This is a genomic window from Undibacterium sp. Ren11W (assembly GCF_049340485.1).
Lineage (GTDB): Bacteria > Pseudomonadota > Gammaproteobacteria > Burkholderiales > Burkholderiaceae_D > Undibacterium.
Genome location: NZ_JBMPPB010000002.1, coordinates 57,481 through 172,823, shown reverse-complemented (window position 1 = coordinate 172,823; position 115,343 = coordinate 57,481). Strand labels below are relative to the sequence as shown.

The following is a 115,343-nucleotide window of genomic DNA, read 5'->3' as shown; positions in this document are numbered from 1 at the left end:
GGAGTTTTGGCGTAAAGCACAGTCCATCCCTGGCCTGTTTGCTACCCCCTTCAGCGCCACTGCGGCTATTACAACGCCACGCGATCCTGCCATATCTACGCCGGCAGTAGCTAATGCGATGATGACGGCGCTGGCCGACAGCGTCTTAGCTTTGAACAACGCCGGTGTGCCCTTGAACGCCGCCCTGGGTAGTGTTCAATATGTGACACGCAATGGCGTGAAGCTGCCATTTGACGGTGGTGATGAATTTGAAGGGGTATATAACAAGATGACACCTCCGGGCCTCACTGCTGGCGGCTACACCAGTGTCGTCAGTGGTTCCAGTTATATTCAGATCGTGTCGTTTGAATCCTCCGGGGTGCTGGCGCGAGGACTGTTAACCTACAGCCAATCAAGCAATTCTGGCTCACCTTATTTTTCCGATCAGACACAACAGCTCAGTACTGGAAAGTTCGTAAAATTACCCTACACCGAAGCTAAAATTAAGGCGGACCCCAAGTTATCGGCTAGCTTGATCTTGACCGTCAAGTAAGGAGCATTGCGATACAGCTTCAATAATTTTTTTGAAGCTGTACATCTCTTAATTTCAAAAAAGAGCTTCTAAAAACCCGTTAATCTGGATGTAGCGCTAGGTGCCAACCGGAGCAATAAATCGGTATTACGGGTAGTTGCAAGGCCGCGATGTTGTTGGCGACCGAACTAGAGGCATTTGCCGGGCGATACAGCAAGCCAGGAGCGAGCACCAGATCTTGCTGCGTCAATTAAGCAGTTTGATCTAATCTTGGATGGCGTGAGCTTTTCTAAGCTCACAACATGTTAAAACAGACTACGCATAGCGATTGCGCAAAGGCAATCGCCGCAAACATATTGCAGCGTAGCGGATAGGAGAGCCGGGGCAGCGTCCTGTGCATTTGCTATATAAGCCGGTAGCGAGGCTGAATCTGAATATTGTTCAGAAATTTTTCTTCAAAGTGCGGCAATGCTCAGCCGCGAATTTTTCAACTCCTGTCTTAGCCAATCCAGAAATGCCAGACGCCGGTGATCCTGGCTGAAAGGAACGGGAGACAGCAAGTAATATTCTGAGCCATCCTCCAGGAAACCATAAGGGGTGACCAGGCGCTGAGTCTTGAGTTCTTCTTCTATCATGTAGATTGAAGCCATCGCCACCCCCAAGCCGGCGCTGGCAGCCTGCAGAGTCAGGTAAAAATGTTCGTACTGTGTGCGGCTCGGGCTAAGCAGGGGGGTGCCGGACGCTGCTTCCCAACGCTGCCACGCGTCCGGGCGCGATGCGGTCTGCAACAGGCATTGCTGATCCAGATGCAAGTTCCCCTCTGACAGCAATGCGGGTGCGCACACCGGTGCCACCAGCTCCCGCGCCACTGGCTCGGCGTGACAGTCCTGGCCCCAATTAAAATCATTGCGTCGCAAAGCCAGATCGACCTGGCTGCTTTGAAAATCGATAGCGCCGCCAGCGGCGAACAGATGCAGATCTATGCCGGGACAACTGGCCTTGAAACTATTAATCCGCGGGATCAGCCAGCGCATCGCCAGCGTCGGCTCGCACGACACCAGCAAGGCTTGATCGTAAGCGGGTTGCCTGATCTGGCGTATCCCCAGGGCCAACTGCTGCATCACCTCGCTGCAAGTGAGCTTAAATGCGGTGCCTTCTCGTGTCAGGAAAACTGCCCTATTCCTGCGTTCGAACAGGGCCACGCCCAGCATTTCTTCTAGCTGCATGATCTGCCGGCTGACTGCCCCATGCGTGACGTGGAGCTCATCGGCCGCCCGCACAAAGCTCAAGTGACGCGCTGCCACTTCAAATACCCGGATCGCGTTCAGGGACGGCATATGGAAATTCATCTGTGACTTTTTCTCAAGGGTTTTCGTTAGTATAAATCGATTTTCAAGATTTACTGGATCCGTGAAAATAGTCTCCAGCAAGTCCGCGCTATCCGCTATGCGAGCGGCCAGACTGATTCCCCCCACCACATCAGGAACTCCATTTATGCATGAATTAATTGCCGTAGCCATCATCACTATCCTGGCCGTGATTAGCCCTGGCGCAGATTTTGCGATGGTCACCAGAAACAGCTATCTGTATGGCCGCCGTGCCGGACTGCTGGCGGCAACCGGTATTGCGCTTGGCGTACAGGTACACGTGATGTACACCATGCTGGGGGTGGGCTTACTGATTGCGAAGTCGCCCAGCTTGTTTGTGGCGATCAAGCTCGTCGGGGCCGTGTATCTGGTCTACATCGGCTACCAGACTTTTTGTGCGCGTGCGGTCGTCACTGCCGAGCTCTCAAGCCAGCCGACGCTCAGTAAGGCGGCATCTTTGCGCAGCGGCTTCATGACCAATGCCTTCAATCCAAAAACCACCTTGTTCGTACTCAGCACCTACACGCAAGTGGTGCATGTCGACACCCCGATGACGATGCAGTTGGCTTACGGGCTGTTCATGTCTTTTGCCCATTGGTTCTGGTTTAGCCTGGTTGCTCTGTTCTTTTCAGATAGCCGCTTGCGCGCCAGCATGCTGAGATGTCAGGGCGTATTGAATAAACTAATAGGTACGGTGTTGGTGGCTCTGGGCGTGATGCTCGCTTGCATACCGACGACGCACTGAGTCTTAGCAAGTGCGGCTAGTCTTTTGGCTATGCCTGCTATGCTAGCCTCAATCCAAGCAATCAAAGGGAGTTTCGATTATTTTTTGAGTCGAGCATCGCTCAATTTCAAAACCCTACACGCATATCCGATGCGGCCTGCAGGCCAGTATGCCGCCGCGAGGCGCATACAGATTGCGCAAACGATTTGGAAACTTCTAAAAACCCTATACTCGGACGCGTCGCAGCGTTGCATCCCGATTAACGGGTTTTTAGAAGTTCCCTTTTGCTTGAACGAGATAATTAAGATAAAACCGGCTTTGCAGACTAATAGCGGGCGTCTTTCGGCTTACCGCCTTTACTCCAATCTTGCGACTTCTCTGCATAATCAGGTCGGCTTTGCGTGGTAAAAAAAGCGGCAACATCAATCGCGTCTTGATCAGAAAGTGTTCCGCCCTGGCCCAGTGGCATATTCGCTTTTACAAACGCGGCAGCATTATTTAAGCGCGCCATACCGGCACCGATATTAAAAGAGCGATCGCCCCACAACGCAGGAAATAAATATCCGCCATCGGCCTGTTGCTTGCCTTCGCCTTTTTCGCTATGGCAAGAAGCGCATTTTGCCAGGTACACTTGCTGGCCGTGTGCCAGATCCGGTGCCTGGTCTGATTTCACTGGTTTAAAGCCGCGCCCATTCAAGCTCATGCCGGTAGGCACGCCCTTGGATAACCACCAGATATAACTTAACATCGCATTCATTTCTACGCTGTCATGCGGCAAAGCCTTGCCGTTCATGGAGCGTTGAAAACAATCATTGATGCGCGCTTGCAGAGAACCCATGGCCGCGGTCCGGCTGCGGTATTCCGGGAACACGCCCCACAAGCCGACAAATGGCGCGGCTCCGGCGACCGTGCCACCATTCAAATGACATGAACTGCAATTTAAGCCATTGCCAACATAGGCCTTGGCAAATTTTTGCGTATTTAGGACCAGGTTGCGACCAAGTTTAATCGCCTCTCCCATTTCAGCTTTGGGGAGGCTGCTGTCGTCCGGCATCTGGATAGGAAAAGAGCTGGCAATGTTAGCAGTGTTAGCCGTAATGGCGATTGCGCCCGCTGCGTTTTCCGCCACTTTTTGGGTGCTGGCCTGGGCCACAGGCTCATCCCCTGGCGAACCATGTTTGAACAGAAAAACCACGCTAAAAACAGCCGTGAGAAACATGCCTATTGCTATCAAAATATAGCTTTTATTGGAAGTTTTCATAGTCGTCAAAGTGGATGATAGAACATCAAGTATTACATAAAAGCCTATTCTAAAAAATCATTTTTTAAAGCTGCCCGGTGCTGACAGATCGCATTTTTTAAAGCGCATACACATAGCCCATGCGCTCTGCAGGCCAATATGCTGCCACCAGTCGCATGGATATTGCGCAGACGGTTTGGGTATTGCAAATGCGCGCTGTGCGGACTAAGCACGCGCGACAGGCACTAGCTCAATCGCCGGCGGCGATCGGCATTACGCGTCCTTGGGCGGCACTTTGCTGGCCTAGCTCTAGCAATTGCATCACCTGCAGCGCCTCGCTAGCCGCCACTGGCGTCGCCGCGCCATGCCAGATGGCATCACGCATGGCACGGTAAAACTGCGGATAGTCACCGGTTTCGTTGCTTAGTGTGGATTGCTGCATCCAGCTGCCACGCAGCAAGTCTAACTGACCGGGCTGGCTGTCTATGCCCCAATCCGGCTGAACCGGACGGGCCCCGGTTTTGAGCGCCGCTTCTTGCGTATCTAAGCCAAATTTGGTGTAGCTGCCTTGCGTGCCATGCATCACAAAGCGCGGCCCCTGATGGGCTACCAGCGCGCTGGCATGCAGAATCACACGCAGTTCGCCGTAACGCAAAACGGCGTGAAACCAATCGTCCGTGAGCGCAGCATCGCGTTGGTTGGCGAGATCGAGCCAGATGCTCTGCGGCTGGCCAAACAGGCATAGCGCCTGATCGACTAAATGCGGGCCCAGGTCATACCACAAGCCGCTGCCAGCGCCGGCACCATCACGCCAGCGCTGTGGCACATTGGGTCGATAGCGATCAAAATGCGATTCAAAATGGGTGACTCTGCCTAGCTGACCGGATGCGAATAACTTTTGCACAGTCAAAAAATCGGCATCCCAACGGCGGTTATGAAACACCGATAAGAACTTTTGCTGTGCCTCGGCGAACACCATCAGATCGCGCGCCTCTGCACTGGTGAGCGTGAACGGTTTATCCACCACCACATGCTTACCGGCCGCCAGCGCCAGCCTTGCCAGCGCATGGTGGGTGTCGTTGGGAGTAGGGAGTATCACCAGATCAATCTCCTCGCGTGCGAACAAGTCTGAAGCGCTGGCGCACACCGCCACCTGCGGCCAGGCCGCATGCACTTTGGCGGCATCGCTACTGGCAACAGCCACCAGCTCCAGGCCGGGTACTGCAGCGATCAGCGGTGCGTGAAAGGTGGCAGCAGCGTAGCCGTAACCGACGATGCCGACTTTAATATGAGTTTTCATGAGCGGGTTTTCTAAAAATTACGCAGGATGATCTGGCGGTGCAGTATAGAACATTTCAATTTTTTGCTAAAATCAAAATAGCACCGCGTTAGCTAGTCCGTAGCCAATCAGTCGCCAATAGTGCGAAGCGCAGATCAGGAGAGAAGATGGACATGAAACGTATCAACGCAGGCAAGTTGCGCGCTATCGGTTACGAGGCGCGCAGTCGCGTGCTGCGGGTGGAATTGGACGATGGCAGTGCGATTGAGTATGCGGCGGTCGGGCCAGAAGTGTGGCGACGCTTAGCTAGCTCGGCGGCGGCGTGGAGTTTTTATCGCGATAACATTGAAGACGAATTCACTGGCCGGCGTGGCGTAGCAGGCAAGCAGGCGCGGCCCGCGGCGCTCGATGATTTATTTAAAACTCCTGATGCTGATGTTGATACCGACAGCCAGAAGGGCTAGCCGGTAGTGCTCTCCTTACGCACGAGTATGGGATTTTTAGAAGCTCCCAAAAATGCACACGCATATCCGCTGCGGCCTGCAGGCCGATATCCTGTCACGTGCTCACTAAATTGCGTTTAATGAACTGCTCGAACTCCGCCAAGGCTAAGGGCGGGCTACACAAAAAACCCTGGTAGGCGTGGCAATGATGATTGAATAGAAATTGTCGCTGATCCTCGGTTTCCACGCCCTCCGCGATTACCGCAAGCCCCAGACTCTGGCCCAATGCAATGATGGTACGGGCAAGGGTTGCGTCATTTTGGTCGGTAAGGACGTCACGCACAAACGACTGATCTATCTTCAACTGATCGAGTGGCAACCGCTTCAGATAAGTTAATGAGGAATAACCAGTACCAAAGTCGTCCAAGGCAAAGCTGACTCCGTGAGCTTGCAAGGCGGTCATTTTCAATATCGTGTCTTCGACGTCGTGCAGCAGCAAGCTTTCAGTAATCTCCAATTTAAGTTTGTGCGGATCGGCACCGCTCTTATCGAGAGCCGCCAACACCAGCTCTACGTAGTCAGGTCGGCGGAATTGCATGGCGCTGACATTGACTGAGATGCTCAGATCTGCGGCTTCCGGATGCGCTGCCCAGTCGGCCATTTGTGCGCATGCCGTTTCCAGCACCCACTGGCCCAAGTTCAGGATCAGCCCAGTTTCTTCGGCAAGAGGAATGAATTTCATTGGTGACAGCATGCCGCGCTGCGGATGCTGCCAGCGCACCAGCGCTTCGACACCGGTGACGCGGCCCTTTTGATCTACTTGTGCCTGATAGTAGAGAACAAATTCCTTGCGCTGCAAACCCAGACGGAACTCGGCTTCTAAAGTCGCATGAGAGGTGATGATATCTTGAATTTTTGGATCGAAGAAGCGCAGTGTATTGCGCCCTGCCGACTTGGCCTGATACATGGCAAAATCGGCCCGTTTCAGCAAGGCGTCATTGCTGTCTTTGTGATCGGCAAAAAGCGTTACCCCTATGCTAGGTGTGCTGTGATACGGGTGCCCGGCAAGATCATAGACTTGATTCAGTGCTTTCAGAATTTTTTCGCCTACGCTTTCGGCTTGTTTGGCCGCCAATTCTGTATTGTCGCTCAGCTCTTCGAGCATGACGACAAACTCATCGCCCCCTAATCTGGCGACGGTATCGCATTCACGGACGCATTCCAGCAGACGCTTCGCTACCGCTTGAAGCAGCAAGTCGCCTTTATCATGTCCTAGGGTATCGTTGAGTGTCTTGAAGTTGTCCATGTCTATGAACATCAGCGCGCCTTCGCGTCCGGTGCGTGCGCTGGTTGCCTGGCTTTGATGTAGTCTATCCATCAACATCCGTCTGTTTGGCAGTCCGGTCAGTGAATCAAAGAAAGCCAAGTGACTAATTGCTTCTTCGGCAGCCTTACGTTCCGTAATGTCAGTTTGCGTGCCAACGAAGTGGCTGATATTGCCAAGGTCATTCTTCACAGCAGTAATGGTGAGCCAGCTAGGAAAAATTTCTCCATTCTTGCGGCGATCCCATATCTCGCCTTGCCATGATCCACTACCATTAATACTGTCCCACATCGCCGCATAAAAAGCCTGATCATGACGTCCGGACTTTAGTATGCGCGGCGTCTGGCCTACGATGTCTTCGGGCGTATAGCCGGTGGTTTCGGTAAATGCCCGGTTCACCCGCAGGAAGCGCATATTCGCATCCGTGATCATCATTGCCTCTCTTGAGTCAAAGGCTGTAGCGGCAATGCGCCGTTCCTGTTCCGCTTGTTTCAGCACAGTGATGTCAGTGACTAGTACAAAAAGGCCTTTTACATTGCCGTTGGCGTCCACATCGGGAATATAGTTTGCCCATACTTGCGCTATTTCACCTGATAACTTGGTTAAGGTTCTTTCAAAATTTTGCCGTTCGCCACCCAAAGCCCGTCGCAGATATGGTGCATTCAATTCATACAATTTGGCGCCCAGAAAATCTTGGATACGTATCCCTAACATTTCTTCTGTCGTTTTGCCATACCATTCTAGATACGCTTGATTGGCGAACCGACAGTGCAACTCGGTATCCCAATAGGCAATCAGCCCAGGTAAATTGTCGGTCACAGCCCGAATGAAACGTTCACGTTCCTCCAGAAGGGTGCTTGCAGTGCGAACCTTCTCTTCGGTTAATTTGCGCTCAGTCAGATCGTAAAATTGCATCAGCAGATGTTGCTCACCTTTGATTTTCATAGGCACAATCTGACATGCGATCCAGATGTTCCTGCCAAAAGAAGTGACGGTATGCACCTCGCGCTCCTTGGGCACTTGCTGCGCCAGTGCCGTCAGGCAGTCATCGAGCAGACCTGATTTTTGCATTGCGACGATGTCATGAAAATTCTGCTTTAGTAAAACTTCACGTGTGGTGCCAACCAACTTGCCATAGGCGTCGTTGGCGACTACACATTGACCACTGGCGGCATACACCCCCATCGGCAACGGCGAGTGGAGCAGTATCGTCTCGTTGAAATTTAGTGTCTCTCTCAGTTCGCTGGTCCGCTCAATGACACGCTGTTCTAGCAGATCGCACTCGGCGGTGCGTTCATCAATTAATTTTTCAAGGCTGCGTTGGTTACGCAATAACTCCACTGCTACTTCGTCGGCTTCCCTGAACGACATGGGATACATACGCATCTCCTCACCGTCACTCGAAGCTAGTGCATGGACGGAGCGGCTGATTGTTGTACCAAATTTCCAGGCGAAAATAAATCCTGAGGCCAGCAAGGCTGCCACCAATGCAGTGATCCAAACAATCGACTGCAGTAATTCTGTCAGAACCGTACTTCGCGGCACACCGATCGCAACGGCCCAGCCTGAGCTCGGTGAGCGGCTAAAATCGGAATAGACCCGAATACCTTCCAAGCTCGTCACTTCTATCTCGCCCTCGTTAACTTCGCGCAAACGGTCGATCAGTGCAGCTGCACCTTTCTTACCGATGAATTTTTCGGGCGAATGCGAACGAGCGACAATCACGCCCTTGCTGTCAAAAATTGACACGATACGATCGGCAGGTAATCGCTGTTCAGTGAGAATTTTGCCCAAGCGTTCAGGAAGAATGCCAACGGACAGGTCATAAACCACCTTATCGTCTAGCCATACCGGCACGTCGATGCTGATGAGTGGACGGCCCAATACACCACCAATATAGACATCGGAAATCACAGGTTTGCCGGTCTCGAAGACCTGTCGTAGTTGATCCGGATTGCCGTGGCGTGGCAAGACTTGGCCGTATGGACGAAGCGTGTTGAGCAGCTGCTGACCAGTGGTGTCGCTGAGCACAAAGGAAAAACCGGGAAATTCGTCGTTCAACACGCTTTTAGCGCGTGTATAAAACGCGGCGAAGTCGTGTGTGGCAATCGTGCGCGCGGTTGCCAGTGCTTGGGTCGTCATTTTTGCACTGTTCAAATCTCTATCGACTGCCAGCACCAAGGCGCGGGCAGTGATGATCGTATCTTGCTTGATCTGGGCACGCTCTCGATTGTAAAAGTGATGAATGAGTAAAGAGAATCCGATTACTGATGGGATCAGACAAGCCAGCATAACTAGTGTGAGCTTGGTACGAATACTAGGAAGGGAGCGCTTATCGCTAAGTTGCTCTGTTATTTCCACCATGGTCGCCTTATTTCGATTCGTCTCTATGCCTGGATCCATGCAATTCACTCAATAGAATAATGCGCGAACGTAGGTAAACTTGATCTATTTGAAATTTTTATCGCTTGAGTATATCGAAATGCATAGTTTAGTAGGACGTTTTTGTCTCAATTAGGCTGCATTTGTGTTCTGAAGAAATTTTTGCTTAAGTTCCGAATAAACCACCATCCGGTTTGCACGGGGGACTGGAATCACGACTTATATGCTTAAAAGGGTAAATAACTAGGACGCATGACTAGCTAAAGCGTGTCAGTCATTAATTGAATTGGTGCTTAAATGTTGTGTGCTTCTATTTCTTTGTACAATCGCGATGACAGTTCCTGCAATTAGAAGCTACCGCACTTAATATGCAGCTCGCCTATTGCTCAACAATCGATTCAGAAGCTAAGCGCCAGTTAGCTCTGCGTTATACCAAGGTGTAAACGATGAAAAATAAAGGAACTCTAGTTTTTTTTTTGCGGGAAAATGGGTGCTGGGAAGTCCACCAAGGCACAGGAGGTGGCCGCTGAAATGGGCGCAATTCTCATGTCTGAAGATGAGTGGCTGGCAGCGCTTTATCCGGAAGAGATCAAGAGTATTAGCGACTATCTGGCTTACTCAGCTCGTCTCAAGCCGCTCTTAAAAAAACATGTACAGAGTGTGTTGAAGTCGGGCGTGTCTGTCGTGATGGATTTCCCCGGGAATACTGTCAAGCAAAGAGCTTGGTTTACAGAGCTTTTTTCAGAGGATGACATACCACATCAACTTATCTACTTAGACGTTAGCGATACCCAATGTCTAGAGCAAATCGCGCAACGACGAGAGCAACAACCGGAGCGTGCTGCTTTTGACACTGCAGAAATTTTTCACACAATCAGCAGCTACTTTCAAGCACCTGCAGAGCATGAAGCTTTCAATATAAGGGTGGTGAACTGTGCGCGGGTATAAAGGCGGTAAGTCGTCATTAGTAAGGTGTCAATTACCACAGAACCACCGCCGTATGGCGTTTCAAAACACCACCCTGCCACTGCGCATATCCGCTGCGGCTTGCAGACCAGCATGCCTGGAAACCCGCAGCGGATATGCGCGTTGGCGGGGGTGCTTGTGAAATGTTCATCTGGCCCTATGTAGAGTCTAGTCTGCGTTGGCAGACTGGTTACTGGCGTAGCAGATCAACATTCGAGATGGATAAAACATGAGCGATCCGAGTAAACCTGATTGCGCGGCTACTAGCACGCATTGCGGCAGTAACCATGCTGGGATGGCGATAGAGCTACTCAATGAGCAGTGCTTTTGTATCAGTCTGCAAGAGGGGGCGCTAGAACAGGCGCTGCAAGACGAGCTGACACTGCCTGGTGCAGAAAACATTTTTGCCTTGATCAGCGAGCGTTGCCCTCATCTGTTCTCGGCGCGGCCGGTGTTTATCTCTAGCAGCCAGGCCGAAAGAATCGCGCAAGTGGTGCAGGCAATCGAAAGCGTGGTGGCGCTGCCGGCCTATCGCGCCGCAGTACTGGACTATGCACCCGAAATCGCCAGACATACGCCACGTGGTGCCAGAGGTGTTTTCTTTGGCTACGATTTTCATGTCAATGCCGAGCGCATCGCGCTGATCGAGATCAATACTAATGCCGGCGGTGCGATGCTCAATGCGCTATTGGCGCGCGCCCAGCATGCCTGTTGCGCCGTTATGCAGGACATCGTCTTCGATACGGCGACGGCGCAGGCGTTTGAAGCTGAGATCGTCGCCATGTTCTTGCATGAGTGGCAGTTAGCTGAGCAAGATAGACCTTTGCGCAGTATCGCGATTGTGGATGAAGCGCCGCAGCAGCAATATCTGTATCCCGAATTTCTTTTATTTCAGCAATTATTTCAAAGACAGGGTTGGCAGGCGGTAATCGTCGCTCCGGCTGAGCTAGAGTGGCGCGATGGGTATTTGTGGCATGGAGAGTTACAAATCGATCTGGTGTATAACCGTCTTACCGATTTTTTGCTGGAAGCGCCCGCCAGCGCCGCCTTGCGCAGCGCCTATCTGGCCGATGCGGTGCTCTTGACGCCACATCCGCAAGCGCATGCGCTGTACGCCGACAAGCGCAATCTGGCACTGCTGAGCGATGCGCAGCGTTTGCAAGAACTCGGGGTCGCGCCCGAGGTGCAAAAAATTCTGTTAGAGAATATTCCGCATACCGAACAAGTCAAACCCGAGCATGCCGAGCGCTTGTGGGCGCAGCGGCGACACTTGTTTTTTAAACCGCATGCCGGTTACGGTGGACGTGCCGCGTATCGCGGCGACAAATTAACCAAACGGGTCTGGGAAGAAATTTTGGCGGGCGAGTACATTGCCCAGGCCATCGTGGCGCCAGGCGAACGGGTGACTGGCAGCATACAACAGCCAGCGCAACTCAAATTTGATCTGCGCTTTTACACCTATCAGGGTAAGGTGCAATGGAGTGCCGCGCGTACCTATCAGGGGCAGACCACGAATTTCCGTACCCCCGGCGGTGGTTTTGCACCGGTCTACAGCATCCCAGATGAGCGCTTGCTGGCTGGGGTCGCGCATATTTCAGGACTACTGGAGCAGCAGGCCTGAAAAAAAGTATACTTGTTTTATAAGTGCCAACGCCAGAGTAAGCACTTACAAAATAGAATTACAGGCGTTTTTCTAGCACTTCAAAATGTAGATCTGGCACCAGCATGACTTCTTTGCTGATCTCGCTAGGGAAGGGTTTAAACTGCCCGGTGCGACGATAACCACGGCGTTCGTAATACGTGATTAACTCGTGCCTGAGCGTGATTACAGTCATCCAGATGGTCTGCACCTGCCAGCTTTGCTGCGCCAGCGTCTCGGCCGCCTGCATAAATTGCTTGCCTATGCCGCTGCCTTGTTGCGTGGGCTTGACCACGAACATGCCCAGATACGCGGCGTTTTCGGTTTTTTGCAAATGCACGCAACCGGACAATTCTGCTTGCTGATTTTGCTGGCACAGCAAAATCAGGGATTCGTCCGCCAGTATCAGCTCACGCACCTGATCGGCGTTGATGCGATCGCCTTCTAATAAATCGGCTTCGGTAGTCCACCCCTGGCGGCTAGAGTCGCCACGGTAGGCACTGTTGACCAGACGCGCAATCGCGGCGGCATCGTCGCTTACGGCTAGTCGATAACTTAAGGTGGAAGAGGTGTGCGCTTGCTCTGTCATGTTGGCATATTAAAAATGATCAAGCCTGTATTTGACCACGCCCGCCTGATTTATGCACAACTCGCTGATATATTACCTAAACAAACAAGAACATCAGTGCGCAGAAAAGCGCCGCGCACTGATCTGGCTGCTTATTGATAAGCGGCAGCGCGGGTAGTAGGCATGGTTAAGGTGAAGGTAAAGTCGGGATCTTCGACCACCTCGCCGGTGGTTTTGAGTTCGTATTTACCGCGTCTGGCAGGGGCTAGTTCTTCGAGTATGGGCGGCATACGCCAGGTCTTGCCCTCGTGTACACCACCGAGTTCTAGCTCTATACCCTGAGCGGTGGCGTTGACGATGATGCCGTGAAGTTGCTGTTGTGAAAGTACTTTTCCCTTGTTGCCAGTGCGGGTGATCCCTACCAGCAAGTATTTGCCTATGAAACCTTCGGCAAAATCTTGGTCAAATGCAAAGTGTGGCACGTCGTTCCAAGTGTCCATCGTTAGCTCCTTTAAAAAAGCTGTCCGACGCACTAGCGCGTCGGAACTATACGGAAATGTGCGTTGTACCTATGCGACTCATAAAGTTTTGACTGAGATTAAACAACAGGATAGCGGGACATGCCAAACAGCAATAAATATCCGCCAGTGTGACGCTGCATCGCTGCAGCATGGTGTTACGAACGCTTATGACGAACGTCGGTGACGATTTATCATAGCCGACTCTGGGAAATTTGTCCGACTATTTATAAAAACGGAGCGCGCAGGCTAAACCCGCGTTGCGTAACAGCTAGATCAGTCGCGGCGTATACCTGAGCCTACCGGCAACTCGGCAAACCAATTAATAAAGCGCGCCACGTCCTCTCCTTGATAAATTGCGCCATGTTGCGGGCATAGCATATCTATCTGCATAGATTGCACTCTTTGGCACCAATCCAGTTTGGCTTCGTTAGAGCCCATCCAGCGTTGATGAAAACCGCGTGCATGGCGAATATGCTGATCAAAATTTTTGACGATCAAAGCATCTTCACCGGGCGGCAATAGCGCTGCACCGATGTCGCCAGAAAACAGCATTTTGGCGAGCGGATCATAAAGATTGAAGTTGCCGGAGGAGTGCAGATAATGGGCCGGTATCGCTTGCAGCAAGAGATTACCGAGCGCTATCTCGCCTCCGCTGTCTGGCAAATTGATAAAGGTGCTGGCATTGCCGCCAAAATGCGGCACAAAAGATCCCCATAACCAACTCAGATAACATTTCAAGTCGGGATTGAAATCTAGCCATAAACCCAGCGAGGAGATCACATCGGGGTCCTGATGCGAGGCAAACAAGGCGGTGATGCTACGCGCATCAAATTCTGTATTAATGGCAGAGAAGACCTCTGGGAAGATTTCGGAACCACCAGGGTCGGTGAGTATCGCCTTATTTCCTTGAATAATCAGATATTCATTGGTGTCGATTAAATAATCTGGTTTATCCGGATCACGTGTCACTACGGCCCATTTATGATCGCCTTTTTCGTACAGATATTGGATTTTTTTCATGACTCGCTTCTCAAGGTGGCGTTCAGATGCTTTAAGGTCGTAATCACTTGCCCCATAATATCTTCAATACGGCCAGCCACTTGCTGCATGTCCGCCAGCATGTTGCCGCCATAGGCAGCTTCGATACGGCCATTGTGCGACAACATGGACCCCGCACTGCAGAGCGCAACCGACCTGCGAATTTCTTTTTCTAATTGTTCCCAGTCGGTCTGTGCCAGCTCCCTTTTTTCGGTATACACGGTGCGCTTTTGTTGGAAACTGTGCGTCAGCCGCTGTTCTGACTCTGTATTTTTTGACATAGTGTGACTCAGCAAGCTCAGACGCTTTTCAAGTTTGCGCAGTTCGGCGACCCGGTGCACTAAATGAAAAATCAGCCCCCCGAGAAAACCCATTAATTCTTCGATTTTTTGACTAAAGAGCCGTAACTCCATCGCTACCACTCTAAATCCGGCGGACTGTGGACCGGCGCGTTTGGCAATCAAAATCGCATTCATGGCAACGATATTGATTTGGCCAGAAATCTCGATGACTTGCTTGAGACTCTCGTTGATAGAGACCGCGCGGTGTAAACTGAGAAGTTGATCGTGCTTACTCATAAGATACTCCGCGTAGTCAATTCTAGAAGTATTACGCTGCTTGATCAGGCCTGTCTTTGACACTGATCAAGGATTTAAATCACCTAGTTGAATTGCCAATTAAATACCGGCATAGGTAAGCACTAGTCAAACAACAGATTCAGACCTTGTTGCATATTGCGCTAATTCATCCAGCCAACTCTGCTTTTGTTCGGCACTCGCGAAGGAGGCGCAAAAGCTATTTTTCGCCAACTGAACTAATTCAGCATGGTTAAGATCGAGAGCATCGGCGCTGGCGATGAAATTCGTATTCATGTAGCCGCCAAAATAAGCCGGGTCATCCGAGTTGATGGTAACGCAGACGCCAGCGCGCAGCATTCTGGCTAAATTATGTTGGCGCAAATCCTGCACCACGCGCAATTTTAAATTCGACAGTGGGCATACCGTCAGTGGCATCTGACTATGAATTAATGCAGCCATTAAAACAGGATCTTCCTCGGCACGCACCCCATGATCGATACGCTCTATCTTTAACTCTTCAAGCGCGCTATGGATATACGTAGGCGGGCCTTCTTCACCAGCATGCGCCACCAGACGAAAACCGAGCTGAGAAGCTTGCGCAAAGACGCGGGTAAATTTTTCTGGTGGATTACCAACTTCGGCAGAATCAAGGCCTATGCCATTCCACAGATCTTGATATTCTTCGTGCAAGGGCAATGCCGCGGCTAAGCAAGCAAAAGCATCTTCTTCACTGAGGTGACGTAAAAAGCACAGTATCATGCTGCCAGAAAAATCATGCTCCTGACGTGCTTGACGAAGGGCCCGGGCAATTCCGGCAAACACCGTTGCCATCGCGACGCCGCGCACTGTATGGGTCTGGGGATCAAAAAATAATTCGACATGCCGCACATTATCGGCCAGTGCGCGCTGTATATACGCCATCGTCAAATCGTAAAAGTCCTGCTCAGTCTGGAGCACCGCCGCCCCCGCGTAATATAGATCCAGAAAGGATTGCAGATCACTAAAATCATAGGCCGCGCGTACTTGCTCTACCGAGGTATAAGGAAGCTGTATGCCGTTGCGTTGTGCCAAGGCAAACATCAATTCTGGCTCAAGCGAGCCTTCTATATGCAAATGTAATTCGGCCTTGGGCAGGCCGCGTATAAATTCGTGCAAGGGAGAAGTCATGATACTGAACGCCTGTTAATAATTAGACACTCAGTGTACGTTGATGGCGCTTAGTCTGCAATCCCACAATTTTAACCAAGAGCAGGTTGCTTGAAATTGAAGTTAGGAACAGCTAAGCCTCGGACGCTAATGAAAAAATCACAAACCTTAGAATCCGAGTATTACATGGGTAAAAGCGGGCTTAATGAAGCAGAACGGATTGCGCCATATACAGATCAAACTGACCTAAAAATTCATCAATCTCTTCTATACTCGGTTCGCCGGCGATCAAATCGTGCACATCTTTGCGAAAATTTTCCGCCAGAGAGCCGCCGATAAACCATTCACGCCTTACCGATTTGTCGGTGATCTCGTAGCCGCCAAAACGCAGCGCTTCGTGATCGACATCGGCACCATATTCGACGACGCTGTATTGGTCGCTATTGTAAATAAGGTTCATTTTGCATCCCTTCCTGATTAATTTCTTTGCTTAGCCTGAACAATCGCTAGTTTCTGAGATGGTGCGTTGGAGAGCCAATTTCAAGATGCTTAGTGATAATTACGGTGTGGAAACAAAAAACTTTAATCCGCCAGAACATTCAGGATCAGATCCGGATGTCCTGGTCGAGCTCGACTAATTCATTGTAGGGAGGCTGCTGCAAAAAATAAACTAAATTATTTATGTGCTGATTATTGGCTAAGCCAAGATAAAGGCGCACCGGCGGATTTTTAAGAATACGATTAAGTGTTACGCGCATCACCAGATTGCCTATGCAACACATGCATCCGGGGGCGATTCTGTATAAGGAAAGCAAGGGATCGGGCAACAGCAATGGCTGACCATCCGGAAGACCTTCTAGTATTGCCGCCATGCTCAGTAGCGGAAGTTCGTGCGTAAGGGCGGCGGCTATCCAAGTTTCTCTTTCTGTATAGCTGCCACCGCTTACTAATGTTACTAAACAAGCTGCCACGTCTGTGGTCTATGATTCACCGCGTTTAGCGTATTTTACTGATTCCACGCCTAATTGTTTGAGCTTGCGATATAGATGGGTACGCTCTAAACCAGTTTTTTCTGCCACCCGAGTCATGCTGCCACCCTCACGGTTCAGATGATATTCAAAATAAATGCGTTCAAACGCATCTCGGGCTTCTCTCAATGGCAACTCAAACGACAAATTGGCGAATTGATTATTGCTGGCCGGTGCCAGTATGCCTGAGCTAGCAAACTGCCTGGTTTCGAAGCCAGCAGCATTGCTGCTAAAGGCATGCGTCACCGCGTTATTTGTGAGCATTTCTGCAGACGCCGTCGGCAAACTAGCAGGCGCCGGGCGCGCAACTTCGCTGCCACGGCTAAGTCCTTGCTGTACCGCTTTGAGTAATTTTTGCAAAGCGATAGGTTTTTCGAGAAAATTCAAAGCACCGATACGGGTAGCCTCGACTGCAGTATCTATCGTGGCATGACCTGACATCATAATGACAGGCATACTCAACATGCCATCACGCTGCCATTCTTTGAGCAATGTTACACCGTCCGTATCTGGCATCCAGATGTCGAGCAACACCAAATCCGGTCGCGATTCCAACCTCGCAGCGCGTGCTTGCTGTGCATTTTCTGCCAATTGTACGACGTGTCCCTCGTCGCCCAATATCTCCGAAAGTAGCTCCCGGATTCCCATTTCGTCATCTACAACTAATATGTTTGCCATCAATCTACCCTATTACATGCTTATTATAATATTTAAATAAAACGTCTCTGCGGACGCCATTTTTTTTATCAGTAGAAAAATACTGATGTCCTACGAATCCGGTGCTAACTTTAACAGCAAAATCGATATTTTTGCACCGTTTGTATCACTACGATTTTGAATATCGACTCTACCGCCATGTTCATCGATGATTTTCTTCACCATCGCTAAGCCTAAACCGGTACCGCGCGGTTTGGAAGTTGCATAGGGCTCAAAGGCACGTGCCAAAATTTTGCTAGAAAATCCAGGCCCATTGTCGATGATGGATAGTCGAACCGCCGAGCGGTCGGTTTTGTCGGCACTGGTATAGCGGACTATTTCAGTCACCACATCAATCCGCGCCGCTTGATTCAACTTGGCATTATCGGCGACCGCGTCTTGCGCATTTTGCAAAAGATTGTGAATTACCTGACGCAACTGGGTGACATCGCCCATGATATTTGGCAATGCGGGAGCCAGATTAAGGTGAATCGCATCGCGACCATCGCCTTCCATGTACAAATGCAATACATCGTCAATCAGGGCCGATAAGTTTAAGGAGTTTAAGACCGCCGGAGGAGTTCTGGAATAATCGCTAAAATCATCCACCATGCGCTTCATCGAAGTGACTTGATTGACGATAGTACTGGTGCTCTTATTAAGCATCAAGATATCACTCTCGCTTAGCTTGCCCTGCAATTTCATTTGCAATCGTTCGGCCGATAATTGTATCGGTGTCAGAGGATTTTTTATTTCATGCGCCAAACGGCGTGCTACTTCGCCCCAGGCAATAGAGCGCTGTGCCGAAATAATGCTGCTGATATCATCGAACACCACCACATAACCGATCGCCGCAGCGACTGGTAAATGGGAGCCGCGTGCCAGCAAAGTGATGCGTTGATCGGATTCATTATTCACGGCGCTGATGAGCCCGCCATGCGTATCATCGTGCTTAGTCGCTTGCGGTCTAGGCACTTCTATCTGCTGTTGCCAATGCTGCTGATTTTCATCTTCGCCGCCCGCTGCCGAGTGCGCATGTTGCTCGGAAAAGGCTTGATCTATCGCCGCAGCAAAAGTCTGCATGCCATCGATCTCTGCCAAAGGCTTGCCGATTTCCGATTCAAAACTACGCTGTAAAATCCGTTCTACCGACTCATTGCAGGTGACTAATTTAGCGCTTTGATCGAGTACCATCACCCCAGCGGACATATTTGCCAACACTGACTCAAGGTAGGCCTTGGCGTTTTCCAGTTCATTTCGATTCTTTTCTACCGAGGCACGGGCATCAAATAATTGACGTGTCATGATATTGAAAGACTGGGTCAAGCTGCCCAACTCATCGGAACTGGTCACTATAGGGCGCGGCGATAAATTCCCCTCGGCCACGGCCTTGGTTCCCTCCGCCAACAACAGCAAGGGCCTCGCCAATTCACCCGAAATCAGGAAGGCGCTGGTAATTGCGGCAAAAATGGCCAGCAGTAAAGTCAGCGTCAGTGTAAAAATATACATGGTCTTTAGACTGCTACGACCTAAGGAGCGTACCTGATACTCGCCCCAGGCACTGCGCAAAGCTTCGGCATGGCTGGCTAAACTGACTGGTACAGGATGGATCAGTTGCAGGTAAATAGTCTCATTTTGCAGAGATAAGCCTATGCTGGAGGCTTGCAACGCCACCACCACCCGTGAGCGCAACACATTGGCCGGCTCTGCCGCCAATACCGGGCGGCTCGCACCCGCATTATTCGGCTCAATCTTGAGATCGGGCGCACGTAACTCGGCATTGCCTTCGGTCGCAGCAAATACGCGGGCCACTTTGGCCTGGCGTATCATGGCGGGAGTGGGTAATTCTGGTACCAGGACACTGGAGTTGGCACTGGCCGAAGTAATCAAACGTCCGCGACCATTCACGATGCTGGCTTCTTCCACTTGCATTTGCTCACGCAGGCGCGATAGCCGTAAAGCCATGGAGATCTCGGAAGGCTCGGACAATTGTGACGCCATATCACGCGCCTTATTTTCCAGATCGGCCAGCGTGTATTCCAAGGCGCTGTGACCAAGATTTAATCCAGATTCCAAAGCCGATTCAACCTTGACATCAAACCAGGATTCAATCGAGCGCGAGACAAATTGTACCGACACCACATAGATCACCGCACCTGGCAAGATCCCGACTAAGGCAAACAGCAGTACCAGGCGAGTCATCAGACGCGAACCGAATTCACGGGTGCGGTAGCGGCTAAATAAACGCCACAACAGCGCCAGCACCAAACCTAGCAAAGCAAAAGCAACTAGGGCATTGGCTCCGAGTAGCCAACCATAATATTGGGCAAACCGGGCTGAATTCTCTGATGCAGACGTTAAGAAGAAGAGCAAGATGCTCATCAGAGCACCACCAACAATTAAGGCATACCGTAAAAACCTGGTCACTTATCGTCAGCCTTAAAGGTAAAGCGCTTCCAGTCAGACGACAGGCGCCAGTCACTATTGTTGAGGGAGGTAATCAAAAAAGGCTTAGGTAGTTGATTAATATCGAGCTTCAGGCGCACCGCCACATTGTAATTAGCGCCGGAACTGAGCACGCTTTTGTCTGCCACCAACCACCGGCGTGGTCGCAGCACCAAAGCCATGGCGTCTTCTAAGCGTGAGAAATTTTGCTGCAGACTGCCATTGATGGCGGCCGTGTATTGGCGGGTCCAGAGGTTGTAGGCAATTCTGACGGTCTGCTGAGAACGTATGGTTTTTTCATCCAGCCAATACCAGCGCGGTCTGGTCAACTCGACTTCGGTAGTGAAGTACATAGGCACGCCACGCGTGATGGCGTCTTCCAGCCCATGACTAAGTTCAAAGGAAAAGGCGGCGACAATGCGATAACCTTCTTCAGACGACTCTATCTTTGCGGTCGTCACGTCCACTTCATTGGCTTGCGCATGCGGCATCAATAGCAGCGTGAGCAGAGCAAATGAAGCAAATAGCAAAATCTGACGGAAAAAAGTAAAGAGGCGTCTGAGCATGTGAAAATAAAAAGCGATGCCTATATCATGTAGGGGTGATCATCATGATAACTGGAAACCCGTTTCAGACCGCCGGTTTTTGAAACAAAGCGTAAAACAAGCCATCATGATCGTTGTTGCCATCCAACTGTGGTAGTAATTGCCCTGGCGCATCAAGTCGCAGCGCGCCGTGACGTACGCCAAACGCGGCAGCCTGAGCCTCAGACTCCATAGGCCAGATAGAACAAGTCACCAACAGCAGTTTTCCTCCGGGTTTGAGCATATTCCACAGATTATCCAGCAAACGTGCCGAGGAGGCCGCCAATTGCACCGCATCCATCTTACGGCGTAACCAGCGTATATCCGGATGCCGCCTTACTACACCAGAGGCGGTACAAGGCACATCGGCCAAAATACGGTCAAAAGCCTGTCCATCCCACCAATTCGATTTACCCGCATCAGCCGCCCTGACATTGGCACTGAGTTTGAGTCTGGTCAAATTTTCATGGATACGCTCTACCCGTTTAGGGTCAGAATCGATGGCCAGCAAGTCAAGATTGGCGATTTCTAGCAAATGGCAAGTTTTCCCGCCCGGCGCCGCACAGGCATCTAAGACCCGCATGCCATCTTGTACATCAAGCAATCTGGCGGCTAATTGAGCGCCAGCATCTTGTACCGATACTAGGCCTTGCTCAAATCCAGGTAGTTGAAGAACAGGAACTGGTTTCACCAGACGCACCGCATCAGGGCCGATCTGGGTGGCGGCCATTTGCGCAGCTTCCAGCATGACTAAATAATCTGCCACAGAAATCTGACGTTGATTCACCCTTAGCGTCAAAGGCGGCGGCTGATTGCCGGCGCGCAAGATGGCTTGCCAATCCTGTGGATACGCCGCTTTGCATTGATCTACCCACCATTGCGGGTAATTCCATAGTGCGGTCGGCTGTTTCATCACGGTTGCCAGCAAGCTAGTCTGCTCGCGCAAAAAGCGCCGCAGTATCGCATTGACCATACCTTTGGCAAATACCATGTGCGGGCTAGAAGCTGCCGCGTTAACGGCTTGATCGACCACGATAAAATCTTCATAAGGCGCGTCTTCGCCCTCCACTTTGACCAATAAGGTCAGCGCACAACACATTAAGCTGTACAGCAAAGGAGGTTCAGGTGGCTTGGTTGTCATTAAGGTCAGCAGAGCATCGACACAGCCTACCTGACGCATGCTGCGATACGAAATATCCTGAATCGCGCCGCGTGCTTGCGGTGAGGCATTAGTTTGCGCAAACACCTTGGCCAGCGCCTGCGGTAAGGCCATACCTTCCAACACATAAGCGACCGCTTGCGCAGCGCCGACTAGGCTAAAGGCCAAAGAGTCGGCTTTAATCTCGGTCATTTTGAACTCGGCAGTAGCGGCCGGTGACTGCGTGACCGAAGTGGCAGGCTTGAATGATTTAGCCTGACTGGACGGTTTCGCTGCCTTGCTAGGGTTACTCGGCTTAGTCAGGGTTTTTCTTGAAGGTGTTTGCATAGTCATTCTTAAGTTTTAGCGGCGCATTTGCTAGTCTTGCCTAGATAGGGCGCTAGTGTAACAGCCTGACAGGCGCACGAACCATTTCAAACTCAGTTCAAACTAAGTTCAAACTAAGTTCAAACTCAATTGAAACTCAGTTCAAATTCACTTGATACTACTTTCACTTAGGTAGACTGGGCCAGCAAGGGAGTGAAATGCTGCTGTTCTAACCAGCTTCGCAGATCATCAAAGACCCGAGTCGCATCCAGCTCATTAAATATTTCATGATAAAAATCTGGGTAAAAAATCGCCTTGGTGCGTGCCGGGTTCAGATTTTTGACAAAGGCAGCACTGCCTTTCGGGTCGACCAGATGATCTTGTTGCGCCACCAGCAATAAGACCGGAATTGTCAATTGCGCTGCATGCTGATGCGAAAACTCCGCCGCTTGCAACATCGAATTGAGCAGGCGTGCGCTGATCTTGCCGTGTACTAAAGAATCATTCTCGTATGCGGCGACCACTTCAGTATCATGCGATAGATAGGTGGTTTTCAGACCGTTCGGTATTCCGACACCCGGGATCACCAGACTAGCCACTTTCAGCAAGCCCCTCTGTATACCCGACATGTGCAGAGCCAGCGCCGGTGATGACAAGATCAGCGCCCGTATCGGTGCTAAGCCGGCGGTGGCAAAGCGCGCCGCAAACAGGCCGCCCATGCTGTGCCCGAAGAGCAAAGGCGGTGCTGGCAAATTTTTACTGAAGTCGTTGAATAACATCCGTGCGTCGCGCAATACTGCTTCAGTATCCGGCACATCACCGCGGGCGCCTCCAGATTGTCCATGACCTCGATGGTCATAAGTGCGCACCACAAAACCGAGAGCGTTAAAAAACCGTGCCAGATGGGCATAACGACCACAATGCTCGCCTAGTCCGTGCATAATAAATACCCCATCCTGCGGCGCGGCTGAGCCCGCCAAAGGCCAGTCACGCACGAACAGCTTGGTGCCGTCGCTAGTCTTTAAAGTAAATTCCCGGGTATTTTCTATGTGCGCGGTCATTCCTTACTCACTCCAGATCACATCATGTTTATTCTTGTGCGCCGCACGTAACATATCCAGCAAGGGAAACATCCGTGCCGAAAAACTGACCTTGGTCGCCGCTTCATGTTCATGTTCATTGTCGTCGTCATCTGGATGCGCTTCAATATCGTGCAACACCTCTTCGCTGATAGGATGAGCGCGGCTCTCCGCCACCGCCTCTTCGATTACCTTGATCGCGTTAGCAGTCTCGGCAAAGGTCAGCACACCGCGGTCGACATTTTTATGGAGTAATTCTAAAGCCCGACGCGCATGTTCTTTATACATGGTCACTTCGGCGGCGGCCTTGGATGTAAAAGTGATTAACATTTTCTCTCCTTTGTGGTGGTGAAGCAGATGCAGTCTCGGCTGGGCTTACTACTGAGAACGGCCAATTTCACTAAATGATAGCCTTAAACCGGCGGCTAGGAGAGTTCCGGTGCTTGCAAACCACAAAAAAATCAATGGAAATCTATTGCCTTGACAAGGCTAAACACAAACAAGGCAAACACCAGCAGCTGTACACCCAGACAAACTGCAAAACTTGCGCGCATCGCGAGCAAATGCTCACCGCCCTGAATGCAAAAAAAGTCTATCGCAACGCCTACACCCCATTGGGTAATAAAGGCGCCAATAAACATCAAAAGATTGTAAGCAGTGTTGACTAGTCACTGGCACCTGGATTTACTGAGGTTTAAACGAGGTCAGGAAGGTGTCGACGACTTCGGCGCTCAAGGTTTTTTCCGGGCCTATGATGACCACCTGATACACCCAATTACCGCGTGCCACAAAACGTCCTAGCAATTTCACCGCCTGTCCATTCTGTAATTGACCAAGCGCCTCGATCTCGCTGCCATTTGGTTGGCGCGACTTGCTACTAGTGGCCTGAATATTTTTCAACATACCCGCTTGCATCGCTGCCAAAACCCCGGGTATTTTGCTGGTCTCAGTGACTTTGGCGTAACCGACCGCAAAACTCACCCCACCGGCGTCGGCGGCTGTCATTTGCAAATTCAGATTGACGCCATCGAGTTCCATCAGGCGCGAAAACGAGGCTGCTTTGGCCGGCATTAAAATAGTGAAAGGCGCATCGACACCACGCACCTCGCGCCAGTCAAACTTAGGAGAACAGGCCATCAGCGTCATTGTCAGGACCAAGGCGGCGAATTTAAATAGAGAAGTCTGCACAGAGATAAATATAGAAATAAGGAGAGAGCCATTGTATGTTATTCCGCCCGAACTCTGCATTTCGTTCTAAAAACCCCGCAGATATCGCACCGTTTATCCGTCCAAGCAACCATTCACCCGCATCCTGTTGCGATTGATCGCAGTGCACTGGCGTCGTCATTCGCATCCGCATACAGTGACTGTATCGACAGCGCTTGCGCCGGAATCGACTTTCATTTAACGCTCACAGGAGAACAATATGAATCGTCTCACACTCTCAGAACTGATAAACAGCTTGCGCACGGCGAGTCTGCAGTTGTTTGGCCTGCTTGCTCAATTTTTTCAGTATTTAATGGCTTTACCCTTGCCCAAGCTACTCATGGTATGTCTGGCCGCAGCCTTGATACTGAGCATACTGCCTTTGGCTTTCACTTTGTTGATCGGCTTCTTGCTGATAAAGCTAGTAGTATTGCTGTTCGTGCTCAAGCCCAAGCAAGCTAATCATCAATAATCACGCAATTTCCATCATTTTATAGCTCCTCATGACTAACATGAGAATCGGGAGAACCAGCATGCATAAGACTAACGAGAATAAGGTTTTAAATTTCACCCTCGATGTGTGCGAGACCGCAAGCGTCTTATGGTGGCGCTTCTTCGACTGGCTGGCGGTGGTCTCTTGGTTGCATCTGATCCTGATTTCCCTGCTGGTGTTTCTGGTCACTGGCCCTATCGGTTTTGGCCCTTTGGGCGGATTATTTTTCTGGGGTTCTATCGTCATTAAGAGTGTGGCTGGCGGCAAGCATAAGGCCGAATTGGCAGCCAGTGCGGCCATCACGCGTGCTGATGTAGAAGCATTAGAGCGTCGTTTGCTGGAAGCCCAAATGGCAGCCTTGCAAGCACAGATAGAGCCGCATTTTCTATTTAATACACTGGCGCTGATCGGCCAGTTAATCGAAACCGATCAGGCTCAGGCCGCCAAAATTCATGCCGCCTTAATCCTGTATTTGCGTGCCGCCTTGCCGCAGATACGTGACAAAAACAGCAGCCGGCTGGGTCAGCAAGTGGAGATGTCGCGTGCCTATCTGAACATCATGCAAGCCCGCATGGGGGAGCGTCTCAGCACCAGTATCGAGGTCGCACCTGAGTTAGCTCAGGCAGCGTTTCCGGCGATGATGTTGCAGACGCTGGTAGAAAACTCGATCAAACACGGACTAGAACCGAAGATAGCCGGTGGCCACATTACGATACAGGCACTAAGGCTAGACACCGATCTGCAAGTGACGGTTACTGACGATGGAGTCGGCTTTGATCTGCATGCCGATGATGGCATAGGCTTGTCGAATATCCGTGAACGCCTCAAAATACTCTACGGCAGCCGCGCGCAGTTGATTGTAGAGGCGCCTGCCAATGGCGGCGCGCGCGTCAGCATACGTCTGCCGCTCAATTAACCACCCAATTAATCTGCTCACAGGAAAAACTCTATGCCAACCGCCCTGGTCGTCGATGACGAAACCCCGATGCGTGAGCAACTCAAGAGCCGTCTGGCCGAGGTCTGGCCAGAATTGCACATCGTGGCCGAAGCGGCCAATGGTATCGCCGCGCTTGAACAAGCGCAGCTGCACGCACCCGACATCATCTTTCTCGATATTCGTATGCCGGGCAAAAATGGTATAGAGGCGGCGCGCACTTTAGCGCAGCAGGCACAGATCGTGTTCGTCACGGCTTACGATGAATATGCAATCCAGGCCTTCGAGCAAGGTGCTATGGATTACCTGTTGAAACCGGTCGATGCGGAACGCTTAGCCAGCACTTGTCGCCGCCTGCAACAAAGACTGGCTGCCGTCGCCAGCGCCGAGCCGAGTGCACATTCGGGAGCCAGCCCGCAGGCCGAGCAAATGGAACAATTGCTCAAGCAATTGCTGCAACATAGCCAGGCGCATAAAACCGACTATCTGCGCTGGATACAGGCCAGTGTCGGCGCCAGTCTGCGCATGATCAGTACCAAAGAAGTTCTGTTTTTTCGCTCCGATGAAAAATATACCCGGGTACAAACCGAGGCCGCCGAATATCTGATACGCAAGTCGCTCAAAGAGCTGGAAGATGAGCTCAATCCGGAGGAATTTTGGCGCATACACCGCTCTTGCATCGTCAACGTGCAGGCCATCAGCGAAGTGACGCGCGATTTCCGCGGCCGCCAATTAGTGCAACTAAAAGGCCACGCCGAAAAATTAGAAGTGAGCCGCAACCACCTGCATCTGTTTCAGCAAATGTAGAGAAATACAGGGAGTAAATACAGGGAGTATATGAATTGATCAGCCGATTGAGCAATAAATACGTGCGCAATCGACCAATTTATGTATATACCTACCCCTAGTATCTGCAAAAATTGAACGAAAATAAGGGGCTTGATCGCGCCACTCTTAGCAAAAATTTGCTTGATGCAGAGAGTGAGCGGAAAGTTCTGTCGCTGTGAGCCGCAACCCCAGAATAAAACCGCTATCCTCGTCATGCGGAGAAATGGGGCGTATCGCTCGCCTATCGACTATAGCGCGCATACTGATTGCGTAAGCGGTGAATCGACGCCGATACTCCCATGGCTATCCTGATGAAACAAAAATCATACAACGCGCCCTGTGCATAGCACTCAGCAAGCAGGAAAGTTTTGCTATAGTGATCGCAAAACTAAGCGACTGCCCGATTTATTCTCAGATTCTTTAGTTCCCTTTTTCGAATGAACTCACGCTAAAAAGGAAGCACCATGATGCAGCCAGGCATACCGGATGACGAAGCAGCCCGCCTGGCGGAACTGCGCTCGCTATGTGTGCTCGATACGCCGAGCGAAGAGCGCTTTGAGCGCATCACGCGCAGCGCACAACTCTTGTTTGGCGTCCCTGTCGCCTTAATTTCCCTGGTCGATCAGGGTCGCCAGTGGTTCAAATCTAAACAGGGGCTGGATGCTAGTCAGACCCCGCGTGAGGTTTCTTTTTGCGGGCACGCAATCCTGCACGATGCCGTCTTTATGATAGAAAACGCCGATCTCGATCCGCGTTTTATGGATAACCCACTGGTCACCGGTGCGCCCTTCGTGAAGTTTTATGCAGGCGTGCCACTGAAGGGACCAAACGGATATAAGATCGGCACTTTATGCCTGATAGCGCATAGCCCGCGCACATTGAGCGAACGTGAATTGCTGGCACTCACAGACCTGGCGGCCTGGGCCGAAACCGAGCTGGCGGCCATCTATCATCAGCAAAGAGCGTTCGACTGCGAATCGAAACTTGTCAATATTCTGGAAAACGTACTCGATGCCATCATTATCGTCGACGAAATCGATCAGATCCAAGCGGTCAATAGCGCCGCTGTGGCGATGTTTTCGTATGCGGAACAGGAGTTAATCGGCCGTAATATTCAAACCCTGCTGACCGCGTCTTACCATAGCAAACACGAAGGCTTCATACAAAATTACCGCCACGTGAATCAGGAAAAAATGGGTGATCCTGGCCGCGAAATGATAGGCAAGCGCAGCGATGGCAGTCACTTTTCCATCGCCATTTCCATCAGTGAAATGCTGGTATTGGTGGAGCAAAAAATGTGCTACGTGGTGATCATTCGTGAAATTTCCGAACTCAAGCTGGCAGAGAAAAAACTGCGCGACAGCAGCCAGTTGTTCAACACCTTGATGAATAGCACCACATCCTATGTCCATGTACGCGATTTACAAGGCCGCTATCTCTATGTGAATAAAGAATACGAAAGCATTTTTCATTGCAGTAATGCCGATATTTTAGGTAAGAGCTACCTCGATGTATTACCCTTAGAATTGGCAGAAAAAGTAGCCATGAGTGAACGCCTGCTGATCGAGAAGGGGCTCACTCTACAGACAGAAAATAGCGTGCAAGGCGAAGATGGCACGCATACTTATCTGGTGGTCAGATCGCCCCTATTCGATGCTGAAGGGAAGATCACCGGCACCTGCGGCGTTGGTACTGACATCACGGAAAACAAGCGTTTAGAGCAAGAAACCAGCAAGGCACTTTCCTCCCTACGCGCCAGCGAAGAGCGCTGGAAGTTTGCTCTGGAAGGCAGCGGTGATGGGGTCTGGGATTGGGATATTCTCAGCGGGAAAGTACAATTCTCAAAACGCTGGAAGGAAATGCTAGGCCATAGCGAAGCGGAAATCGGTGATACTTTGACAGAATGGTCGCGTCGCGTCCATTCCGCAGACTTGCCCGCCGTAATGGCCGATGTAGAGGCGAATCTGGCTGGCAAAACCACTAGCTTCTCGAATGAACATCGGGTCTTATGCAAAGACGGCAGCTATTTGTGGATACTCGATCGCGGCATGGTGGTGCAGCGCGCTGCCGATGGTGCGGCCTTACGCATGGTAGGCACGCATACCGATATCTCGCAACGCAAACAGATGGAGCGTATCAAATCCGAGTTTATCTCCACCGTCAGTCATGAGTTACGTACGCCGATCACCTCGATACGTGGTTCGCTTGGTTTGCTGGAGGCCGGAATACTTGGCGCTTTACCTGACAAAGCGCTAGACCTGATCAAGGTCGCTAACCGCAATAGTCAGCGCCTGATTACCCTGGTCAACGATATTCTCGACATGGATAAGCTGCTCTCAGGGCAAATGACTTTCGCCACTGTCAGCGTCGATGTCAAGGACTTGATTGCCCAGGCGATCGAAGCCAATGCTGCCTATGCGGCGAGCTATCAGGTCCGTTATCGCATGGAAGCTACTAGCTTGAGCGCAATCGCCATCGGCGACCCAGATAGGCTAATGCAAGTCATGGCAAATTTACTCTCGAATGCCGCCAAATTTTCACCACCTGGGGCTGAGATAGAAATCCGTATCGCAGATGCCGAACAGTACTGGCGAGTCGAGGTCGAAGATCATGGCGAAGGTATCCCACTAGAGTTTCAAAGCCGCATCTTTGAGGCATTCGCACAAGCCGACAGCGACAATACCCGCAAGCAGGGCGGCACCGGGCTAGGCTTGAATATCAGTAAAAACCTGATAGAAAAAATGGCCGGTGAAATCGGTTATGTGACGCAGCCTGGTCTGGGTACCTGCTTCTGGTTCACCGTCCCTCGCGCCTGAAAATTTAAACATTTATAGGGAGTATGCCTAATGCTGCACCTTAAACGCACGTACAGCAAGCGCCACACCCAGACACAATAGACATACCCCTACCAGTATCTGCGTAGCGGGAAACTCGCCGCGCAATATAAAGGTATACAACAAGGCGGCTAAAGTTTCAAATACGATTAATTGTCCGGCCAGACTGGTAGGTAATTTTTGGCTGGCATGATTCCAGAATAAAGTGCCTAGCCAAGAGGCGGCAAAACCTAATATCAACATCGCCGCGATAAACTTGCCGGGCTGTGCGCCCAAGGGAAAAGCATAGCCGTCAGGCGCACCATGTAATTTGGCAAATAGCGCGTAGCCGGCCAAACCTAGCAGGGCCAGCGGCAGGGTCATCAAACCCTGAGCGGTGGCCCAGGTACTGGAGCTGATATGCGTATACACCTTCATATAGCGCGCATTCATGATCGGATACCAGGTCCAGGCCGCCACTGCCAGCAAGGCAATCAGACCGCCCTGTAAATACTGGGCCGGGCTGCGCTGAGCATTCAGATGGCGCATTTCTGCCGCATTCACCAGCATCAGACCGATCAAAATGCACAGCAAGGGCAGCACCAGCTTGTTCCAGGCGATGCCCTCGCTGGCGTGCTGCGGCGACCAATTCGAGCAAATCGCAATCACCACTGGCAGCGTACCTATCAACATCGTTGGCAAGGGCGCGTCTGCCAATTGGATGGCAGTTGCCAGTGCGGCGTAATAAATTATATTCCCGACTAAGGCTAGCTTGAGCGCGGCAATCCAATCCTGGCGGCGTAAGCGGGCGATGCGCTTGCGATCGAACCAGGCCGGTACCAGGGCGATCAGACCAAATGCGGCATATCGCCCAAAAGATAAAATCAGGCCGGGGTAATCGGGTAACAATAAAGGGGTAATGAATACCAGTCCCCAGAGCAAGCCAGCAGCAAGTGCGGCCAAGATGCCGCTTAACATAAAATAATTCCTCACAAAAGAGCATAACAAAGCTTGCGCGCATGATACTTGAAAGCAGCAGACATTTTTAGAGTGAAGGAAGAATCGTCCCCTGCCTTACCTTACCTTGTCTTAACAAAGAACGGTTAAGGCGATGCGCCTGACTGGAACAATTTTGTGCCAACCCTCATTTTATGAGATGCATGCTGCGATGAAGCGCAAAATTGCCTGGATTCCACTACGCGGCGGCGTTTCTGGTCTACACTATGTATTCATTTCGCCCTGTTTGGCGATCCGTAATTTTAATTGAAGGTGCCCTCATGTTGTTACGCTCCACCTTAATGTTGCCGCTGTTTTCTCTGTGCATGCTGAGCGCCTGCGATCGCCTCGGTCTGGCAGATCCGGCCAAAGATGCCGCCGCTAAAGAAGCCGATGCGCGTGCCACAGGCAGCGCTTGCCGTCACGCCGGGCGCGGCGTTGAAGATTGCTATTCACAAAATCCGGATTCCGCACGCGCTGCAGTTTTTGCCGGCTGGAAGGAAATGAACGACTACATGCGTGAAAATAAAATCGAAGAAGTCAAGCCTGACGCCAACGCGGCAGCCGCTAAAGCCGCCGCCGCGGAAGAAGCCAGTAGTGCCGCGGCTAAAGCCAGCGAAGAAGCCAGCGCCAGTGAAAAATCTAAGTCATCTAAAAAATCAGCGAAACACTAGTCATGCATAAAAATGCCGCATTAATTGAAAAATTTTATACCGCCTTTCAACAGTTAGACGCGGACAGCATGGCGCTCTGTTACGCCGACGACGTACAGTTTTCCGATCCGGTTTTTCCGAATTTACAAGGTAATGAGGCCGCCGATATGTGGCGCATGTTGACCAGCAAAGCTCAAGATTTCTCGCTGGTGTTCGACGGCATTACAGCGGACGAACAAAAAGGCCAGGCGCACTGGGTCGCCACCTATACGTTTTCGCAAACCGGACGCATCGTGGTCAACGATATCCACGCCAGCTTTGTATTCAGAAACGGCAGAATTATTCGCCACACAGATCACTTCGATTTATGGAAATGGGCGCGTCAGGCGCTAGGAATCAAAGGTGTACTCTTGGGTTGGACACCGCTGGTAAAAAACGCGGTGCGGGCGCAGGCGGCTAAAGGTTTGAAGATATTTCGTAGTAAACGTGGCTAAAAAAACGCGAATCTAATCGATCCTTGAGACTTTCGCGCTAACGGAGAAGCTGGCGACACTGTCCGCCAGCTTCTCGACGAGCATCACTCTGCGGCTTTTTTCGCGGCGGTCTTATGATAAATGATAATGTTTTTTCCGCCATCGCAATTACCTACTACGCGCTCTTTGGTTTCTGTCCCTTTGGGCGCGACTTCCAAGCTGTAATTGCTGACACCCTTGCCTGCCAGTTTCGTCTCAATTTTCGTTTTTAAATCCTCACAGGAAGTCGTTGCAGCCCAACTCGTGGCGGATATCAGAATCAGACCGCTTGCCAAAATACCTTTTTTCATCTTGCATGCTCCTCTGTTTACTGAGTGAAATAAAAAATCAACCTACGCCATGCCTGTCGCCTCAATGCGCAGCGACCCGATTACCATTCATCAGTAGCTGGTGATAAAACCTTATCATCTCTGCGTAGTTCTTAACAGATATTCTTTCATTTGTACCATGAAAACGTGGTAAATCGTCTGCGCTGGCTCGCACCGGAGAGAATTTGAAGATATTTTCACTCAAGCCATCGAAATAACGTGAATCGGTGGCGCCTAACATTAGCCCAGGAGCCACAATGGTATTGGCAAATACTTCGCGTATCGTCGTATTGAGCCTTCGATAGGCCGCGCTATTAATAGGAGAGACCCGCGAAGGTTCGGAATTCCCCGGCACCGTCTTGAGGCTAATCGCCTCGTTTCCCACCACCTGTTTTACGTGCTGCAGCACCGTCGCTTGCGTATCACCTGGCAGGGTGCGGAAATTCACGCTCGCTTGTATATGACCGGGTAAGACATTATCTTTATTGCCTGCGTGTACAACCGTGAGCGCGGTGGTGGTGCGCAGCATCGCATTGGTGCTGCCGCCCTTGACCAACTCACGCTGCACCAGCGGCCGAAATAGCCATAGATTCGATAACAAGACCCGGTTAACACCTGTCATCTCAGGTGCGATGGTCTCAAACATATCGAGCGCAACACCCTGTATCTGGGCCGGAAATTGCTGTTCCTCTAGCCGCGCCAACGCCAGGCTCATCATTCCTATCGCAGTTTTTTGCGGCGGCATGGAGGAGTGTCCAGGCGTGGCATCCAGACTCAGCTCTAGGGTGGCATACCCTTTTTCTGCCACGCCTATCAAGGCCGCCGACTGATCCAAACCCTTGAGTATGCCTTCGGTAATCAGCAGACCCTCGTCGAGCACGTAGTCGAGCTGAATCGCACGCGACTGCAATAGCGCAGCGATGGCCTGTCCGCCTTGCAGGCCGCCCACTTCTTCATCATGGCCAAAGCCCAGATAGATGGTCTGACGCGGTTGAAAACCACTTGCCAGCAGGGTTTCTACCGCTTCCAGGATTGCGAATAAATTGCCCTTATCATCCCAGGAGCCGCGACCCCAGATATAACCGTCTTTAATGACGCCATCAAACGGCGGCTGCTGCCAATTTTGTTCGGTTGCGGCTGCGACAGGCACCACATCCTGATGTGCCATTAAGAGTAAGGGCTTGGCCTTGGGATCGCTGCCTTCCCAGGTGTACAGCAGACTAGCGGCACCCACAGTTTCGCGTTTTATTTTGCTGTGTATTAAGGGGAAAGCCTGCTGCATATGCGCATGCATCTTTTTGAATTCTGCGATGGCCGCATCGGGCTGACCCTGATGCGAAATCGTTTGAAAACGCAACGCTGTAGCCAAACGCTGCGCCGCGCCCGCCTGATCCAAATTCAACACAGCTAGCGGGGTCACTGCGATTTGTTTCGAGGTATGGCGCAGAGTATTGAAGCCCAGCACAGCCACCAAGATCAAAAGCAATATCATTACAAATAGAAAAATTCGTTTCAGCATGACAGCTCACAGAGAAATTTGCGGTGCCTGATCATTTCATGATTTAGTCGAATTGCCTAGTTTTTTGTCGCAAGCGCTATGTGTCAAGATAAGAAAATTTCCAGCCGCACTTTTTCACTTATTATGAGCTTAATCCTTGATCTTAAATCAAACCAAAATTACGAGCTTTAACCCCCACAAAAATTTCTTGTAATTGCTTTTCATTCAAACCGAAAATGCCGGAAAACAGACCGCCCAACACGGCGCGATACTCGTTCAAAACCGGGTAATCGCGATTTTGGAATAGTTTTCCCGGCTCTAGCCTGACTTGCTCACCGACGATGCGGCCACCCTTGATGCCGCCACCCAGCACCCAATACACGCTACCATGCCCATGGTCGGTGCCGCGCTTGCCATTTTCACGGAAGGTGCGGCCAAATTCACTGATCACCACCACCGTGGTATTGCGCCAGGTCGTCCCCATTTCTTGCTGATAAGCTGCCAGGCCACGGCCTAGTTCTTCAAACTTATTCGCCAACGCCCCAGTCGCTCCGCCCTGATTGACATGGGTATCCCAACCGCCGACATCGATAAAGCCCAGCGCATACTTATCGCGCATCAATTTGGCGACCCGCCTTGCTTCTAATTCAAAGCCCTTGGTCGAGAGCGCATTGCGATCCGCCTGCATCATTTCATTTTGTTCGGCTTGCTGCTGGCTGCGCAATACTTCATCACGCACAGCAAAACCTTCGCTCACTTGCTGCGCCAGTCCGGTTTGACTATACATATTGCTGATGATGGCGCTTTGACGCGCATCCATAGAATTTTTACCTTTTACTCGCAAGCCCGCATTGGCGATCTGCTGACTGCCTTGCATAATCAAGGGTAATTGATCGGTGAAGGACATCGCTGCCGCACCATTGAGTTGCGCTGCCAACCGGTTTAAAAATCCAGAATGTAAATTGCGGCTGCTATTGAGTGGCTGGCCCAACTCTATGCTGTCCTGGGTTTCAAAATGGCTGCGCGATACATCGTCGGTGCCGGCAAACGGGATAAACGCCGCCTCGCCTTTTTGGAACATCGGGTAGATGCTGGTGCGCAGAGCCGGATGCAAGCCCCAATCGGCATCTAGTAACAAGGCGCTGTCTAGGGACTCACTCGGTTTGGCGATGGCGATATTTGGTCTAGCCTCATAATAAAAGTTACTCGAGGTAGGGATCAATAAATTGCTGGCATCGTAAGCGCCGCGTAAAAACACCAACAACAACTTGTTTTGGGTCGCAGGTGCGGCCAGCAAACGGCTGCTAAGCGTGCTGGCGCTGAGTGCAGCACCAGCCTTGAGTAGCTCACGTCGATTCATAAATTATCCTCGAAGCTAAAGAGTTTTGTAAATTGAAATTAACGCCGCATCATCTCTGGTGTCGCCAGAAAGAATGCCGCCCATTCTTGCGGCGAACCGGCTTGTTGTAGCGCCTGTTGGGACTGCGGGCTAAACTTTTTCACCCAGTTTTTAACATACTCAGAATTTGCCAGTGCGGGGCGCGGCAAATCTTTTGCCGCGATCTTTAGCTCTTGATTTTCACTACGAAATAGTCCCGGACTGCCAGCGGCGATGGTTTTGGCGATATCGAAACGGCTGGCCATTTGCGCTGGGCTAGCCCAACTGCTCTCCTCCAAAGAGTAACCATCTGGAGTCTGATGCCCATTGCTTTGCTGCCCGAGACTATTCAACCAATTAAGCATGGGCGAGGTATTGATGATGCTAGCGCCATCGTAAGCCAGTCGTATGCTTGCAATCACGTAATGCAGCGGATCTTTAAATTTAAGACCGAGTGAGGCGGCAAATTCTGGCGTGTCGAACATGGTTTTGAGCACCGATGAGATATCGCCATCGCTTCGTCGGAAACTTTGCGCCATGCTGTCAATCAAAGCCGGGCTGGGGCTATCCGATACAAAATACATAGCTAATTTTCGGCTAATGAAACGTGCGGTAGCTGGCTGCCTGCTGAGCAAATTGATGGTCTCATCCACCTCCGCTAAGCCATGTCCGCGTATGCTCTTGCCTAGTAACTGCTTGTCGCCAAAATCATGGCGTTTAGGATTAAATTCGAACAAGCCTTTTCTGAAATAGGCCTTTTGCAGCTCTGAACGTAAATGCGGCGCAGTGGAACTCAGATTAATACCCACGCCAGTCAAAACCCGAGCCAATTCCTGTACATCGCTTTGCGTATATCCACTACCTACGCCCATGGTGTGCAATTCCATCAGTTCACGTGCATAGTTCTCGTTGATACGACCGACAGCATTATGTTCATTATCAAGATAACGCAGCATGGCAGGATGCATCATGGTGGCGCGTAACAGATCGCGGAAATTCCCTAACGCATAGGGGCGTATCGCCTGCTCTTCAAAGTCACCCAACATGGCACGCAGATTTTGTTTTTGATTGGAGATATTGAAATGATTCATCCAGAACCACACCATCTGCTCCTGCAATTGCGCTGGCGAATACACGGCACGCAGCAACGAGCGCGAGGCAGCTTCCCGCGCCAATCGGGTCAGCTCTTGTTGATAGGCTTTGCGTAGCGTGTCATCGCTGCCTTTCTTTTGCGCCGCTGCTTCTCTTTGCGCTTCCAGTACGAACATCATTTCTGGAAACGGCTGCTGGACGATCGTCATGCCATCGATCTGCGTCTGTATCGCTGCCGGTAAGACGGCATTAGGGCGATGTAATTGCTGATCCAAATACAGATCCATGCTTAGCGTCTGCAAGGCAGCGGAGCTGGAGGCATTCGCGCCCCAGCTAATCCGGTTCAAGAGCTTGTCAGGGTCGACTTTAGCCGCTTGCAGGGCGTCGCCAGGCGCAGCATAACTAGGCGCGACGGTTTTGACGACGGACTGAGCTGCAGTAGCGACAGGCAATGGACGCGTAGTGTGCGATTTGCCAGAACTACTGCAAGCGACCAGGCAACTTAAACTGATGCCAGCGACCACGAGACTTAGGCGCCGCTGAAATAGATCTGACATGAAATAGGCTCCGATATAATTTTTATCAGGATACAACGCATGCCCTTTGATTTCGTTGTCGTCTATCGCAGTTTTTATTAGAAGTTTAGTAACGTCATGTAACAACAGGTTTTATAAAGCGGACTTACAAGTCGTCTTCCCATCCTGCATCAGGCAACTAGTAAGCGGTTTGCCATGTTGATCCCAGGCTTGCATTTTCCAATTCGCACCTACTCTCTCCATGGTCATGAAGCCGGCTTGATTGCTATTGCTAAAGTGAGCCACTGCGGCTTTGGCGTAAGGCGTGGCACCCGCCGGGATCTGATTTGGCAAAGCCTGATCCAGAGATGAACCGCCATTACCGGCGACAAACTGGCTAGGGTGGTCGGAAGCAAAAGTAATCGCCTCAAACAAATGCACATGGCCCGCTAGCGTCGCCTGCACCTTAGGTGGGAACAGGCGTTCGGGATGGCTTTGCTGCATGAGGTCTTGCAAGGCCGGATTGCCAGGTGTGAAGGCAGGTGCAAAACCCAAAATAGGATGGTGATTCATAAAAATGGAGAATTGCGCTTGCTCGGCCAGTTGATCGGCCGCCTGCAATTGCGCGGAATAAATTTGATAGGCACTTGAAGTCTTTTCCAAAATTTGGCCAGGCACTTTGGCTGAATCGAAAACGATCAGTTGCGCGCTCTGTCCGCCCATCGTACCTAGAGGTATGGCATACGGCGCACTGTAATCGCCTTGCAGGTCGTCAGCTTCGCGATTGCAATCACGCCCGGCTTGTAGCGGACGTGGATCCATAAAGCGCCACCAGCCTTGGCCAGCACGACCACAGGATTCATGATTGCCACGTACCACCACCCACGGTGCTGCCGCTAATAAAGCAGCGGCAGGCGTGAAAAAATCTGCGCGCCAAGTATCCCAGCCGTAACCCCATGGGCTGGATGCACAGCTGCTATTGCCAGGGCTGCAGGCATTTTCACGATAGTGATAGTCGCCCACGTGTATCACTAAATCAGGCTGAAAACTGGCGGCAGTTTTGGCCACTTGAGCGAAGGCCCATTTCGCCGCATCGTTACACTCTTGAAAATAATTACTGCCTTTTTGCAAGCGGCAGCCGGTATCCCCGATTACGATAATTTTTTGCGGCAGCGCTTTCGGCAAGGGCAGTACCCGTCCTGCGATGCTGGCCGTTTTTACACTCGCCTGCAAGTCGGCTTCACAACTGTTTACCTCAAACAACGAGGCCTTGCTATCGGCGGCGCTGCTGACAGTTTTTCTCTGCGCTATGCTGGCAGCACCGGCACGCAGCTGCATGCGCTTACTGACGCCGTCCTGACTAAGCTCAGGACACTCACTGGCCGTGGTAATGGCGCGTGCCTGCGCTTGTCCTTGCTCGCCCATAACTACCCAAGCGGCGAGTATGGGCCCGTCGTTAGTTAGCGGCTCAGCAGGGGAAGTCGTAGTCGTATTTTGGCTGGGCGTAGAACAAGCCGCCAGAGTGATGAGGATAACAATGCTACTGCTCACTGCGCGTAGCCGGGATTTAAAAATGACAGCCATGGTGGTTTTCTCGCTTGAAATGTGTCGATGTTTGCACGTCTATTTTGCCTGCAAGATATGACGCGCTTATGATGTTTTTCTGATGTTCCCAATTTGCTAAACGCAATAGCCATGCGCCTTAGCGGCCTAAATGCTGCCAGCAGGCGCATCCACTATGCGCAAGCACTTTTGGAATTTACTCTATTCCTGCCCTCAAGTAATGCCCATGCACTGATACGCTAGCTTCTTAAATTCGAAAGAAAACGGGTGCCAGAAACTCATTTGACGCTGCGCCATCAGCACTCCGGCGATGTTGTGGCGCGGCGAAATCCACCAATGCGTGCCGGCGATTCCACCCCATTCAAATTCTCCGGCAGACCCTGCCGGATCTGCTAAGCCCGGCTGCAAAATCACCGCGCCGCCAAAACCAAAGCCCTTGTTCGGCAAATAACCAACGCTAGGGAAGGAGATGCCCATGCCGTCGGGCAGCTGATTCTGCATCATCATGGCGATCGTCGTAGGTTTGAGCAACTGTCTACCACCGGGCATAAGGCACCGTAGCAGCGCCAGCATATCGGGCAGGCTAGAGACTAAGCCACCGCCACCGGAGAGGCGCGGCACCGGCGTCAGATAGGCTCCGGGATAGGGCGCATCGTCGCGCCGCTTCAGACCGCGCTTGAGCCGATTAGTCGGGTCGCTGCCCGAGTAATAGGCAGTCAGTCGTTCGCGCTCAGACTCAGGCACCACGAAACCGGTGTCATGCATGGCGAGCGGCACAAAGATATGGCGGCGGATAAACAGATCAAAACTCTCACCACTAATCACTTCCACCAGACGTGCCAGCACATCGCTGGCGATCGAATATTCCCAAGAACTGCCCGGCTGAAAAGCCAGGGGCAGATCTTCCAGCAGATCGAGCAGATGCGATAAAGGCGTAAAGGCGTTAAACACATTGTGTTCTACATAGGCTTTATAAATGGTCGTGCCATGATCCAGCCAGCCGTAACTGAGTCCCGAAGTATGCGTCAGTAAGTGGCGTATCGTGATCGCGCTTTTGGCCGGCTCGGTGTCATGAATATCCGTGGTGCCGGGGCGCAGTACCTGGCGCTTAGCCAGTTGCGGCAGATAGATGTCGACCGCATCCTCCAAGCGCAATTTTCCCTGATCCATCAGCAATAGCACTGCCATAGAGGTAATCAGTTTGGTATTCGAGAACACCCGAAACAAATGATCGGGACGCAAGGCAATCTGGTTTTCGATATCGGCATCACCGAGGCAATCGAGGTAGAGCAGCTCTTGCCCATGCAGTATGGCTGACGAGACGCCCGCCAGAATTTGTCGATCAACATAGCTTTGCAGCGCAGGTCGGATCACACTAAAGTCGTGGCTACTAGGCGATATCATGGTGAAAAACTCAAGGCAGAAAGATCACATTTTAACTGCTAGCATCCAATTGCGTAAGTCTGAGCCCGACCTCATTGTCGCTACGCCTACTGGTGATGCTCAGACACGCAGACACGTAGACAAACCGCCGAGCCTCTGCCACGCAAGTTTTTGGTGCAAATTGATTGGCACAATTTTTGCTATGTTTTTTCTGGAATTTTTGCTAAAAATTTGTGTTCGATTACAGGCAATCTGTTATCCGCTTTTGAACTTAGCAGAGCGACTTAGAAGCGCATCAGTTAGTGCAGCTGCAATACATAAATATCTACGTATTAATACTTGCAAGCGGTAAAGATTTGATGCACCATGCGAACGCAAGCTGTGATGGAAAAGCGAATGTCAAATGCTATTAAAATTGTTTTTTTAACTGGGAACGATATGAGTCAGGCGCATCAAAACGAAATGAGAAAATTTTCTGTATTGCTATCCACTGTCATTTGCTCTGCGACGCTGCTCAGCGCTTGCCAGAAAACGCCTGAACCAGAAGTAAACACCGAAGCCCCAGCCGTCGCCATCAGCGACAAACCTACAGGATTGGTCAAGGCCGCAGTCCGTCAAGTTGATAAGAATAAGGACGTAGGTCAATACCTCGATCAATTCTCGACTAAGACTGCGGCGGATATCGCCAAAGAAGAAAAACTGGCAAAAGACGCCAAAGAAGCCAAACTGGCACTCGAGGCCAAACTCGCCTTAGAGGCCAAAGCCAGAGAAAGCAAAACGGCCAGCAATGCCAAGCCTGTCGCGGTGGCACCAGTGCTGGTAGCGAAAGCGCCAGAAGTTTCCGCCTCGGCCGCCGTGCAAGCGCCCCCCAAAGCTGCGCCGATCGCCGCTGTGGTAGCGGCCGCGACCCCAGCGCCGGCGCCCGCCGTGGCAGAGGTAACACCACTCAAACTACTCTCTAGTGTGCAACCTGGTTTTCCGAGAAACGCCATACGTGCCAACGTCACCGAGGGCGTAGTCAGCGCGCGCATCCACATCAGTACCGATGGCAAGGTGACTCAGGTCGAAATTTTAAAAGCCAAACCGGCCAAACATTTTGATCAGGAAGTCATCAGCGCTGCCCTGCAATGGAAATACGCACCGATCTCCAGTCCTCAGACCAAGCTCTTGGAGTTCGCCTTCAATCGTGAGAATTAGACCAAGCACGCACTAGCGAAATCGCTATTGAAATAGCAGCGCCTTTAGAGGCGCTGCTATTTTTTTGCCTCGCGCTGAGGCTGCGCGCTACATTGATCCCAGACGAATGCCAATTCTTAGTGCATTTCTGCCCGCTATGCCTCATTTTGGACTTGTTGGCGCTGTAATTTCTCACTTTTCCCTCCCCCGCTCGCGCTAGCGCTTGGCACGCAAATTGCGTTACTCATGCTTAGTTAAACATGATTAGGACTTACGCAAAATTGTCCCAGCTAGGCGTGCCGTCGAAGACTTACTTTAGTATGGCAAGGCGGATACGACGACTCTGGGGCGGTTTTGCGTAAGTCCTAAAGATTCCGGTTTGATGTGCATGGTTGCATACCCTGATCGGCAACGCATCCATCTTTGTGATTTAATTTTTGATACCAGCACACGGAGCACACTCTCCTGTCATTATTCAGCACTTCCTTGTCACGCAGACTCGATCCCTGGCGAGCGTGCATAGCTTCAACCCCTTAAGGAATTTCTTATGCTAGACAAAATCAGTAAAAGAATTTTGGCCGAACTACAAATCGACGGCCGCATGAGTAACGTGGAATTAGCGGCCCGCGTCTGCCTGTCGCCCGCCGCCTGTCTGGAGCGGGTGCGCAAGTTACAGGAGGCTGGTTACATACTCTCGTACACGGCGCAACTCAATCCGCAAATGTTAGACGTCGCCTTGCTGGTGTTTATCGAAGTTGTACTAGACCGCACTACGCCCGACGTATTCGAATCCTTCAAACGCGGCGTCAAGGCGGTACCGGAAGTGTTGGAATGCCATATGGTCGCCGGTGGCTTCGATTATCTGGTCAAGGCCAGAGTCAAGGACATGAACGCCTATCGCCATTTTTTAGGCAAATCGCTACTGCAACTCAATGGGGTACGCGAAACCCATACTTATGCGGTGATGGAAGAAGTCAAAAATACCACGAGCTTGCCTATTCATTAGTGGTCATTAGTGGTTTTTAAGATACATTAATATTCTAGCAATTAAACTTGGCGAACCCACATGTTGGCGTTTCGCCGATCTACTCATGGCTTGCAACACGCATATTCTATGCGGCCTGCAAGCCAATTTCGCCCTGACAGCCGCATGGAATATGCGCTTTCACCTGGCCATAGTCGCCTGCAAAATAAGGCGGCATTACATCTCCTTACACTCTTTCGATTTTTAGCCAAATCGGCTTAGGCTAGAATCCTCGATTGCTCAAAGTCAACATATCGGATGTAACTCGCTAGTCCGAGCATAGGCACAGAAATATTCCTATCCAAGTTGATATTCGTAGGACTTACGCAAAATCGCTCCAGCGTCCGTGTATTCGCCTAGCCGGACCAATTTTGCGTCAATCCTAATGAGCTAATAGCTTTTCTACGGCAAATAAACTCTGTTTTTTGCCGGTGACTCCTTTCTATTCTTGATTACCAAGCTTACTACTATGCGCCTACATCCTTGTCTCCTCAGATTTCTCGCTATTGCGCTCATTAGCGCACTCTCTGCCTGCGGGGGCGGCGGTAGTGGCAATGACAAGTCTAGCAATCCTGACGTGCCGGTGGCTGGAAGTGCGGCAGGCACGGTGACGCCGCCGGGCGCAGTGACACCGGGCACTACTCCACCAGTGATAGCACCGCCGGTAGAGCTGCCGCCCAACATCGTGATCCCTGAAAGCCCGCTCGATCTGGCCTTGCGTGGCGGTGATGCCACTAGCCTCAAAGCAGCAGATGCTGCCGCGATCGCGCTTGCTGCACGCGACTTTCTGGCGCAGTTATCGGATCAGCAAAATAAACTTAGCGCTGCCCTGCTTGCCAATGTCAGCAGCGAGTATGCCCCCACCAAACAAAGTCAATTTCTATTGCCGCTCAATACTGAGTTATCTAGCCCGTGGATAGTCGGTGACAAAGCTCAGACACTGGCCAGTATCAGCATCGCCAATAAGGGCCGTAGCGCAGGCTATGGAGCGAATGTGCTGGAGCAGTTTCGTAACAACAGCAATCTGAACCATGCGCCAGCGTTTAAACGTCTGTTGAGCTGGCTGGTGCAGGGCGATGCCAACCTGACCTTACCCGCCAGTTTGCCAATTGCCTGGGCCGGCCTCAATGCCAGCAATGGTCTCGCTGGATTGAGCAAGATCGGTGTCACGGCGACTAAACTGTCTTGCGATCTGCTAGCCGATGCCAGTTGTAACGCCGCTGCCCAGTTGCTGATACTGGGCGGTGATTTGCCGGCTAGCGCCACTCTGGAAGCCACGGTACGGACCTGGGTTAGTGCCGGAAAACCTGTGCTGTATTTGCATACCAGAGCTTCGGGAGACAGCGAATCCGGACGTCAAATGCTGAGCGGCATGGGTCTGCAACTGGGCGGCTATGCCGGCAATTATTTCAGCAATGATCTGGTCGCCGCCGGCCGCAGCAATGCCGACAATCTGGCCAAGCTTGATCAGTTTGCCGACAGCCGTGCTTTGATTAACCGCATCGCCAACAATAGCTGGCGCACTGACTACGCATGGAGCGCCTGCACCACCTATGTAGGCTCGATTAACTGCGACAATGTGCCCGATCTGCAAAAAGAACTGATGACACCAATCGAGTCGCTACGTCAGCAAATCGACGATTTCACGCGCAGCGGTCGCAACCTTTTCGCCACCCCGAATACCACTACCTTGCGCCTGTTGGCACTGTGGGCTGATGTGCAACGCAAACAAATCGTTTATCCGGTCGATAAAACTAGTAAACCTGTAGAGTTTCAGAAAGCGCTGGTGGCCGATGCGCTGGTGGCCTATGTGCGTCCGCTGGCCATTGCCCAAACTGATCTGAGTTCTTTCTTGAGTAAAAGCGCGGCCACTTTGCCGGTCTCCGCCAGCGATGAAACCATCAGCATCAGCCTGCCCGCCGAGCAGGGCTTTACCGCCATCGGCCGCTTTGCCGTGCCAGGTAAAACCCTGCAGATAGAATTAATCGATGCCGGTAGCGCGACGGTGGCCTTGCGCCTCAACACGCAACGCGTTAGCTCGACCCGTTACCTAGGCGCAACCACCTATACCCGTCCTCGTTATCTGGCCAGCCCGGCTATCAGTCTAGCGAAAGCGAGCCCGCTACAAGTGAACAGCCCTTATGGCGGCACCATGCAGCTCGAATTTAGCGGAGCTACGGCCGGCCAGATCGTCAAATTGCGGCTACGCGGTGTCGCACAACATCCGTTTTTTGACCTCAGCGCCGGTAGCGATAAGGCCGCCTTTATTGCCGCACTCAACAACGGCCAGTTCGACTGGGCTGAAATCAAGATGCCGGGTGCTGAGATCCATACCAAGGTCGCCAAGATGAAGGACGTGCTGCAAAAAGACTATGGCAACGATATGGTCCGTTATCTCGATGAGCTGCGCGATTTATTGATAGAAGGCGATTACCGTATGGCTGGCTATGCACTGAAGGGCTTAGACCTACCAGCAGCAGTGCAAACTTTTTGCACTGGCCTGGCCTGGAATTGCACCGACCCCGTGATACATCGCGGTCCAGGAACCCAGCACATTAATTCGGATGATTTTGCCGCTTGCGGTTCGGGTTGCTCGGGCAATCCCTACGATCAGGATTGGGGCGTAAATCCGCGCGGTTGGGGCGAGAGCCACGAGCTCGGTCACAATCAGCAACAGGGCATACTCAATATCTATGGCGGCCGCAGCGGCGAAGTGTCGAATAATCTGTTCCCGCTAAGGATGAACTGGCGTGTGCTGCACGAAAAAAATACTTATGCTCCTGAATTAGCTAGCCGCGTAAAATACCAATCCGTTTTCGATATGATCAATGCCGGTCGTACCAAAGCCGATCCGCTGGAAGCCCGCTATCAGAGCATCTGGGGCTCGGACGCCTACGCCACACAGAACGGCGAACGTATGGCTTTCTATATGCAATGGGTACATTACTGGCACGCCAGAGTCAACGACGAGGCGCGCGGCTGGGATATCGTCACTCTGCTGTACTTGCACCAGCGCCAGTTTGCGCGGGCTGATTGGACCGCCAATAAAGACAAGCTAGGCTATAGCCAATACGCCACGCGCCCTGCGGTAGACGGCAACGACAATATGCTGATCGCCTTATCCTGGATCACGCAGCGCGATCAACGTCCAACGTTCGATCTGTGGGGAGTACGCTACTCGACGACTGCCGCAGCACAGGTTGCCAGCTATGGTTTTGCGGTGGAGCCGGCCTTGTTTTACGCGTATAAAGTCACGCCAGATAAAGTCTCCGCTGTTAAAAAAATAGACATGGGCGTGGCGACACCGGTGTGGCCGTTCTAAAGACAATAAAACCGTCATTACAAAAGGAAACTTCTAAAACCCTTTAATCGGGATGCCGCGCAAGGCGCAAACCGGAGCAATACGTCAGTATTGCGAGGAGTTGCAACGCCGCGATGCGCCCGAGTATAGGGCTTTTAGAAGTTCCCAAGAAGCCTTGCGCAATATCCATGGACCTCACAAGCCGATATCGGCCTGTAAGGCGCATGGATGTTGCGCATAGTGTTTTTGAATTTCTGAAAAAATCCTTGTCAAGCTCGTCTCATTCTCCCACTGCAAATCCCCAGCGGTTAAAATAAAGCACATCGCGCACTTAGTCGCGGTGCTTGTTACGACACGGGAATCAGTATGAAAATCGGTATGCAAACCTGGGGCAGCCATGGCGACATACGGCCGTTTTTAGCGCTGGCGCAAGGCTTGCAAGCGACGGGCCATGAGGTCACTTTAGTGATTACCTGCGTCGACCATGCGCAGTACCAAAGCATGGATAATGAGCATGGCGTGAAGATCATCATGGTCGCCTCGCCAGTGATAGCCGATCCAGCCGAAGGCGCACAAGCGGCTTTAAGAATTTTCAATACCCGCAACGCGATCAGGCAATTAAAGCTGATTTTTAGCACACTGTTCGCACCCGCCGAAGCGGCGATGCTTGCGGCGGCGCAAGCGCTGTGCCAAGAATCTGATTTGTTGATAGGTCATTTTTTTCTGCATCCTTTGCAAATCGCCGCCGAAAAATCCAAAAAACCGTATATGACGGTGATGTTTGTGCACAGCCTGATTGCGACAAAATTTTTGCCGCCACTAGGTTTCCCTGCGCTCGGGCAATGGGGCAATCGATTTGGCTGGTGGTTAGTGAAAACCACGCTACAACTGCAACTGGGCAAATACCCCAATCGCTTACGTCAACAGCTAGGTATGCCGGCTGGCCCCGACCTGCTCAGCAAGGTCTGGAGTTCAGAACAATTAACTTTAATCGGCGTCAGCCCTACAATCGCGGTACGCCAGCCTGACTGGCCAGCGCATGTGCAAGTCTGCGGTTTTCTCGACATGCCCAATGTCGCACTTGAAGGTCAATTATCCGAGGACTTGAGGGCTTTTCTGCAGACTGGTGACGCACCGGTTTACATGACGTTTGGCAGTATGATGGTGAAAGACTTAGGCAGTCAAAGCCAGAGCTTGCAACTACTCACGGCAGCGGCCAAACTAGCCGGCTGTCGCGCCATCATTCAAGCCAGTTTATGGCAAGAATGTGGCTACGCAAACAGCGCGAATATCTTGTACGTGAGTGCGGCGCCGCATCACCTGGTGTTTCCACATTGCCAGGCGGTGCTGCACCACGGCGGCGCTGGCACCACCCACTCGGCCACACTGGCTGGCAAGCCATCGATCGTGGTGGCGCACCTCGACGAGCAAGAATTCTGGGGTCAGCAATTACAAGACTTAGGAATAGGCGGCAAGCCGCTCAGACGCCGTAGCCTCACAGCCACCAAATTGGCCCAGCAAATTCTAAGCGTCCTGAACACCCCGCAGATTGCGCGACAAGCTAAAAAAATGGCGCTTGCCATGCAAGCAGAAAATGGGGTAGCGAATGCGGTTAAACTGATCAATGAGCAGTGTGCTGCGATTGAAGCATAGAGGCAGGCAGCAACGCTGCCAAATTGCAGTAATTAACCATGCACGCTGCGGCTGTCCGCCGGCGCTTGCTCACGCTCAGTCATGCCGTAATCACGGATCACGCCGGCGATACGCAGGCGGTAATCCTGAAACACCATGTTACGACCCTGGCTTTGCGCTTCCCGATGGACGTCGCGGTTGCGCCAGCCCGCCACCGCGGCTTCATCGCGCCAAAACGATAGTGAGAGAATTTTTTGCGGGTCACTCAAGCTCTGAAAACGCTCTATCGAGATAAAGCCATCCATCTCCTTGAGGGTAGTCGCGAGCGAGGCGGCGATATCCAGATAGGCTTGTTTGGATGCCGCATGCGGCAGTACTTCAAAAATAACGGCAATCATCTTAGTGGCTTTCTGTGAGGGTAGATGGTGCTTGCACGAACAGCGGCAAGCGGCCGTTCAACGACGGCCGATACGACCACTGCAATGCGGCTGGATCTAAGGCAATAGGCAGCGCCAGCAAGCTCTGCAAGGCCGCCGCGACAATATTCAAGGCCAGCGCTTGTCCCGGGCAAATATGGCGGCCGTGACTAAAACCAAGCAAAGGGCGTGTGGGTCTATCCAGACTAAATTCATCGGGATTTGGGGCTACGCTGTCATCCCTGCTAGCCGCAGCCAGTACCAGCAAGATGACGTCGCCAGCCTGCAGTGCGACGCCGTCTATCGTGCATGCTTGCGCCACGAAGCGACGGGTATTTTGCACCGGTGGATCTGTGCGGCACACCTCTTGCAGCAGCGCGCCAATTTGTTCTGGTGCCAGCCGCATTTGTTGTTGCAAGCCGTTTTGGCTCAGCAAGGCCACCAGACTATTCGCGATCAGGCCAGCCGTTGCCTCATAGGTTTGCGACAGCAGACCGATCAGATTCGCGAGTAGCGCGTCTTGAGTCTGCCAGCCGACGATAGCCGCCTCTTGCTGTATCTGGCTTACCAGGCTGTTATTGCCAGGCGCAGTAGCGGCGAGCAATTTGGCAAAGCTCGTTAGCAGCGACTGCGCGGCAGCGCTGGCAGCGGCCAGTTGCTCAGCACTACTCAAGGGTGATAAACAACGCACAAAATCGCCCATCCACGAGGCCAGTTGCGGCAACTCAGCTTCGGCAAAACCGAGCAGATCGGCCATCACATACACCGGCAGATCACACATCCAGGCGTTCAAACCTGCGGCATTTTGCAGCTCAAGGCGCGCTGCCAATAAGGCGGAAAAGTGCATAGCTCTGGCAGCTATGTGCACAGGATCGAGCGCCGCCAAAGCCTGGGCTAAGGCCTGCTTGGGCGCAGCATGAGCGCTGCCTTCATTCATCCGGATCAGATGGGCAAAGACTTGCCCGGCGCTGCTGCCGGCAATGGCGCGCGGCACCGGCTCGGCAGGCGGCCTGACCAGGCAGGCGGGATGCTCCAGCACTTGCTGCACGACACACGCACGGCTGGCGACCCAGAGCTTAAGTTCTGCGTCAAACTGTAAACCCTGCCCCGCCAGCAGGCTGCGGTAATAGGGATAAGGGTCAGGATGGCAGACTGCGACGACGGGATTTGAGGGAAACATTTGCTGGACTTAAGAAGTAGACTAGAACGCAGTGTAGCGCTTGATCGCTTACAACAATTCGCTTACCATCAAAGTATGCATGCAGACTACGCCGACACCCAACTATCCCGACTGGCGGCCGCCATTGCCGAACCGGCGCGCGCCCGCATCCTGTGCTGTCTGATGGATGGCCACGCCAGAACCAGCACCGAACTGGCGGTGGTGGCCGGGGTCAGCCCCTCTACTACCAGCGTGCATTTATCCAAACTCAAACAAGAAAATCTGCTCAAGCAGATGGCACAGGGTAAGCATCGCTACTACCAATTAGCGAGCGCCGAAGTAGCGACGGCGTTGGAGGCCTTACTGGCACTGGCGGGCTTACCTAAACCCAGATTCGTACCGAATACCCCCAGCCGATTGCGGCTGGCGCGTACTTGCTACGACCACATGGCGGGCACAGTAGCGGTGCAAATCCACGACTGCATGATGGCGCGCGCCTGGTTACTGCCTGGCGCAAGCGATGACACGGCCTATACCTTGAGCCCAGCAGGCATAGAAGGCTTGCAAGAGATCGGTGTCGATGTCAACGCTGCGCTGACATTACGACGGCGCTTTGCCTGTTCCTGCCTGGACTGGAGCGAGCGTAAACCGCATCTGGGTGGTGCCTTGGGAGCTGCCTTGCTCACTCTGATGTTGCAGCGCGCTTGGCTAACGCGCGATCTGGATAGCCGCGCACTGGCGATCAGCAAGCGAGGTAGCAAAGCCTTGCATGATTTATTTGGAATCTTGAACTGAGTAGCCGGCTAAGCTTATTCATCGCTGAAGCAGATCGACTTGCGTCTGTTATTTTGGATTATCTGGCCCAGGCAAATTACATTAATTAGTTCTAGCGCCGCAGGATAAATAAAAATATTGTAAATCGCTGGCACCATCCTATGATGAATAGCTAGCGATGTCGAGATCGGCGCATGGCAAACTAACTCACCTCAAAGGTCAATATGAAACACGTACAACTCATACTCGTCTCAATTGCGCTCATATTGACGGCAGCGTTTTCATCGGCTATCGCTGCCGACACCCCGGCCGACGCGATCGCCATGGTCGATAAGGGTTTAAGTTATCTACAAAAAAATGGCAAAGATGCGTTGATCAAAGAAATCAATAATAAAAATCCCGATTTCATCCAAGGCGAGCTTTATCTGTATATACGCGGCATCGATGGCACGATCTTGGCGCATCCGGTAAATCCCAAGTTGATCGGGAAAAATATGACAATTTTGCCGGATGCGAATGGTAAATTATTCCGCAAAGAAATCATCGAACTGGCAAAAACCAAGGGCAAGGGATGGGTAGATTATCGCTACAATAATCCAGTGACCAAAAACGTGGAAGACAAATCCACTTATTTAGTACGCAATGGCGATCTGATACTCGAGGCGGGGATCTACAAAGTTAAGTAAGCTATGCAGTATCCAGCAAGAGGTGCATAGTCGCTTAATCGAGCGCCTCTCTCTATCTCTCTAAACATCTGTTAAATAACGCAGTATCCATGCGCCTTACAGGCCCTTTTGCCGCCAGCAGCCGCATGGAATATGCGTATTGTTTGTTGAGAACTTCTAAATACCTAACAACAAAAATTTTTCTCGCCTCAGAGACTAAGCATTTTTTGACGTATCACTAGCATCACCGTTAGCGCCTATGAGTTTCCACTCGTCTGTTCTGGCTAATTGCGCCACGACCTTATCCCTGAGCATGCTCAGCAGACAAAATTCGACGATATTCCCGACGATTAAAAAGAGCCCCATATTGATGAAGATGGCGAACCAGATTGACTCATCTTGCAATTGCCTACCTGCGCCGAATTGAAACCATAAATAGACCGCAACGCCGCCTATCGCCAATGCGCTGAAACGGCTCCAAGGTATGGCAGAACGATCTTGTTTCGCCAGAATGAGGATGTCCTCATAGTGCTGCGGTGCTATCGATTTCAGTTCAGGGATCGCCATTAATAAGACGGTAGTGCTACTGTAATTGGGCATTTTTTGGACGATGGATTTGTTCGAGATCAGGCAGTGCTATCAGTAAAAACCAATAGCACTTCGTACACCAAACTTACTTCAGCAAACCCTCGGCCGTCATCGCGGCGATCACGGCCGGGCGGGCGGCGACACGGGCGCGGAACGCCAACAGATTGGTGAAGCTCGATATATCCAGACCGACAAATTGCGCCCAGTTGGTCACCGTAAACAGATAGCCATCGGCCACCGTAAACGTGTCGCCCATCAGATACGTTTTACCGGCCAGTTCGCCATCGGTAAACTTCAGGCGCTCGGCCAGTCTGGCCATTACCATAGGTTTGTAATCAGCTGGCGTCGCAGGGTTAAACAGCGGGCTGAAACCCTTATGTATTTCGGTACCGATAAAGTTTAACCACTCTTGCAATTTGGAGCGTTCAAAACTACCGTTGGCGGGTGCCAGTTTTTTATCCGGCACCTGGTCGGCGATGTATTGCACGATGGCCGGGCCTTCGCGCAACTGTCTGCCATCATCTAACACCAGCAAAGGCACATAGCCTAGCGGGTTAATCTTGTAGTAATCGCTGCCGTCTGGCAGTTGGTGGGTTTTGGTCGGCGCTGAAATAGCTTCATACTTCAAACCCGCTTCTTCCAATGCGATATGCGGTGACAAAGAACAAGCGCCAGCGGAATAATATAGTTTCATAGTTGAGCCTCGAATAAGTTCTTAGGATTAAATTGAGCGCAGGTGCTAGCCTGGATGGCTATCTTACTCCAGCTAAAATAGCTTTGCTGAAACTGCAAGAATTTGGATTCAATCCACATCCTCACTCTCACCGCCAGCATTATCCAGACCTTTTTTACGACCCTTATCGACCTCGGCTTTGAGCTTGTCTGCCTTGAGCATGAAGTCATCGACGCTATGATTATTGCTAAGGCGTAGCACCGGAGAAAACAAATCATTCATGTAAAACTCATCGGCCATACGGCCATTGCGCTGATGGTTCATCATCAGTACCAGGGCCGATCCTAGCCCCGACAACAAGGCCACCGTGATGAGCAAACGGCGACCCGGGCGGGGTTTGATAGTGAGCAGATGAAAATACAAAGTCGCGCCGGCGATAGCGACAAACATATGACTACCATAGCGTGTCAACACCTCCCATGAAAAAGCGAAGGCCAGCAACGCACTGCTAAAACTCCAGAGCTCGGCCAGCATCAGACCGCAGGCGGCGATAAACAAATGACGGCCAAAACGCGCATGGCCGCCGAACAGACGATTGGCAAAGGCCCACATGCCACTCCACACCAAGCCAGTCGCCAGTATTGGCGCTAAGGCAATCAGATAGCGCACTGGCGCAAATTTTTCAGTATCGGATAACCAAGTGCCAAACAGACCTAAGATGCAGATCATCAGCAGACCAGTCAAGGCTGGCGGAAAACCTTCCCAGGCATAATTGTTCGTATCGAAAGCTTCTTGTTCGACCTGAAAATCGGTCGGACGCAGGCGCACATTGGTTTGCCCCAGGCGCACCACAGAATTGCCATCGATCGCCAGTTGGGTATGGCGCTTACCTTTGTGTACTAGGCCATTCCGCGTACCCAGATCAATCAGACACAGCCGGCCTTGTCCATCGAGGTCGACCACTGCGTGATGCGCGGCGGTATGAACATCATCGAGGATAAAATCATTGTCATAAGCGCGCCCCAGGCGTATTGGCAAAGCACTCAGGCCGTGTCGCTGCAGCACCTCACCGTTGCGCGAGAGAATTTCTATGTAGTAAGCGGGCTTCATGGCTTACTCCCTGAGTTATTGCTGATAGAGTTGAGAAACAGACGCGACAGCCGCATGCCATTTTCGTAGGAGACGCCACGCGCATCGATACGGCTTTGCAGACTCATGCGGCTCTGATCGGTGCTGGCGGTAAACAGGGCGAAATCATAGAGACCGGAAAACTTTCTGTAGGCGCGCACACACAACACTGCCCGCATCGATAAATTTTTATTTGTCACAAACTCTTCAGTGCAACTGGCAGCCGTCAAACGTTGATCCTTATTCCCGGCCGGCATCTGGTTCTTGAAACTATTGCTGATGAGTCGAGAAAAGCGCATCGCATCGAGTTTCTCGCTACGGGTGTAGGTATGGCGTATCGCGATGTTACCGGTCTGCATCAGGGCCGACACATAGATCGCCGACTCCATCTGGCAATTCATTTGGTCGACTTCAAACGGTGCGTCGGGCTTGGCATTGGAGCGGCCCCAGCAACGTACCTGCTCCGATTCCCTGACTGGCACCCGATACGGCCCCAATGCTTTCAAACTGAGCGGGGTTTCAAGTAATTTGTTCACCATGACATTTTGATGCGCGATTAATTGCTGGCCGACCTCGGCATTAAAGTCTTTCGCGGTTTTCTTTTTTTGCTCTTGTTGTGCCGCCACTTTATTGAGCAACTCCACCACGAAGCGGGCCGGCACCAGGAAGCTCACCAGTTCGCCATCGAGGCGCTTAGAGACGTTGACACCGGCAATTTTGCCCTCGGCGGTGATATTCGGGCCTCCGCTCATACCAGAATTGATAGGACCGGTGAACATGAACTGATCATAAAAAGCGCGGCCTATGATGCCATTGTAGGAGCCTTCAGAAATCGCGAAACCCAGATCCAGAGGGTTTCCCAGTGAATACAAGTATTGACCCTGAGTCAGTGAAAATAATTTGGATGCCTGTTCCGGCACCTTGAAAAAGCCCGTCCCCTTGCGGCTTACTCTCACTACCGCCAAATCGTGTAGTACATCCACCGCCAGTAGTTCTACATCACCGCGCTGGCCATTGGTATCGACGAACTCGCCAACATACACCTCAGGCTCTAGCGCAATTTGCGACATCACGTGGTAATTGGTCACCACCAGATCGCTGCTACCGACCAAAAATCCTGAACCTACCGAGGCTTGAGTGCGCCCGCTTTTGAGTAAGACGCGTATTTGCAAGAGATCATTTTTGGCTGCGAAATATAACTTTTGGGCGGCCGAAGAAGGCGGTGCTAGCGGTATGCTTTCTAAGGTCGCGTCCGCTTCGCTGGCGGCAGGTAACTCGGGGACGACATCGGCCGCCATCAGCCAGGATGGCAAGCACAGCAGCAAGAGGAATAACTGTTTTAATTTCATACAAACTTTCAAAAACTAGATGCCTAGATGCTATCAGTAGAGAGAGCATACTCGATTTTATTGCACTATTGCATGGCAAATTTGAACGCGCAAATGATTACCAAAGAAACATTGCAATAAAATGTATATTTATCAATAATGAGGCTCTAAATTAGCTTTTTAGACACATGGGCCTCAGGCAAGTTTTTCTCACGCATGGCCATAACTCTGTTCAGATTGACGACTCAATAAGGAATCATAATGACAAAACGATGGATGCAGCTCGTCGCAAATTGCACGCTAATTACCTTAGCCTGGCCATTGGCCAGCTTGGCTAGCGGCAATGACTCAAACACTGAGGTTTTGGTTACGCAAAGCCAGAATCAGGCAAACCACTATCACGCCGAAATACGCCGCACCAGTATGGGGGTGCCACATATCAAGGCCGATAATTGGCGCAATCTTGGCTATGGTTATGGCTACGCTCAAGCGGAAGATAATCTCTGCACCATGGCCGATGCTTTTATCACTTACCGTGGCGAGCGCTCACGCTATCTGGGTGCAGAGGCAGGTCCGCTGAACGGCAGTACCTTAGAAGCAGCCGCTAATCTCGACTCTGATTTCTATCATAAGCACATCATTTCACCCGACGTGATTGCCAACGCTAAGGCGGCGCAAAATAACCAATTGCGTGAACTGATCACCGGTTTTGCGGCGGGCTATAACCGCTACCTGCAGCAGTTAAAAAGCAGCAGCAATACGGCACATAGCGCCTGTCGTTACGCCGCCTGGGTGCGGCCTATAGACAATGAGGACATCTATCGCCGCATGGTGGCAGCCAATCTGGCAGGCGGCTATAGCAACTGGCTGAACGGCATCGCCAGCGCACAGCCACCCACCAGCAATACTCCAATCCAGAAAAAATCGCTGTCGCAAAAACTACTCCCTGAGCACATCAAACTGCCAGCGATGCAGGTAGGCGGCAAGCATGGCGTAGGTAGCAATATGATCGCCTATGGCAGCGCTGCCACCGATACCGGCAGCCCGCTGCTGTTTGGTAATCCACACTGGTATTGGCGCGGGCCCGACCGCTTCTATCAAGCCCAGCTCAGCATCCCCGGCCAGATCAATGTCAGTGGCGTCTCTTTTCTGGGGGTGCCAGTGATACTGATAGGTTACAACGAGCATGTGGCCTGGAGTCATACCGTATCGACCGCCAGACGGTTTGGCTTCTACGAGCTTAATTTGGTCAGCGACGACCCCAGCGCTTATCTGCGCGACGGCAAAAAGGTAAAAATGACGGCAGTCAAATTGAACGTGGAGGTGCTGCAAGCCGATGGCCGTCTGGGCCAGGTGAAACGTACCTTGTATCGCTCAGAATACGGTCCTATGATCAACCTGGGCTTACTTAATCCTGGTCTGGCCTGGAACGCCAATACTGCGTTTGCGATACGCGACATCAACGCCGATAATTTCCGCAGTTTTCGCAACTGGTTGCGCTGGAATCAGGCTAGTTCTCTGGACGAATTTATCCGCATCCAGAAACAAGAGTTAGCCATCCCTTGGGTCAACACCACAGCGATAGGGCGTGGCAGCAGCAAGGTCTGGTATGCCGACATTGGCGCAGTACCGAATGTGAGTTCGCAACAAACGCAAGACTGCACCACGCCTATCGGCCAGATGCTAGGAGCGATTCCGCAATTGGCACGTATCCCATTTTTTGACGGCTCGCGCAGTAGTTGTGATTGGAAAACCGATCCGGACTCAGCCCAGTCAGGTGCAATAGGAGCTGCCAGAATGCCTAGCTTGCAGCGCGCCGACTATGTGGCCAATATGAACGACAGTTACTGGAGTAGTAATCCTAAGCAACTGCTGAGCGGCTACCCCGACATCATGGGCGATACGGGTAATGAATCTCTGTCTATGCGCACCCGCCTCGGCCACATCATGGCGCAGGGCAGGCTGGACGGCAATGATGGCTATGCAGGAAATAAGGCGAGTATGGAGACGCTTAAACAGATGGTGCTGAACAGCAGGGCGTTAACCGCCGAACTGTTCAAATCTCAAGCCATCGCTTTGATTTGCGCGAAGCCGCAAATCAATTTGTTGAGTGATCCCGAAACCGGGCAAAATTTCGCAGGCCAGGCGGTAGACGTGCGTGCCGCCTGCGGCGCCTTGCGGGCTTGGGACAATACCGGCAATCCGGATGCGCGGGCAGCCCATGTCTGGGATGAGTTCTGGCGTCGTGCCTCGCAGATACCTGAAGCGCAGCTGTATCAAGTTCAATTCGATGCCAGCGACGCGATCCATACGCCACGCGATCTCAAACCTGCGGTCAGCACTGATCTACAACAGGCTTTTGCAGCGGCGGTAATGCGGGTGCAGGCTAGTGGTTTCGGCATGTATGCAAGCCGTGCCGAAACACTTTACCTGACGCGCAATCAAAGACGCATAGGTCTATACGGTGGCTGCGAATATTCTGGCTATTTTACGGTAGCCTGTTCCGATAACAGGCTCGATCGCGGTGGCTATAGTATGGACTTTAATCCCAACGGCAACAGCTATATGCAACTTGTCAATTTTGAGCATCATGGAGTGCAAGCGTTTAGCATGCTGAGCCACTCGCTGTCGGACGATCCTGCCTCGCTGCGTTACAGCAATTCCAGCGAACGCTATGCGCATAAACACTGGCTGAAATTACCGTTTTCGGAACATGAAATCCGCAACGACGCTGGCTATCACAGCGTAGTTATCAGTCAGCATTGATGAACTAGCCAATAAAAAAACCGGAGAGTAAATCCGGTTTTTTTATGGTTGCGCCAAGCGCTATGTTACGGCTAGTTTGGAATGCTAAATTTTACAGGCTTAATACAGCCACAGCTTATCGGCATCCAGTTGCAGCCAGTACTCGCCCTGCTCCAACTTGAACGGGGAATAGGCGCGCAGACTGCCTTCGCTACCGGCATGGCCGAACAGACATTCCCAACGGTCGCCCAGATACATACAAGTCGTCAATGGCAGTTTGATCGCATTATCGGTCTGAGTAGACGACAGGCGCACTTTTTCCAGGCGGATAATGGCGGTGGCATCCTCGCCCACAATTTTACCGCGTAAGGTCGCCTTGAGCCGGGTACCGGCCACATCGATGCTGGCGAACTCACCGTCACGCTGTACGATTTTTCCGCGCAGACGGTTATTGCTCCCCATGAATTCCGCAGTGAACAGGGTGGACGGTGTTTCGTACATGCTTTGCGGCGTGCCTTGCTGTTCGATCACTCCATTATTGAGCAACAAGATACGATCAGAAATCGCCATCGCCTCGCCCTGATCATGTGTCACCATCAGGGCCGACAGATTCAGGCGCACGATCAGTTCACGCAAGAAAGCGCGCGCCTCTTCGCGCAGTTTGGCATCCAGATTCGAGAGCGGCTCGTCCAGTAAAATCACCGGAGGGTTGTACACCAGCGCACGCGCTATCGCTACCCGCTGTTGCTGACCACCCGACAATTGGTGCGGAAAACGCTCGCCCAGATGGCCCAGACCAAGTTGCGCCAACACTTCTTTGACCTTGGCGGCAATATCAGTGCCGTTCATCTTGCGTAGCTTTAATCCATAGCCGACGTTGTCATTCACAGTCTTGTGCGGCCATAAGGCATAGGATTGAAACACCAGACCAAGATTGCGTTGTTCGGCCGGAATTTCCAGCTGTTGAGCGCCATCAAATACGGAACGCTGGCCGATATGGATACTGCCGGTCTTTGGGGTCTCCAAACCGGCGACGGCGCGCAACAAGGTGGTTTTACCACTACCGGACGGGCCCAGTAAGGCCACCACTTCGCCGCGCTCCAGATTCATGGAAACGCCCTTGAGGATAGGATTGGCAGTGGCACCGGAACCGTATTCCAGAGTTAATTCATTGACGCGTAATTCAGACATGGTGTGCTCTCTTAATTTTTTCTATTGATACAGAATTAGATGCTGTAATTAGTCATGTTAAAAATCGATTATCGGGATGCAGAACAAGGCGAAAACCGCAGCAATACGTTGGTATTGCGAGGAGTTTCAACGCAGTTATGCGCCCGAGAATTCGATTTTGAACATGAACTAATGGCTTAACTTGACGCCGAAACGTAGTGCCAGACCCAGACCAACAGCGACCAGCGCGATATTGATAAACGATAGCGCAGCCACCAGATCGACCGAGCCACCGGCCCACAAAGAAACAATCAAAGCGCCGATCACTTCGGTACCCGGCGACAGCAAATACACACCGGTCGAGTATTCGCGTTCAAAGATCAAGAACACCATCAGCCAAGCTCCCAGCAAACCGAATTTAACCAAAGGCAAGGTGACGTCACGGGTCACCTGACCACGGCTGGCGCCCACCGCACGTGCGGCTTCTTCCAGCTCGGGGCCTACTTGTAGCAGGGCGGTAGAAATCAGACGCAGACCGTACGCCATCCAGACTACCGAATACGCCAGCCATACCGAGAAGATAGTCGAGCGCACTTCGCGCAGCGGCGGGATCAGATTGTCGATCAGCCACAGCGCCACAGGATTATCGAAGTGCTTGAGGCCGCCCTCCAGCCAGCTCGGCACGAACAAAAATACCCACAAAAATGCCAGACCAGCCAACAAGCCAGGAATGGCGCGCGGCACCAGCACGCTGTAGTCGAGCAGACGCGTGATGCCGTCCGGTTTTCTATGCATCGCCAACGCAATTGCGGCGTAGCAGATCACCGCCAAGGCACCGCCGATCACGCCTATCAGGACCGTATTTAAGATACCGCGCATCAGCGAAGGCTGTTCCAGAATATCGCGAAAATGCTGCAAGGTCAGCACATCGGCCAACTGCACTCCTTCGCCCCAATACGAAACAAAAGCGCGCAAGACAATTCCAGACAACGGAATCACGATAGTGAACACCAACCAGGCTGCCAGCACGCCAAAGGCCAGCCATTTCCAGCGTCCCAAAGGCAATGGTTTTTGACGCGAGCCCTTGCCTTTGATCGAGACATATTTATTCGCCGATTTGAGTAACCAGCGTTGTATCATCACCAAAGGCATTGTGACCGCCACCAGACAGACTGCCGCAGCCGCCATCAGATGATAAGACGGCGTACCGAGTTTATTGGTGAGCTTGTACAAGTAAGTTGCCAGCACCAGATGGCCCTCAGGATCGCCCAGTACCAGCACCAGACCGAACACTTCAAAGCCGAGGAAAAATACCAACACTGCAGCGAAAGCCAGCGCCGGCATAATCATAGGCAGCGAGACATGCAGTGCCACCTGAAACGGCGAGGCACCGGCCACACGTGCCGCTTCTTCTACATCCGAACCCAGACTTTTTAAGGCTGAAGACGAATACAGATACACATGCGGCACATGGGTCAGACCGGCGATCAGCACGATGCTAAAGAAAGAGTAAATATTCCATGGTTCCACCCCGGTCAGTTGTTTGATCCACAGTGTATAAAACCCCACCGGGCCCATCGCCACCACATAGCCGAAGGCCATCACCATCGGTGACACAAAAATAGGTACTAACAACATTGGTTCTATCCAGCTACGGCCGGGCAGATCGGTGCGCGTCATCAAAAACGCCAGCATGCCGCCCAGAGGGACTGCTATACCGGCCAGGCCACTGGCGAGTATCAAGCCGTTCCAGAACGCATCGCGAAAATCTGGATCATCAAAGATGAAACGATAGGAATCAAAAGTGAGTTCTTTGACCGGGGCAAAGAAGGGCGCAGATAAAAAACTCTGGAAGAATATCAGGGAAAGCGGAGTGAAAATTGCCAGCAAAGCTAAAGTTATCACCAGGCCGCGTGGCCAGTTGATGTGGGACCATTTAGCCGGTGGCGAGAGCGCGGGGGTGTGCATAAAATGCCCTGTCCAAATTAAGAAGAGTATGCCTTGCCTACATCAGATCCGAAGACACTAACGCATGCAAATTAAAAAAGGAAAATTGAGATTGCTCGCCCCTCACTCCTGTGCGAGGGGTTAAGCAAAGGTGTTTCTTAAGGGCTTACTTCTTCCCTGCGGTTTCTTTCCATTGTTTCAGAAAAGCCAGACGCTTAGCTTGATCGAGATATTGCAAGAGCATAGGATTGACCGGCAAGGGCTTCATTCCCGCTCCGATTTTTTTTGCCAGTCCTCTAGGATTAGCTTCACCCGTGACATCGGGTCTGATCGCGAATAAATTCGCCTCATTCGCGATGATGGTCTGGCCGCGCTTAGAAAGTGTGTAATCGAGCCAGAGCTTGGCTGCGTTTGCGTGTTTTGCGGCCTGACTGATGAACATCACACGCGACAGTATCAAAGTGTAGTCGGTAGAAAATTGCACGCCTATAGATGGATCTTTAGCCGCCCGTGCCAATGCATAAGAACCAAGAATGTTGTAGCCAAGCAGATTTTCACCGGAAGAAATGCGCTCTAACATGGTACCGGTCGAGGATTGCACCCGCACGCTGGCAGTGCCAAAGGCCTTGGCCAGATTCCAGAAATCGGTATTCTCGCGACTGTCCTGAGTGATAAACATAAAGCCTACCCCGGATTTTTCTATATCGTAGGTGGTGACCTTATTCTTGAATTTTCCGGTATTGGTGCTGATCAACTTGGCAAACTCGGCATGCGTCTTCGGTACTTCAGCGGCAGTCACCAGGCGCTTATTGTAGACAAATACCGCTGGTTCGAAGGTGGTGCCGTAGGCGGAATTATTCCAAACCGCCCAAGCTGGAATACCGCTGATTTCTGGTGAAGCGTAACTCAAACCATAACCATCCGACACCAGCTTAATTTGAAGATCCATGGCGGACGACCACATCAGATCTGCGCTATTGCCGCCAGCGGCCATCTCGGAAATATAACGGTTATAGACTTCGGTCGAATTCATGTCGTTATATTCGACCTGCAGCTCCGGATACATGCTCTTGAAATCTTTGATCAAAGGCTCGACCGCCTTGGTATCGGTGGCGCTATAAATCACCACTTTGCCTTCTTTTTTTGCCGCATCGACGATCTTGCTATAGTCGGCAGGATAACCGGCCGGTGCTTGCGCCAGGGCCGTCAGGCTGAAACTAAGGCCAGTAATGGCGACCGCGATGAGTGATTTCGAAATCATTTTGTCTTCTCCTTGATGAGATTTAATTTTTTTTGTTTATGGGTGAAACTGGTATTGCGATCAAACTTATATGGCGAACTAATTGCCGCGAACTGCGATCCGATCCGAATCTAACTAACGCACCAGACCAAACTCTTGCGCCTGTGAGCGGTAATTTGTCACTGCCCGTTCTATGTAATCACTGAGGGTTTTCCCTGTCATGGCAAACGGATACAAGCCATGCGCCTTGCGCATTTCATCGAAAGCAGGGGTCGCCATCACCGTCTGGAAATGACTGACCCATTTTTGATATTCGGCCTCGCTAACCTGCGGCCCCATATACACGCCACGAATAATCGGCCAGGTGACGTCGTAGCCTTGTTCGTGTGCCGTCGGTACATTGGCCAGTGGCCCCGGCAGGCGCGCATCCGATAGCACCGCCAATACCCGTATCTTGCCCTCCCTCGCATGCAGACTCGCTTCTGAGGCATCGCCAGAAACCGCCTGTACGTGGCCAGCCAGAAGCGCGGTGAAAGACTCACCACCGCCTTCAAAAGCCACCAGCCTCAAGCTCTTGGGATCGATCTTCGATTGTTTCGAGAGCTGCGCCATCTTTAGCCAATCCTGGCTGCCGATAGTGCCACCGGCACCTATCGCCACTGCCGAGGGCTTATCTTTGATGGCCTTCATCAGTTCGCGTAAATTTTGGTAAGGTGAATCTGCGCGCACCGCAATCATGCCGTAATCGGTGCCGATCGCAGCCACCCAACGCACGTTGTTAGCTTCAGATCGGCCAAATTTACCTTCGGCCAGATTCAATAATGAGCCGCCCGAATAGGCTACTAAGGTATTCGGTTCATTCTTGCGCTGCGCCACAATAGAACTCCAGGCCACCGCACCGACACCACCGGGCAAATAATTGATCTGCATTTGGCTAGCAGGCATAGCCTGTTGCGCCAGTTTACAAGTCTGATCCATGCCACCACCTGGTTTGGCAGGAACGATGCATTGCACTTTGTGGTCCTCCGCTTGCACAGGCGCCAGCGCCAACCATAACAGGCTGATCGATAAGGTCATGCAAAGTGGACGGAGAGAAAACGACATGAGTGAATCTTTCTTGTTGCTGCTTGAAGCAATTAACTTATTCCAGAATATGGCAAATAATACCGTTATAAGTCTTTCAGTAAGCTTTCAGCAAAAAAGCCACGCTGAAGTCTCGATTAGCGGCGCGATAAACTGTCGTTTTTCTGAAAAATTTTAGCGCTCCGCTCACGCATATCCCATGCGGCTTTCAGCCTGCCTGGCCTGCAGCCCGCATGGGATATGCGTATTCAGGCAGTGTATTATTGTTCGGCGGCCCGCAAATTACTGACTATCTGCTTGATTCCGGTAGCGGCTGCAAATCGTAGTGAAACACTTTGGAGATAATCTGCCAGCGCCCGTCTAGTTTGATCAGGGTCAGCAGATCGGTGAAAAATTTGGGGCCGATCGCGCATTCCAGGCGTACAAAAGCGGTCACTGGCCCGGCTAGTTCTATGGACAGTATGCGATCCTGGCGAGCTTCATGGCGGCTAGCGGGTGACGTGCGTTGGGCAACGACGGGGAAATACTCTTGCATAGTCAGGTGCAATAGGCTGCCGTCGCTGGCGCAGAAATATTGTGCGCTAGGATGAAACACAGTTGCCAGCAATTGGCTATCACTGTGATACAGGCCGTCGAAATAATTGGACAGTAAGGCGATGATCTCGGGGTAGTCGGTTTGCATAGTGAGCATTCAGGATTGAGAGTTTAGAAAATTTTTAGTCTTAAACTTCGACTTGGTTCAGCCACATTCTGATTTGCTGTATCACCCACGCCGCATCATCGAGCGGAATATCATGGCTGGCACTCGGATGTAATTTTAATGGGCAAAGCCAACGCTGCGCCAGGGTGATCGAGCACTGTACATTGACCAACTGATCGTGCTGTCCTCCCAGTAGTAGCAAGGGCACAGCTGGAGCTACCGGCGCGGCGCGATAGCGGATGGCTGCATACAGCTGGCGTAAGATATTGCTACGCGTGATAGTGCATAGTTTGGCATAACTCAGCCACTGCTCCAGAATAGCTGCAGCGCGCGTTGTGCCACTTTGCTGGCTGGTAAGGCGCAGGATCAATGCCTCGCGCTGCGCGAGCGAGCCTGCACATAAAAACTGCAGCAATGCAGGATAGTTTTGCGGCCTTAGACGCTGATAAAACGGATTGTAGGGCGCCAAACTGGTATTAATTAGTACCAGTTTTTCTACCTCATTCGGAAACTGTGTGGCCCAGTCGACCGCTACCATCGCGCCCAGTGATAAGGCCAGTACCCGATAAGGTGGCGCATGACCCAGTTGTTGCAGTTGCTCACGCAGCTCTTGCCGCATCGCGGCCACGCTACTGGAGCTGCGACGCGCATGCAAGCTGCCATTGCCAGAAAAATCCAAACAGACCACGGGCGCACCCAGGGCCGTTTGAAATTGCCCGGCAAACTCACCCCAGTGCCGTTTTTCGCGCATTAAGCCGCGTAATAAGACCCAGGTCGTGGGCTGTTCTGGCAATGGGATATTCATGGGCGATACCAGCGTGCTACTGCGCGCTCTTGCTGGCGGCAGCGGCGCGGACCAGTGGCCAGCCAATTCTCATGGCCGCAGGCAGCGCGCATCAAAAAATCGAGCAACACGGTATGGCCGCGTAAGACTCTTTGCAGCCTATGCTGAGCAGTAGGATTGAACATGCCGTGCCGTGAGAATAGCTGACGCGGATTTTTTTTAACCCACAACCACGATCCCATTTCCAGCGTCAGCGGCAAAAAAGTTTTGCCAGGATCTTGTTGTGCCTGCAGATATAGATAATCCCAGATGTCGCCATGGGTACGATATTGCAGACTTTGCGGCTCGAACAGGTAACGGTGATTCGGGTGGCTTTGTTCGAATAACTCTTCCAGTGCCAGGATGTCGGCCAGATGGGCGATAGGATGAACACTATGTGCATGCGGGAACCAGACCCGGTCGCGCAGGCCGAAGCCGGAGTGGCAATCGAGCGCGATGCTAAACGGGCGACTGAGTAACTCGTCTGTGACGACGCGGCACAGTGCCTGATTTTCGATTTCCATCGCGGCATCAGGTGCACCGCGATACCAGGGCAGACGCGAACTGTAGCGATGGCCACCGAGTAAAAACGGTACCTTGCCTTGCGCTTCTATCGGCGCATTGCGCATCAGATCGACGCCGTGAGGATTGCAGCGGGTATTGTTGGCCATGCCGCCGGGATTGAGTAGGGGCATGAACACTAGCCGCACTTCTTGTAATAGATGATGCAGGCTTTTATCCCAGCTTAAGCGGGTAATCAGGCCACGCAGAAAACACAATAAAACTTGCGTTCCTATGCGTTCCAGCCCATGGATTCCACCAAAAAAACCTATCGCGGGAGCGTTTTTATCGGGATTGCCCAAGCTTAGCTGATATACAGGAAAACGCTGATTTCCTGCCTGCACTTCACAGGCGACATGGGTTTCCAGATGGCCGCGGCCAAGCTTGATCAGACGTTCCAGTTCTCGTAATTCGGGCAGGCTGTGCATGGGCGATGTGGGAGCAAATAGAACTCGCCCATGCTAGTGGAGTAATGAAAGGAAAGCAAGATTTATGCGTATGCGTATGCGATACGATATGATTCAACTTGGAATCAGGCTTCATTATTTATCACACGATTACTATTCCCATCCGCATTCTATTTGTATGGAAATCACTATGTTTAATCTTCTCGCCCGCACTATGTGGATTGTTCTTATGCTTGGTTCTAGCATCGCGCTACAAGGATGCGCGCTTCCGTATGACATCATGCAAGAAGAAAATCGACGGGCGTGCGACAAATTGACGGACTGGGGTGATCGTTCGCAGTGCCTGAGTCAAAACAAGAAGAATTTTGATCAGTATGAAAAACAACGACAGGATGTGATTAACAAAAAAGCCGACAAATGACTTAGCTGTGGCCGCACAATTTAACCACGCAATCAGGCAACAGTTGCCAGATTGCGCACCGCGCTGCGCAAGGCCGCATGGATCGTTGCCACTTCATTTTTTTTGCCGTACTTATGCAGCCGGAACAGCATCAAACCCTCAACCTGCGCCACGATGAGGATCGCGCGCAACATGGCTTGCTCGTCTGAGATATCAGGCGACATGCCTTGAATTAATTTGTAGATGGTTTTTCTTTCGCGTGCCAGCATCTTGCCCATCAGTGCCGAGGCAAACTCATTGCGTTCGGCCAGCGCCCAGATTTCAAAAAACACGCCATGCGTGACCGGGTCGCTGAGCTCATCGAGAAACATCTGCATAGTCAAATCTAGCTGCTCTATGCGGGTTGAACCTCCCATGTTCTCGGCGATGGCGTCGAGTTTGGACTGAAACGTGTTCATGGTGAACTGCAGCATGGCTTCTATCAGCAAGTCTTTGCTTTTGTAGTAATGCTGGACATTGCTTAGGCTGATACCCACGTCACTGGCGACGCGCCGCATGCTCAAGCCGGCATAACCTTCGGCGGCAAAGATCAGGCGCGCCGCCTGTAAAATTTCCTGGGCCCGCCCCAGACCTTTTTCGGTGGTAACCGAGGTTTTGCTCTTGAGCTCGGTGCTGGTAGTGGCGAAGGTAGCGATGGTAGTCATGAAAGCGATAATATGAAAGTGATGAAATTATCCCACAGCCATTGACAAATAGTACGGCTGACCTATAATTTACACGCTATAGGTCGATTGACCTAATCATACATTAATGCATAAAAATTATTCAGGAGCCACTATGAGTCATCAGAGTCATAAAGTATTTGTGTCCGGTGTTGGCATGATCCCTTTCACCAAACCTAGCGCCACGGCGCCGTATGATGAAATGGGGGCCGCAGCCGCGCGCATGGCGCTGGCCGACGCCGGCATCGCTTACGAGGATATTCAGCAAGCCTATGTCGGCTACGTGTATGGCGATTCCACCAGCGGCCAGAAGGCGCTGTATAAGGTAGGCATGACGGGTATCCCGGTATTCAACGTTAACAACAATTGTTCAACCGGTTCTACTGCCTTGTTTCTGGCGCGTCAGGCGATTGCCAGCGGTGCCCTCGATTGCGTGTTGGTGCTGGGTTTTGAGCAGATGAGCGCGGGTGCCCTCGGTTCTATCTTTCAAGATCGGCCTAGCCCGTTTGATGCCTTCGATGAGGTCACGGATAAGCTGGTCGGTATGCCGCAAATCCCGCTGGCATTGCGTTATTTCGGCGGTGCCGGTCTGGCTCACATGCAAAAATACGGCACGCCGCTGGATGCTTTTGCCAAAATTCGCGCCAAGGCCAGCCGGCATGCGGCGAATAATCCTTTGGCCTTGTTCCGTCAGGTGGTGAGCGCCGAAGACGTGCTCAATTCCACGATGATATGGCCAGGCGTGATGACCAAGCTGATGGCATGTCCACCCACCTGCGGCGCGGCGGCGGCGGTACTGGTGTCCGAATCTTTCGCCAAATCGCGAGGTTTGAACCGCAGCGTGTATATCGCCGCGCAAGCGATGACCACCGATACTCCGGCCACCTTTGAATCGGGTGACATGATGCGCGTGGTCGGTTACGACATGAGTAAGGCCGCGGCAGCGCAGGTGTACAGCCAAGCGGGTCTAGGCCCTGAGGATCTCGATGTAGTCGAATTGCATGACTGTTTCGCGCAAAACGAGCTGATCACCTACGAAGCGCTGGGCCTGTGCCCGGAAGGCGACGCGAATAAATTTATCTGCGATGGAGATAATACCTACGGCGGCAAGGTCGTCACCAATCCATCCGGCGGCTTGCTGTCGAAAGGCCATCCGCTAGGCGCTACCGGTCTGGCCCAATGCTTTGAACTGACCCACCAATTGCGCGGCAGCGCTGGTGAACGTCAGGTGGCAGGTGCGCAAGTAGCCCTGCAACACAATCTGGGCTTGGGTGGCGCTTGTGTGGTCACCATGTACCGCGCCGCCTAATTAATCGATAGCGAGGAAGAGCATGAATATGAAGATGAATGAACCATCAGCCTGGATGACTCCAGAATTAGAAAGTTTTCGCGACACGACGCGCCGTTTTATCAACAGCGAGATCCTGCCGCATCAAGACGCCTGGAAAAAGCAGCAGTATGTCGATCGTCAGCTTTGGAATAAGGCCGGTGAAATGGGCATGCTGCTGGCCGATATCCCTGAAGAATACGGCGGCTCGGGCGGTAACTTTGCCTATCAGTGCGTGGTGTTTGAAGAGCTGGCAAGTGCCGGCGACTCCTGTTTCGGTATCCACGTGCACGCCATCGTCGCCCATTACCTGTTAAACCAAGGTACTCAGGCCCAGAAAGAAAAATATTTGCCGAAATTAGCCAGCGGCGAGATGGTGGCGGCGATCGCGATGTCGGAGCCGGGCGCCGGTTCCGATCTAAAAGGCATACGCAGCAGCGCCTTGCGCGATGGCGATGCCTATGTCCTCAATGGCTCCAAAACCTTCATCTCTAACGGTTATCTGGCCGACCTGATCGTGGTGGTCTGCAAAACCGATCCCGAGGCCGGTGCTAAGGGTGTCTCTTTGCTGCTATTGGAAACCAAGGATTGCGCGGGCTTTAGGGTCGGGCGCATACTCGAAAAAATCGGCCAGAAAGGGCAGGATACCTGCGAGTTGTTTTTCGATAATATCCGCGTGCCGGTAGAAAACATTTTGGGCGGGGTAGCAGGCAAAGGCTTCAGTCAATTAATGACCGAGCTACCGTATGAGCGCACGATACTAGGCGTGGGCGGCGTGGCAACGATAGAGCGCGCCTTACGTCTGACGGTAGAACACTGCAAAGAGCGTAAGGCGTTTGGCCAGGCGCTGATAGAGATGCAGAACACGCGTTTTGTACTGGCAGAAATCAAGACCGAAGCGACCGTCGCGCGCACCTTCATCGACCGCTGTATCGTCGATATGATAGAAGGGCGCATGGATGCAGAATTGGCCTCGATGGCGAAATACTGGATTTCCGATTTGCAGTGCAAAGTGGTCGATCAATGTCTGCAATTGTTTGGCGGCTACGGCTACATGCTGGAATACCCGATCGCACAAATGTATGTGGACGCCCGGGTGCAAAAGATTTACGGCGGTGCCAATGAAGTCATGAAAGAGATCATCGCCCGCTCACTGTAATAGCTTTCCACACTAAGGAAATAGCATGGCCGGACCGTTAGCAGGATTACGCGTAATAGAAATGGTGGGCCTCGGCCCCTGTCCGTTTGCGGCCATGATGCTGGCCGACATGGGCGCTGAAGTGATACGGATAGACCGTAAAGCAACTCCCGGTGCGGCGAATCCTTTCCCTATGTTGGGGACCAAATTTGACGTGATGGCGCGCGGCCGCCGCTCGCTGGCGCTCGATCTCAAGCAGCCCGAGGCGCGTGAACTGTTGCTCGATCTGGTGGCGCAAGCCGACGTCTTGATCGAAGGTTTCCGGCCCGGTGTGATGGAGCGTCTGGGGCTGGGTCCCGAACCCTGTCAGGCGCGCAATCCCAGTCTGGTGTATGGACGGATTACCGGTTGGGGCCAGACCGGCCCACTGGCCAAAGCGGCCGGCCACGACATTAACTACCTAGCGCTCAGCGGCATGTTACAAGCTATGGGGCGTGCCGACACGCCACCGTCACCACCGCTGAATCTGGTCGGTGATTTTGGCGGCGGTGCCATGATGCTGGCCTTTGGCGTAGTGTGCGCGTTGCTGGAGGTACGCACTTCTGGCAAGGGTCAGGTCATCGATGCTGCCATGGTAGAAGGCTCAGCTTTGCTGGGTGCAATGATTTACGGCTTTCGCGCCTTCGGTGCATGGAGTGATCAGCGCGGTGCCAATCTGCTCGATGGCGGCGCGCATTTTTACGATACCTACGCCTGCGCCGATGGCAAATTTATTTCTATCGGGGCGATAGAACCGCAGTTTTACGCCTTGTTATTGCGTCTGTGCGAAATCAGCGATCCGGCTTTTGATACGCAAATGGATGTTACGCAATGGCCGGCGCTGAAACAAAAAATCGCCGTCATTTTCCAGACTAAATCGCAGCAAGAGTGGTGCACCTTGATGGAAGGCAGCGAAGTCTGTTTTGCTCCGGTATTGGATATGGCGGCCGCTCCGCAGCATCCGCATAATCAGGCACGCGCCAGCTTTATAGAGGTCGACGGCGTCAGCCAGCCTGCCCCGGCTCCGCGTTTTAGCCGCAGTATCCCCGAAGTCAGTGCCCCGCCGGCCGCCCCAGGGCAACACAGCGAGGCTATCCTCACCGACTGGAAGATTGCGCCGGAACGGATTGCCGAGCTATTGGCTAAAAAAGTGATTTAAGATCGCGCAGCTTGATGTTTGATTGATGACCACAGTGAGGCGAAAATAAAGATGACGCCGATTAATCCGGTAAAGATTTCCGGGATGTGGTATTTGATACTGGCAAACATGATTAAGGCCAAAATGCCGATGGCGTAATGCGCCCCATGTTCAAGATACACATATTTTTCCAGAGTGCCCTGGCGCACCAGATAAACCGTCATGGCACGTACAAACAAGGCGCCGATGGCGAGACCAAGCATGATTAAAACCACATCGTTAGTGATTGCAAAAGCGCCGATGACACCATCAAAAGAGAACGACGCGTCCAACACTTCCAGGTAGAGAAAACCGCCTATACCACCGCGCTTTACGGCATCACCGAGGTTGATGCCAGTGATTTCCTCTTTCTCTAGTAAGCTGCTCACAAAATCGACACCGACATAGGTGATGATGCCCCACACACCAGCTAACAAAACCGCCAACTGTTGTGCAGCGCCGACCAGAGTAATACTCGATAACACAACAGCTAAAGCGATCAAAACTGGCACCGAGCCTATTTTGCCAAATAAGGCGAGCTTTTCTTCGATATGACCCAACCAGTGCTGCTCTTTTTTCTCGTCCAAAAGAAAATTCAGAAATACCAGTAACAGAAAGACGCCGCCAAACGCCGCCACTTCTGCATGGTTAGCACTTAAATGATTAGAAAATTCTTTGGGATTATGGAGCGCCAGTCGCACCACTTCCGGCATGCCAAGATCGGCTGTCTGCGCCACGATCAGCAGCGGAAACAGCAAGCGCATGCCAAACACCGCCAATACGATGCCCAAGGTTAAAAACAAACTTTGCCAGTAGGCGTCCCAATTTTTTAAGATAGACGCATTCACCACGGCATTATCGAAAGAAAGCGAAATTTCTAGTACTGCCAAAATCAGTGTAATACCGAGTGCCGTGGCAGCCGCTGTCACTCCGCCATGGGTATAGCCCCAAAACCCCGCCACGGCCAGGCAGGCTAGCGAAATCAGGATAGAAAACTGGAAGTGCCGCATGCATGTCCGATCAAGGCAGTAAAAAAGGAGACAGCAAAGAGTGACATACAAAGGCTTTTTTACGCAAATTTAATCGAATAAAAGCATCCACAAGCAACTTTAAAATACCGATCTAGGGCCATACGAAGTAGATTGCGTTTCAGTATGCAAGGGAACAATACGCTGTCCCTGCGCTTTCAGGTGTGCAATTTAGGACGTGACCACTTGCATTGTTGACTAAAAAGCGCCCCTGCCATTACGCATATACCATGCGGCTTTCCAGCCTATGTGCCTGAAGAAGCGCATGGAATATGCGCGCTGGGCCTGGCCGGTTTTAAACATAAAAATGTATTAAAAAGCCAGCACCGGTATGCAAAAAAACTTCGCTGCTTTTGATCGCCGCTGCAGATTTTGGCGCGATACAACAAAACGCTTGTCATGAACGCGCAATACGCCGGCCGCTATCAGTCTCTACACTAGTTTTAAAAAACATACGCCAATCATGGCAAACCACACCAAAAGAGAGAGAGACGAGAGAACATGGATAGGCGAAATTTTATACGCAGCGCAATGTATTTTACGGTGGCCAGCGCAACGCTCGGTCTGAGTGCCTGTGGCGGCGGAGAAACGGGTAGTGCGGAAGGCACGTTTTCCTTCCCTTTAGGAGTCGCCAGCGGCGATCCTAAAGCCACTAGCATGGTGTTCTGGACACGCTGCGTTGGTCCGGCTGCCCAATTGTCTATACCCCTGCGCTTAGATGTATCTACTTCAGCTAAATTTGAAACCGTGGTTGCCTCGGTGCCACTTTCGGCCAGCAATCTCTACGATTTCACGGTGCGCGCCAAAGTCACTAATTTGCTGGCCAGTACCGTGTATTACTACCGTTTTGTCAGCGGCCTTGACAGCAGTGTGGTAGGTCAGAGCAAGACTGCCCCAGCTGCCAGCAGCACTCCGGCACAGTTGAAATTTGCCTGGCTCACCTGTCAGGACTGGAGCGTAAATCACTGGTCGGCCATGGATTTACTGGCGGCCGAAGAGATAGACTTCATGGTCCATCTGGGCGACTATATTTACGAAACCGTAGGCGCCTCGTTCCAGACTGCGCAAGCAGAAGCCGCACACACCCGCATCAGCTTGCCGAACGGTTTGGCTGTGCCGGCCGGCGGCACTTACGCCAACAGCGTAGAAGATTACCGCACCCTGTACCGCACCTATCGCTCCGATCCGCGTCTGCAAGAATTGCATAGAAAATTCCCTATGATCGCGATCTGGGATGACCATGAATTTTCGGATGACTGCTGGCAGGATCATCAAACTTATACCAATGAAAATAAACAGGAAACCTCACGCCGGCGCAATGCGAATCAGGCTTGGGTCGAGTACATGCCTATCGATTTCGGCGATGTCTCGTTTGACCTGAACAATAGTAGCTACCAGAATATCCGCATCTATCGCGACTTCCAATTCGGTAGCCTGATGCACCTGGTGATGACCGATGAACGCCTGTACCGTGACGATCATGCGGTCGATGAAGCGGCGATCGCCCAGGCGTTGGGGCATAATCCGGTGACCGGTAACGATTCCATCGGTGCGCGTTATTTTGTGCCGCAAACCATACTCAAACAGTTTGAAGGTCTGGATACTTTTGCGCTGCAACATGCACCTAGCATACTCGGCGCCACCCAGACTCAATGGTGGAAAGACACGCTCAAAGCCAGCAGCGCAGCCTGGAAAGTGTGGGGCAATGAGGTCACCCTTAACCGCATGTGGGTAGATTTGCGGGCTGCGGCACCGGCCCCGTATAACCAGGTGTATATCGTCAATGCCGACGCCTGGGATGGTTACCCTAGCCACCGCGCCGAGCTGATGGGTTATCTGAAAACCGAAAACATCAAGAACGTGGTGGCGATCACCGGCGACTTGCATGCTTTCCAGTGCGGCACCATCCGCGATAATCCTGATCCTGCGATCGGTACTCCGGTGGCAGTCGATTTCGTCGCAGCCGGCATCAGCAGCAGTTCTTTCTACAATTACCTGAAAGCCGGTGCCAGCGGTACCCCACTAGAACCCTTGGTGGCGACACCGGCCACATTTGATGCGATCATTCGTGGAAATAATCCTGATTTCGCCTACGTCGATCATGACGCTCAGGGTTACGCGGTAGCCACGGTGACTGCCAGCTCGTTTACGGTGTTGTTCAATAAAGTGAAGCCGCTCAATGCCGATGGCAGCAAGCCGGCCCAGCCTTTACTTAAGCGCACCCGCATCAGCCTGGCTTCAGGTTCGACTTCTCCGCAAGTGACAGACAACGTCTAGTCCTTAGCATCACCACGCCGGGCGTCTTGTTTTCAAAAAACAGGGCGCTCTGGCCAGGTCTCAATTTTTCATTTGAGGTATTCGTCAATCCTATCCGGGTTTACAATACTGCACGATGCCGCGCGGTGATCCCCTGCGGTTTTTTTCATGGGCTAACAAGGACCTATCATGCACCTGACCCCCTTTCACTACGTCGTTGCCGCCTGCGCGTTGGCGGCCAACCTGGCGCAAGCCGCCCCAACAGCGACCACGCCCCCTGCCACCGTACGCCTGGACTATATGCATAGCGGCAATGCGCTCAATGAGCAATATGCGATAGAGCGCGTGGTGATAGAAGCGCTGCCATGGCCGGGCAATCTGGCACGCAATTTGGACGATAGTAATCTGGGCGTGAACCGCGTCGAAGTGGTCGATGCCAAAACCGGCGATCTGTTGTATTCACGTGGCTTTTCGACGATTTTTGGCGAGTGGCGCAGCACCGAAGAGGCGACTCGTAGCAGCCGCGGCTTTCAGGAATCGGTGCGTTTCCCTAAGCCGGACAAGCCAGCACGGGTGCGTATCCTGAAACGCGATGAGCGCAATGCCTTCTCGGTGGTGTGGAGCGTCGATGTCGATGCCGATGCGCCGGACGTCATCCGTAAACAAACGCCGGCACCGGTAAAACCAATAGCCATCCGCGTCAATGGTCCCTCATCAGAAAAAGTCGATCTGCTGATCCTGGGCGATGGATATACCGCCGCCGAAATGGGCAAATTTGAAGCCGATGCACGGCGTTTGTCCGAGCATCTGTTCAAGGTCTCGCCCTTCCGTGAACGCGCCAGCGACTTTAATGTCTGGGCCATGGCACAGCCAACTCAGGAGTCAGGCGTGTCACGCCCATCCACTGGCATGCATCACTCATCTCCGCTGGGCACGCGCTACGACATTTTCGGCAGTGAGCGATATGTGCTGACCACCGACAACCGGGCACTGCGTGATCTGGCGCAGTACGCGCCTTACGAATTCATCGAGATACTGGTGAATAACGACACCTATGGCGGCGGCGGTATCTTTGGTCAGTTCAGTACGGCAGCGGCCAGCAACGATTGGGCCAACTATTTATTCGTACACGAATTTGGTCACCACTTCGCCGGTCTGGCCGATGAATACTACACGTCGCCTGCGGTCTACCTGCCGTCCGACAGTCGTCAGGAACCATGGGAACCGAACGTCACGGCGATGCGCGATCCTGCATTGCTGAAGTGGAAAAATAAAGTCAAAGCTGGGATCGCCCTACCAACACCGTGGCCCAAAGAAACCTATGAAGAACATGCACGCATCTATCAAAAGCGCCGTACCGAATTGCGTGCCGGCAATCGCCCGGAGTCAGAAATGAACGCGCTGTTCACAGAAGACCTGAATTACAACAATGCCCTGTTTTCTAAGGCCCCGCATCAGCATACGGTAGGTGCATTTGAAGGCGCTAATTACGAAGCAAAAGGTTACTATCGTCCAGAGCTGCAATGCCTAATGTTTGATCGCAGTACCAGCTTCTGTGGGGTCTGCCAGGACGCAATCAGTAAGGTGATCGACTTGTACACGAAGAACGCGGCAGTTAAATAGTCACTTTAGCCGGTACATACCTACTCACTGTTGTCGCGTTAGCCTTGCGTCGTCCTGTAAAAAAGCCCGTCGTGCATTTGCACCTCGGGCTTTTTTACAACAATCGAATCCAACTAATGTATAAATTCCTTAAAAGAAACTCTGAGGTATTACCAAAACATCACCTGGGCGTACCGGCACATTGGCGGAAATATCACCGTCTTTGATAAGATCGCTCAAGCGCACACTAAGTTTCTGTTGTTTTCCGTCGACGCTACGGATGATATTGGCTTTGTTTCCAGATGCAAATTCAGTGATGCCACCGACCGCAATCAAAACATCCATCAAAGACATGCCTTCACGATACGGTAAAGCCTGAGGTCTGGCCGCCTGTCCTATCACACGAATCTGCTCTTGGTAGGGACCAATAAAGCCTGTGACTATGACAGTCACTACCGGTTGCTGTATGAATTTCGCCAGCGCTTTTTCAATATCTCGCGCCAGCTCAGTTGAAGTTTTCCCCATCGCAACGACATCCTCTACCAAGGGCGTAGTGATTTTTCCATCCGGTCTGACCGTAATTGTCGAGGACACCTCGGGATTGCGCCAAACCACCACATTCACACTGTCACCAGGGCCTATCAAATAATCATGTGCGGCCGCCATAGGCGTCGCCACTGGAGCCGCCATATCGGAAGTGGTTGCACATCCACTCATCATTAAAAAAGTAAAAGAGGTAGCAATAAATGCAAACCATTTTGAAGTTTTGTTAGATAGCGTATTCACATTAATTCCTTATATGCGATGAAGAATTCTCATGGTCAAACATCCGACACAAGTTAGCACGAGTGCATGATAGTAACATCATGCGAATGAATAAAATTGTTTCAACAACATGTATTTTTATAAAATTAATTCAAGCCATTCTTAAAAAATTTCCTCAGCGAAATGAAAAACATTTTATCCCGCAACAACCGCTTGATCTAATCAATCAAAGGTCAATTCCGAGCCGCTCTTCCTCAACATAAGTAAATATTTCAGCGAATATGTAGGTTAGTATTACAAATACTGCCACAAAAAAAGACGGGTATAAAGAATTCTATCCTTAAGCATTTAAGCAACTTAATCTTGAATGTTTTGAAAAAAATTTCAAAAAAATAAAACCTTTCACACAACCCGCAATATTTGCTATTTTTATACATTTCATAATATGATTTGCTCAGAAAGTCATGTCAATATAGCGAATATGATGGTAAATTACTACTATTTAGTTTAACTCACACGGAGAATTTGAAAAGATGGAGGAGTTGCTTTCACAGTTACAATCCCTTGTGAGGGGCGGATGGAAGTATCGCTGGTATGCTGTAACGATCGCGTGGATAGTGTCAACAATAGGTTTTATTGTTGTCTATAAATTACCCGATAATTTTCAAGCTTCCGCCAGGGTATTTGTCGATACACAAAGTATATTAAAACCTCTACTTTCCGGGATGACTTCAGTTCCCAACGTGGAGCAACAAGTTTCAATTATGAGCAGAACCCTGCTCAGCCGCCCGAACGTCGAGCGAGTAATGCGTATGGTCGATCTGGACATCCGTGCGAATACCGGAAAAGATCGAGAACGCATGATTGACGACCTGATTGCCAAAATCAAGATAGGCGGCACCGCACAAAATGATATCTATTCATTGGCCTTTAGCGATGAAAACCCAAAGCTGGCAAAAGATGTAGTCCAGGCCTTGTTGACTATTTTTGTTGAGGGTAGCTTCGGTGATAAAAAGCAAGACTCAAACAAAGCGGTAGTATTCATTGACGGCCAAATAAAAATTTATGAAGAAAAATTGATCGCGGCAGAAAACGCCTTGAAAGATTTTAAACTGAAAAACATGAATATATTGCCTCGTCAGGGCAGTGACTCCAGTACTAAACTAAGTGAGATGACCGACAGTCTTAGTCAGGCGAGGCTAGAATTATCGGAAGCAGTCCAAGCCAGAGATGCCATCAGACGAGAAATTTCGAATGCGGAAAGTGCTTTAAGACCAAGCAACCCTGTGCTCGCACCCAACCCGGAAATCGATGACAGGATTCTGGCACTCAACAAAAATCTGGATTCTTTGCGTTTACAATTTACCGATCAGCATCCCGATATTCTGTCGACCAAGCGCCTAATTGCGCAATTAGAGGCACGTAAAGCTGAAGAAGCCAAAGTAAGAAAACCGAGCTCAGAAATAACCACGAGCAATCCTTTATTCCAGCAACTAAAAATATCCTTATCTGTCGCGGAAGCGCGGGTTGCATCGATGCACGCACGCACTGATGAATATGCGAGAAGGATCGCAAGACTGCAGGTGTTAAGTAATGCAGCACCTGAAATTGAAACGCAACTTTCGCAATTGAATCGTGACTATCAAATTAATAAAGAAAATTACGAAAAATTGGTTGCGAGTAGAGAGTCTGCCAAATTGTCAGGGGATTTGAATACAACCACAGAAATGATGACATTTAGGGTGATTGATCCACCGTCTGTCCCGCTAACGCCAGCAGGCCCACCTAGACTAAGATTGTTTTCTTTAGTATTTGCTGCGGCCCTGGCAATAGGACTGGCAGGTTCTGTTTTAATGAGCAAAATACGCCCAACTTTCCTCAGCCATATTGACTTACTCGAAGCCACCGGTCTACCTATTTTGGGCACCATTTCTATGAAATGGACTAGCGCAGAACAGGCAAGACAAAGGAAGAGTTTATATGCGTTTGGATTATCCACTTTTGTGCTGTTGACGTTTTATGCGGCGCTGATGGGCTTTATTTATTTCAAGTCATAATTTGAGACTTACAAAAACGAAATTTTTTGTAAGCGGCAGATTGTTTTTACTTTTGCTGATCAAAGAAGGATCAGAGAGCGAATATTTTTGGAGTTAGCGTGAGTATTATCGAAAAAGCAGTAGGTAGACTTGAGCCAAACAAAGCAAACGCGGCACAGCCTGTCGATGCGCCGATTGCCACACCAGCAGTCGAAAGAAAACTCGAAGTTTTCGCAGAAAAAAAAGCCCTCGTGGACGAGTTTGGCAAAGCCAATACCAGAAAAGTTGAAATTGATATCGAGCAGCTACATAGGCTAGGTATGGTCACTCCAGATGGCGCGAGAACTAGTATCGCTGAAGAGTTCCGACTGATTAAACGGCCTTTGATAGAAAAGGCTTTTGGTCAAAAAGGAAAACCTATACACCATGGAAATCTCATCATGGTAGCCAGCTCGCTCCCTGGTGAAGGCAAGACGTTTTGCGCTGTGAATTTAGCAATTAGCATGGCAATGGAATTGGATCACACCGTTTTATTGGTCGATGCCGATGTGGCGCGTCCCTCAGTTCCTCGATATCTGCAAATACGTGCAGAATCAGAGGCGTCTGAAATTGGCTTAATGGACGTGCTGCTCGACGATAATTTAGATCTTGCGGACGCCATGTTAAAAACAAATATCGATAAATTGACGTTACTCAGGGCTGGGCGAAGCCATCATCGAGCAACCGAGTTACTTGCTAGCCAAAGCATGATTGCGCTTCTGAGCGAAATCGCTGATCGCTATCCTGATCGCCTGATTATTTTTGACTCGCCACCATTATTGTTGACTAGTGAGGCCAGAGTTTTGGCGAGTCAAATGGGGCAAATCGTCTTAGTTGTTGAAGCTGAATCAACCACACAGCATGCAGTTAAAGAAGTATTACATCAATTAAAAGCCTGTCAGAACGTCAATCTCATATATAACAAAGCGAAGACACTCTCAAACGGGGATTACTATGGACGCTACTACGGCTAAGAATTTTAGCGTTTTTAGAAACGTTAGATGTTCTGCAGTCTTCATTATTTCTATTATTACTGCAGCCAATGCCCTAGCTGCAGACTGGAAGTTCGTCCCGACACTTGATTTCACTGAGACCTTTTCTGACAACTATAAATTGACGAAAACTGGGACTGAAGAAAACGCCTTTATTACACAAATAATTCCTGGGATTTTAATAAATGCGACTGGGCACAGACTAAAATTTCAAACCACATATCATCTTCAAAACACTCATTACTCGGGTTCAAATAACGACTCCAAGACTGATCATCTTTTATCTGCAAACGCCAACGCGGTATTATCGGACGATCTTTTTTTTTTAGATGCTAATGCCAACATTACACAACAAAATCTTAGCCCGTTCGGGCAAGTAACAAACAACAATATTAACTTAACAAATAACCAAACTGAAGTTCGGACGTATAGCGTTTCGCCCTATTTTCGTAGGAAATTTGACAATAACTTTATAGCCGAATTACGCTATACACGTGACTCGGTTTCAAGCGACACTCAGCTCTATTCAAACAGTAAGGGCGATAGTTTTCGCGCTAATATCAATAGCGGCTCGGCATTCAAATCCGTCAAATGGGGTGTGAACTATAATCGTCAAGAAATAGATTTTGAAAAACAAATTCCGCTGAATACAACGATGACCACAGTCAACTTCGACTATGCGATTTCATCTTTAGTTAAATTAACGAGCACCTATGGATACGAAAATAATAGTTATTTCTACCAGGGTTCTCAGGCATCAGGATATTTTGGAACTCTAGGCTTTGCCTGGACGCCCAGTGAGCGTACCAATATTATGTTCAATACCGGTCATCGTTTCTACGGAAAAACAAATGCGCTAACCATCAGTCAACGGGCACGTTTGAGTGTATGGAGCCTGGGGTATAACGAAGACGTAACCACAACCAGAGCCGAATTCCTTATTCCAGCAGGGAACAATACTTCAGGCTTCTTAAACCAGCTTTGGCAAACCAGCATACCAGATCCGATACAAAGACAAAAAGTTGTCGACAGTTTTATCCGTGACTCAGCACTTCCATCTTCCTTGTCGCAACCGATAAACACATTCACCAATCAGGTATTTTTACAAAAGACACTGCTTGCCTCTGTTGCCATGACCGGAGTACAAAACACTGCGATATTGAGCTTTTTTGATTCTAGCCGTGATCCTCTGTCAAAAACAGCAAATTCGACCCCGCTTCCTCTAACACAAGGCATAGTCAACCAAACTGGAATGAATGCCTTGTGGCATGTGCAATTCTCTCCGAGAACCAATGCAAATCTGAATTTTGGCTACACGAAGTCCGAGGACTTGCTTACTGGAATAAAGGATACTTTCAAAACGCTGAGACTGTCTCTTTCCAGACAATTACAGCCAAAATTGAATGCCATGCTGGAAGCTAGGCATGTGCAAAAAAATTCCAATTTTGTGCAAACGAACTACGATGAAAATGCCATCACCTTATATTTATTTTTAGGTTTTTAGCGGAGGTGGTCACAGATGTATGAGTCATACTATGGTTTTACTGCCAAGCCATTTCAATTAAAGCCAGATCCACGGTTTTTCTTTGGCAGCAAAGGGCATAAACGTGCAATGGCATATTTAGAATATGGCATTTCACAAGGCGAGGGTTTTATAGTGATCACTGGCGAGGTTGGGGCCGGAAAAACGACCTTAATGCGAAACCTGTTTTGTGCGCTAGAACCCGACCGAATATTGGCAGCGCAAATCGTCAATACACATGTCGGCTCAGATGATATTTTGAGATTGGTTGCGGCCGCATTCGGACTCGAGTATGAAGATGCTAGCAAGGCGGCACTCTTGACCAGATTAGAACAGTTTCTAAGGCAGTGTGACAGGCAAGGTAAGCGCGCATTATTAGTAGTCGACGAAGCTCAAAATTTGACACCACGTGCAGTCGAAGAATTACGCATGCTCTCCAACTTTCAAACCGAGGACCGTTCTTTGCTGCAGACATTTTTGCTTGGACAGCCAGAATTTCGGCGGACTTTATTGAGTGGCGACATGCAGCAATTATTGCAAAGGGTCATCGCCAGCTATCATCTTGGCCCTCTCGATCTGACTGAGACTCAGTCATATATTGAACATCGCTTACATACCGTAGGTTGGAATAATGACCCCAGCTTAAGTAGTAAGGCATTTTCAGAAATTTATGAATACACCGGTGGTATTCCACGAAAAATTAACTCTTTATGTGACCGTCTATTCTTGATGGGATACCTGGAGGAATATCATGCTTTTGACGAAGCTGAGATAAAACAAGTCATTGCAGATATCCGCCAGGAATTTGAACTGCCGGCTAAAATTTCCTTGCCTAGCCCAAGTATAAATAAATTATCCGACGAAAAAGAACTGTCGCTGGCGAGTTTAGAAAGCGTGGACGACCGATTAGGAAAAATGGAACGATCTATTGCATCCATGATAGACGCACTAAAAAAAATGCTTCCTTCGACAAAAGCTAACCAATCATCCGAGAGAGATAGTTGATGGACCAATCTAGTACAGCGCCCCACAGCATGATTTGCATCGTCGCTGCTCGCCCAAATTTCATGAAGATCGCGCCCATAATGGCGGCGTTAAAAAAATTTAAGCCGAGGATAAATGTGAGTTTAGTCCATACAGGACAACATTATGATGTCGCAATGAACGAACAATATTCCCAAGCACTGGGAATCTCTAATCCAGACATCAATTTGGAAGTAGGTTCTGGGACTCACAAAAATACTATCTATTGAACTAATGCCTCACTCCGAAAAAAACAGGAAAAAAGTTGGCACTCCTATGATACGCAACGCAATGACGATTGATGTAGAGGATTATTTTCAGGTCTCAGCTTTTGCGGCTCATATATCGCGAGAACATTGGACTACATTGCCGTGTAGGGTTGAGGAAAATGTGGCTCGAATACTTTCTTTACTTGATCAATCAGGAGTGAAGGCAACCTTTTTTACACTAGGTTGGATTGCTGAGCGATATCCTGAAATGATAAAACGCATAGTTAATGAGGGGCATGAGCTGGCTAGTCACGGCTACTCACACCAGAGAGCAAGTGAACAAACAGAGTCCGAATTCTATGATGATGTAAGCCGGAGTAAGGCCCTATTGGAGCAGATCAGCGGCCAAGTTGTGTTGGGTTATCGCGCGCCTAGTTTCTCTATCGGCAGCAATAATCTTTGGGCTCTGGATGTCCTCTTGAATGCGGGCTACAAATATAGTTCAAGTATTTACCCGATCAAGCATGACCATTATGGGATGCCACATGCACCAAGATTTGGTTTTTATCCAAATGGTAAAGATGGTTTACTTGAGTTGCCGATTACAACCTTGCGTGTCATGCGGAGAAATTTTCCAGCCGGAGGTGGTGGATATTTTAGACTATTTCCTTACCAGATGTCGCGCTGGTTATTGAAACAAGTTAATCAACGTGATCGCCAATCTGCCATATTCTACTTTCATCCTTGGGAATTGGATCCTGATCAGCCTAAGCAACAAAACATAGGATTTAAGACTCGTTTTCGCCATTACGTAAATCTCCATCGAACCGAGAATAGACTTAGAGCATTGACCAAGGATTTCCATTGGGATCGTATGGATAGAATTTTTTTAAGCAATAAATGAATACAAATATGGAAGCACCGTCCGATCACTCAAACGCTGCATGCAATAGGGTCCCTGTTGAAATTCATTTGATGCAACCGAAAGACATGGATCGTTGGGACGGCTTTGTTCAAAACTGTTCAAAGGCAAGTTTTTTTCATAGAGCTGGCTGGCAAACAGTAATAGAACAAGCGTTCGGGCATAAAACTTGGTTTTACTACGCGGTGGCGGAGGGGCAGATTGTCGGAATATTGCCTTTGGCAGAGATCAAAAGTATTCTTTTTGGGCACTCCTTAAGTTCGCTGCCTTTTTGCGTCTACGGTGGCGTAGTTGCTACCACTGAAGATGCAAAAAATGCGCTCAATCAGGCCGCGATTGCGCTTGCCGAAACACTGCACGTAGGCCATCTTGAATATCGTCATATTCAAGCACAAAACCCAACCTGGCTGTCAAAGGAACTGTATGTCACGTTCCGAAAGAGAATTGAAACTGAAGAAGAAGCGAATATGCTCGCGATTCCTAGGAAACAACGTGCCATGGTGCGCAAAGGAATAAAATTTGGACTAAGCAGTGAATTGGACCAAGATATTAATCGCTTTTTTCACGCCTATTCGAGCAGCGTTCATCGCTTGGGTACTCCAGTATTCTCAAAGAAATTTTTCCGTCTCCTCAAAGAAACCTTTGCTGACGACTGCGAAATCATGACCATAGTTAAAGATGATCGAACGATTGCAAGTGTCATGAGCTTTTATTTCAAAGATGAAGTACTGCCCTACTATGGAGGGGGCACTGCCGAAGCTCGCGAACTTGCTGGTAACGATTTTATGTATTGGGAATTAATGCGAAGGGCTTGTGCACGTGGCATTAAGGTATTTGATTTTGGACGTAGCAAATTAGGGACAGGCGCATTCGATTTTAAGAAAAATTGGGGATTTGAGCCGGAACCTCTTCATTATGAATATAGACTGCAATTATCTAAGGCTATTCCTGAGAATAACCCTCTCAATCCAAAATATCAGCTATTTATAAAACTGTGGCAACGTATGCCAATCACGTTTGCAAATTTAATCGGTCCACATATAGTGAAAAATTTGGGCTAAACAATGAAGCAAAACAAAGAACACTTATTGCTGCTGGTGCACCGCATTCCCTACCCTCCGAATAAGGGTGACAAAATTCGCTCCTATCATTTATTGCAGCATTTGTGCAAAACACATATCGTTCATCTCGGCACATTTGTGGACGATGAAAATGACATCAAGTATATTGAAACAGTAAAAAAATTGTGTGGGGAAACTTATTTTTCTAAACTACGGCCGAGCTTCGCCAAATTGGCTAGCGTCACTGCTTTAGTGAAGAATAAGGCTTTATCCTTAGATTACTATCGTAGCCCCTCCATGCAAACCTGGGTCAAAACCACGATTAAAAAACACGCAATAAGCAAAGTGATGGTTTTTTCGTCATCGATGGGTCAGTTTGTCGAAAATATACCTGGCATGCTGCGTATTATAGATTTCGTCGATATTGATTCTGACAAATGGGAACAATATTCGGCAAAAAAATCATGGCCAATGAGCTACCTTTACCGACGAGAAGCGCGTACTTTACTGACTTATGAAAAAAAACTGGCGAATATGTTTGACGCCTCCTATTTTGTATCTCAGGCTGAGTCCGATTTGTTTAAGCAACTTGCTCCAGAAAGTGCAAAAAAAATAAGCTACTTTAATAATGGGGTAGACACGGATTATTTCTGCCCGAAAACTCATTATGAAAATCCCTATTCATCAAGCGAAAAAGTAATTGTTTTCACAGGAGCGATGGATTACTGGCCAAATATTGATGCAGTTCAGTGGTTCGCAAATGAAGTGTTTCCCTCTTTACTATTGCAGCACCCTACTGCAATATTTTGCATTGTCGGAGCCCGTCCATCAGAGCAGGTTACGCAATTGGACAAGCTCCCAGGAATACGCGTGACTGGTACAGTTCCTGATGTTCGTCCTTTTATCGCGCATGCGCACGCCGCAGTAGCGCCACTACGCATCGCTCGCGGAATTCAAAATAAAGTACTCGAAGCGATGGCAATGGAAAAAATAGTTGTTGCTTCTAAACAAGCGCTAGAAGGGATAGACGTTATTCCTGGCGAGGGGTTATTGCTAGCCAAGAACTCCGAATGTTTTACTAAAATTTTGTCAGAGTTACTAAAAGAAAATCATCCGGGCGATGCTCCCATTGCACGCCATATTGTTGAAACAAAATATAACTGGGCTCACAACTTATCTGTGCTTGATTCTGTACTTGATAATGCTAGTTCAACTGCTTACGCTCAAAAAACCTCGTAGGCGTCGTAGTATTTCAGAAAATCCTGAGAGCTCCGCTTCGAATTCAATTGCAGATATATTTTCACCATCCAAGAAACGATTTAGCTCTAATAATGGTGTAGTTACGTAATTTAAGCCTGGCTTACATGTAGTAGCTGAAATAATTCCATACTCGGCTAACCATGGAAGGTATTCTTTACTATAGATACCGCTAGGATAGCAAAAGTGCTCGAGGCGATGCGGGACAAACTTTTGTATGCTATCCCTATTTTCCTTCAATTCCGTTTCTAATCCAGATTTAGAATTACCACCCAAATTATGTCTATGAGTATGTAGCTGGATATCTACGCCGCTTTCATACATAGCCCTTATTGTCTGCATATCAAGCAGATAAAATAAATTGGACTGCTCAAAAGCCCCCCTATCTATCCCTAATATTGAGGCCAAACTTCCTACGAAACTCTGAACCTCCTCAGCAGTTGTTAGGCTTTCGGCAAAATCTATCAATTCATCCGCTAAACTATTAGGGTCATTCTTGGTCGAACGAAGATTGGAATCGCTGGTAAAACCATTGATCAAAGAAAGATCAATCTCAGTCTTTTCTGTTTTCCACAACAGATAGCTTACTGCGACATTCATGACCTGAGTCTGTTTTTCCGCATAGTAGCTTGTCAAGTATAAAGTCCAATCGAAATTGTGCTCCTTAAATAATGGCCAAGCAATACTTTCTACTCCTTGCCAACCGTCATCAAGAGTAAATACTATGGAGTCATGTAACTTTTGTCCGGATTTCAGCATATTCACCGCCTTCTCCAGACTAAGTACGGTAAACCCCATCTTTGCAATTTTCTCCAAGCGCTGTTTAAACAAATCCCTGGTCATAAACAACTTTGGTCGAAAAAGATGCTCATCAGATGTAGAAAAACCGTGATAGCACAAAATTCTCAAGCCATCCGCAGTAAATTTTCGTGACAAACTAAACAAACCCAAATATTTAGAAATCGACAAAATGACTATTTTTATCTTTAGCACAACTATCCTTTGAAATTACCTAATCACATAATTATCAACTGCAAAACAAAGAAAAAAAAATCTTAACAAAATTGCTAATATTGCATTCTTAAAAATCTTCACTTTCGGTTAATTATTTCAAAAATACGCTTTGACGCAATTACCCAACATTCTCTATTTTCTCGAATAGTTGCTCTAACATCAAACCATCCATAAAAAATTTTGTCGCCCAATTTGGATATCTGTAGGTCATATAACCGCCACCGATAGGATGAGAACCTTTAATCGCACCTCTGATTCTTAGGTCGTCTGAACTCAAATTTTGTATGCTCATATTAAATCGATTTGCTTTTTTCGCATGAAGAATCAATTCTTTATCACCAGTCAATTGCGCTAATCGAAACCAATTGATAGCCATTTGCGAATTTCCGGTAATGCAACTCCAGGCCACAGTGGTTTTCCAGTCTGGCGAGTAATAGGCATTTAAAGCGCCATCTTCTCTCTGACAGAGAGCAACATGCTTCGCCATTTTGTGCGCTTTTTCAATGAAGTCGCTCCGTTCTGCAGCAACACCAACTTCAAGTATTCCTCGTATCGAATAAGCAATAGTATGCGTCAATGCCGTTAGGTCAAAATTTTCAGAAAGACAATTATCTGGTAACCAATCATTAGTTTGAGCACGCGATAAAGTCCAATCAACATTGGCAATTGCTGCGTCGAGATATTCAGTTTTACCTATTGCTTGATATGCTCTAACTAGACCAAATGCGGAACGGGTATTGTAACTATTCAGTTTAGACGAGGTAAATGGCGACGAAAAACGTCGCCAGGCACCATCCTTGTCCTGCGCGGCAACTAGCCAATCTGAACCTTTGATCAAGGAAGTTTTAAAACGCTCGTCACCGGTTTCTAGCCAAGCTTTAGCCCAACCGAAAAGTACTTGTCCCGTGTTGAATATGGTAGGCGCCACAATCTCCGCATCGATCATTCCGGCACGAACACCACCATCCGCTAATTGAATTTCCGACTCCCAAACTGCCATCCGTGTAGCTGCTTCAGCGTATTGTGGGAGATTGTAATATTTCGCATAGTCATAAAGCGTAGGAATAGCATAGCCCGTAGTTTCAGGATACGATGCCAGCCATTTTTTTTCCCGTATATCATAACTATGAGCGATGCCATCATCAGGAGTTGCAGATTGCGCATATAAAAGCCAATCAGCTGCTGCCTGTAAATGATCTTCAATTGGATGAACGGATTGCCGGGGAGTTGTAAATTTCTCTTTTGTAGCTTGTATCAAATATTGCATAAACACATCCCATGTTGTTCACGAATAGATGCCAGAGCACTTTTGCTTCTATCGAGAAGAAATAAAAATTATTAATAAATTAATTAGTTTTACATTTTACATTTAGTGATGTAATTTTTAACCATCTATTTATTTTTTTGATCTTTTAAAGCATGCGTATAGCGTGGCAATAATTTTTGGAATGCCCAATAAAATAGCTGTCTTCGAATGTCAAAAGGAAGAGCATATCGATGTAAGGGCTGAATTATTAGCTCTATTAAACTTTTTAACCGATAGGAAAAATATCCGCTAACCAGTGCAATATGATTCGAAAACTGCCATATTTTACGCAAAATTTGATCCGAAAATTTTGGATTTAATGAATGCTGTGACGTAAATTCTAAGAATTCTTGCAGAGACTCAGATCCAAAATACCAGTCCAGTTTTTCGCTAATAAAAGATCGACTCATTACCCTCTTTTTCTGGCCAAAACTTGTACGCTCTATTCCTGCCTCCTCCGCGATACGGCGACAAATTGGTCTATCATAATCACCACCTATAGACCAAGCATTCATCTCAGGCGAATTTGATATGGCTACAATATCACTATGTGCCCGACAACCAAAAAAAGGCATGGGCATATGAATAAAACCAACCCGCAATCTGAATTCTTCCAGATCACCACCGCTAGGATCTCCACGGATGATTTGATCTGAAATATGTTCGCAATTTTTATCCCATACTTTATCGCCATGAAAGCCAGAGATAAAGACTTTTCCTTGAAGCAGATTTTCAAATGGAGCAAAAAATGCATCTTCTCCACCGGTACCTAATGACAAAAATTCACTTTCCTTATTAATTGTTTTATATGCGACACGAGAAAATTCTTTGACTTTCAAACCAAGGGTTTCAGCTATTACGGCACCATTGTCGTTATAGGGCTCTTCAGAATCTGGATTAAACAACGTAATTGCATCTTCACATCCCGCTTCTTTTGCTAAGACAGAACAAGTGACAGAGTCATATCCTCTGGAAATTGACACTAACGGTTTAAATTGTTGTAAGCGATCAGGTAAATTAGCGTTTGTAAAAAGCGCATTTAAGCAATTGGCCAAAAAATTTCTATATTCGGAAAATGTAGCAAATTTAGGGCAAGCTGATTTTTCCAGTTTTCGAATTTCAAGATTTTTTTTAATTAAAATATTACAATGACAATACATTTCTATTCGAGAATCGCCTTCGAGCGGTAAACTTTTTGTCGCTTTGTCGAGCCCATTGATTATTGAGGAGATGTCATCTCGATAAAAAAGGTAATTTGTTTTTAGTGACTGTTCAGATGATGCAACAACAAAGGCCATCGAGTTTGAGGCCCAAAGTATGTTGTTCAATTTGATAATATACACACGTGCCACAGTATTACTAGGGCATGCGATGAACAACTGCTCACCTTGAATAGACCCACCACTCGCAATACATACAGGCGAATCCAGCATAGCTATTGCGGTTAAATTTCCACTCCAGCAACCTTCGTAAAAAAAATCAGAATGGCGATCTATTCCAGACCCATGCATAACATCGACCTTTGTAGCTCCTTCCTCAATACGCAAACACCAGGCAAGCATAGGCAATGCGAGTATTTCATTAAACACAAAATTCATTGTTTAGCATTCCTATCTATGCTTTTTCGCACTTGAATGATTCTGTCTATATAAATATATCAATCGCAGATTGGTGCCGCTACGTCCGGTAGTTTTCTAAACGAACATGGAAATTGAAACGAAATTTGTATAAAACCGAGTAAGTAAACAAGTTAAAGAGGCACAGAATAAATACATGAGGTTGATGAAACTAATTTACCCAAACTCTATTAAATTGAGCGCTAGCTATGGAGTCCTATTTCATTTAATGTGATTTGTAATATTTTGCAAACCGCCTCAATTTCCTCCGAAGTCATATTCGATCCACACGGCACTCCTATCAAACGTAAAGATAAATTCTCGGAATTTTTTGTATTTTCTGAATGAAAACTTTTGTAGCCTAGACGACTCCCTACTCCTTTTATTTTTAACTTTTCTTTAACCGTTTTAAGATCGACCATTTCTGGTAATTTAAGCATGATCCGCGCTAAATATCGACCTTCTTGATATTGCGGAAATTCGATCATTTTGGAATTCTTTAAATTTCCATAATAAAGTTCCGCAACGCGAATTTTTTCAATTTTGATTTCAGCCAACTTCGCAAGTTGAACCAAGGCAATACCAGCTTCCAAATTACTGATCATTGAGTGCTGATTATTTTCATCACTACGCCGTCCAACTCCCCAAAGCAAACGGCATAAGTAATAATAAGAATTACCCGTGAAAGCGCTCCAAAGATAATTCCAAAAAAAATCAATCAATGCATTTATTCGGTTTGATGATGGAGGCAAAGTCTCCATCATCAATTTCGCGGCATCACTGTGTCGTATGTTATTGATGATCAGCGCGCCGCCAGAGCCTCTAATTCCAGTGACTATCGTCTTTGATTGTGCAAAGCTTAGGATGCCGACATCGCCAAAAGTCCCCAACAAACGACCATTGTTAGTGCTTACCCCCATCACCTGTGCTGCGTCATCAATTAGAAAAATTTCGGCGTCTTTACAGATCTGTTCGATTTGTTCAATTTTTGCGGGACATCCATACATATGCGGAGCAATTACGGCCAAGGTCCAAGGGCTAAAAGCAGCATGCATCGCCATTGGATCCAAATTAAAATCATCTTCCACATCTACACTTACAGCTATCAGTCCGCATGCGTGAATTGCTTGCACAACACTTGGACAAATGTACGCCGGAATAATGACTTGATTGCGTTCTGGACGTACGCCATGAAAAATTTTTAGCGCGACCTCAATTGCGTGATGTCCGTAGTTACTCAGATATATTTGCGAAGGTGAGTAATATTCAATCAGTTGCCTGCTTAAGGCAGATAAATGCTTTCCCTGATTTATTTTCCCCGAGAGAATGCAACGCAATATCACTAAGTATTCAGTTTTTGACCACTCAGCAAACGACAGACGATAATGCTTCACACCTTCTGCCTTAAACGGTTATGCAGGCGGGCCAGCATAAAATCAAACCAAGGCAAGGGGTCATTCCAACGCCAATAAGAATCAATTGATTTATATGGTAGTGATCGCGAATCGGCGACCTTGCCCCCCTCCTCAAATGACCAACGATCGCTCAAGGCATCACGCCAAATTCTAGGCGGCTCTATTTTTTTAACAAGCGGAGCGGGTAAACTACACTCATACGAATATGCAGAGAATGGTAAATTATTCCCATTAACAGTTGCAACTTCCTGCTGGAAATCCGTTCTGGCAACAGTTGGCTCAACCATATAGAATCGACCATCACGTGCATCACGTTTGTACTCCATGCTTCCCATACCGGTAAAACCTACCTTTTTAAAGAAGTCACTTGTCGTTTTTGTTAACTCGGCTTCATATTCTCTAGCGGCAGTACAACTGGCAGTGCCACCTATACGCGGAGGCCAAGACCGTATCTTGCGTCCAGCGAATGAACTTATTACCTCTCCCTTTTCACCTATGTATTGCAAACAAAAATATATCTCCGCATCGCTGCCCTCTATCCATTCCTGCACCACCATATCAGCTAGCACGGGTTCGATTTCTCGATACATTTTAGTTGTCTCAGCAACAGAATTGAGTTTATAGGCCTTCTTAAATCGCTCTCCGTATACATAACTTTTCTTGCTAGGCTTTAAAACACAGGGAAAAGTAAGTGCATCCAATTTGCTCAGATCATCTAGTCCTTCCAATCTAACGGTTCTCGGAATCAACGCGCCAGAATCCTCTGCAAGTGCTTGAAAGCCCTGTTTATGCATCAACTGCATCAAGCGGGTATGCACAGGCAAACGAATAAAGTGATTTTTCGGAAGTCTATCCCTTTGCTCGGAAACGGTATTTATGGTCTTTTCTTCTGTTAAAAAAAGCATACATGGACCATCCACTTCCTGTGATAGTCGTATAAGACTACCGATAAGCTCTTGACCTTCCAACGCCGGCACTTGCAATTTGTGACCATACCTCGAACGCATTGCTGGAGAATACAAATCTGTGTCCAACACCAATATTGGTACGCCGACCGATCCCAGACTGCGAACAATCCCCAAAGCGTTAATACCGCCACCGATGACGATCGCGGTAGTGTTAAATTTATTGGTTTGCTTAGGCAATTGAACCTCTATTTATAATAGTGTCGTGTTCACGATTTACATTAATGGGTGTCATCATTGAAAAAAATGATTTCTTTCGCGGCATCTAAAATATAGGTGTAATCTCGAATTTTCAGACGCGTCAACCAATAAGCAAGCCACAATTTATTTTTTGCAAGTATTTGCTTAGGAAAGCCATTTCTAGCCAGCATCCTTCGCCACTCACCTAGTTTTTCTTGTAGTTTCCTATCATTTTCTGCTTTATCAAACCAATCTTCATTCCATTGGTATCTCAGTTTTCCATACTCTTCAGAATAAATGGGACATGGCACGTGATTAGGATAAGCTTGCCATGGAACCGTAGATATAGCGGGGCCGAATTTTGCCAACCATTTGTTATAAAAAGTATGCAGCAAAAAATCATCTATCGGAGCAGCAACGATTAACTCCAATAAAACGCTGTCAAAGAAGGGAAGCACCACTTCAAATTGATATAAATCCAAATCTTCGAAATAATTGCTTAAATGATGTCGTTGATCATTCATTAAAAAAAACAATAACCCCGATTTCCCGTCATCTTCAGGCGTGAAACTTTGCATTTCACGTGTCATTTTTTCAAGCGGACGGCTTTCCGCCTCGTGTTTCACATCTGAGCGTAGCATCCCCAATGGAATACCTAGCTTTCGATGTTTCATTAAATATTCAGAAGCGGCCTGTATTTTTTTTTCACGCAATAACTGAATAAATGCATGATCTAAATATACATGACCCATTCCAACACTGCCACCGTCACCGGACCAGACTCGATGCGCCTTAACGCCTCGCTTGACCAATTCTGGATGAGCACTCGCCCAACTATCCAAAATTTTTCTTTGCCGTTTTGAAAAACTATCCCTCCCAAGACCAAGCTCATAATGGTGCGAGCCAAGTGCAGTCGCGGCAAGACGGCCAAAGAGATGATCCTGAGATCCATCTGGTGCAAAATTTAACGTCCACACCGGGCGATCGATGTTGCGAAGGGCTGCGACTATACAACGAGAATCCAGTCCCCCAGACAAAAAACTTAATTCAGCTGGCGTCGGTTCGACTCGAATTTTGACTGCATCAATAAAAGCTTGGTAAATACGTTCCTGTAATTCATTTTCTGAATAATGACTTGGCTTAATATCATCCCATCGCCAATACGAATTGATATGCATCGTAGACGCAGCGATCTCAATGAGCTCCCCTCCATACATACGATCAATACCAGCAAAAATAGTATCGCGAGCGAGACAATAACCAAACGCCAATTGAGAAAACATATGCTCAGGTACAATTTTCTTTGGAATTTTTGTAATTGATCTGAGCATTCTCAGTGCATTTGAGAAATAAATCCTGTTTCCAACTTTAGCGATATAAATAGGAAAAACACCAACTTTGTCAGTGCAGAGCATGAGTGATTTTGAACGTTTATCGAAACAGATGCCGCAGAAACTCCCCCTAACAAGCGTAAGGGCTTCTACATCTCGATTTTTTAAAGCTTTGATCAGAATATTTGCATCGGTGCCAGCATTATCCATGTTGAGATACGGACGACCGACAACCATACCAACATGACCCAGATCGTTTTCAATAACCAAAGCCCCCCCTGTAGGGCCAAAATCAATCGTTATCAGCGCAAAATTTTCTGCTAATACAAGATGTCTCTTATCGTCCGACTGTCGGGAAATAGCGTGCTTTAGTTCCTCGATTTCAGATGGTTCAAACTGAGAAGAAGAGGGGTCATATACACCAAGAAAAAGCATAGATTTATCTTTAGTTTAAAAAAACATTAGGATTTAAACGAATATTTTTGCGAAATAAAGCGAGTACATAAAGAAAAGGTTTTTCTATCAATAATAAACAACGCACATGCATTGCTTATTACGCCAAGTAAAATAAGAGCCAACATACTTGGAATAGAAACATAACTTAACTTAAATATAGAAGTAAGCATTAGTACCGTTACGAACATAACCGACGATGTCACAAATGGTCCAAGTAAAGCGACAAAAATTTCTCTGTAATTAAAACCCAAAACGTCTTTAGAGGAACGCACTGTTAAGTAGGTGTATACAGGCGTCCCAAAAAACCAGGAGAGAGACAAACCAAGGACTCCATAATGAACGCCAATAAATAAACATACTGGGAAAATCAAAAATGCAGTCAAAGTATTTTTCAACTCGATATCAGCCCGCCCAAATGCAGACACGGCCGTAGTGAGTAAAGTACAAATTGAACGTAATGGCAGGGCTAAACAGACTATTTGCAGAGGCAGAGCAGCATCTTTCCATTTTTCGCCCAACATTATGGCAACCACAAACGGAGCCACTGCAGCCAAACCCCACATCACAGGAAACAGTAAGTAAGATATTAATTTACCACCATGTAATAAGCGCTCACCAGTCAAGCTACCATTATGATTCATGCGTGACATGGCAGGAAATGCGACTTGATTAATCACGCCCATTGCCTTGGAAAGCGGCATGGACGCTAATTGCATCGCAACAGAATAAATTCCCAAGGCATCGCGCCCTAAAAAAGCTCCAGCTATCAATATATCCATTTGCGACAAAAAATGGCCAGCTATACGGCCAGCCATGGTTAGCCCACCAAATTTTACTAACTCACGTACCGGCGCCATTGAAAGCGACGGCCACACCCAATCACGTAACTGATAATGCAAAAAAAGTGTACGAAAAACACTACCAAAAAGAGGACTCAATATCAGCGACCAATATCCCAAGCCTTTATAAGCAAAAACCAGAGTCAACACACCTGTAATAGCTCCGGTAGCAAAATCTATCTTTGCCATTTCACGAAAACGCATTTCTCGACGCAAGCGGGCGTCTGGTATGGTACCAAAAGCGCTAATAATAAATTGACATGCTGCCACTTGAATTATTACTGTGAGTCGGCTGTCTGCATACAACATAGCGACTAGAGGAGCACTAATTACTAACAACAAGGTAACTAACGTATTCAATGCAAGTGAGTAACCAAACAGACTGGAAAGTTGTTCTTTTTTAATATCTTTTGCCTGAACAATAGCAGCAGCAAATCCAAACTCAGCAATCAATCCAAACAAAGCCGTAAACGCTGTACTTAATGCAACCAAACCATAATCAGACGGAGCAAGTAAACGCAAAACAAAAAAAGTCATACCCCACGTAATGAGTTGCGTAAACAGGCGCCCAGTCGCCACCCATTTCATACCGGAGAGCATCTCTTTTTTAATTTTTTCGCTCATACCTTCAACCTAATTGCTAAGACGAGATGCCAGGAAATTCATATTTAGAATTTTTTAAACTTAGTGTAAACCTTTGAGCCGCTAACTATACATTCACACATGATCAATGACTCTGATTGTGACAAACACCCCATACTTTGTGCAAAGTTAAATGTTTTAATCTCGCTTAAAAAGCCGCGGCCGAAAATATTTTTAATTAACTAATAAGCAATTTTTGTAAAAATACGTGCCAGTTGCTGCGCTCTATATTTTCGAGAGGACGACGCGACTAGTTCGTCTGATGCCGTATATGCCTCTTTCAATTTAATTTGGGACAAAAATCGCTCTAAACCAACTTGAATATCAGTCTCAGAAGCCATATTAACTACATTATGAAAACCTGCTGCCGTTAGTGCTCTAGCAGTTTCACCGCAAGTATCGAGTAAGCCAAAAATAGGTTTGCGTGCGCGAAAATATTCATAAATTTTTGCTGGGATCTGGGTATTAAAGGGAGTCCCCTGAAATACCAATAGGCCATCGACACTTAGCATTTCACGCAAGGCGTCTTGATATGCAATATGTGGTTCTATAAATACCATATCGTCAACGCCATATTGCAACACCAAAGCTATAAAATATTGCTCGTCACCTGGCGCTCGTAGCACGATACGGAGCGTATCGGCACTCAGGTGCCCGGACAATTTTAACGTGGCAATCGCTTTGAAGAATGCCGTTGGATCTCGTCCTTCAGAATACAATTCACCGCTATGTAGCAAGCTTATTTTGCTTTTTTCTTCGTCTAACAAACTCGCATTTTTAAATTGGAGTGGATCAAACCCATCTTCGTCATAGCCATTTTCGATCACTTCAAACTTTTTCTGTGAAACCTGAGGAAATCGCTGTCTATATATTTCACGTGCACTTTGTGTCGTAAAGACGGCTATATCACAACGTTCTATGGTCCGCCTCTCAATCCAAAGAAAAGCCTTCCTCTGCCATTTCCCTTGTGGATAGTTGTCTTGGGTCATAGGATCACGGAAATCGGCAACCCAAGCCTTTCCGGTAAGAAATTTGAGCGTAAGTCCTATCAAGTGTGCAGTTGCGATTGGATATGTTGTCCAAATCACCCGCACTTGATTCTTGTAGATGATCCACAATCCCAAAGGTATTGCACAAACCCACCATGACGACCAACGATCGGGTAACGCCAATAATTCAGGGTAACGTCCAAATATGCCAAAATGACGCTTTACATCTAAGGCCCAAGCGCGCCTCACTTTAAGATTTTCTGGCAATTGAGACAATTGAGAAATATTTTTCGATTCATAGGCAATTGGATTTACAGTCAAAACCGTTGCTTGCCAATTTTGTTCACGAAGATTTTTACTGAAACTCAAGGTTCTTTGTATGCCACTGCTTCCAGCTTGCGGTGGAAAATGGTAAGCGATTAACAAAGTTTGCTTCAATTCCTGTACTTGTTTATTGTCAATCGCGCTAGTTTTTTCTTGAATTTTCTCCACGTGACCATTTGTGGTTAGCCAGCTCAATAGGCGTAAACTAAACATCAACGGATTTGTATCCCACGGGCGACGACGGGGCAACTCGAACAAATTGCTTTCCTTATTCAGCGTTCCAAATCCCGTTGTAAACGACGCAAAATAACCCGCGTCTTGCACCATACGACGATGCCTTTGGTCAAAATCCATTCCCACTTTTCCATTTGGGTAAGCAAAAAGGCGCACAGGTTTTTGAATAATTTGTTCCAGTACCCGCTTGTTTTCATTTATTTCATATCTTGCAGCCTCGTCATCTAGCGTGGTCAAAATTGGATGGGTAATCGTATGCCCACCAATTTCTATTCCCTGCTGCGCTAAGTTCGCGACCATTTCTCGCGTTAGCATTAGATTGCTCGTTTGTATTGGCTGGCTTAATCTTTCCAATTCCAAAATAACTCGTAGCCGCCCTTCACTAGTTAAATACTTGCAGCTGTCATTAATAAAATTAACAATTTTTATTCGTTCTTTTTGTTCCGCCAAGTCCCACATTCCCATCCCGACTTTTTCGAGATCAAGCGGGCCGTTAGGAAGCAACCGAATCGCTTCCACGATACGGTCATTCCACATATTGCCGCCGGACAAAAAACCAGTCGTAACAAATACCGTGGCGGGTAAACTTAAGCGTGTGAGTACCGGTAGTGCAAGATCATGCGTAGACCGATAACCGTCATCAAAAGAAATACAAACTGCTCTAGGCGGAACTCTATCCTCTTGAATGGCAATAATTGCATCGTATAAGGATAAAACATTAAATCGCGAGGCCAAAACTTCCATATGCCAAGTGAATGTCGCGAGATCCGGTTCAGACTCCAACAAGGAATCCTTAGACGAGAGGATCCGATGGTAGTTGATAACGCAAACCCTGCTTTCCTTACCAAGTAGACTAATGCAGTCACCGACAATACGAATCAAGTTTGAAGTGAAATTAAAGGGGTGTTTTTGCACATTCATTGTGATAAATCCCCCCTTTTTCTGATGCGGAGACTAAGGGTGGTTGAAATATCGTAACACTACGATTTTTATTAAATTTACTCAATTTTTTCAAGAACGTATGAATACATATAAATATATAAATATTAACATAAATCAAAGCGCTTGTATTTGTGTACACAAGGAGCCATTCCAAATCCGATCAAAATTGGAAGTACACAAACGGGGCTTTTCCGCTAGTCATCGCGATCAATACATACACCAGGAAAACTAGGCAAACGGCGAGCTGCCAACAGTTTTTGCTTCGTATAAAATCATACAGTGCAAGGCTAAAACGAGTCGGTATGAAATGACAAACCACTGCTAATACAAAAGCACAAATACCAATCGCGCTCAACGGTGCCGCCTTAGCCGTAGAAGTGATAATGGCCGATGCGAATGTAATCGCCGCAGCTAAATCCGGTGCTCGGAAAAGTATTCGAGAAAAAGCCACAATCTGAAACACGATGATCACTCTTAAGAACCACAACCACCCTGATTCACTAAGCGGTGGCATCCCTAGGCGCACACGCCGATTTCGAGCAAAACGCTCCACACAAATCACACTACCATGTATCAATCCATAAAAAATGAAGTTCCAGCCAGCACCATGCCACATACCAATTGCTACAAATGTAATAAATAAATTCAGATAAGCATTGCCGAATTTAGAACCGCCAACACTGAAGTAGAGATAATCCCGAAAAAATCCAGACATAGAAATATGCCAACGCTGCCAAAAATTGGAAACACTATCTGCTAGATAAGGTCGATTGAAATTGATAGGTAATTCAAAGCCGAGTAGATTCGCAGCCCCCCTAGCGATATCAGTGTAGCCAGATAAATCCATGTAAATTTGAAAGCTGTACGCATAGATCGCGAGCAACAAAAACCAGCTTGAATAAGCACTAGGATCAGTAAATGCGGGATTGACAAGATGTATGGCTAATACATCAGCAAAAGCAATTTTTTTTATAAATCCGCGCATTAGCAAAAATAGGCCAGTTTCAATTTTCTCCGGATTAAGCTTAGATACACTTTGTATTTGAGGCAGCAATTGATGAGCACGAGTAATTGGGCCAGATAAAACCGTAGGGAAAAAAGCAACAAATAAAGAAAAATCACGTAGGGAATTGCAATGAAGCTGTCGCCCGCGATAAACATCGAGGGTGTATGACAGACTTTGAAACGTATAGAAGGAAATTCCTATCGGTAAAATGAGCTGCAGCACTGGAGCATTGATCTGCAAACCAAATCCACTCAACAACATCGAAAAAGTTTCCAAGAAGAAATTTGCGTATTTAAAATATGCCAATACGCCCAAACCCGAAACAACAGCTATGAATACCAACTTCTTTCGATATCGAATATCTGTGCTGGTTGCAATTCGTTCCGCAACAAAAAAATTAATCAAAGTATTTAATAACAATAGACAGGCGAAACGCCAATCCCAGCACATGTAAAAATAATAACTAGAAAAAAGCAGCAGGTTATTACGCAAATTTATCCGCTCGCCACTTTTGTATATGAACACAAAAGTAATTGCGAGAAAAAGTAAAAAATGAAAAGATAAGAATGACATGGATTACTCGACTAACAACTTGTTCTTGATGATGAAGTCATACAATGTGTCAGCCACCAAGACCTCGCCCTCAAACGAAAAATGACTAGAATCTGCAAAATAACGAGACCCTCCTGGTACCAATGTATCCAAATCAATTAGCTGTATCTGATGCGCATATACTGCCTGCCGTATCGCTGTGTTATGCCTGTCATAAAGTTGATGCAGACCCGCTATATCAAAACAATGATTGTAATAACGTGCCGTTTCTGAGAGTTTGGCCTGATCCGATAAAGATTGCTCAGGGCGGTAGGCACGAGCATTAGTCGCTAGAACCAGTTTTATCTTTAGTTCTGCGGCCCTTTGAATAAAAGCCTCAAGCTTATTTTGATATGCTTGCAAACTAATGTTGGCAGGGTTACGTAGGCTCGCTTGTTTGATGTTTGCCGTGCGTAGAAAAACAGTGTTTTTCTTGATCATATCTACCGTCTGCAACCAATCAGGTAGTGAAATTATCGGCAAACCCTGACGTTGAAATTGTTTAGTTCCGGTCCCACGGTCCTGACAATACACGGCAAAATCATTAAAACCAGGGTAGACAACCACTAGATCCGGTTTTAATGTGGCGACGCGTGTTTCCAGCATTCGCCGCTGCTCATCAAGGCCCATTCCCGCTATGCCGGCATTGACGACATCAATTTTTCTTAACGGAAATTGTTTGCGCAGACGCTGTTCCAACTGCGCGGGAAAGGTTTTATCATTGTCTGCCGCATAGGCACCCATCACAGTAGAAGCGCCGACCACGGCGACTCGCCAACTATGTTCTTCTCTAGCAATAGGGATTTCAGGACTGCGTAAGCCTAAGGAATTGCTACGTAAGGTGGTTTGGCTGCCAATAATTGTTTTATTTGGTCTCAGCAATAACAAACCTGTCTCATCATTCTTTACATAAACGCTCTCTGCGAAAATAAGATTAAAAACGCTTTCGCCAGAACGGAAATGGGCACGAATTTGAAGCGCAAACTCAATAATTACCATTAATGCAATCGCTATCAAGACGATGCATGTAACTTTTTTAGTACCAGCAACGCGGGACAGACGTGAATCTATAGCCATTTGTACAAAAGCCTCTGCTGCTATATTCCAAAATGAAGGGGAGGTTGCAAAAAATAATCTTTAAATATTTGCAATTTATTTAAGAAAATATTCTAATCTAGTGCCTTTCAACAATCAATCTTCTGGAGTTTTAACGTCGCCCTATTGGTCTTTTTGTATCATTTATGTCCACAAGATAAATCTAGACTCTTCTAAAATAACAAATAAGATGGAAAGGTAAAATTTTTCAGTGGTTTATTTATTCTTAGTCCAATCAAGAAGTCTACGAATTTTCTGTTTACCTAACATTTTCTTTATTTCGTTAAACAGCGTTACATAAGCCTGATGAGTAAGGATCAATAAGCGATTTTTCCAAGTTTTTCGTAGCAAAAGCATATGCCCCCGAATTTCTATTTCGTTCGATGCATGGTGGTTGTTTGCAGGATTGCTGTAACCCAAATCAAGATTTTCCATGTGAAGATTGGTGATCAGATCCTCGATCGCCATGTACAGAATGGAAATACCTGCGGATAAATGTGCCACGTCAGGATGATAGTAAATATTGTGAATCAGTAGTTTTCGCTCCGAGCGGGTTGCGACAATTACCGCATATGCCCGGTCTCCTGATCTAAGCACATATGATAGAAATAAACCTTGTCGTGCCAAGCCTTGATAGATCTTTTGACCAAGCAACTGTGGCAACCATTCTGCCGGTACCATGCTTTTTCTGGCTGCGATCAAAGTTGGAATTTGATCTGTATGCTCGACTCGGTCTAGTTGCAGATCGGTCCCGCTAAACTCTCGCAAAAGGCGAACTTGACGCTTCAAATTGAAACGCTTTTTAGAATTAAATCGTTGTAAATATTCATCAAAACTTGGTGCCAGAGGGATTAGATGACACTCTCGCCACTCATCAATAACGTAATTACAATATTCATTCTCGATCACTGCTGAACGCTGTATATATGAATGCCAAACACTATTTAATGGCAAGGAAGGCATAGACACCGCACCGCATGACGGATAGTTTTTAAACAGATATTGAAGTAAAGCCTCGAAACCTGCATGATCAGGCGAGATTAATGGAACGCTGCCCAAAAGTGTAATTACCTGTAGCGTTGGCGCTGCAAGTGATCTTGCTCCCAATGAATAACGGAAGACCTGGGCACGAAAACGTATAGGAATGATACCAATGATGTGTCTGGTATCCGCGTTTTTAATGACTAAAACTTCAATATGGTCGTGCCCGCTATTGGTGTCAGTCAAAAAATCGAAAAATTCCGGGCTCTGATACACTTTTTCGGTGCTTGTACTGGCAGACAACAGCTCTCGCCATGCCGATAAAATCGATGCATCATTTGGAATATTAGTGGCATTTTCAACAATGTATTTCTGCATATCTTTTAACGGCGAGATCATTTCAATGTCGTTTTTCAATTCGTTCTTCGTACATTTCCATGCGTTCTAGCGTCGGCATAGACAAAAATTACAGCACTTAATTTCTATTATTGCAATATAATTGAACGAGATTTCGCATAGCAGTATATAGTTTTTTTGTTAATTTTGTTTCATTTAGTTACAACTCGTCGATAAAAATATTTCTACTTTGAATAGCATGACAACATTTCTGAAAAAGTTTAAGCGATACTAACCGAACATTGGTGATTTTTACAATATTTGTACATTCATTGCTACAAACCAAAAAGGAAGAAATTGGAAAAAATTAAAGTCATTATTTCTTTTGATATTGAATTTAATATTAATGGGGCTTTCTCCAATCCTGACATGTGCTCGCCACTAGGCGCCGCCTCATTAGTGAGGTCGCACTCTGGGCAAGAACATGGCCTAGGTTTCGCACTTGCATGCCTCGAACAGCATCAATTACGCGGGACATTTTTTTTAGAAACGCTGTGCTCTCACTGGTTTGGCATTTCTGAGATGAGAAAAATTGCCCAAAGTATCGCGGTAAATCAACATGATCTTCAATTACATTTGCATCCATGTTGGACTACATTTAAGAATCCGGACTGGAAAACTGCCGCTCGGGAAGCAAATCCAAATGATTCGATTGCCAACAGAACCTCAGATGAACTTCGCGAAATCATCGTTGATGCAAAAAAATTATTCGTCGAAATTACTGATAAAAACCCAACTATCTTCAGAACTGGAAATCTTGAAATAGATCGGGAGGCCTTTCGAATTTTCTACGAACAGGGTCTAAAATACTCGTCGAGTTTGGGTGCCGCCGGTAAAGGTTATGCAGATAAGACGCTTAATTTACACCATGGAGTGCATAAAATTGAGGGTGTTACCGAGATCCCTGTGTCCTGTTACTTTAGCCAAATCCCTAACAAGGGATGGCGCTTGTTCACCATACCAGGTAGCTCAACGAAAGAAATCGAACATCTGCTGGACTTTGCCTATCAACATCAAATTAGCCCCATCGTGATCCTGGTTCATGCTTCAGATTTTTCACCGCAAAGTGGACATATACAACCGCAATTCAAGCCGAATTATTTCAATCAAGATCGGTTTAACTTCTTGTGCTCGATGCTTGCAGAAAATCGGGACCGCTTTTCCACGCTTACCTTTGACGAGTTTTGTAACGAAACTCCGGCGGCAACCACAGACATTATGCCCTCATTATCCGCGCCAATTTCTGGCGCCTTAATACGCATATTACAAAACAATGTGCTCCCTAGAGTCGGCATTAATTGAAGTGAATACCCAGCGATACCAAGCAAAACTATTTATTTTTAGCAGTATTTTTTTAAACACTTAAATATCCGCCTTTCGGACAAGCTAGATCAAACAAGGAACTAACAGTGATTTTTTGGGAATATCGTCAAGTAACATTTAAATTTCAACTTAGCGATAAATCTCTTTTCAAAGTGAGTCTGCCGCTTCAAGTTAGAAATATTTCACTGACTGAGAATGTCGTGGCGGTGGAGGATTTAATTCCGCCATCAGAAGAATGCAGGGCAGATAGTCAGGGATACGCGATTCGCTCCCTCCCAGTAAAAAATGCATTTCCTTCTATTTCTAAGAAAAATAATTTCTATTGTTACGTCCAAAAACAATACCAACATTGCTATATCGACATGCGCATGTCGTTTGACGACTACAAGCAAAAATTTTCGTCGAAATCACGTTCTACGATCACTCGAAAAGTAAATAAATTCGAAGAATATTGTGAGAAAAAAAATTCCTGGCGCGTCTATAAAACGGCAGATGAAATGCGTGATTTTCATCTGTTAGCCAGACAAGTTTCAAAAAAAACCTATCAAGAAAAATTGCTAGATGCGGGCATCCCAGACAACCCGCAATTTATACAAGAAATGACGGTATTGGCGGCCGACCAGAAGGTTAGAGGGTATATCTTATTTAATGATGCTGTCCCTGTCTCCTACCTGTACTGCCCTATCGTAGAGGATGCACTTATTTATGCCTATTTAGGCTATGACCCAGCCTATTTGAAGCAGTCAGTGGGGACAGTACTCCAATGGTATGCATTACAAGATATGTTTGCCGAAAATCGCTTTAAAATTTTTGATTTTACTGAGGGTCAGTCAGAACATAAGCGCTTTTTCTCTACCCATGAATTATCCTGTGTCAATGTGTGTTTTTTACGACCGAATATAAAGAACCGCATTTTGATTTACAGCCATTTCTTCATGGATAGCGTCTCCAATCGCTTAGGGGATTTTTTAAATCGATTTGGATTGAAAACCAAGATAAAAAAAATATTACGTTTTGGATTTTGAGTCGGCATCACATACACATTGAGCCCGCTAGTCAGCTTAGCCACAGTAGAAAAACAGAGGGGAAATTTCAGCTAGGCTCTGCCCATTTCCCCTCGGTGTACGTGTGAGAACGGGCATTTTTTCCTCGAAAAGCTTGAGATTAATTTTATGAAACAGCTACTTAAGTCGTTAGCAAAAATTCTGTTGGGCGACTACGCCGTTTATTATATCTATACCCGCAGCGCCAAAGATTTCTCTTTGCATGACTCAAAATCATCTGCCGCTTTCAAAGTGATTCCTGTCGATGCTGCGGAGATACTCAAGAGCCAAGACCCATTGATTCGACAGCAAGTTGGATACTCAGGTGTAGGCGCTAATGCCTACGCATGTTTAGAAGGTCAACGGATTGTCGGGCTATGCTTTTACTGGTTTGGGGAACGCTATCAGGAACGAAATTTTTGGCCACTATTAGAACATGAGGCAAAGCTCGTACAGATCATATCGTTAGCGGAAATGCGCGGTCGCGGCATCGCTAGCCGTTTGATTCAGTCTTCCTGTCAAGACCTGTTAGAACAAGGATTTGTCCAGGTGTATTCACGTATATGGCACTCGAATATCCCGTCAATTAAAGCCTTCGAACGCGCCGGGTGGGTGCGAATTTCTCTGGTCATTGAGATCAATCCGCTGAGACGAGTGCGGCCGATTAAACTTCGAATTAATTCGAAATTATTCATTCGATGACTTTTCTTTGGCTCATGATTTAACGACCCATGTTCACACCCGGATAGGTGTAATGCCAGGGGATACGCTCGCTAAATAAGACGCTATACCCCTGGCCCAAAACGCCCCTCGAGAACGGTGCTGTTTATACCGCACGCGCTTCCTGTTCCCGCATTGCAGCTAATGGCACCAGGAATTTTTGCTCTAACACAAGCACTAAGGCCATGATCGCGTAGGTCATGTCGAAATAGGCAAAACTCAATGCGGCACCTCCTACAGCATAGGCAAAGATGGATAGTTTTAACATCGTCGCCAAACTGATCAGCCATTCAGGACCATTCAGGGCACGTGCTCTTTTTGCGATGCTACCGGCTTTAAAAAACGACAGACCTATGAAAGCGCTAAAAATGAACAGACCGATGAATCCATGGTCGCCGAGAACTTGAAAATAACTGCTATGCGCAGCGTGTGCACCAAAGGTATCGGGCAGCGCCGTTCCCGTATAAAAAAATGGAAATTTATAAAAATCCTGCGATAACGATGACCATACCGGGAAATATTCCAATGCCTTGAATCCGCCGCCGAATACATTTTGCGACGCCAGAATAAACGATAATTTCCAAGCCACCATGCGCCCCAGGAACGAGTTATCCTGATCCGCAGTACTGATGGTATCCATACGATTAAACCATTGATCGGGGATCAGTCCTACCATAGCACCACCAATACACAGCACCAAAATGGCGAACCAAATTTTTCTTTTGCTTTTGATGAACAGATAGCCACCTACCGCAATCAGTGCCAGCAAACCACCGCGAGAATTAGTGCCGATGATAGAGGTAATGACTAGGGTAATGAGAGAAATCAGACCGAATTTTAGTATCCAGGATTTTTTTCCAAATTCGCCCAACAAATAGAAACAGACGGGCAATAGCATCGCGAACGCCACCGCCAGCTCATTCCTATCAGCCAAAATATGCCCTGGCATTCCCCTGATATTATGCACGCCGCCACTATTGATGTATTTCAGCCCCTCAACCGAGGCATAAAAACCCACAGAAAAAATCAAGCACCAGAGAAAGAAATCGATATGCAGCTTCTTATCGATAATGAGTAAGATACAAATGAACAGTGCAATCACTTTGGCCAGCCTGGACCAGATATCCCAGGCGATTTCAGGTATGCCTATGGCGAAGATAGTGGTAATCAGGGTCCAGCATAAAAACAGTATCACCAAGCCACCTATGTTTCCCAATTGTAGTTGGGATTTTTTCTTGGACATCAGATAAACGCAGATGGTCAGGCCGGCAAACAATAAGTTATATCGTATATCCCCAGCGATTCCATAGACCCATCCGTTTGGGAAAAACATCGCGGTCCAGATCCATAGCCCCAAGCCGATAAAGGCGCGTTGAAACATGGCGAAAACCAGGATCGGCAAGATAGCCAGCAAAAAAATATCGCGCATACGCTAGTCTATTTCTCAGTTTCACGTGAAGTCTCAGCCTTGTCCTGGCGTATCGCCCAGAAACAGACGAACACCAGCACTACTAAATTAATTGCCCAAAGTGCACTTTCCATTTCTTCTCCTTATGTACTGCCCTACTAGCGTTATTTTTGAACTTATTTAGGCTTTACTTTGGCCTGACTTTGCTCTGACTTTGCCGGATAAACAAGCATATATTTCAATATACTCCCACAAATATTTATAGAATCATGCCATTTACGCACATGGGTAGAGCGATGTAAAAATATACTACCTACCAGTATATACTGTCGATCTGAAAAATCTCTACAAGTGTTCGTTTAATAGGTCGCGACTTTACTGATCACATAGCGAAATTTTCCAGATTTTTCCGGCGGTATTTCTGTTACCTGTTCTACCTGTATTTCGACCTCGGCACCGAGTCTGGCGCGAAAGCCCTGAATAATTTTTGCGCTGAGTGGTTCGCTCAGTGGGTCTTCCAGAACCACCTGTACGCGCGTCAATTCCAGGCTTTCTTGAATAATCTTGAAAGCTCGTACTTGCGGCAGGTCGCGCAAAATATAGATCAGGGCGAGACCGTGCATCACGGTACCATTGCGCGCCACCAAAAAATCAGTGCTGCGGCCCTGTATTTCTTTCAGCACAGGCAAGCCACGACCACAGCCGCAGGGCGCATCTGAGAGTACCCCGATGTCGCCGGTACGATAACGAATAAAAGGGAATTCGCTGGTGGCTAAATGCGTCACCACAATTTCACCTGCTTCGCCTACAGGCACAGGCAAACCTTGAGGATTAACGATTTCGACGATGATGTCTTCGGCCGTAATGTGCATGCTGCCGTGCGGGCATTGGTGCGCGATAAAGCCGGCATCACGTCCGCCATAACCGTTCGCGACTTCACAGCCAAAACCAGTCGAGATTTGCTCGCGCTGTTCATCGTATAAGCGTTCAGAGGTGACGAAGGCGACTCGTATCCCTAAATCATTCATGACTACGCCGCGCTTGGCCGCATGCCGCGCAAAATGGGATAAAGCGGACGGATAACCGAACAACATTTTGGGACGTAGCTGGCGAATCTGGGCTAAAAAATCATCTAGTTTTTGCTCGGACATTTCAAATGCTGGCAGCAGTTTGGTACGAAACACCTTGTCGCGCATGCCGCGCACGCTATCTTGGGTACCTAATTCGATAGGCGAACCCCACACCACGATCTCTCTATCGCCGATGTCCACATCCCACCACCGGGTGGCACGCCATTTAGCCGCGACGTCGTGGCTGACGCGTTCTTTGCCGATAAAAAATATCAGCGGTTCGCCGCTCGATCCACCGGTATTAAAACGTGCCAGATGGCGCGCTTGCTCGGATTTTAATGCTTCGGTATGGGCGCGTATCTCGGCCTTAATTAAAAATGGGAAGCGGCTTAAGTCTTCCAGTGAAGTGAGCTGCTCCGCTTGCAAACCAAGTTGCGCAAATAACTGTCGGTAGTAGGGCACATGTTGTTGCGCGTGCGAAAGTAGTTGCTTGAGTCGCGACAATTGCAGTTCGCGCAGTTGCTCGGGCGACCACCACTGACTCTGCTCCATCTGCTTGCGTAGCGCGACGGTATTATGTTTTTTTAAACGCTCTTGCAAAGGGAAAAATACCCCCGCCACTAGTGAGGTATACAACTCTTTATGAGAGCTAGACTGTGTGCCCAATGGTACTCTCCCGCTAGTGCTTAGCCGTAGCTGTTGATTTAAGGATGGCCACCTCTGCATACACTGGCAATAAGCGTTGCCGCACCTTAGGCCATGTATATTGCGCCACCAATTCTACGCCAGCCTGGCGTAATTCTTGTGCTTTTCTAGGGTTGTTTAGCAAAGACAGTACCGCTTCGGCCATCGCCGCTGGCGCACCAGGCGCTACCAGCAAGGCTGTTTTTTCGTGCTGCACCAGATATGGTATACCGCCGACATCGGTGCTGACCACAGGTATACCGCTGGCCAAGGCCTCTAAAATAGAGATGGGCATATTGTCGGCCAGAGTGGGGTTGAGCATGATGTCGGCATCGCGATACAGTTGCGGCATATCATGATTATCTATGCGCCCCGTAAAAGTCACTGCATCGGATAACTGCAATTGCTTAGTCAAGGCCATCAAGGCCGCCTGTTCGGGCCCGGAGCCGGCAATCGTCAGGCGCGCCCGAGGTAGGCGCTCGTGGATGATCTTAAATGCCTGCACGGCTGTCACATTATCGTAAATCAACTCCAGATTACGTGCGACCAACAACCGCGGCGCCTCGGTCCATAGCGGATTTCGTGGCTGTTCAGATGCAAAAAACCGACTGAAGTCGATGATATTCGGTACAATTTTTGACGTAAAACCATACTGCTTAAAAATTGTTTCTAAAAATCCCGAGGGGACGATAATCGTTTCGACTTTGTTTAGACTAGGCTTGACCCAAGAGAAGTCTGTCTTAAAAAAACTGGCAGCTTCCCCGCCCCGATAATTAACAATCACCGGTGTGCCACGCAGATGCGCAATCCAGATGGCAGGCGCGGCGAACAGATGCCAGGACCAGCCAGAGTTTGCCATGATATGCAGCAAATCAGCCTTGCCGCTTGCACTCCATAATTGTCGCAAATACGGGAATAAGCGAAACAGGGCACGCAATCCTTTGAGATTCGCCACCCAGGATGGATAGGCACGATTGACCTGCACCAACTCGACCTCAAGGCCATCGGCACGCAATAATTTTGCTAACTGTAGGGTTTGATTCGCCATACCGCCAGACGACGGCGGCAAGGGACCGACCAGGGCTATATATAAACTCGGCAAATTCGGAAAAATCGGCACAGACTCAGCTGGAGTGATCGCTATACTCATGATGCAATTTTCTGACTGCTTAATTTGCCATTGCGCTTGCCAATTAGCTTGCTATAAACCGCCTGATAACGCGCCACGCTCCGCGGCCAGTTACGCTCATTTTCGACGAACTCGCGGGCGGCACTGCGCAAGCCTGGCCAACGTTCAGGTGCGGCCAGCAATGCCAATACCTTACCAGCCAGATCATCTGGATCGTCCGCTTTAAATAATATTCCGGTTTTTCCATCGGCAATTAGCTCTTGATGGCCTCCCACGTCGGACGCCGCCAGCAGCCGACCTTGCGCCATCGCTTCCAGTGGTTTGAGCGGCGTCACCAAATCGGTCAAACGCATGCGTAAGCGTGGATAAACCAAGACATCGATCAGGTTGTAGTAGCGCTGCACCTGATCGTGCGGAACTCGACCGGTAAACATCACTTTATCCGAGATACCTAACCGGATCGCTTGTTGTTGAAGCTGCTGCTCTTGCGGACCGCCGCCGACTAGGAGCAGATGTATAGCTGGATTACTTGCTAACATCTTGGGTAGAGCTTGCAACAAAATATTCAAGCCTTCATAGGCGTAAAAAGAACCGATAAATCCTAGCACCAACTTTCCTTCCAGTCCAAGTTGGTGGGTAAGAGCCGCATCGGCAGTTTCGCCTACACTAAAATCTTCGATATTCACCGCGTTTGGAATCACGGTTACTTTCCCCGAGGGTATCCCTCTTTGCACAATTTCACTACGCAAACCCTCGCAAATCGTAGTGAGTGCATCGACATGCTTGATGGCATAGGTTTCCATCGCCCTAGTCAGACGATAGCGTAAGCCCCATTCTGAACTAGTACCGTGATCGACTGCAGCATCTTCCCAGAAGGCACGTATTTCATACACCACTGGTATTCCTAGGCGTTTGCCTACACGCAAGGCGGCGATCGCATTGAGCGCCGGAGAGTGCGCATGCAAGACATCAGGTTTAATCTGCAGCGCGACTTGCTCCAGTCGTCGCGTCAGATTATTGATCACGGCCAGCTGATTGAGTACCGGGAAGCGATTCATCCAATGGCTTTGTGGGGTGCGAAAAAACCGCCACTCGTGATCCACGGTTTCTTCCGCTGCACTGCAATCACCCTGCTTAGGGCTGGTGATATGGAAGGTCTCCCAGCCTAAAGCACGCTGTTGTTTGAGAATAGACAAAGTGCGAAAGGTATAGCCGCTATGCAGAGGTATTGAATGGTCTAAGATGTGCAAAATACGCATAGGTTTTGGACGATAAGGGAAAGGTGAACGGCTAATGCGTTGCCTGGCGTATACCATGGCTAGCATTGTCACGCAGATTGCGCAGGAAAGCTTCGAACATCAACAGGGACCATAAAGGTGCGCTATTGTCACGCCTGCCGGATTGGTGCTGATCGACCAGTTCTTTCAAAAAATCCATATTAAAAATACCGGTTGCCGCCATGACCGGTCCCAACACCGCGTCGCTGACGCGCTCGCGTAGCGGCCCTCTTAACCAACTTGCAACGGGAATAGAGAATCCCATTTTCGGTCTATACAAAATATCGTCAGATAAATAGTTTTGCATAGATTTTTTGAAAATGTATTTACCTTCACCAGCATGCAATTTTAAGCCCGAAGGCAGGCCAGAAACCCATTCTACAAATTGATGATCCAGCAGTGGCACTCTCACTTCTAAGGCATGCGCCATGCTGGCACGATCCACTTTAGTGAGTATGTCACCTGGCAGGTAGGTCTTCATATCGAGATATTGCACCACCGATAAAGGATCGTCAGTCGGGGCATTACGGGCATGCGCTAACATCACTTCGCTGGCGTGATAACCCTGCAAATCACGCTTAAAATTGTCGCTGAATAGGCGCGACCGCAGGCGGTCCGGCATCAAAGATACGCCCTGAAAATATCCGGGGGCCAAATCATTGGCTAAAGCTTCAAAAGTCGTTTTTGCGCGAAACATACGCGGTGCCCAGTCGGCCTTGGGATAATGCTTGCCGAGAAAGCCAAATAGCGGACGGCGCAATCCCGAGGGCAAGGCAGATCTGACTTTTTCCGTGACCACCGAATGATGATAACGTCGGTAGCCAGCAAAATTTTCATCGCCACCATCGCCAGAGAGCGCCACCGTAACGCGTTTTCTGGCTAGCTGACAAACGCGATAGGTAGGAATCGCCGAACTATCGGCATATGGCTCATCGTACAGACTGGCCAAGGTATCAATCAAGCCATAGTCGTCTTTATCCACAGTTTCACTATGGTGCTTGGTCTGGTATTGATTTGCCACTTGGGTAGCAAACACAGATTCGTCAAACTTCGGATCATTAAACGAGATAGAACAGGTATTCACCGGGGTAGAACTCAAGCCTGCCATCATTGCCACCACCGCACTAGAATCGACACCACCGGAAAGAAAACCACCCAGAGGAACGTCCGCAATCATGTGGCTACTCACGCTTTCCCGGAAGCGTGCCACCAATTCATCGGCGATCTCGGCTTCGCTAGCGGATGTGGTCGGAGTGAAAGGGATGTCCCAATATTTCTTTTGTTCTAGCGCTCTTTCACCGACTTTCAAGCTCAGCGTATGTCCCGGTGCCAGCTTGTACGCCTGACTAAAGATGGTGCGCGGCTCAGGCACATAGCCAAAGGAAAAATACTCTTCCACCGCTCGCGGATCGATTTGATGCGACAGCTCAGGCAAACACAATAAAGATTTTAACTCTGATCCAAAGGCAAAAATACCACTCGGCAACAGAGTATAAAAAAGTGGTTTGATACCCAGGCGATCACGTGCTAAAAATAGACGTTGTTGATTTCTATCCCAGATGGCAAACGCAAACATGCCGCGGAAATGTTGCACACATTGTTCACCCCATTGCTCCCACGCGTGGACAATTACCTCAGTATCACAATGCGTACTAAATCGATGACCTAGGGCGATAAGTTCTTGCATCAAACTTTGGAAATTATAAATTTCGCCGTTGAACACCACAACCACACTACGATCCTCGTTAAACAAGGGCTGCTGACCAGAGGCCAGATCGATGATGGAAAGCCGTCTGTGCCCAAAACCCAAGGCGCGCTCGGTGTATAGCCCGCCCTCTACCGGACCGCGATGAAACTGGGTTTCATTCATACGCTCGAGTAATTGGCGATCAATCTCGCGTTCGCCACTCAGATCAAACATGCCTACGATTCCGCACATGATGCCATCATCTCCTTAATTTCGTATTTTTTCAGTAAGTAGAGCATCGTACATTCCCATATAGGATGCAAGCATCGCATCAATACTATACCTATTTTCCACGCGTTTTCGCCCTGCCTGGCCGTGTTCTAAACGTAATTCCGGTGCCAGAACGTAAGCTGAAATGGCCAGCGCAAAGGCCTGCGCATCAAAGCTATGCAATTGATAGGCATCGACCAATTTGCCAGTCTCCCCATCGATCACTAATTCGGGAATCCCCCCCACTTTGGTTGACACTACGGCCAAACCTGTTGCCATCGCCTCCAATAAAACAACAGGTGTACCTTCTGCAATTGAAGTCATGGCGAACACAGAAAATGTCTGCATGAGCTGCGCAATGTCATCACGAGCGCCAGGTAACCAGACATAGTCTGCAATGCCAGCATCAACGACCTTAGTGCGCAGCACTGGCAACAAAGCACCATCACCAATAATTACCAACCTAAACGCCTCTTTTTGTTCTGGCATTAAGGCACGTAATTGAATAAACGCATCGATCAAGCCACAATGATTTTTAACATCTTGTATACGGCCGACGGTACCAATGACAAAACAATTCTCAGGAAAGTGCCGGACACGTAACCCCGCACTTTTGGTATCAGCAGGAGTAAATTTTTGTGTATCTACTCCATTTTGTATTAGACGATTTTTTGCAGCTGGCACCCGTATCGTTTGACTTAACCAACGCTTTAAATCAGAGGAAACAGGGATGAAGTAATCGACCAGTGGTATCAAACTACGTCGCAAAAAATTGTGTTTCCAATTTTTTCCTTCAGGATCTGTGGCATCGCGGCCATGCTCGGCATGCACACAAATTGGCACGCCAGCCAGACGGGCGGCTACTGTGTATTCTATGGTGGGCAGATTATAGGTGTGCAGTATGCTGGGACGCAGCTTCCTCAACAATTTCCAGATGTTCAGATGCGTTTCCAGACCTAGTCCGGGGCGTTTATTCAATGCGAAAATTGCCACATCGGAGCGCGTAATCTTTTTTGAGAATTCGGTGTAATCGGTCAGACAGACGATCGCATGTCTATACTTTTCGGCCGGCATACGATTCACACTATCGACCAACAAAGTCTCCAGTCCGCCAAAATCCAACTTATAGATCAAATGGACGACCAAAGGAATGCTCTTCATTTTGCGTTAAAGCTCTGGCTTTGATTCAATTTCAATTCTAGATTTTCCAAATTAGTTTTGAGAAAATTACGCAAAGTTTCTCGCGCCGGTTCTGGGTTATCCTGGAAGGACGCATAAAAAAACAGTGCGGCGCCATCATCACCTCGCATCAATAATTTTTCTTTTGCCTGCAACATTTTCCCTTCGTACAGGTTAACGACGGCTTGTCCGTCTATCCAATACCATTGCCAGACTAATAAAGTATCAAAGTTCCCTCTAAGACGGCTTTCCCTCACTTGCAGAACGCGCGTTCCTATACGTTCCATGCGCAACTCAGAACTTACTTCACGCCATTCATTTTCATGATGCTTGACCAATTGATTGACCGAGCTAATCAAGCCGGCGGAGCGGGCCTGATTGCGGTAGTAGCCTAGATGCATTCCTAAAACCTGGGTCTTGTTTTGATAGGCGCGATCAAGCTCGGTATGCGCGGGAAAAAAATCCGGTTTCCATTTGCTAAAGGGCGCGATTTCTTGCCAATCGCTTTGAAATTGTTCGATTTGTACCGGCGGAAAATTTTGATTGGCACGATTGATATATGCGGCATACGCCGGCCACAAACCCATGCAAACAAGTACGCTCAAGGCCGCCAGAACAATTTGCGCCACTGGTGCACTTTCGATCGCTGTCGGCGGTGTCAAAAGCGGACTGGTCGCCACTGCATCTTCGCGCCAAAAACTACCTATCCAGAACATAAAAAACATCACCAGACCAAAAAACAACCAGCCGTAAATCAGATGGTCGACACCGACCGCTAATGTCATGCCGCTAAAATGGCCTATCATGACGATCATGTAGGCGCGCAAGCCATTTGCGATGATCGGCACAATAATTGAAAATACGATGAACAACACGCGTTTATATGTAGCGCGATAAGTCAGATAGGCATACAACGAACCGAGAGTCAGCGAAGAAATCAAATACCGCAAGCCACTACAAGCCTCAACTACCGACCAACTGCCTGACGGTATAGTAAAACTATTACCTTCACGTAGTACCGGTATGCCGCTAAACTGCAAAGCAGTTACCGTAAAATTTGCCGTAAAATTAATCAATGGTGCTAGAAATATTTCGCCGAAAGGTACGGCAAAAATCAGAAAAAAAAGTGGAAAAGCCATTGCCCACGCAATGCGCCAGCCGAGTACAACCACGGCACTAAGCGCTATCATCAAGACAAACATATATTGCCGTACAACCTGAACATCCGCCAATTCAGCCAGCAACCAGGCAAATCCACAGGCCGCTAAGGCAGGTAAAAGCGGCCAACATGTCTGCGGTCGCATGCCCAGGATGAGGTCTCGTCTACGCCAGATCAACCACAAACTGATCGGCAAAATGATATAACCATGCGCAAAGGTTTCAGAAGTATTCCAGATTCCAACGATAGATTTGGCGGTACTAAAATAGACAAAAAAAGGAGCTAGCAAGGCGAAGGCAATGACGATGCTCTTCAAATAAAAAGATGATTTTGTCTGAGTCAAGGCAAACCCTTTTTTGTAAAATTTCATGCATTTATCGCATTAATATTTTATCATTATACAGGCAGAGTTAGGCGAACCGTCAACGCCTTAGCGCGTGACTTGGCTGCATTTTTGTCTCAATTTGGTCGCAGCTTATCTTCGAACAGCGCGGAACGAGAGATTAGTATTCTCACACTTAAATTTTAATTTCCTTGTGGAATTTTCGTACATTCGCCGTTATGTGACACATCACAGTATCAAGTCTCACTATGCTTCAGTTTTTGCAGATTACCGCGTAATAAGTCAAAAACTTCCCGTTCAAATTTCTCCGACTGAGTAAGCTTAACCAGCAGGCGCAGAATTGCACGGTCTTCATAACGCGTGTCAATCACACTGACACCCGCTTGCTCACAGTAACGCCGCAAACTCGATTCGTCGGCAAACTGCACCGAAAATAGGACTTCTATTTGTATTTCTATAGGGAGTAACTCTGCCAATTTGCAGGTATCAGAAATTGCCTGACCATAGGCACGAGTCAAACCGCCAGCGCCGAGTTTTATACCGCCCCAGTAGCGCACCACCACGGCCAGTACATTGAATAATTGTTTATGCACCAACACGTTGTACATGGGCTTGGCGGCGGTGCCGGATGGTTCGCCATCATCATCCAAACCAGAGTCGCCTTCGCATAACAATACCCAGCAAACGTGCACGGCATTCGGATGTTGAGCGCGTATTTCAGCTAGTTTTTCGCGAGACTCTGCACGACTGCGTACAGGATAGAGTTGGCCCAAAAATCGACTTTTCTTGATCTCGATTTCGGCATAAACAGCTGACGCAAGTTGAAACATAATGATTACTAAAGGGAAACGCCCACTAAAATATCCACGTGAGAATTTTATACAATGAAGTGCAAGCAGAATGGACTAAACCGGATGCCATATTGGCTCACCACCTGCCAGCATAAAAGTAGAGCTTAGACACCGCGCCAACGATGCGAAGGTAGATAACCAAGTCGCAGCAGCGATGTCAACCTAAAGAAATAGCAGACGAACCACAAAATCCGTCGACAAAAGTACTAAATGACTTATTGAATAATGAAATTTTCGAAGAAAATTTCGGAAACCCCGTCGTGCTCCTTCACCTCCAAAACCTTATTCACTTTTTCTTTTATTTCATCCATGACTTCTATCTTTCCGTCACCGGATTGTAGCTGACTGGCTTCTTTACTACTAAGTATCAGAATCAAGCCATGCCGTATCATGGGCATAAGTAATTTAACTTTTTCAGCAATTTCTGGGGTGGCAACTTGCAGTGTCAGTGAGACCTGCAGATATTTTTCAAAACCGGATAAATTCACAATGAAGGGTTCTAGTTTCGCTGTATTTCCAGCTGCAGGGCTAGCGCTCCCTCCACCGGAGTTTGCCATCACATCGACAGGAAAAAATATGGCGACAGCAAGCATCGCACTAAAAACAAATGCCGATAATCTAAAGCCGCGCATATAAATTTCCTATCAAATTAAGTTAGCAAGTTTTTAGACTACACAGTCAAAGGCTTATAGCGTATCCGCTTAGGTTTTGCACCTTCTTCACCTAAGCGTTTTTTCTTATCGGCTTCATATTCCTGATAATTACCGTCAAAAAAGGCGACTTGAGAATTACCCTCGAACGCCAGAATATGCGTAGCGATCCTGTCCAGGAACCAGCGATCATGCGAGATCACCATGACGCTACCGGCAAACTCCAGCAAGGCATCTTCCAGTGCGCGCAGGGTTTCGATATCCAGGTCATTTGACGGTTCATCTAGCAGCAGCACGTTACCGCCTTGCAGCAAAGTTTTTGCCAGATGCAGTCGGCCCCGTTCACCGCCAGATAAATTACCGACGATTTTTTGCTGATCACCGCCCTTGAAGTTGAAACGACCGAGATAGGCGCGCGATGGCATTTCGAAGCGGCCTACGGTCAATATATCGGCACCGTTGGCGACGTCATCAAATACAGTTTTGGTATTCGTCAGATCTTCACGTGACTGGTCGACCAGAGATATTTTTGCAGTCTGACCAAGCACCACTTCGCCACTGTCCGGCTGTTCCATTCCTTTGATCATCTTGAACAAGGTAGATTTACCGGCACCGTTAGGGCCAATGATACCGACGATGGCACCCGGAGGGATTTTAAAACTCAGATTATCGATCAGTAAACGGTCACCGAAAGCTTTGCTAACATTCTTAAATTCAATCACCTCATTACCTAAGCGTTCGGCCACTGGAATAAAGATTTCCTGGGTCTCGTTACGCTTCTGGTATTCGTGTTCGCTCATCTCATTAAATCTGGCAAGACGCGCCTTACTCTTGGCTTGTCGCGCCTTAGGATTTTGACGCGACCATTCCAGCTCTTTCTGCAGCGCTTTCTGGCGCGCCGATTCTGTCGACTCTTCCAGCTTCAAGCGTGCCTGCTTCTGATCCAGCCACGAACTG

98 protein-coding genes and 1 pseudogene (2 of these 99 only partly in view) are annotated in these 115,343 nt (G+C 48.8%); 36 read left to right on the top strand and 63 right to left on the bottom strand.

Annotated elements, in window-relative coordinates:
• Positions 1-532, top strand: the 3' portion of a protein-coding gene (locus tag ACO0K8_RS07410; RefSeq protein ID WP_422946013.1) for a penicillin acylase family protein. Its footprint begins 1,919 nt before the window's first position; the window shows 532 of its 2,451 coding nt (coding positions 1,920-2,451); its start codon lies off the left edge, out of view; it ends in the stop codon at positions 530-532.
• A gap of 79 nt (positions 533-611) precedes the next feature.
• Here ACO0K8_RS07410 and ACO0K8_RS07405 read toward each other — a convergent pair whose 3' ends face one another.
• Together ACO0K8_RS07405 and ACO0K8_RS07400 are read right to left on the bottom strand one after the other, a co-directional pair.
• Positions 612-761, bottom strand: coding sequence for a hypothetical protein (locus ACO0K8_RS07405; RefSeq protein WP_422946012.1), 150 nt, complete (start codon positions 759-761; stop codon positions 612-614).
• Positions 762-966: 205 nt separating this feature from the next.
• Entirely contained in the window at positions 967-1,860 is an 894-nt protein-coding gene (locus tag ACO0K8_RS07400; RefSeq protein ID WP_422946011.1) for a LysR substrate-binding domain-containing protein, read from the bottom strand.
• Positions 1,861-2,005: 145 nt separating this feature from the next.
• Here ACO0K8_RS07400 and ACO0K8_RS07395 point away from each other — a divergent pair, with 145 nt between their 5' ends.
• Positions 2,006-2,623, top strand: coding sequence for a LysE family translocator (locus ACO0K8_RS07395; protein ID WP_422946010.1), 618 nt, complete (start codon positions 2,006-2,008; stop codon positions 2,621-2,623).
• A 304-nt stretch (positions 2,624-2,927) separates the two neighbouring features.
• Here the strand turns inward: ACO0K8_RS07395 and ACO0K8_RS07390 are convergent, their stop codons facing one another.
• Both ACO0K8_RS07390 and ACO0K8_RS07385 read right to left on the bottom strand, forming a co-directional pair.
• Complete coding sequence (locus tag ACO0K8_RS07390; RefSeq protein WP_422946009.1) at positions 2,928-3,863, bottom strand: c-type cytochrome; 936 nt, start codon at positions 3,861-3,863, stop codon at positions 2,928-2,930.
• A 229-nt stretch (positions 3,864-4,092) separates the two neighbouring features.
• Positions 4,093-5,142, bottom strand: coding sequence for an oxidoreductase (locus ACO0K8_RS07385; RefSeq protein ID WP_422946008.1), 1,050 nt, complete (start codon positions 5,140-5,142; stop codon positions 4,093-4,095).
• Between the two features lie 152 nt (positions 5,143-5,294).
• On the opposite strand from ACO0K8_RS07385, the gene ACO0K8_RS07380 reads away from it, so the two are divergent.
• Positions 5,295-5,585 carry a KTSC domain-containing protein gene (locus tag ACO0K8_RS07380; RefSeq protein ID WP_422946007.1) on the top strand — a complete coding sequence of 97 codons (291 nt, stop codon included), beginning with the start codon at positions 5,295-5,297 and terminating at the stop codon, positions 5,583-5,585.
• A gap of 94 nt (positions 5,586-5,679) precedes the next feature.
• Here ACO0K8_RS07380 and ACO0K8_RS07375 read toward each other — a convergent pair whose 3' ends face one another.
• On the bottom strand, positions 5,680-9,291 hold the full coding sequence (locus ACO0K8_RS07375; RefSeq protein WP_422946006.1) for a bifunctional diguanylate cyclase/phosphodiesterase: 3,612 nt from the start codon (positions 9,289-9,291) through the stop codon (positions 5,680-5,682).
• A 462-nt stretch (positions 9,292-9,753) separates the two neighbouring features.
• Between ACO0K8_RS07375 and ACO0K8_RS07370 the strand changes: the two are divergent.
• Together ACO0K8_RS07370 and ACO0K8_RS07365 are read left to right on the top strand one after the other, a co-directional pair.
• Positions 9,754-10,218, top strand: a pseudogene (locus tag ACO0K8_RS07370) (AAA family ATPase); the annotation flags it as partial.
• Positions 10,219-10,465: 247 nt separating this feature from the next.
• Positions 10,466-11,857 carry a hypothetical protein gene (locus tag ACO0K8_RS07365; protein ID WP_422946005.1) on the top strand — a complete coding sequence of 464 codons (1,392 nt, stop codon included), beginning with the start codon at positions 10,466-10,468 and terminating at the stop codon, positions 11,855-11,857.
• 58 nt (positions 11,858-11,915) lie between these two features.
• Here ACO0K8_RS07365 and ACO0K8_RS07360 read toward each other — a convergent pair whose 3' ends face one another.
• The 13 genes from ACO0K8_RS07360 to ACO0K8_RS07300 form a co-directional block, all read right to left on the bottom strand.
• Positions 11,916-12,464 carry a GNAT family N-acetyltransferase gene (locus ACO0K8_RS07360; protein ID WP_422946004.1) on the bottom strand — a complete coding sequence of 183 codons (549 nt, stop codon included), beginning with the start codon at positions 12,462-12,464 and terminating at the stop codon, positions 11,916-11,918.
• A 131-nt stretch (positions 12,465-12,595) separates the two neighbouring features.
• Positions 12,596-12,943, bottom strand: coding sequence for a hypothetical protein (locus tag ACO0K8_RS07355; RefSeq protein ID WP_422946003.1), 348 nt, complete (start codon positions 12,941-12,943; stop codon positions 12,596-12,598).
• A gap of 294 nt (positions 12,944-13,237) precedes the next feature.
• Positions 13,238-13,984 carry an MBL fold metallo-hydrolase gene (locus ACO0K8_RS07350; protein ID WP_422946002.1) on the bottom strand — a complete coding sequence of 249 codons (747 nt, stop codon included), beginning with the start codon at positions 13,982-13,984 and terminating at the stop codon, positions 13,238-13,240.
• Positions 13,981-14,580, bottom strand: a complete 600-nt coding sequence (locus ACO0K8_RS07345; protein ID WP_422946001.1) for a methyl-accepting chemotaxis protein — start codon at positions 14,578-14,580, stop codon at positions 13,981-13,983. The genes ACO0K8_RS07350 and ACO0K8_RS07345 overlap by 4 nt, the downstream gene beginning before the upstream one ends.
• Before the next feature lie 126 nt (positions 14,581-14,706).
• A complete protein-coding gene (locus ACO0K8_RS07340; RefSeq protein WP_422946000.1) occupies positions 14,707-15,747 on the bottom strand; it encodes an adenosine deaminase in 1,041 nt (346 codons plus the stop codon).
• Between the two features lie 181 nt (positions 15,748-15,928).
• Complete coding sequence (locus ACO0K8_RS07335) at positions 15,929-16,186, bottom strand: BTH_I0359 family protein (protein ID WP_126127685.1); 258 nt, start codon at positions 16,184-16,186, stop codon at positions 15,929-15,931.
• Positions 16,187-16,331: 145 nt separating this feature from the next.
• Entirely contained in the window at positions 16,332-16,697 is a 366-nt protein-coding gene (locus tag ACO0K8_RS07330; protein ID WP_422945999.1) for a GTPase, read from the bottom strand.
• A gap of 9 nt (positions 16,698-16,706) precedes the next feature.
• Complete coding sequence (locus ACO0K8_RS07325; RefSeq protein ID WP_422945998.1) at positions 16,707-17,432, bottom strand: response regulator; 726 nt, start codon at positions 17,430-17,432, stop codon at positions 16,707-16,709.
• A gap of 90 nt (positions 17,433-17,522) precedes the next feature.
• Positions 17,523-19,877 (bottom strand): ATP-binding protein, encoded by a 2,355-nt coding sequence (locus ACO0K8_RS07320; RefSeq protein ID WP_422945997.1) that lies wholly within the window; start codon positions 19,875-19,877, stop codon positions 17,523-17,525.
• Positions 19,874-20,461, bottom strand: coding sequence for a DUF4390 domain-containing protein (locus ACO0K8_RS07315; protein ID WP_422945996.1), 588 nt, complete (start codon positions 20,459-20,461; stop codon positions 19,874-19,876). The genes ACO0K8_RS07320 and ACO0K8_RS07315 overlap by 4 nt, the downstream gene beginning before the upstream one ends.
• Before the next feature lie 64 nt (positions 20,462-20,525).
• Positions 20,526-21,965 (bottom strand): 16S rRNA (cytosine(967)-C(5))-methyltransferase RsmB, encoded by a 1,440-nt coding sequence (gene rsmB / locus ACO0K8_RS07310; protein ID WP_422945995.1) that lies wholly within the window; start codon positions 21,963-21,965, stop codon positions 20,526-20,528.
• A gap of 167 nt (positions 21,966-22,132) precedes the next feature.
• On the bottom strand, positions 22,133-23,005 hold the full coding sequence (locus ACO0K8_RS07305; RefSeq protein ID WP_422945994.1) for a lysophospholipase: 873 nt from the start codon (positions 23,003-23,005) through the stop codon (positions 22,133-22,135).
• A gap of 3 nt (positions 23,006-23,008) precedes the next feature.
• Positions 23,009-23,353: a DUF1840 domain-containing protein gene (locus tag ACO0K8_RS07300; RefSeq protein ID WP_422945993.1), complete on the bottom strand. Its 345-nt coding sequence runs from the start codon at positions 23,351-23,353 to the stop codon at positions 23,009-23,011.
• A gap of 113 nt (positions 23,354-23,466) precedes the next feature.
• Here ACO0K8_RS07300 and ACO0K8_RS07295 point away from each other — a divergent pair, with 113 nt between their 5' ends.
• A complete protein-coding gene (locus ACO0K8_RS07295; RefSeq protein ID WP_422945992.1) occupies positions 23,467-23,691 on the top strand; it encodes a hypothetical protein in 225 nt (74 codons plus the stop codon).
• A gap of 16 nt (positions 23,692-23,707) precedes the next feature.
• Here ACO0K8_RS07295 and ACO0K8_RS07290 read toward each other — a convergent pair whose 3' ends face one another.
• Entirely contained in the window at positions 23,708-24,211 is a 504-nt protein-coding gene (locus tag ACO0K8_RS07290) for a hypothetical protein (protein WP_422945991.1), read from the bottom strand.
• Between the two features lie 238 nt (positions 24,212-24,449).
• Here ACO0K8_RS07290 and ACO0K8_RS07285 point away from each other — a divergent pair, with 238 nt between their 5' ends.
• The 4 genes from ACO0K8_RS07285 to ACO0K8_RS07270 all read left to right on the top strand — a co-directional run bounded on the left by ACO0K8_RS07285 (position 24,450) and on the right by ACO0K8_RS07270 (position 29,300).
• Positions 24,450-24,701 carry a hypothetical protein gene (locus ACO0K8_RS07285; protein ID WP_422945990.1) on the top strand — a complete coding sequence of 84 codons (252 nt, stop codon included), beginning with the start codon at positions 24,450-24,452 and terminating at the stop codon, positions 24,699-24,701.
• A 61-nt stretch (positions 24,702-24,762) separates the two neighbouring features.
• Positions 24,763-25,638 carry a sensor histidine kinase gene (locus ACO0K8_RS07280; protein WP_422945989.1) on the top strand — a complete coding sequence of 292 codons (876 nt, stop codon included), beginning with the start codon at positions 24,763-24,765 and terminating at the stop codon, positions 25,636-25,638.
• A gap of 33 nt (positions 25,639-25,671) precedes the next feature.
• A complete protein-coding gene (locus ACO0K8_RS07275) occupies positions 25,672-26,463 on the top strand; it encodes a LytR/AlgR family response regulator transcription factor (protein ID WP_422945988.1) in 792 nt (263 codons plus the stop codon).
• Between the two features lie 485 nt (positions 26,464-26,948).
• Positions 26,949-29,300 carry a PAS domain S-box protein gene (locus ACO0K8_RS07270; RefSeq protein ID WP_422945987.1) on the top strand — a complete coding sequence of 784 codons (2,352 nt, stop codon included), beginning with the start codon at positions 26,949-26,951 and terminating at the stop codon, positions 29,298-29,300.
• 27 nt (positions 29,301-29,327) lie between these two features.
• Here ACO0K8_RS07270 and ACO0K8_RS07265 read toward each other — a convergent pair whose 3' ends face one another.
• Entirely contained in the window at positions 29,328-30,275 is a 948-nt protein-coding gene (locus tag ACO0K8_RS07265) for a DMT family transporter (RefSeq protein WP_422945986.1), read from the bottom strand.
• Between the two features lie 299 nt (positions 30,276-30,574).
• Here ACO0K8_RS07265 and ACO0K8_RS07260 point away from each other — a divergent pair, with 299 nt between their 5' ends.
• Together ACO0K8_RS07260 and ACO0K8_RS07255 are read left to right on the top strand one after the other, a co-directional pair.
• Complete coding sequence (locus tag ACO0K8_RS07260) at positions 30,575-30,967, top strand: hypothetical protein (protein ID WP_422945985.1); 393 nt, start codon at positions 30,575-30,577, stop codon at positions 30,965-30,967.
• Positions 30,968-30,969: 2 nt separating this feature from the next.
• Positions 30,970-31,440: a nuclear transport factor 2 family protein gene (locus ACO0K8_RS07255; protein WP_422945984.1), complete on the top strand. Its 471-nt coding sequence runs from the start codon at positions 30,970-30,972 to the stop codon at positions 31,438-31,440.
• Between the two features lie 83 nt (positions 31,441-31,523).
• Here ACO0K8_RS07255 and ACO0K8_RS07250 read toward each other — a convergent pair whose 3' ends face one another.
• From ACO0K8_RS07250 to ACO0K8_RS07225, 6 genes are all read right to left on the bottom strand, one after another.
• A complete protein-coding gene (locus ACO0K8_RS07250; protein ID WP_422945983.1) occupies positions 31,524-31,769 on the bottom strand; it encodes a DUF1161 domain-containing protein in 246 nt (81 codons plus the stop codon).
• 61 nt (positions 31,770-31,830) lie between these two features.
• Positions 31,831-33,306, bottom strand: coding sequence for a M20 family peptidase (locus tag ACO0K8_RS07245; RefSeq protein ID WP_422945982.1), 1,476 nt, complete (start codon positions 33,304-33,306; stop codon positions 31,831-31,833).
• 142 nt (positions 33,307-33,448) lie between these two features.
• A complete protein-coding gene (locus tag ACO0K8_RS07240; protein ID WP_422945981.1) occupies positions 33,449-34,645 on the bottom strand; it encodes a DUF1501 domain-containing protein in 1,197 nt (398 codons plus the stop codon).
• A 38-nt stretch (positions 34,646-34,683) separates the two neighbouring features.
• The gene (locus ACO0K8_RS07235) at positions 34,684-36,312 is read right to left on the bottom strand and encodes a DUF1800 domain-containing protein (RefSeq protein WP_422945980.1); all 1,629 of its coding nucleotides are present in this window, start codon (positions 36,310-36,312) and stop codon (positions 34,684-34,686) included.
• Positions 36,313-36,423: 111 nt separating this feature from the next.
• Positions 36,424-37,854, bottom strand: coding sequence for a metallophosphoesterase family protein (locus tag ACO0K8_RS07230; protein WP_422945979.1), 1,431 nt, complete (start codon positions 37,852-37,854; stop codon positions 36,424-36,426).
• A gap of 192 nt (positions 37,855-38,046) precedes the next feature.
• On the bottom strand, positions 38,047-39,237 hold the full coding sequence (locus ACO0K8_RS07225) for a serine hydrolase domain-containing protein (protein WP_422945978.1): 1,191 nt from the start codon (positions 39,235-39,237) through the stop codon (positions 38,047-38,049).
• A gap of 417 nt (positions 39,238-39,654) precedes the next feature.
• On the opposite strand from ACO0K8_RS07225, the gene ACO0K8_RS07220 reads away from it, so the two are divergent.
• The 4 genes from ACO0K8_RS07220 to ACO0K8_RS07205 all read left to right on the top strand — a co-directional run bounded on the left by ACO0K8_RS07220 (position 39,655) and on the right by ACO0K8_RS07205 (position 46,370).
• Positions 39,655-40,413 carry a TonB family protein gene (locus ACO0K8_RS07220; RefSeq protein WP_422945977.1) on the top strand — a complete coding sequence of 253 codons (759 nt, stop codon included), beginning with the start codon at positions 39,655-39,657 and terminating at the stop codon, positions 40,411-40,413.
• Positions 40,414-40,939: 526 nt separating this feature from the next.
• On the top strand, positions 40,940-41,398 hold the full coding sequence (locus ACO0K8_RS07215; protein WP_422945976.1) for an Lrp/AsnC ligand binding domain-containing protein: 459 nt from the start codon (positions 40,940-40,942) through the stop codon (positions 41,396-41,398).
• 487 nt (positions 41,399-41,885) lie between these two features.
• A complete protein-coding gene (locus tag ACO0K8_RS07210; protein WP_422945975.1) occupies positions 41,886-44,738 on the top strand; it encodes an ImpA family metalloprotease in 2,853 nt (950 codons plus the stop codon).
• Between the two features lie 345 nt (positions 44,739-45,083).
• Complete coding sequence (locus ACO0K8_RS07205; RefSeq protein WP_422945974.1) at positions 45,084-46,370, top strand: glycosyltransferase; 1,287 nt, start codon at positions 45,084-45,086, stop codon at positions 46,368-46,370.
• 32 nt (positions 46,371-46,402) lie between these two features.
• On the opposite strand, the gene ACO0K8_RS07200 is transcribed toward ACO0K8_RS07205, so the two are convergent.
• Both ACO0K8_RS07200 and ACO0K8_RS07195 read right to left on the bottom strand, forming a co-directional pair.
• Positions 46,403-46,747 (bottom strand): antibiotic biosynthesis monooxygenase family protein, encoded by a 345-nt coding sequence (locus tag ACO0K8_RS07200; RefSeq protein ID WP_422945973.1) that lies wholly within the window; start codon positions 46,745-46,747, stop codon positions 46,403-46,405.
• Position 46,748: 1 nt separating this feature from the next.
• Complete coding sequence (locus ACO0K8_RS07195; protein ID WP_422945972.1) at positions 46,749-47,945, bottom strand: cytochrome P450; 1,197 nt, start codon at positions 47,943-47,945, stop codon at positions 46,749-46,751.
• A 75-nt stretch (positions 47,946-48,020) separates the two neighbouring features.
• Between ACO0K8_RS07195 and ACO0K8_RS07190 the strand changes: the two genes are divergently transcribed.
• Both ACO0K8_RS07190 and ACO0K8_RS07185 read left to right on the top strand, forming a co-directional pair.
• Complete coding sequence (locus ACO0K8_RS07190; RefSeq protein WP_422945971.1) at positions 48,021-48,719, top strand: ArsR/SmtB family transcription factor; 699 nt, start codon at positions 48,021-48,023, stop codon at positions 48,717-48,719.
• A gap of 203 nt (positions 48,720-48,922) precedes the next feature.
• Entirely contained in the window at positions 48,923-49,384 is a 462-nt protein-coding gene (locus ACO0K8_RS07185; RefSeq protein WP_422945970.1) for a cache domain-containing protein, read from the top strand.
• A gap of 195 nt (positions 49,385-49,579) precedes the next feature.
• Here the strand turns inward: ACO0K8_RS07185 and ACO0K8_RS07180 are convergent, their stop codons facing one another.
• The 4 genes from ACO0K8_RS07180 to ACO0K8_RS07165 form a co-directional block, all read right to left on the bottom strand.
• A complete protein-coding gene (locus ACO0K8_RS07180; protein WP_422945969.1) occupies positions 49,580-49,963 on the bottom strand; it encodes a hypothetical protein in 384 nt (127 codons plus the stop codon).
• 73 nt (positions 49,964-50,036) lie between these two features.
• Positions 50,037-50,645, bottom strand: a complete 609-nt coding sequence (gene gstA, locus ACO0K8_RS07175; RefSeq protein WP_422945968.1) for a glutathione transferase GstA — start codon at positions 50,643-50,645, stop codon at positions 50,037-50,039.
• A gap of 108 nt (positions 50,646-50,753) precedes the next feature.
• Entirely contained in the window at positions 50,754-51,734 is a 981-nt protein-coding gene (locus tag ACO0K8_RS07170; protein WP_422945967.1) for an FHA domain-containing protein, read from the bottom strand.
• Positions 51,731-53,101: a S1 family peptidase gene (locus tag ACO0K8_RS07165; RefSeq protein WP_422945966.1), complete on the bottom strand. Its 1,371-nt coding sequence runs from the start codon at positions 53,099-53,101 to the stop codon at positions 51,731-51,733. Before ACO0K8_RS07165 ends, ACO0K8_RS07170 begins: the two co-directional genes overlap by 4 nt.
• A 240-nt stretch (positions 53,102-53,341) precedes the next feature.
• On the opposite strand from ACO0K8_RS07165, the gene ACO0K8_RS07160 reads away from it, so the two are divergent.
• Positions 53,342-55,846, top strand: coding sequence for a penicillin acylase family protein (locus tag ACO0K8_RS07160; RefSeq protein WP_422945965.1), 2,505 nt, complete (start codon positions 53,342-53,344; stop codon positions 55,844-55,846).
• A 99-nt stretch (positions 55,847-55,945) separates the two neighbouring features.
• On the opposite strand, the gene ACO0K8_RS07155 is transcribed toward ACO0K8_RS07160, so the two are convergent.
• From ACO0K8_RS07155 to ACO0K8_RS07125, 7 genes are all read right to left on the bottom strand, one after another.
• The gene (locus ACO0K8_RS07155; RefSeq protein WP_422945964.1) at positions 55,946-57,016 is read right to left on the bottom strand and encodes an ABC transporter ATP-binding protein; all 1,071 of its coding nucleotides are present in this window, start codon (positions 57,014-57,016) and stop codon (positions 55,946-55,948) included.
• Between the two features lie 168 nt (positions 57,017-57,184).
• Entirely contained in the window at positions 57,185-58,963 is a 1,779-nt protein-coding gene (locus ACO0K8_RS07150) for an ABC transporter permease (protein WP_422945963.1), read from the bottom strand.
• Between the two features lie 145 nt (positions 58,964-59,108).
• The gene (locus ACO0K8_RS07145) at positions 59,109-60,203 is read right to left on the bottom strand and encodes an ABC transporter substrate-binding protein (protein ID WP_422945962.1); all 1,095 of its coding nucleotides are present in this window, start codon (positions 60,201-60,203) and stop codon (positions 59,109-59,111) included.
• A 114-nt stretch (positions 60,204-60,317) separates the two neighbouring features.
• Positions 60,318-61,286, bottom strand: a complete 969-nt coding sequence (locus ACO0K8_RS07140) for a Bug family tripartite tricarboxylate transporter substrate binding protein (RefSeq protein WP_422945961.1) — start codon at positions 61,284-61,286, stop codon at positions 60,318-60,320.
• Between the two features lie 268 nt (positions 61,287-61,554).
• Positions 61,555-61,947, bottom strand: a complete 393-nt coding sequence (locus ACO0K8_RS07135; RefSeq protein WP_422945960.1) for a nuclear transport factor 2 family protein — start codon at positions 61,945-61,947, stop codon at positions 61,555-61,557.
• A 40-nt stretch (positions 61,948-61,987) separates the two neighbouring features.
• Complete coding sequence (locus tag ACO0K8_RS07130) at positions 61,988-62,770, bottom strand: alpha/beta fold hydrolase (protein WP_422945959.1); 783 nt, start codon at positions 62,768-62,770, stop codon at positions 61,988-61,990.
• A complete protein-coding gene (locus ACO0K8_RS07125) occupies positions 62,767-63,777 on the bottom strand; it encodes a M14 family zinc carboxypeptidase (RefSeq protein WP_422945958.1) in 1,011 nt (336 codons plus the stop codon). The genes ACO0K8_RS07130 and ACO0K8_RS07125 overlap by 4 nt, the downstream gene beginning before the upstream one ends.
• A 169-nt stretch (positions 63,778-63,946) precedes the next feature.
• On the opposite strand from ACO0K8_RS07125, the gene ACO0K8_RS07120 reads away from it, so the two are divergent.
• Positions 63,947-64,177 carry a hypothetical protein gene (locus tag ACO0K8_RS07120; protein WP_422945957.1) on the top strand — a complete coding sequence of 77 codons (231 nt, stop codon included), beginning with the start codon at positions 63,947-63,949 and terminating at the stop codon, positions 64,175-64,177.
• Between the two features lie 32 nt (positions 64,178-64,209).
• On the opposite strand, the gene ACO0K8_RS07115 is transcribed toward ACO0K8_RS07120, so the two are convergent.
• Positions 64,210-64,860 carry a TetR/AcrR family transcriptional regulator gene (locus ACO0K8_RS07115; protein ID WP_422945956.1) on the bottom strand — a complete coding sequence of 217 codons (651 nt, stop codon included), beginning with the start codon at positions 64,858-64,860 and terminating at the stop codon, positions 64,210-64,212.
• A gap of 133 nt (positions 64,861-64,993) precedes the next feature.
• Here ACO0K8_RS07115 and ACO0K8_RS07110 point away from each other — a divergent pair, with 133 nt between their 5' ends.
• The 3 genes from ACO0K8_RS07110 to ACO0K8_RS07100 are packed head-to-tail and all read left to right on the top strand — an operon-like array spanning position 64,994 to position 68,541.
• The gene (locus tag ACO0K8_RS07110) at positions 64,994-66,187 is read left to right on the top strand and encodes a lipid-transfer protein (RefSeq protein ID WP_422945955.1); all 1,194 of its coding nucleotides are present in this window, start codon (positions 64,994-64,996) and stop codon (positions 66,185-66,187) included.
• 22 nt (positions 66,188-66,209) lie between these two features.
• A complete protein-coding gene (locus ACO0K8_RS07105; protein ID WP_422945954.1) occupies positions 66,210-67,364 on the top strand; it encodes an acyl-CoA dehydrogenase family protein in 1,155 nt (384 codons plus the stop codon).
• Between the two features lie 25 nt (positions 67,365-67,389).
• A complete protein-coding gene (locus tag ACO0K8_RS07100) occupies positions 67,390-68,541 on the top strand; it encodes a CaiB/BaiF CoA transferase family protein (RefSeq protein WP_422945953.1) in 1,152 nt (383 codons plus the stop codon).
• Here the strand turns inward: ACO0K8_RS07100 and ACO0K8_RS07095 are convergent.
• On the bottom strand, positions 68,538-69,569 hold the full coding sequence (locus ACO0K8_RS07095; RefSeq protein ID WP_422945952.1) for a DUF475 domain-containing protein: 1,032 nt from the start codon (positions 69,567-69,569) through the stop codon (positions 68,538-68,540). The two genes, ACO0K8_RS07100 and ACO0K8_RS07095, sit on opposite strands and share 4 nt — an antisense overlap.
• Positions 69,570-70,088: 519 nt before the next feature.
• Here ACO0K8_RS07095 and ACO0K8_RS07090 point away from each other — a divergent pair.
• Together ACO0K8_RS07090 and ACO0K8_RS07085 are read left to right on the top strand one after the other, a co-directional pair.
• Positions 70,089-71,864, top strand: coding sequence for an alkaline phosphatase D family protein (locus tag ACO0K8_RS07090; RefSeq protein WP_422945951.1), 1,776 nt, complete (start codon positions 70,089-70,091; stop codon positions 71,862-71,864).
• Positions 71,865-72,032: 168 nt separating this feature from the next.
• Positions 72,033-73,466, top strand: a complete 1,434-nt coding sequence (locus ACO0K8_RS07085; protein ID WP_422945950.1) for a M64 family metallopeptidase — start codon at positions 72,033-72,035, stop codon at positions 73,464-73,466.
• Between the two features lie 129 nt (positions 73,467-73,595).
• On the opposite strand, the gene ACO0K8_RS07080 is transcribed toward ACO0K8_RS07085, so the two are convergent.
• Positions 73,596-74,135, bottom strand: a complete 540-nt coding sequence (locus ACO0K8_RS07080; protein WP_422946258.1) for an XrtA/PEP-CTERM system exopolysaccharide export protein — start codon at positions 74,133-74,135, stop codon at positions 73,596-73,598.
• 608 nt (positions 74,136-74,743) lie between these two features.
• Between ACO0K8_RS07080 and ACO0K8_RS07075 the strand changes: the two genes are divergently transcribed.
• The 8 genes from ACO0K8_RS07075 (at position 74,744) to ACO0K8_RS07040 (ending at position 83,253) form a co-directional block, all read left to right on the top strand.
• Positions 74,744-76,267, top strand: coding sequence for an XrtA system polysaccharide chain length determinant (locus ACO0K8_RS07075; RefSeq protein ID WP_422945949.1), 1,524 nt, complete (start codon positions 74,744-74,746; stop codon positions 76,265-76,267).
• Between the two features lie 98 nt (positions 76,268-76,365).
• Complete coding sequence (locus ACO0K8_RS07070; RefSeq protein ID WP_422945948.1) at positions 76,366-77,259, top strand: XrtA-associated tyrosine autokinase; 894 nt, start codon at positions 76,366-76,368, stop codon at positions 77,257-77,259.
• The gene (locus ACO0K8_RS07065) at positions 77,240-78,781 is read left to right on the top strand and encodes a TIGR03016 family PEP-CTERM system-associated outer membrane protein (RefSeq protein ID WP_422945947.1); all 1,542 of its coding nucleotides are present in this window, start codon (positions 77,240-77,242) and stop codon (positions 78,779-78,781) included. Before ACO0K8_RS07070 ends, ACO0K8_RS07065 begins: the two co-directional genes overlap by 20 nt.
• Positions 78,782-78,796: 15 nt before the next feature.
• Positions 78,797-79,804, top strand: coding sequence for an XrtA/PEP-CTERM system-associated ATPase (locus tag ACO0K8_RS07060; protein WP_422945946.1), 1,008 nt, complete (start codon positions 78,797-78,799; stop codon positions 79,802-79,804).
• Positions 79,804-80,052, top strand: a complete 249-nt coding sequence (locus ACO0K8_RS07055) for a UDP-N-acetylglucosamine 2-epimerase (protein ID WP_422945945.1) — start codon at positions 79,804-79,806, stop codon at positions 80,050-80,052. Before ACO0K8_RS07060 ends, ACO0K8_RS07055 begins: the two co-directional genes overlap by 1 nt.
• A gap of 46 nt (positions 80,053-80,098) precedes the next feature.
• Complete coding sequence (locus ACO0K8_RS07050; RefSeq protein ID WP_422945944.1) at positions 80,099-80,935, top strand: XrtA system polysaccharide deacetylase; 837 nt, start codon at positions 80,099-80,101, stop codon at positions 80,933-80,935.
• The gene (locus ACO0K8_RS07045; protein WP_422945943.1) at positions 80,932-82,014 is read left to right on the top strand and encodes a FemAB family XrtA/PEP-CTERM system-associated protein; all 1,083 of its coding nucleotides are present in this window, start codon (positions 80,932-80,934) and stop codon (positions 82,012-82,014) included. Before ACO0K8_RS07050 ends, ACO0K8_RS07045 begins: the two co-directional genes overlap by 4 nt.
• Before the next feature lie 3 nt (positions 82,015-82,017).
• A complete protein-coding gene (locus tag ACO0K8_RS07040) occupies positions 82,018-83,253 on the top strand; it encodes a TIGR03087 family PEP-CTERM/XrtA system glycosyltransferase (RefSeq protein WP_422945942.1) in 1,236 nt (411 codons plus the stop codon).
• Here the strand turns inward: ACO0K8_RS07040 and ACO0K8_RS07035 are convergent.
• From ACO0K8_RS07035 to ACO0K8_RS06985, 11 genes are all read right to left on the bottom strand, one after another.
• Positions 83,224-84,240 carry a polysaccharide deacetylase family protein gene (locus ACO0K8_RS07035; protein ID WP_422945941.1) on the bottom strand — a complete coding sequence of 339 codons (1,017 nt, stop codon included), beginning with the start codon at positions 84,238-84,240 and terminating at the stop codon, positions 83,224-83,226. The genes ACO0K8_RS07040 and ACO0K8_RS07035 overlap by 30 nt on opposite strands.
• Before the next feature lie 163 nt (positions 84,241-84,403).
• Positions 84,404-85,552: a hypothetical protein gene (locus tag ACO0K8_RS07030; protein ID WP_422945940.1), complete on the bottom strand. Its 1,149-nt coding sequence runs from the start codon at positions 85,550-85,552 to the stop codon at positions 84,404-84,406.
• A 125-nt stretch (positions 85,553-85,677) separates the two neighbouring features.
• Positions 85,678-87,189 carry a hypothetical protein gene (locus ACO0K8_RS07025; RefSeq protein ID WP_422945939.1) on the bottom strand — a complete coding sequence of 504 codons (1,512 nt, stop codon included), beginning with the start codon at positions 87,187-87,189 and terminating at the stop codon, positions 85,678-85,680.
• Between the two features lie 221 nt (positions 87,190-87,410).
• A complete protein-coding gene (locus ACO0K8_RS07020) occupies positions 87,411-88,601 on the bottom strand; it encodes a DegT/DnrJ/EryC1/StrS family aminotransferase (RefSeq protein ID WP_422945938.1) in 1,191 nt (396 codons plus the stop codon).
• Positions 88,598-89,767, bottom strand: a complete 1,170-nt coding sequence (locus ACO0K8_RS07015; protein ID WP_422945937.1) for a carboxylate--amine ligase — start codon at positions 89,765-89,767, stop codon at positions 88,598-88,600. The genes ACO0K8_RS07020 and ACO0K8_RS07015 overlap by 4 nt, the downstream gene beginning before the upstream one ends.
• Before the next feature lie 41 nt (positions 89,768-89,808).
• Positions 89,809-91,533: an asparagine synthase-related protein gene (locus ACO0K8_RS07010; RefSeq protein WP_422945936.1), complete on the bottom strand. Its 1,725-nt coding sequence runs from the start codon at positions 91,531-91,533 to the stop codon at positions 89,809-89,811.
• Positions 91,534-91,559: 26 nt separating this feature from the next.
• Positions 91,560-93,017, bottom strand: coding sequence for a lipopolysaccharide biosynthesis protein (locus ACO0K8_RS07005; protein WP_422945935.1), 1,458 nt, complete (start codon positions 93,015-93,017; stop codon positions 91,560-91,562).
• Between the two features lie 200 nt (positions 93,018-93,217).
• Entirely contained in the window at positions 93,218-95,503 is a 2,286-nt protein-coding gene (locus ACO0K8_RS07000; protein WP_422945934.1) for a polysaccharide deacetylase family protein, read from the bottom strand.
• Positions 95,504-95,684: 181 nt separating this feature from the next.
• Positions 95,685-97,103: an MBOAT family O-acyltransferase gene (locus tag ACO0K8_RS06995; protein ID WP_422945933.1), complete on the bottom strand. Its 1,419-nt coding sequence runs from the start codon at positions 97,101-97,103 to the stop codon at positions 95,685-95,687.
• A 3-nt stretch (positions 97,104-97,106) separates the two neighbouring features.
• Complete coding sequence (locus ACO0K8_RS06990; RefSeq protein WP_422945932.1) at positions 97,107-98,138, bottom strand: SGNH/GDSL hydrolase family protein; 1,032 nt, start codon at positions 98,136-98,138, stop codon at positions 97,107-97,109.
• 294 nt (positions 98,139-98,432) lie between these two features.
• Positions 98,433-99,614, bottom strand: coding sequence for a GNAT family N-acetyltransferase (locus tag ACO0K8_RS06985; RefSeq protein ID WP_422945931.1), 1,182 nt, complete (start codon positions 99,612-99,614; stop codon positions 98,433-98,435).
• A 276-nt stretch (positions 99,615-99,890) separates the two neighbouring features.
• On the opposite strand from ACO0K8_RS06985, the gene ACO0K8_RS06980 reads away from it, so the two are divergent.
• The 3 genes from ACO0K8_RS06980 (at position 99,891) to ACO0K8_RS06970 (ending at position 102,661) form a co-directional block, all read left to right on the top strand.
• On the top strand, positions 99,891-100,895 hold the full coding sequence (locus ACO0K8_RS06980) for a hypothetical protein (protein WP_422945930.1): 1,005 nt from the start codon (positions 99,891-99,893) through the stop codon (positions 100,893-100,895).
• Between the two features lie 107 nt (positions 100,896-101,002).
• On the top strand, positions 101,003-101,941 hold the full coding sequence (locus ACO0K8_RS06975; protein WP_422945929.1) for a GNAT family N-acetyltransferase: 939 nt from the start codon (positions 101,003-101,005) through the stop codon (positions 101,939-101,941).
• A 147-nt stretch (positions 101,942-102,088) separates the two neighbouring features.
• Positions 102,089-102,661 (top strand): GNAT family N-acetyltransferase, encoded by a 573-nt coding sequence (locus ACO0K8_RS06970; RefSeq protein WP_422945928.1) that lies wholly within the window; start codon positions 102,089-102,091, stop codon positions 102,659-102,661.
• Positions 102,662-102,785: 124 nt separating this feature from the next.
• Here ACO0K8_RS06970 and ACO0K8_RS06965 read toward each other — a convergent pair whose 3' ends face one another.
• From ACO0K8_RS06965 to ettA, 10 genes are all read right to left on the bottom strand, one after another.
• Positions 102,786-104,108 (bottom strand): putative O-glycosylation ligase, exosortase A system-associated, encoded by a 1,323-nt coding sequence (locus ACO0K8_RS06965; protein WP_422945927.1) that lies wholly within the window; start codon positions 104,106-104,108, stop codon positions 102,786-102,788.
• Between the two features lie 338 nt (positions 104,109-104,446).
• Positions 104,447-105,823, bottom strand: a complete 1,377-nt coding sequence (locus ACO0K8_RS06960; protein ID WP_422945926.1) for a phenylacetate--CoA ligase family protein — start codon at positions 105,821-105,823, stop codon at positions 104,447-104,449.
• Positions 105,824-105,836: 13 nt separating this feature from the next.
• The gene (locus tag ACO0K8_RS06955; RefSeq protein ID WP_422945925.1) at positions 105,837-106,991 is read right to left on the bottom strand and encodes a glycosyltransferase family 4 protein; all 1,155 of its coding nucleotides are present in this window, start codon (positions 106,989-106,991) and stop codon (positions 105,837-105,839) included.
• Positions 106,988-108,229 (bottom strand): TIGR04063 family PEP-CTERM/XrtA system glycosyltransferase, encoded by a 1,242-nt coding sequence (locus tag ACO0K8_RS06950; RefSeq protein ID WP_422945924.1) that lies wholly within the window; start codon positions 108,227-108,229, stop codon positions 106,988-106,990. Before ACO0K8_RS06950 ends, ACO0K8_RS06955 begins: the two co-directional genes overlap by 4 nt.
• Before the next feature lie 31 nt (positions 108,230-108,260).
• On the bottom strand, positions 108,261-110,186 hold the full coding sequence (locus ACO0K8_RS06945) for an XrtA/PEP-CTERM system amidotransferase (RefSeq protein ID WP_422945923.1): 1,926 nt from the start codon (positions 110,184-110,186) through the stop codon (positions 108,261-108,263).
• A 15-nt stretch (positions 110,187-110,201) separates the two neighbouring features.
• Positions 110,202-111,365, bottom strand: coding sequence for a TIGR03088 family PEP-CTERM/XrtA system glycosyltransferase (locus ACO0K8_RS06940; RefSeq protein WP_422945922.1), 1,164 nt, complete (start codon positions 111,363-111,365; stop codon positions 110,202-110,204).
• The gene (xrtA, locus tag ACO0K8_RS06935; RefSeq protein ID WP_422945921.1) at positions 111,362-112,912 is read right to left on the bottom strand and encodes an exosortase A; all 1,551 of its coding nucleotides are present in this window, start codon (positions 112,910-112,912) and stop codon (positions 111,362-111,364) included. Before xrtA ends, ACO0K8_RS06940 begins: the two co-directional genes overlap by 4 nt.
• Before the next feature lie 209 nt (positions 112,913-113,121).
• Complete coding sequence (locus ACO0K8_RS06930) at positions 113,122-113,715, bottom strand: IMPACT family protein (RefSeq protein WP_422945920.1); 594 nt, start codon at positions 113,713-113,715, stop codon at positions 113,122-113,124.
• A gap of 236 nt (positions 113,716-113,951) precedes the next feature.
• The gene (locus ACO0K8_RS06925; protein WP_422945919.1) at positions 113,952-114,368 is read right to left on the bottom strand and encodes a flagellar basal body-associated FliL family protein; all 417 of its coding nucleotides are present in this window, start codon (positions 114,366-114,368) and stop codon (positions 113,952-113,954) included.
• Positions 114,369-114,406: 38 nt separating this feature from the next.
• A protein-coding gene (gene ettA / locus ACO0K8_RS06920; RefSeq protein WP_422945918.1) for an energy-dependent translational throttle protein EttA crosses the window boundary here: on the bottom strand, positions 114,407-115,343 show its 3' portion. 731 nt of this gene lie beyond the right edge of the window; only the last 937 of its 1,668 coding nucleotides appear in the window; its start codon lies beyond the right edge, outside the window; it ends in the stop codon at positions 114,407-114,409.

Bases quoted from the DNA above. Each gene is read 5' to 3' on its own strand.
- ACO0K8_RS07345 (WP_422946001.1), bottom strand. From the start codon at position 14,580: ATGAGTAAGCACGATCAACTTCTCAGTTTACACCGCGCGGTCTCTATC.
- ACO0K8_RS07000 (WP_422945934.1), bottom strand. From the start codon at position 95,503: ATGAATGTGCAAAAACACCCCTTTAATTTCACTTCAAACTTGATTCGT.
- ACO0K8_RS07265 (WP_422945986.1), bottom strand. From the start codon at position 30,275: ATGTTAAGCGGCATCTTGGCCGCACTTGCTGCTGGCTTGCTCTGGGGA.
- ACO0K8_RS07090 (WP_422945951.1), top strand. From the start codon at position 70,089: ATGGATAGGCGAAATTTTATACGCAGCGCAATGTATTTTACGGTGGCC.
- ACO0K8_RS07120 (WP_422945957.1), top strand. From the start codon at position 63,947: ATGTTTAATCTTCTCGCCCGCACTATGTGGATTGTTCTTATGCTTGGT.
- ACO0K8_RS07045 (WP_422945943.1), top strand. From the start codon at position 80,932: ATGAATACAAATATGGAAGCACCGTCCGATCACTCAAACGCTGCATGC.
- ACO0K8_RS06965 (WP_422945927.1), bottom strand. From the start codon at position 104,108: ATGCGCGATATTTTTTTGCTGGCTATCTTGCCGATCCTGGTTTTCGCC.
- ACO0K8_RS06930 (WP_422945920.1), bottom strand. From the start codon at position 113,715: ATGTTTCAACTTGCGTCAGCTGTTTATGCCGAAATCGAGATCAAGAAA.
- rsmB (WP_422945995.1), bottom strand. From the start codon at position 21,965: ATGCAAACACCTTCAAGAAAAACCCTGACTAAGCCGAGTAACCCTAGC.
- ACO0K8_RS07040 (WP_422945942.1), top strand. From the start codon at position 82,018: ATGAAGCAAAACAAAGAACACTTATTGCTGCTGGTGCACCGCATTCCC.
- ACO0K8_RS07105 (WP_422945954.1), top strand. From the start codon at position 66,210: ATGAATATGAAGATGAATGAACCATCAGCCTGGATGACTCCAGAATTA.
- ACO0K8_RS07305 (WP_422945994.1), bottom strand. From the start codon at position 23,005: ATGACCGCGCACATAGAAAATACCCGGGAATTTACTTTAAAGACTAGC.
- ACO0K8_RS07180 (WP_422945969.1), bottom strand. From the start codon at position 49,963: ATGCCCAATTACAGTAGCACTACCGTCTTATTAATGGCGATCCCTGAA.
- ACO0K8_RS07130 (WP_422945959.1), bottom strand. From the start codon at position 62,770: ATGAATATCCCATTGCCAGAACAGCCCACGACCTGGGTCTTATTACGC.
- ACO0K8_RS07165 (WP_422945966.1), bottom strand. From the start codon at position 53,101: ATGAAATTAAAACAGTTATTCCTCTTGCTGCTGTGCTTGCCATCCTGG.
- ACO0K8_RS06950 (WP_422945924.1), bottom strand. From the start codon at position 108,229: ATGCGTATTTTGCACATCTTAGACCATTCAATACCTCTGCATAGCGGC.
- xrtA (WP_422945921.1), bottom strand. From the start codon at position 112,912: ATGAAATTTTACAAAAAAGGGTTTGCCTTGACTCAGACAAAATCATCT.
- ACO0K8_RS07225 (WP_422945978.1), bottom strand. From the start codon at position 39,237: ATGATATCGCCTAGTAGCCACGACTTTAGTGTGATCCGACCTGCGCTG.
- ACO0K8_RS07060 (WP_422945946.1), top strand. From the start codon at position 78,797: ATGTATGAGTCATACTATGGTTTTACTGCCAAGCCATTTCAATTAAAG.
- ACO0K8_RS07005 (WP_422945935.1), bottom strand. From the start codon at position 93,017: ATGAGCGAAAAAATTAAAAAAGAGATGCTCTCCGGTATGAAATGGGTG.
- ACO0K8_RS07030 (WP_422945940.1), bottom strand. From the start codon at position 85,552: ATGCAATATTTGATACAAGCTACAAAAGAGAAATTTACAACTCCCCGG.
- ACO0K8_RS07215 (WP_422945976.1), top strand. From the start codon at position 40,940: ATGCTAGACAAAATCAGTAAAAGAATTTTGGCCGAACTACAAATCGAC.
- ACO0K8_RS06945 (WP_422945923.1), bottom strand. From the start codon at position 110,186: ATGTGCGGAATCGTAGGCATGTTTGATCTGAGTGGCGAACGCGAGATT.
- ACO0K8_RS07365 (WP_422946005.1), top strand. From the start codon at position 10,466: ATGAGCGATCCGAGTAAACCTGATTGCGCGGCTACTAGCACGCATTGC.
- ACO0K8_RS07010 (WP_422945936.1), bottom strand. From the start codon at position 91,533: ATGCTTTTTCTTGGTGTATATGACCCCTCTTCTTCTCAGTTTGAACCA.
- ACO0K8_RS07200 (WP_422945973.1), bottom strand. From the start codon at position 46,747: ATGATTGCCGTTATTTTTGAAGTACTGCCGCATGCGGCATCCAAACAA.
- ACO0K8_RS07190 (WP_422945971.1), top strand. From the start codon at position 48,021: ATGCATGCAGACTACGCCGACACCCAACTATCCCGACTGGCGGCCGCC.
- ACO0K8_RS07135 (WP_422945960.1), bottom strand. From the start codon at position 61,947: ATGCAAACCGACTACCCCGAGATCATCGCCTTACTGTCCAATTATTTC.
- ACO0K8_RS07085 (WP_422945950.1), top strand. From the start codon at position 72,033: ATGCACCTGACCCCCTTTCACTACGTCGTTGCCGCCTGCGCGTTGGCG.
- ACO0K8_RS07350 (WP_422946002.1), bottom strand. From the start codon at position 13,984: ATGAAAAAAATCCAATATCTGTACGAAAAAGGCGATCATAAATGGGCC.
- ACO0K8_RS07125 (WP_422945958.1), bottom strand. From the start codon at position 63,777: ATGCACAGCCTGCCCGAATTACGAGAACTGGAACGTCTGATCAAGCTT.
- ACO0K8_RS07050 (WP_422945944.1), top strand. From the start codon at position 80,099: ATGATACGCAACGCAATGACGATTGATGTAGAGGATTATTTTCAGGTC.
- ACO0K8_RS07240 (WP_422945981.1), bottom strand. From the start codon at position 34,645: ATGAATCGACGTGAGCTACTCAAGGCTGGTGCTGCACTCAGCGCCAGC.
- ACO0K8_RS07360 (WP_422946004.1), bottom strand. From the start codon at position 12,464: ATGACAGAGCAAGCGCACACCTCTTCCACCTTAAGTTATCGACTAGCC.
- ACO0K8_RS07210 (WP_422945975.1), top strand. From the start codon at position 41,886: ATGCGCCTACATCCTTGTCTCCTCAGATTTCTCGCTATTGCGCTCATT.
- ACO0K8_RS07325 (WP_422945998.1), bottom strand. From the start codon at position 17,432: ATGGCAAACATATTAGTTGTAGATGACGAAATGGGAATCCGGGAGCTA.
- ACO0K8_RS07145 (WP_422945962.1), bottom strand. From the start codon at position 60,203: ATGATTTCGAAATCACTCATCGCGGTCGCCATTACTGGCCTTAGTTTC.
- ACO0K8_RS07150 (WP_422945963.1), bottom strand. From the start codon at position 58,963: ATGCACACCCCCGCGCTCTCGCCACCGGCTAAATGGTCCCACATCAAC.
- ACO0K8_RS07380 (WP_422946007.1), top strand. From the start codon at position 5,295: ATGAAACGTATCAACGCAGGCAAGTTGCGCGCTATCGGTTACGAGGCG.
- ACO0K8_RS07280 (WP_422945989.1), top strand. From the start codon at position 24,763: ATGCATAAGACTAACGAGAATAAGGTTTTAAATTTCACCCTCGATGTG.
- ACO0K8_RS07390 (WP_422946009.1), bottom strand. From the start codon at position 3,863: ATGAAAACTTCCAATAAAAGCTATATTTTGATAGCAATAGGCATGTTT.
- ACO0K8_RS07065 (WP_422945947.1), top strand. From the start codon at position 77,240: ATGGACGCTACTACGGCTAAGAATTTTAGCGTTTTTAGAAACGTTAGA.
- ACO0K8_RS06925 (WP_422945919.1), bottom strand. From the start codon at position 114,368: ATGCGCGGCTTTAGATTATCGGCATTTGTTTTTAGTGCGATGCTTGCT.
- ACO0K8_RS07335 (WP_126127685.1), bottom strand. From the start codon at position 16,186: ATGAACCTTATTTACAATAGCGACCAATACAGCGTCGTCGAATATGGT.
- ACO0K8_RS07095 (WP_422945952.1), bottom strand. From the start codon at position 69,569: ATGCGGCACTTCCAGTTTTCTATCCTGATTTCGCTAGCCTGCCTGGCC.
- ACO0K8_RS07250 (WP_422945983.1), bottom strand. From the start codon at position 31,769: ATGAAAAAAGGTATTTTGGCAAGCGGTCTGATTCTGATATCCGCCACG.
- ACO0K8_RS07140 (WP_422945961.1), bottom strand. From the start codon at position 61,286: ATGTCGTTTTCTCTCCGTCCACTTTGCATGACCTTATCGATCAGCCTG.
- gstA (WP_422945968.1), bottom strand. From the start codon at position 50,645: ATGAAACTATATTATTCCGCTGGCGCTTGTTCTTTGTCACCGCATATC.
- ACO0K8_RS07205 (WP_422945974.1), top strand. From the start codon at position 45,084: ATGAAAATCGGTATGCAAACCTGGGGCAGCCATGGCGACATACGGCCG.
- ACO0K8_RS07260 (WP_422945985.1), top strand. From the start codon at position 30,575: ATGTTGTTACGCTCCACCTTAATGTTGCCGCTGTTTTCTCTGTGCATG.
- ACO0K8_RS07270 (WP_422945987.1), top strand. From the start codon at position 26,949: ATGATGCAGCCAGGCATACCGGATGACGAAGCAGCCCGCCTGGCGGAA.
- ACO0K8_RS07115 (WP_422945956.1), bottom strand. From the start codon at position 64,860: ATGACTACCATCGCTACCTTCGCCACTACCAGCACCGAGCTCAAGAGC.
- ACO0K8_RS06995 (WP_422945933.1), bottom strand. From the start codon at position 97,103: ATGTCATTCTTATCTTTTCATTTTTTACTTTTTCTCGCAATTACTTTT.
- ACO0K8_RS06955 (WP_422945925.1), bottom strand. From the start codon at position 106,991: ATGAGTATAGCGATCACTCCAGCTGAGTCTGTGCCGATTTTTCCGAAT.
- ACO0K8_RS07275 (WP_422945988.1), top strand. From the start codon at position 25,672: ATGCCAACCGCCCTGGTCGTCGATGACGAAACCCCGATGCGTGAGCAA.
- ACO0K8_RS07170 (WP_422945967.1), bottom strand. From the start codon at position 51,734: ATGAAGCCCGCTTACTACATAGAAATTCTCTCGCGCAACGGTGAGGTG.
- ACO0K8_RS07220 (WP_422945977.1), top strand. From the start codon at position 39,655: ATGAGTCAGGCGCATCAAAACGAAATGAGAAAATTTTCTGTATTGCTA.
- ACO0K8_RS07185 (WP_422945970.1), top strand. From the start codon at position 48,923: ATGAAACACGTACAACTCATACTCGTCTCAATTGCGCTCATATTGACG.
- ACO0K8_RS07160 (WP_422945965.1), top strand. From the start codon at position 53,342: ATGACAAAACGATGGATGCAGCTCGTCGCAAATTGCACGCTAATTACC.
- ACO0K8_RS07025 (WP_422945939.1), bottom strand. From the start codon at position 87,189: ATGAATTTTGTGTTTAATGAAATACTCGCATTGCCTATGCTTGCCTGG.
- ACO0K8_RS07235 (WP_422945980.1), bottom strand. From the start codon at position 36,312: ATGTCAGATCTATTTCAGCGGCGCCTAAGTCTCGTGGTCGCTGGCATC.
- ACO0K8_RS07075 (WP_422945949.1), top strand. From the start codon at position 74,744: ATGGAGGAGTTGCTTTCACAGTTACAATCCCTTGTGAGGGGCGGATGG.
- ACO0K8_RS07285 (WP_422945990.1), top strand. From the start codon at position 24,450: ATGAATCGTCTCACACTCTCAGAACTGATAAACAGCTTGCGCACGGCG.
- ACO0K8_RS07110 (WP_422945955.1), top strand. From the start codon at position 64,994: ATGAGTCATCAGAGTCATAAAGTATTTGTGTCCGGTGTTGGCATGATC.
- ACO0K8_RS07395 (WP_422946010.1), top strand. From the start codon at position 2,006: ATGCATGAATTAATTGCCGTAGCCATCATCACTATCCTGGCCGTGATT.
- ACO0K8_RS06940 (WP_422945922.1), bottom strand. From the start codon at position 111,365: ATGAAGAGCATTCCTTTGGTCGTCCATTTGATCTATAAGTTGGATTTT.
- ACO0K8_RS07340 (WP_422946000.1), bottom strand. From the start codon at position 15,747: ATGACTTCTCCCTTGCACGAATTTATACGCGGCCTGCCCAAGGCCGAA.
- ACO0K8_RS07300 (WP_422945993.1), bottom strand. From the start codon at position 23,353: ATGTTAATCACTTTTACATCCAAGGCCGCCGCCGAAGTGACCATGTAT.
- ACO0K8_RS07355 (WP_422946003.1), bottom strand. From the start codon at position 12,943: ATGGACACTTGGAACGACGTGCCACACTTTGCATTTGACCAAGATTTT.
- ACO0K8_RS07055 (WP_422945945.1), top strand. From the start codon at position 79,804: ATGGACCAATCTAGTACAGCGCCCCACAGCATGATTTGCATCGTCGCT.
- ACO0K8_RS07245 (WP_422945982.1), bottom strand. From the start codon at position 33,306: ATGCTGAAACGAATTTTTCTATTTGTAATGATATTGCTTTTGATCTTG.
- ACO0K8_RS07385 (WP_422946008.1), bottom strand. From the start codon at position 5,142: ATGAAAACTCATATTAAAGTCGGCATCGTCGGTTACGGCTACGCTGCT.
- ACO0K8_RS07080 (WP_422946258.1), bottom strand. From the start codon at position 74,135: ATGGCGGCTCCAGTGGCGACGCCTATGGCGGCCGCACATGATTATTTG.
- ACO0K8_RS07155 (WP_422945964.1), bottom strand. From the start codon at position 57,016: ATGTCTGAATTACGCGTCAATGAATTAACTCTGGAATACGGTTCCGGT.
- ACO0K8_RS07255 (WP_422945984.1), top strand. From the start codon at position 30,970: ATGCATAAAAATGCCGCATTAATTGAAAAATTTTATACCGCCTTTCAA.
- ACO0K8_RS07230 (WP_422945979.1), bottom strand. From the start codon at position 37,854: ATGGCTGTCATTTTTAAATCCCGGCTACGCGCAGTGAGCAGTAGCATT.
- ACO0K8_RS07100 (WP_422945953.1), top strand. From the start codon at position 67,390: ATGGCCGGACCGTTAGCAGGATTACGCGTAATAGAAATGGTGGGCCTC.
- ACO0K8_RS06970 (WP_422945928.1), top strand. From the start codon at position 102,089: ATGAAACAGCTACTTAAGTCGTTAGCAAAAATTCTGTTGGGCGACTAC.
- ACO0K8_RS07400 (WP_422946011.1), bottom strand. From the start codon at position 1,860: ATGAATTTCCATATGCCGTCCCTGAACGCGATCCGGGTATTTGAAGTG.
- ACO0K8_RS07315 (WP_422945996.1), bottom strand. From the start codon at position 20,461: ATGCTCAGACGCCTCTTTACTTTTTTCCGTCAGATTTTGCTATTTGCT.
- ACO0K8_RS07195 (WP_422945972.1), bottom strand. From the start codon at position 47,945: ATGTTTCCCTCAAATCCCGTCGTCGCAGTCTGCCATCCTGACCCTTAT.
- ACO0K8_RS07375 (WP_422946006.1), bottom strand. From the start codon at position 9,291: ATGGATCCAGGCATAGAGACGAATCGAAATAAGGCGACCATGGTGGAA.